We start from the raw sequence: 90,757 nt of genomic DNA on the forward strand, positions 1-90,757 counted from the left end.
GCGCGCCGGTGGCTTGCACGAAGTAGGCCAGGCTCAGCGAACGCAGCGCCAGCGCGGCCGGCCGTGAGATGGCGTCCATCGCTTAGTGACCGACAGGAATCGGGTTGTCGCGCATCTGCTGGTTGAAGCCGTTCACCAGCCCGTGCTCGCCCGAGCCGGGATTGTCGCGCAGCGCCTGGATGCCATCGACGTAGACTTCATCCTTGCCGGCGGCCAGGCCCTTCATGGTTTCTTCCACGAAGGCCGGCAACGGCATGGCGCGCTGGTCGCCGCTCTTGTAGATCAGGTCGGTGTCCACCCATGGCGGGGCGATTTCCACCACGCGCACGCCACTGTCGGCCAGCATGAAGCGCTGCGACAGCGCATACGAGTGGATCGCCGCCTTGGTGGCCGAGTACACCGCCGTGCTGGCCAGCGGGATGAAGGCCAGCACCGACGAATTGTGGATCACCACCGCGTCCTTTTGCTGCTTGAGGTGCGGCAGCAGCGCCGATGTCATGCGCACCGGGCCGAGGAAGTTGGTGGTGACGGTGGCCAGCGCGGTGGCGTCGTCGATGGCGCCGGCGGCGTCGTCGAACGGCATGATGCCGGCATTGTTGAACAGCACGTTCAGCGTCGGGAAGTCGCGCGTCAGCTGGGCGGCGGCCGCTTCGATCTGCGCCGGGTTCTGGATGTCGAGCTCGATGCTGCGCATGCCGGGATTGGCGGCGGTCACCTCGTCCAGCAGCGCCTTGCGGCGGCCGCTGATGATGACCTGATTGCCGAGACGGTGGAATGCTTCCGCGATGCCACGGCCGATGCCCGATGCGCCGCCGGTGATGAAGATCGTATTGCCGCTGGTTTTCATGATGTTGCCTTTCCGTTGAGTGAGTTGATGAAGACCATTCTGGACCTCATTGAAATGGCATGGGTGACGTAATTCACGCAATTCAGGACATCATTGAAACGTGGAAAATCTAAAAATATGGCTTAAAATGAGGTTTATCTTTATTTTTGGATGTCATCATGAGCAAGCGCATCGGGCTGGTGATCTACCCCGGTTTCCAGGCCCTGGACATGGCGGTGCTGACCGTCTTCGAGTTCGCCAACACGCTGCTGCCGGCGCCGCTGTACGAACTGGCCACGCTGTCGCTGACGGGCGGTCCGGTGAAAAGTTCCAGCGGCGTGGCGCTGGACAGCCAGCCGGTCGGCTGGGGCGGCTATGACACGCTGCTGGTGGCCGGCGCCACCCATCTGCCCGCGCCGCAGCCGGAACTGGCGGCCGCGCTGAGCGCGTCGGCCGGCGCCACGCGCCGCATCGCCAGCATCTGCACCGGCGCCTTCATCCTGGCCGGCGCTGGCCTGATGGAAGGCAAGCGCGTCACCACCCACTGGGCTTTCGGCCGCCGCCTGCAGGAGCTGCATCCCGGGCTGGCGGTGGATGAGGACAAGATTTTCGTCAAGGATGGCGCGGTGTGGTCGTCGGCCGGCGTTACCGCCTGCATCGACATGGCGCTGGCCATGGTCGAGGGCGACCTCGGCGTCGAGATCGCGCGCAAGGTGGCGCGCGCCATGGTGGTGTATCACCGCCGCACCGGCGGCCAGTCGCAGTTTTCCGCGCTGGCCGAGATCGAGCCCAGCTCGGACCGCGTGAAGGAAGCGCTGCTGTACGCGCGCGACAATCTGCGCAAGGAGCTCGGCGTCGAGGAACTGGCCGCGCAGGTGCACTGGAGTCCGCGCCATTTCAGCCGCATGTTCCAGGCCCAGACCGGCATGGCGCCGGCCAAGGCGATCGAGAAACTACGGGTGGAGGCGGCGCAGGAATTGATCGACCAGGGCCACTCCTCGGTGGCGCGCATCGCCGAGCTGACCGGCTTCGGCGACGAGGAGCGTTTGCGGCGCGCCTTCCTGCGCGCCTTCGGCCAGTCGCCCAAGATGCTGGTGCAGCAGGCGCGGCTGCGCAACGAGCACGTTTATTTGTCCTGAGCTGCCGGCTTGGCTTTGACCGGCGTCCGGCTGCGGATGGCGTTGAGCTGCTTGAGTTCCTTGTCACTGGCATTGGCCAGCAGCGCTTCGTGCGCCCTGCCCAGTTCGATGTAATGGGCCTGCTCCGGCGTCAGCGCCTGGCCGCGCAGCGCCCAACTGGTGAGCCAGCCGGTAGCCAGACAGCACAGCAGCACCAGCACCGTGTAGATGGCGATCCAGCTGCCGGTCTTGAATTGCAGCAGGTTCAGCGACAGGCTGGTCTTGCGCGCGGCGTCGGTGGCGTCGCCGATGCTGGCCACCATCTGCGCCACGGCCGCCTGCGTGGCGGTGGTGGCGGCCGCGCTGGCTTCGGCGGCGGCGCTGGTGGCGGCCTGTTGGGCTTCGGCGTTCAGCTGCACGGCATCGGCGATGCGACCGTCGATCTGGCTCAGGCCGGCGTTGGCCAGCCGCACCAGCTTGTCGCAGTTGGCGATCTGCCGCGTGACATTGGCCACTTCGCCATGAAAGCGTTCCACCTCGCGCGCGTGGGCGTCGAGCTTGTCGTTGAAGAGATCGAGTTCGGCTTGGTTCATGGCGTGGTCGGCAGGTGAACGAATGTGCCCATCATACCGGTTGCGACGAATAAGCAAAATCCTGCGCCTTGCGAGCATGTTCCGCCGTGTCCTCCTGGCGCATACTGCACACATCAATCAGGAGGACATCATGACCCAAGTGACCATTTATACCACCCCCGTCTGCGGCTACTGCACCATGGCCAAGCGGCTGCTGGCCGGCAAGGGCGTGGCCGTGACCGAAATCGACGCCGGCAGCGATCCGCAAGCCTTGCAGGAGATGATGGCGCGCAGCGGCCGCCGCACCGTGCCGCAGATTTTCTTCGGCACGCGCCACATCGGAGGCTATGACGATCTGGTCAAGCTGGACCGCTCAGGCGGCTTCGACGCCGCCCTGGCTGGCTAGCATCTGTGCCAGCGCCAGCGCCGCGCGGCTGGGCAAACGCTGGCGATGTTGCAGCAGTGAGAACGGACGCGGCGGCAGGTCGAGGTTGACCCGGCACAGCAGCCCGGCCTGGAGGTGCGGCGCCACCACCAGTTCCGACACCACCGTGGCGTAGGGGCCGGCCATGGCGGCGCTGCGCACCGCCTCGTTGGACGGCAGCGCCAGCGCCACCCGCAGCTGCGCCGGCGCGATGCCAAGCGCGGCCAGCCGCGTTTCAAACGCCGAGCGCGTGCCGGAGCCCGGTTCGCGCAAGATCCAGTCTGCCGCGCGCAACGCCTCCGCATCGACCGCGCGGCCGTCGGCCCACGGATGCGACGGCGCCACCACCGCCACCAGCCGGTCCTGCGCCACCACGGTAGCCGCCAGTTCCGGCGCCTCGACGCCATCTTCCACCAGTCCCAGATCGGCCAGGCCGTCGCGCACCGCCTGCGCCACGCTGCTGGTGTTGCCGATGGTGAGGCTGAGCGTGATCAGCGGATGGCGGCGGTGGAAGGCCAGCAGCAATGGCGGCAGCCAGTAGCTGGCGATGGTCTGGCTGGCGTGCACCGCCAGCGTGCCGCGTTGCAGGCCGGCCAGCTCGGCCAGCGCCAGTTCGGCGTTGCGCGCCGCTGCCAGCGTGGCGCGCGCCTCGGCCAGGAACAGGTGGCCGGCGTCGTTGAGCTGGATGCCGCGTCCGATGCGGTGGAACAGCGGCGTGTCGTAGCGTTCCTCCAGCGCACGCAGCGAGGCGCTGACCGCCGACGGCGTCAGCGCCAGGGCGTCGGCCGCGCGCGTCAGGTGTTCGCGTTCGGCGACGGCGATAAAGATGCGCAGCTGTTCCAGCGTCATGCGGTTTCCTTCAGGTGATGTGCAGAAAATGGATCAGGCCCAGGCTGATCGCCGACAGCACCAGCAGGGACATCACCACCACCATGGTAACCCGGCCGCCGGCGCGCAGCACGGAGCGGGCATCCACGCCCAGGCCCAGCGCCGCCATCGACATCACGGTCAGCGCGCTGGAGGCCGCATGTGCCGGCGCCAGCAGCGCTTGCGGCAGCAGGTCGAACGAGCGCAGCGCCATCAACGTCAGGAAGCCGACGATGAACCACGGCAGCAGATGCGACAGCTGCGGCCGGCGGCGCTGCACGGCCTCCTCGCGCGGGCCGAACAGCGACAGCAGCAGCACCACCGGTCCCAGCATCAGCACCCGCACCAGCTTGACCAGGGTGCCGACGTGGGCGCTGGTCAGCGACACCGCGCTGGTGGCGGCCAGCACCTGCGGCACGGCGTACACGGTCAGGCCGGCAAACACGCCGTATTGCGTGGCCGACAGCGACAGCAGGGGCATCGCCAGCGGCAGCGTCAGCACCACCAGCACGCCGAGCACGGCGGTGAAGGAAATCGAGGCGGCCACGTCCTGGCCGTCGGCGTCGATGACGGGCGCGACGGCGGCAATCGCCGAGTTGCCGCAGATGGAATTGCCGCAGGCGATCAGGATCGCCAGCTTGGCCGGCAACCCGCTCAGGCGGCCGATGGCGTAGCTGGCGCCGATCGCCAGCAGCACCACGCCGGCGATGCCGGCCAGCAGCAGCCAGCCGTTGGCCAGCAGTGCGCCGGCGCTGACCGAGGTGCCCAGCAGCAGCACCGCCAGTTCCAGCAGGGTCTTGGCGCTGAAGTGGATGCCGGCGTCCCAGCGCGGGTGCAGGCGCAGCAGCGTGCGCAGGGTGGTGCCAAGCAGGATTGCCAGCACCAGGCTTTCCAGCCAGGCGCGGCCAAACAGTGCGGCCTCGGCGCGTTCAAGGCCGGCGGCGACGACGGTCACCGCCGCGCACAGCAGCAGACCAGGCAGGATGTTGCGGACCATTTCATACTCCTTATTACATTTTCGAATAAGGAAAGTATGAAACCGTCTATGCTGTGCAGTCCATTGATATGTTCTGCACAGTTCGTTCGATGAAATCGAATGTTTAGCGCAAGGCCAGCTGGCGCTTGCCGGCCACGCGCACCTGGTCGTTGGTGCGGAACACGCTGATGGCCTGGTTCAGGCGCGTCGCTTCGTCCTGCATGCTCATCGCGGCAGCCGAGGCTTCCTCCACCATGGCCGCGTTCATGCGGGTGGCGTTGTCCATTTCGGCGATGGCCTGGTTGATGTTGTGCAGGCCGGCGCTCTGCTCGCGGGTGGCGGCGGTGATCTCGGTCATGATCTGCGCCACTTCCTTGATGGCGCCGACGATGTCGGTCATGGTGGCGCCGGCGTCGTCGACCAGCTTGCTGCCGGCGTTGACCTGGTCCACCGATGCGCCGATCAGCACGCTGATTTCCTTGGCCGCCGCCGCCGAGCGCTGGGCCAGGTTGCGCACTTCCGAGGCCACCACGGCGAAGCCGCGGCCCTGTTCGCCGGCGCGCGCCGCTTCCACCGCCGCGTTCAGCGCCAGGATGTTGGTCTGGAAGGCGATGCCGTCGATGATGGCGGTGATTTCCGAAATGCGCTGCGAACCCTGCTTGATCTCGGCCATGGTGGCCACCGCCTGGCCGACCACCGTGCCGCCCTTGCTGGCCAGCGTGCTGGCGCCCAGGGCCAGCTTGTTGGCCTGGCCGGCGTTGTCGGCGTTGTGTTCCACCGTCGAGGTCAGCTCTTCCATGGCGCTGGCGGTTTCCTCGATGCTGGCGGCCTGCGATTCGGTACGGCCCGACAGGTCGGCGTTGCCCTGGGCGATTTCGCCGGCGGCGCTGGTGATGGTGCCGGCGCTCTGCATGACGTCGCTGATCAGGCTGCGCAGCGCGGTGTTCATCTCGCCCAGCGCTTCCAGCAGCTGGCCGGCCTCGTCGTGCGAATCGCTGTGGACGTCGGCGGTCAGGTCGCCCTGGGCCACGCGGCGGGCGACGCCGATGGCGTAGTGCAGCGGGCCGACGATGCTGCTTTTCAGCGCCATGCCGCACACCACCACCACCAGGGCCAGCAGCACGGTCAGCGTCAGTTGCAGGCGCAGGCTCGTGGTGGCGGCCTGTTCGATCTCGGCGGCGCTCTGGTCGATCTGTTCGCGTTCGAACGCCACCAGCTCGCGCAGGCGCTGCTGGTAGATGTCGGCCGAGCCGATGAATTTATCGTTGAGCACGGCGCTGGCGGTGTCGTTGTCGCCGGCCGCCTTGGCCTTGGTGATGGCGGCCTTGTGCACGTTGTAGATGTCGCGCGCATCGCTGATGCCCTTGAGCAGCGCGGTTTCCTTGTCCGAGGTCAGCAGCACGCCGACTTTTTTCAGGATCTCGCCGGCCTCGGTGGTGCCCTTGTTGGAGTCGGCCGCGAAGAATTCGACCAGGCCGTTGTCGCTGCTGCGGGCGATGGCCAGCGTGCGGCGGGCGCCGGCGAAGATGATGCGGTACCAGTCGCTGACCAGGCGTTCCTTGGTCAGCGACATGTCCAGCAGTTCCTTGGTGGAGGCCCGCATCTTGCCGAGCTGCCACAGGCTGACGCCGGTAGTCAGGCTGGAGACCACCAGCACGATGCCGAAGACGAGGGTGATTTTTTTGCCGATGTTGGCGTTTTTCATGAAGTTCATGGGGTTCCTGGTGCGCGCGCGCGAATGTCCACAATCCTAACAAGGTTATCATTGTTTTTCCGTGTGGAAACACTACTAGTGGTAAAAGTTTTGTATCGGCATTGATACAATTTGTAATCTTCTTGATGGTTTCCTTGTGGAAATAATGTCGTAGCATCGACTGTTTTCCCTGTGATCATCCGGAGCCCTGCCATGAGTGATACCCGCGATCAGCATCCCCGGCGCGACTTCCTGTTGCGCTCCCTGGCCGCCGGCGCCAGCGCCGCCAGCCTTCCCCTTGCCAGCGCCACGGCCGCACCGTCGCCGACGCCCGTCGCCGCGCCGGCCGGCTATCTATGGCTGCGGCCCGACGAACAGGTGTTTGTCGAGGCGCTGGTCAACCACATGTGTCCGGCCGACGGCCTGACGCCGGACGGCGTCACGCTGGGGCTGGCCGTGTTCTACGACCGCGCGCTCGGCGGCAACTGGGGCCAGGGCGACCGGCTCTACCTGCAGGGACCGTTCAAGCAGGGCAGCGCCAACCAGGGCTACCAGCTCGGCATGACGCCGGCCCAACTGTTCCGCGCCGGCACCGAGGGCGTGGCCGACTATTGCCGCGCCACCCACGGCAAGCCGTTCGACCGCCTGCCGGCCGATGTGCGCGAAGCGCTGCTCAAGGATCTGCAGTCCGGCAAGGTGGCGCTGCCCAACGGCGTGCCGTCGGCCACGTATTTCGCCCAGCTGCTGCAGATGTTCTATGAAGCGATGTTTGCCGATCCGATTTACGGCGGCAACCAGGACAAGCAGGGCTGGAAGCTGGTCGGCTATCCCGGCGTGAACACGGCCAACAAGGTCAACATCGTCAAGTACGCCAACAAGCCCTACCGTCCCGAACCGGCAGGCATTGCCGACCTCAGCTAAGGAGCACGCATGAAGACTTACAAGGAAGTGGATGTGGTGCTGGTCGGCGGCGGCTGGACCGGCGGCATCCTGGGCAAGGAGTTTTCCGAAGCCGGCATGACGGTGGTGTGCCTGGAACGCGGTGGCCCGCACACGGCCGACGATTTCAGCGTGCCGCGCATGCGCGATGAGCTGGCCGTGGGCCAGCGCATGTCGATGATGGTCAACACCACCGACAACACCGAAACCGTGCGCAACAAGAGCGCCGAGACCGCGCTGCCGTACCGTCGCCTCGGCTCCTACCTGATGGGCACCGGCGTCGGCGGCGCCAGCACGCACTGGAACGGCCACACCTGGCGCTGGAACGACAACGATTTCCAGATCCGCAGCAAGTACGAGGCCAAGTACGGCAAGCAGTACATCCCGGCCGACATGACCATCCAGGACTGGGGCATCACCTACGCCGAGCTGGAGCCGTACTACGACAAGTTCGAGAAGGTGGCCGGCATCTCGGCCAAGGCCGGCAACGTGCAGGGCCGCAAGATCGTTGGCGGCAATGTGTTCGAGGCGCCGCGCCGCAACGAGTATCCGATGCCGCCGCTGGTGTACGGCTATGCCGGCGACCTGTTCGCCGAGGCGGCCGGCAAGATGGGCTACCACCCGTTCCCGCGTCCCACCGCCAACGCCTCGGTGCCGTACACCAATCCGGACGGCGTCAAGTTCGGCGAGTGCCAGTACTGCGGCCACTGCGAGCGCTTCGGCTGCGAAGCCAACGCCAAGGGCGGCGCGCAGATGACGGTGATTCCGGCGGCGCTGCGTCAGAGCACCTTCGAGCTGCGCACCTATGCGTGGGTGACCAGGGTCGAGCGCGACGCCTCCGGCAAGAAGGCCACCGGCGTCACCTATACCAACACCGTCACCGGCGAGGAATGCTTCCAGCCGGCCAAGCTGGTGGTGCTGTGCGCCTTCGGTCTGAACAATGTGCACCTGATGATGTTGTCGGGCATCGGCGAAATCTACGATCCGGTGTCGGGCAAGGGCCTGCTGGGCAAGAACTACTGTTACCAGACCGGCAGCGCGGCCATGCTGTTCTTCGAGGACAAGCACTTCCATCCGTACATGGCGACCGCCGGCATCGGCGCCATCATGGACGACTTCCACGGCAACTGGGATTTCGACCGCGCGCCGTTCGGCTTTGTCGGCGGCTCGACGGTGGGCACCGCCATGTACGGCGGCCGGCCGATCCAGTGGCATCCGACGCCGGCCGGCACGCCGGCCTGGGGCAGCGCCTGGAAGCAGGAAACCGCCAAGTGGTACGACCGCAGCATGAACATCACCGCCACCGGCACCGTAATGCCGTTCCGCGGCAATTACCTCGATCTGGATCCGACCTACCGCAACCGCTTCGGTTCGCCGCTGATGCGCATGACCTTTGACTACCAGGACAACGAGCGCAAGATTTCGGCGCACTCGGCCGACGTTATCAACCGCATCGCCGCCGCGCTCAATCCGACCCACCTGAGCAAGGCCAGCGCGCGCCAGTCGTGGAGCAGCGTGCCCTACCAGAGCACCCACAACACGGGCGGCACCATCATGGGCACCCATCCGGGCAATTCGGTGACCAACAAGTATGGGCAGGTGTGGCAGGTCGACAACCTGTTCATCATGGGCGCGTCGCTGTTCCCGCACAATTCGGCTTACAACCCCACCGGTCCGGTGGCGGCGATCGCCTACATGGCGGCCGACATCATCAAGAACGTCTACGTCAAGCAACCGGGGAAACTGATCCATGCGTAATCTACTGACCACCGGGCTGCTGTGTCTGGCTGCTGCCGGCGCCGGCGCCCAGGACCTGGGCAAGAAGACTTTCGAGCAGTGCGTGGCCTGCCACTCGCTGCAGGCCGGTGAGAACGGCGTCGGGCCGGCGCTGCACGGCCTGCTGGGCAGCACCGCCGGCACGGTCGAGGGCTTCCGTTTTTCCGGGCCGATGAAGCGCAGCGGCATCGTCTGGGATGAAAAGAACCTGGCCGAGTTCCTGCGCAATCCGCAGGCGCTGGTGCCCAACACCCGCATGCCGTTTTCCGGCCTCACCGACGAGGCCGCGCTGAAGGCGCTGGTGGGCTACCTGGTCACGGCGACCAAGTAGCCCTTGCGCCCGCTGGGGGCTTAGCCCAGCGTCAGGGTCAGCGTGGTGGCGCCGTAGTTTGGCGTCACGGTGCTGAAGCCGTCCACCGTGATGGTGGTGAACTTGCCCTGCAGGTTGCCGGCCGTGATCACGGTCAGCACGTCGCCCGCCTTCGGCTTGTAGCCGTTGGCGAATTTCACGTGCAGCGTACCGCCGGCCAGGGTGGCGGTGCCGGTCACGGTCACGCTGCCCTGGCTGCCGGCGGCAGCGCCGCCCAGGTCCAGTTCCAGCGTGGTGCTGCCGGACAGCTGGGTGTACTTGGCCAGTTGCAGCGCAGCCGGCGCGTTGGCCACCAGCGTGCCGCCGCTCACGTACACATCCCCCTTGCCGAACGCGGCCACCGAGTCGCCCTGCAGCGCGCCGGCGGTCAGCTCGGTGCCGCCGGTCCAGCTATTGGCGCCGGCCAGCTTCAGCGTGCCCGTGCCTTGCTTGACCAGCTTGCCCGCGCCGCTGATGTCGTTGCGCCAGCGATCCACGGCATTGAAGCCGCCCTTGCTGGCGTCCATGACGATGGTGACGTTGCCGCTGAACGAGGCATAGCCGTCGGCCGCCGCGAACAGGTTCAGGCGGCCCCAGCCTTCAGCATCGTCCATCACCGGGTAGCCGGAGGCCAGCGCGGTGGTTTTCAGCACCACGCGGCGCTGGGCGTCGCTGAGGTAGGGCTGGCGCGTTTCCAGCAGCACTTCGGCGCCTTTCGGCACGGTGGCGGCGGCGTTGGTGGCGGCGATCTGCGCGAAGCCGAAGGTGCTGCGGCGCAGGTAGTTGGCCTTGTTGGTGGCGTAGTCGGCGAAGCGATCGTTGGCCGCCGTGCCCGATTGCGCGTAGGCGGCGAAGGTGTCGGCGGTGGTGCTGGTGGCGGCCATCAGCGCGCTGTGCGCCTGGGTCACGGCGGCGGCTTTCTTGGCGGCGTTGGCCGGATCGGCCAGGTTGGCGGCGGCGCTGGCGATGCCCAGCATGCGGCCGCTGACCACGTCCAGCGGCGAGTGCATGCCGGCCAGGATGCGCATCTCGCCCAGTTCCAGGCCGCGGCTCAACATTTCCTGATAGCGTTCCGGCACGGCGTAGGCCATGGCGACGGCGTCGCGCACGGCTTCGGCCGTGTGGCCGCTGGTGTAGCCGCCGTCGGTGGCCGGCGTGGTGCTCTTGGCCGGGACCAGCGCCGGCAGCAGCTGCACGCTGCTGCTCCAGCGGAACGGGCGGGCATATTTGTAGAAGCGCTTGGCCGGCTCGGTCGAAGCGTTGTTGCCGACCAGATTGACCAGGTCGACTACACTGCCGAAGCTGGCGTTGGCCGTGCCGCCGACCCCGGTGTTGTTGCCGCCGTCGTTGTACAGCACGGTGGTGGCGTCGGCCGCCACGCTGGTGATGGTGGTGGTCTGCTGGGCGGCGGCGCGCCAGGCGCTGGCCAATGGGCCCATGCCGTCGGTGATGCTGTAGCCCTTGCCGCGGCGGTCGTCGAGGTAGGCTTGCACGGCCTGGTCGGCGGTGCGGCTGGCGGTGGCTTTCACCACGTAGTCGATATTGGCCTGGTGGACGGCGGCGTTCAGCACGGTGCCGTCCGGCGTGCCGTCGCCCGGCACGCCGGTCCAGGTCGAGGTGACGACGGCCGGGAAGCTGTCCACCGCCGGTGCGGTGACGCCGGCGTCGACGATCTGCGTCAGCGGTTTCCAGATCGACAGGAAGCCGCCCAGGATGCGCACGCCGGCGTTGGTGTCGAGCGTGGCGTAGCGGGCGTCGCCGCGCTGGTTGGTGGCGACGGTGTCGACAAACGCGGTGGCCGACGGCACGGCCACGGTTTCAGCCGCGCCCTGGTCGGCCGGCGCTGCCGGGATCACCAATGGTTGGTCTTGGTCGGAACCGCCGCAGGCGCTCAGGGCGGCGGCGATGCTCAGGGCCAGAATCAGGGGGCGGGCGGGAAGCATGTACATGGCAAGGGTCCGTAGTTGGAAAAAGGCCACAGGGTAATGAGCGGATATGACGTGCCTGTTACGTGCCGCGCATGGGATCGCTTCCAGCGAAAAATATTATCCCCGCAGTGCAAAAAGTTATAGCGGCGGTCGATTTACAACTTTTGGTTGTTTCTGTATCTCCAAAGTCTAATGTCACCTGGCGTACATACGTGGCTATAGTGGGGTTTTGACCAGGGAGCCTTCGATGATCAAGCTGACAATTAACGGCAAGCCGCGCGCGTTCGACGTGCCTGGCGACATGCCGCTGCTGTGGGTGCTGCGCGATGAGGCGCACATGACCGGCACCAAGTTCGGATGCGGCATGGCGCTATGCGGCGCCTGCACCGTGCACATCGACGGCGAGGCCACGCGCTCCTGCGTGCTGCCGGTATCGGCGGTGGCCGGCAAGCATGTCACCACCATCGAGGGCATCGGCGCCACGCCGGCCGGCAAGGCGACGCAGGCCGCGTGGCTGAAGGTGGAGGTGGTGCAGTGCGGCTACTGTCAGTCCGGGCAGATCATGTCGGCCTGCGCGCTGCTGGCCAAGAACCACCAGCCCACTGACGCCGAGATCGACGACGCCATGTCCGGCAATATCTGCCGCTGTGGCACCTACAGCCGCATCCGCGCGGCGATCAAGGATGCCGCCGCCTCGCCGCTGCTGAAGGGAGCCTGAGCATGAACACTCCCTACGCACCAGGCGCGGTGTCGCGCCGCAGTTTCCTCAAGGTGGCCGCCGCTGCGGGCGGCGGTTTGATGGTCGGCTTTTGGCCCGGCCAGGGCATGGCGGCGGCAGCGGCCAGCGCGCCGGCTGAACTGAACGCCTTCATCGCCATCAGTCCCGACGACCGCATCGTGCTGACCATGCCGAAAGTGGAAATGGGCCAGGGCACCTACACCTCGGTGCCGATGCTGATCGCCGAGGAACTGGAAGTCGATATGAACCAGATCGAGGTGCGCCACGCGCCGCCCGACGCCAAGCTGTATGGCGCACCGTTCGGCGACCAGTTCACCGGCGGCTCGCTGACCATCCGCCTGCTGTACGAACCGATGCGCCAGACCGGCGCCGCCGCGCGCATGGTGCTGGTGCAGGCCGCGGCATACGCCTGGAAGGTAGCGCCGGACAGCTGCCGCGCCGAGCGCGGTGAAGTGGTGCACGCGGCCAGCGGCCGCCGCGTCAAGTACGGCCAGCTGGTGGCGGCTGCAGCCAAGCTGCCGGCGCCGGAAAAGATCGCGCTCAAGCAGCCCAAGGATTTCAAGCTGGTCGGCCAGCCGGCCAAGCGCCTGGACGCCAAGGGCAAGACCGACGGCAGCGCGATGTTCGGCATCGACGCGCAGGTGAAGGGCATGAAGGTGGCGGTGGTGGCGGCCAGCCCGGTCATCGGCGGCAAGCTCAAATCGGTCAACGACGCCAAGGCGCGCAAGCTGCGCGGCGTGCGCCAGATCGTCAAGCTGGATAACGCGGTGGCGGTGGTGGCGGACAACTACTGGTACGCCAAGCAGGGCCTGGCCGCGCTGGACATCAAGTGGGACGAGGGCCAGTACGCCAAGCTGGGCACCGACGACGTGCGCAAGCTGATGGTGGCGGCGCTGCAAAAGCCCGGCCACATCGCCCGCAACGACGGCGACGCCCTGAAGGCGCTAGCGGCCGACAGCCAGCGCGTCGAGGCGCTGTACGTCAATCCGATGCTGGCGCATGCCACCATGGAGCCGATGAACTGCACCGTGCACGTCAAGGGCGACGGCACGGCCGAGATCTGGACCGGTTCGCAGGTGCCGGCCCGCGCGCGCGACGACGCCGCCAAGGTGCTGGGCCTGGCGCCGGAGAAGGTCACGCTGCACAACCACTACATCGGCGGCGGTTTCGGCCGGCGCCTGTACACCGACTACGTGGTGCAGGCGGCAGCGGTGGCCAAGCAGATCAAGTCGCCGGTCAAGCTGGTGTGGAGCCGCGAGGAAGACATCCAGCATTGCCTGCTGCGCGGGATGTATGCGCATTCGGTATCGGCGTCGCTGGGCAAGGATGGCAAGCCGCTGGCGTTCTCGCACAAGATCGCCGGGCCGTCGAACCTGGCGGCGTTCGCGCCGGGCTGGCTGAAGGACGGCCTGGATATCGACAACGTCGAAGGCTCGGACGTGTTCTCCTACGATATCCCGAACATGCGCAGCGAGTACACGCAGGAGGACGGCCCGGTGCCGACCGCGTTCTGGCGCGGCGTCGGCCCGACCCGCAACATGACGGTGCTGGAAAGCTTCATGGACGAACTGGCGCTGAAGGTGGGGCAGGATCCGCTGGCCTATCGCCTGTCGCTGCTGGACAAGCAGCCGCGCGCGGCGCAGGTGCTGAAGGTGGCGGCCGAGCGGGCCGGCTGGGGCACGCCGCTGCCGCCTCGTTCCGGACGCGGCATCGCCCTGATGCGATCGTGGGGAACCTATCTGGCGCAGGTGGTCGACGTGGCGGTCAGCGATGACGGCGAAGTGACCGTCAAGCGCGTGGTGTGCGCGGTCGATTGCGGCCAGGTGGTCAATCCGGACACGGTGGCGGCGCAGATCCAGAGCGGCATCAACTTCGGCCTGACGGCGGGACTGTTCGGCGTCATCACGCTGAAGGATGGCCGCGTTGAGCAGAGCAACTTCCACGACTACCCGATCCTGCGCCTGAACCAGGCGCCGCAGATCGACGTGGTGCTGGTGCCGAGCAGCGAAGCGCCGGGCGGCATCGGCGAGCCGGGGACGGCCGGTGTTGGCGCGGCGCTGACCAACGCGGTGTTTGCCGCCACCGGCGTGCGCGTGCGCGAACTGCCGCTGCGCGCGGAGCTGTTGAAGAAGGCGTAAAAGCATGGCTGGCGGCGGGCTGCTACAATAGTCTGGTGAAAAAGCTATTGCTCATCCTGCTGCTGACCATTCTGCCGATCCAGTATTCCTGGTCGGTGGCGGCCGTCTATTGCCAGCACGAGTCCAGCAAGACCACGCACTTCGGCCACCATGGCCATCAACACCAGGCGCAGGCCGGTGATGACGATGCCGGCAAGAGCAAGCCGGGCAAGCTGCATGGCGATTGCGAGGTCTGTCATCACGCGGTGCAGGCTTCGCTGCCGGGCGCCGATGCGGTGCTGACGGCGGCGCCGGTCGCCATCTATGCGCCGCCGGGCGCGCTGCACTACCACTCCTATATCGCTGACGGGCCGCCACGGCCCAACTGGTCCTTCGTCGCCTGACGCGGCGAGGCCTGAGCTTTTTCCCTTCACGTCTCGTCGAATTCCTGTCCTGTTAATCGGAGAATTCGATGTTCAAATTTGTTTTGCCGCTATGGTTAGCGGCATGGCCTGCCTATGCGCAGGCCGTTGAGGAGCCGTCGGCGCCGCTGACGTTGTTGGCGGCGCTGGCGCTGGCCGATGATGGCAACGCCGACCTGGCGGCGGCCCGTCATGCGTTGCTGGCGGAGGACGGCGCGGTGCAGCAGGCCGGCCTGTTGCCCAATCCTTCCCTGTCCCTGGAGCGCGTCGATACGCGGCGCGATACGCGTGAAACCACTTTGCAGTTAAGCCAGCCGCTGGAGCTGGGCGGCAAGCGTGCAGCGCGCGTGCAGGCCGCGCAGCGTGGTCGTGAAGGTACGGCCGCGTGGCTGCTGCAACGCCGCGCCGAGGTGCGCGCGGAGACGGCGGCGGCGTGGTTCGTTGTGCTGGCGGCGCAGGAGCAGTTACGTCTGGCGCAACAGGCAGCCGAACTGGCGCAGCGTGCGGCGGCGGCGACTGGCCGGCGCGTGGTGGCCGGCAAGGTGTCGCCGGTGGAGCAGACGCGCGCGCAGGTGGCCGCATCCACGGTCGGGCTGGAGCTGATACGTGCGCGCAGTGCGTTGGCGACGGCGCGCGTGCGCTTGGCAGGCTTGTGGGGTAATCCGTCGCCACGGTTCGAGCAGGTCGCGGGCGAGATCGCCGCGCTGCCCGAGCTGCCGTCGCTGGCGGCGCAGCGCGGCTTGCTGGCGCAGGCGCCGGCCATGCAGGTGGCGCGCGCCGAACTGGCGCGGCGGCAGGCGTTGACGCAGGTGGAGTTGTCGCGTCGCGTGCCGGATGTGGCGCTGACGGTGGGCAGCAAGCGTTCGGAGGAGCTGGGACGCACGCAGGCGGTGATCGGCGTGTCGCTGCCGTTGCCGCTGTTCGACCGCAATCAGGGCGCAGTGCTGGCGGCTGTCCGCGGCGTCGACCAGGCGCGCGATGGCGTGGCGGCGACGGCGGCGCGGCTGGAGGCCGAGCTGGTGGCCGTGCGCGAGGAGTATGGGGCGGCGCGCGCGCAGGCGCTGGCGCTGAGGGAAGAAATTCTGCCCGGTGCGCAAAGCGCCTACGAGGCGGCCAACACCGGTTTCGACTACGGCAAGTTCGGCTTCCTCGACGTGCTGGATGCGCAGCGCACGCTGTTGCAGGCGCAGTCCCACTACCTCACCACCTTGGCCGACGCGCATCGCGCGCAGGCGGCCATCACGCGCCTTCTCGGAGCAGAGCATGAATAAGAAGCAGACCATCACCATCACCGCCATGGCCGCCGTCGCGCTGCTGCTGGCGGCCCTCATCCTAAAACCGCGCGCCGACGACGCGCACAACGACGACGTATCAGCCGCTGCAGCGCCCGCCGCCGGCGCGCCGGAGGCCATCAGGCTGAACGCCGCGCAGATCCAGTCTGCCGGCATCGTGCTGGCGACCGCCGCGCCGGCGCAGATCAGCACCATCCTGACGCTGCCCGGCGAAATCCGCTTCAACGACGACCGCACCGCCCACGTGGTGCCCAAGCTGGCCGGCGTGGTGGTCGCCGTGCACGCGGAACTGGGCCAGACCGTCCAGCGCGGCCAACTGCTGGCGGTACTGGCCAGCAGCGCTTTGTCCGAACAGCGCAGCGAACTGCTGTCCGCGCAGCGCCGGCTGACGCTGGCCCGCACCACGCTGGAACGCGAGCATAAACTGTGGCAGGACAAAATCTCCGCCGAACAGGACTACCTGCAAGCCAAGCAGGCAATGAGCGAAGCCGACATCGCCGTGCACAACGCCCAGCAAAAACTCAGCGTGCTGGGCGCCGGCGCGGCAGCCGGCAAGCAGCTCAACCAGCTGGAACTGCGCGCGCCGTTCGCCGGCGTGGTGATGGAAAAACACCTGGCATTGGGCGAGGCAATCAAGGAAGACGCCAACGTCTTCACCATCTCCGACCTGTCCACCGTGTGGGCCGACTTCGCCGTGCCGCCGCAAGACCTGAACCGTGTGCGTGTCGGCGAAACCGTCATCGTCCGCGCCGCCGCCTTCGCGGCGCAGGCCAGCGGGAAAATCACTTACGTCGGCGCGCTGCTCGGCGAGCAAACCCGCACCGCCACCGCCCGCGTGGCGCTGGCCAACCCGGAACGCGCCTGGCGTCCCGGCCTGTTCGTCAACGTCGACGTGCAGTCCGGCCTGAGCACCGCCGCCGTCACGGTGCAAGCCGACGCGCTGCAAACGGTAGACGGCAAGCCCGCCATCTTCGTGCGCACCGCAGCCGGCTTCGAGGTACGGCCGGTAACGCCGGGCCGCAGCGATGTTAAGCTGACCGAGATCCTGCACGGCCTGTCCGCCGGCACATCCTACGCCGCCGCCAACAGCTACGTGCTGAAGGCGGAACTGGGCAAGGACAGCGCCGAGCATGAACACTGATACGGGAGACCACCATGTTTGAACGTATCATCCGCTACGCCATCGCGCAGCGCTGGCTGGTCATGCTGCTGGTGGCCGCCATGGCCGCGCTGGGCGTCTACAGTTACCAGAAGCTGCCGATCGACGCTGTGCCCGACATCACCAACGTCCAGGTGCAGATCAACACGGCGGCGCCGGGCTACTCACCGCTGGAGACCGAGCAGCGCATCACCTATCCGCTGGAGACGGCGCTGGCCGGTCTGCCGTGCCTGGAGCAAACGCGTTCGCTGTCGCGCTACGGCCTGTCGCAGGTGACCGTGGTGTTCAAGGACGGCACCGACATCTACTTCGCGCGCCAGCTGGTCAGCGAACGGCTGCAACAGGCGCGCGCGCAACTGCCGGACGGGATCACGCCGGCCATGGGGCCAGTGTCCAGCGGCCTCGGTGAAATCTACCTGTGGACAGTGGAAGCACGGCCCGACGCGAAGAAGGCCGACGGCACCGCCTACACGCCGACCGATCTGCGCGAGATTCAGGACTGGATCGTCAAGCCGCAACTGCGCAACGTGGCCGGCGTCACCGAGATCAACGCCATCGGCGGCTACGCCAAGGAATACCACGTGGCGCCGCAGCCGCAGCGGCTGGCGACCTACCGTCTGACCTTGCAGGACGTGGCGCTGGCGCTGGGACGCAATAACGGCAATGCCGGCGCCGGCTACATCGAAAAGCGCGGCGAACAGCTGCTGGTGCGCGCGCCGGGCCAGGTCCGTTCGCTGGACGACATCCGCAACATCGTGCTGCGCAGCGTGGACGGCGTGCCGGTGCGCGTGCGCGACGTCGCCGAAGTGGACATCGGCCGCGAGCTGCGTACCGGCGCCGCCACAGAGAATGGCCGCGAGGTGGTGCTGGGCACCGTCTTCATGCTGATTGGCCAGAACAGCCGCGCCGTGGCGCAGGCAGTGGACAAGCAGATGGCCGTCATCAACCGCAGCCTGCCGCCGGGCGTGGTGGCGGTCACTGTCTACGACCGCACGGCGCTGGTGGATAAGGCCATCGGCACCGTCAAGCGCAACCTGCTGGAAGGCGCGGTGCTGGTCATCGCCGTGCTGTTCGTCTTCCTTGGAAACCTGCGCGCGGCGCTGATCACCGCCATGGTGATCCCGCTGGCCATGCTGTTCACCTTCAGCGGCATGGTGGCGTACCAGGTCAGTGCCAATCTGCTCAGTCTTGGCGCGCTGGACTTCGGCATCATCGTCGACGGTGCGGTGGTCATTGTCGAAAGCTGCGTACGGCGGCTGGCGCATACACAGGCGCTGCAAGGCCGCGTGCTGACGCGTGCCGAAAGATTCGAGACCGTATTCGCGGCGGCGCAGGAATCGCGCCGGCCGCTGTTGTTCGGGCAGTTGATCATCATGGTGGTCTACCTGCCGATCTTCGCGCTGACCGGCGTCGAAGGGCGCATGTTCCACCCAATGGCGTTGACGGTGGTGATGGCGCTGGCCGGCGCCATGATCCTGTCGATCACCTTCATCCCCGCCGCCGTGGCGCTCTTCATCGGCGACAAGGTGGTGGAGAAGCCGGCGCATCGCATGCAGCGCTGGTATGGCTGGCTGCTGGAACGCGCGCTGGGCAACGCACCGGTGGTATTGAGCTTTGCCGGCATCGCGGTGGCGCTGTCGTTGCTGCTGGCGACGCGCATGGGCAGCGAATTCGTACCATCGCTGAACGAAGGCGACATCGCCATGCAGGCCTTGCGCATCCCCGGCACCAGTCTGACGCAGTCGGTGGCGATGCAGCAGCAGATCGAGCTGACGTTGATGCGCAAGTTCCCCGAGATCGAACGCGTGTTCGCGCGCACCGGCACGGCGGAAATCGCCTCCGACCCGATGCCGCCGAATATCTCGGACGGCTATATCATGCTCAAGCCGGAAGCGCAGTGGCCCAAGCCGAAAAAGACGCGCTCGCAGCTGCTGGCGGCGATTCAGTCCACCGTGGCGCAACTGCCCGGCAATGCGTATGAGTTCTCACAGCCGATCCAGCTGCGCTTCAACGAGCTGATATCGGGCGTGCGCAGCGATGTGGCGGTGAAGCTGTTCGGCGACGATGCGGAGGTGCTGGACGCCACCGCCGCACGTATCGCCGCCATGCTGGGCAAGGTCGATGGCGCGCAGGAGGTGAAGGTGGAGCAGACCAGCGGCCTGCCGGTGCTGACGGTGGACATTGACCGCGCGCAGACGGCGCGCTATGGCCTGAACGTCAGCGACGTGCAGCAGGTGGTGGCGACGGCCATCGGCGGCCAGCAGGCCGGCACCATGTTCGAGGGCGACCGTCGTTTCGACATTGTGGTGCGTTTGCCGGATGCGCTGCGTGGTGATCTGGCGGCGTTGCGGCGCCTGCCGCTGCCGCTGCCTGGCGGTGCGCATTTCATTCCGCTGGGCGAGGTGGCGACGTTTAACGTTGCGCCGGGACCGAATCAGGTCAGTCGCGAGAACGGCAAGCGGCGAGTGGTCATCAGCGCCAATGTGCGCGGGCGGGATATCGGATCGTTTGTCGCCGAGGCGGAACGGCGCTTGCAGGAGGTGCGGATTCCGGCTGGGTACTGGACCAGCTGGGGAGGGCAGTTCGAGCAGCTGCAATCGGCGTCGCAGAGGTTGCGGATTGTGGTGCCGGCGGCGCTGGCGTTAGTAATGCTGCTGCTGTTTGCGATGTTCGGCAATTTGAAAGATGGATTGCTGGTGTTCAGCGGGATACCGTTTGCGTTGACTGGCGGCCTGGGAGCGCTGGCGATGCGCGACATACCGTTGTCGATATCGGCGGCGGTGGGATTTATCGCCTTGTCTGGCGTGGCGGTGTTGAATGGGCTGGTGCTGATTGCTGCCATTCGCAAGTTGCGGGAGGAGGGGCGTAGCGTGGAGCAGGCGATCCGGGAAGGCGCGTTGGAGCGCTTGCGGCCGGTGATGATGACGGCGCTGGTGGCGTCGCTGGGTTTTATCCCCATGGCGATTGCCACCGGAACCGGCGCCGAAGTACAGCGTCCCCTGGCCACGGTGGTGATTGGGGGAATACTGTCGTCTACTGCGTTGACGTTGTTGGTGTTGCCGCTGCTCTACCGTCGCATACATCTACCCCGCAAGCTTTAGCTTCGACATCAGCGTTACCACTTAGGGGTCTGACCCCGTACGGGGTCAGACCCCACCTGGCCGTGCGGGTTTACTGCGGCGTAAAGCGGATCGCCTGGCCGCCGCCAGGCGCGAGTTTGAGTTGCAGGATCGTCTTGTCGGTGACGGTCTGCTTCTCAATCACGATATCGAAACGGTGACTGTTGCGATAATCCGCCTGATCCCCATCGCGATAAATCTCCGCCACATAGCGCTTGCCCGGATCGAGGAACGTCAACGCCAACGGCAGCGTACGCGCCGTGCCATCGGTAATCGATCCAACATACCAGTTATCCGAATGCCGATCCTTGCGTGCGATGGTCGCATATTCGCCCATCGCCCCATGCAGCACACGCGTATCCGCCCAATCGGTCGGCACATCCTTGATGAATTTGAACGGCCCCGGATACTTCTCGTAGTTCTCGATCAGATCCGCAGCCATCACAATCGGCGAATAAATCACCACAAAACTCGCCAACTGCTTCGCCTGCGTCGAATGAATCGGCCGTCCCTTCACGCCTTCCAGGCTCAGAATACCCGGCGTGTAATCCATCGGCCCACTCAGCATGCGCGTGAAGACCAGATTCACTTCATGGTCAACGCTGTTGATCGGGTTACCCCAAGCGTTATATTCCATTCCCCGCGCACCCTCGCGTGAAATCCAGTTCGGATAAGTACGACGCAAGCCGGTATCCTTCACCGGCTCATGCGTATCGATCGCCAGCTTGTAACGCGCCGCCTCGGTTACCGCCTTCAGATAATGACGCACGCCTTCCTGAGAATCAGTATAACCAAAATGCGTGCCGCCGCCAGCGTTGGCGAAGATCGCCTCGCCGCCATCGGTCACATAGCCGGACTTGATGCTGTCCACACCCAGTTTCGCATACAACTGGTAGCCTGCATCCATCTGCTGCTCATAGCGCGCCACATTACCGCCGGTCTCGTGGTGGCCGATCAGGCGCACGCCTTTTTGCTGCGCATAGACGCTTAGCGCCGGCAGGTCGAAGTCCGGATACGATTGCGTAAAGCTGAACGACGAACCGCTGCCCGACCAGTTGCCATCCCATCCCAGGTTCCAGCCTTCCACCAGCACGCCACGGAAACCATTGCGAGCGGCGAAGTCGATATAGCGCCTGGTGTTGGCCGTGGTGGCGCCATGTTTGGCGCCCGATCCCCAGGTGCTCTTCTCCAGATGCATCTCCCACCACACACCGACAAACTTCGACGGATGCACCCACGACACGTCGCCCAGCTTATTCGGCTCGTTCAGATTCAGCACCAGATCCGACATGTACAAGCCTGCCGCGTCGTCGGCAATCTGCATGGTGCGCCAAGGCGTGGTGAACGCGCCATGCCGTTCGACCGGCGCGCCGTAGGCGGACGGCGTCAGATGCGCGCGCAGCTTCTGGCCATCGACCTTGCGCAGCCACATCGACGCGTAATCCACCAGTGCCGCCTCGTGGAAAGCGATGTGCGTGCCATCATCGGTGCGAATGGTCAGTGGCGTATTCGCCATGCCCACCTCGGCCAGCGGTGTCTTGCGGATCGAATATTCCAGCGCTGCCTTCTCGCCTGCTTCCTGCCACCACGCGGTGGCTTTCGGCGCGACGACAAACTCGGTCAGCTCGTCGCTGATGCGCGTGTCGGGTAACTGCGGCTGGTCCGGGAATTCGTAGCGGAAGCCGACGCCGTCGTCGAACACGCGGAACACCAGGGCCAGGCGGCGGTTATCCAATTCCTTCTGTATCAGCTCCAGCCGCAGCTCCTGATAGTGGTTGCGCACGTAGCGGCGTTCGCCCCATGGCTGTTCCCACGTATCATCATGTTCGGATGTGGTCTTTTTAGCCAGCGTGAAACCGTTGTCCAATTGCGGTGCATTGGCCAGCAAAAAGCCCAGCTTCGACGACGCGATCAGCGGCTTGCCGTTGCGCTGCACGGCGTAGGCGATGTGGCCGCCGTCGTCGCGCTCCACCGCCACGCTGATCGCATGGTTGGGCGACGATACGGTGCCCAGCACTTCGTCGGCATGCGCGGCCTCGCCCAGCAGCATGCAGGCGGCGGCGATCAGGCGGACCTGTAGGGAATTGATATGCACAGACACTCCTTATTTGGCCGCGCAGCGCGCCTTGATGTAGGCGGCGTGCGACGGCATTTGATTGACACACTGGCCGATCACCGAGGCGATATCGCCCAGGTAGTCGGCGACTTCTTTTTCTTCCATCAGGCCCGCCAGCGGATGATGGCCTTCGACCGGCACGCGCTGCCCCTGCAGCACCTGCAGCCAGCCCACTTCCGCAAACAGCTCGTTGTCGTTGCGGACGATGCGTCCGCGCGAGCGCCACAAGTCCATTTTGGCGCGCAGCGTGTCGGGGATGTCCATGGTGCGCACGTAGTTCCAGAACGGCGCGTCATCGCGCTCGGTGGCGTGGTAGTGCAGGATGATGAAGTCGCGGATGCGCTCCACTTCGAAATCGCACTGGCGGTTGAACTCCGCCACGTCCGCCGCGCTGAAGCCGCGATCCGGGAAGAAGGTGATCAGGCGCGCGATGGTCGACTGGATCAGGTGGATGCTGGTCGATTCCAGCGGCTCCAGGAAGCCGGACGACAGGCCGACCGCCACCACGTTCCTGTTCCACACCTGCTTGCGCTTGCCGGCGGTGAAGCGCAACAGCTTGGGTTCGGCCAGCGGCCTGCCATCGAGATTGGCCATCAGCAGCGCGCGTGCCGCTTCGTCGTCCATGAACTTCGACGAATACACATGGCCGTTGCCGGTGCGGTGTTGCAGGCCGATGCGCCACTGCCAGCCAGCCGGCCGCGCGGTGGCCCGCGTGTACGGCAGCAGTTCGCCGGACAGCTCGCACGGCACCGCCCACGCGCGGTCGCACGGCAGCCAGTGCGACCAATCCTCGAAGCCAGTGTGCAGCGCCTGTTCGATCAGCAGGCCACGGAAGCCGGAGCAGTCGATGAACAATTCGCCGCCAATCAGATCGCCATTTTCCATGCGCACCGCGTCGACATGGCCGTCCGACGCACGCGTCAGCGCATCGACCACCTTGCCCTCGATGCGGCGCACCCCCTTGGCCTCGCTGTACTGGCGCAGGTAGCGCGCATACAGGCCGGCGTCCAGGTGGAAGGCGTGGACGATATCGCCCAGCGGCGAATTGCCGTGCGAGCGGTCGGCGCGCATGAATTTGCCTGCCTTGGCGGCCATGCGGTTGATCGAATAGTTTTCGATATCCGGCGCCTTGCCCGCCTGTTGCAGGCGCAGCCAGTACTGGTAAAACGGCAGCGTCGCCAGATCCTGGCCGAAGATGCCGAAGCCGTGCATATAGCTGTCGCCGACGCGGCCCCAGTCGTTGAATTCGATGCCCAGCTTGAAGGTGGCCTGCGTGGCGCGCATGAACTCATCTTCGTCGATGCCCAGCACCGTGTTGAACAACTTGATCATCGGGATGGTCGATTCGCCGACGCCGACGGTGCCGATATCGTCCGATTCGATCAGGGTCAGCTTCACCTTGTCGCCAAGGACGCGCGACAACGCCGCCGCCGTCATCCAGCCGGCCGTGCCGCCGCCGACGATTACTACCTGCTTGATGGTCTCCATCTAGTCTGCCTTTATCATTATTTTGTAGCTCCACGGCGCCATGTCGAACCGCGTATCGCCGTCCACTGTCAGCGCCGCGCCGGTGCTGAAGTCGCGGTAGCGGCCGAGGTGCAGGTCGTCGCGGAAGCTGGCCTGCACCGACTGCGCGCTCAGGTTGAACACCGCGAATACCTTGTCCCTGGCATTCTGCCGCACAAAGCTGAATACCTGCTTCGGCGCGTTGTTCGGCACCTGCTCCATGGTGGCGCCCCATTCGCCATTCCACAGCGCGGTATTCTGCTTTTTGAGAGCCAGCAGCCTGGTGTACAGCGCGGTGTAGGGCGACGCCTGCCACTGTAGCGCATCGCGCTCGAAGAAGGCCAGCCGCTTGCGGTTGCCGGCTTCCTGGCCGTTGTAAATCAGCGGCATGCCTTCGCTGACGAAGGAGAACACGATGGCCGCATCCACCGCCGGGCCGAAGATCTCGAATTCCGTGCCTTCCCACGCATTCTTGTCATGGTTGGTGGTGTACAGCATGCGGTAGGCCTGCTTGGGATAGAACTTCTGGTTCCAGGCGTAGTAGGTGTAGAGCGAGGTGGCGTCGGCCTTGCCGTCGGCCACCGCATGCAGCGCGTCCCACCAGGTCCAGGCGTAGGTGGCGTCGAAGGCCTTGGCGTGCATGTCGCGGCTTTCCCATTCGGCCAGCAGGAACACCGGCTTGATGGCGCGCAGTTCGGCCGCCGCGTTGTCCCAGAAGTCCTGCGGCACCAGGCCGGCCGCGTCGACGCGGTAGCCGTCGATGCCGACATCGCGCACCCAGTAGCGCAGCGCCTCGGTCATGTAGCGGCGCAGCGCCGGCTGGCTGTAATCGAGGTCGATAATATCGTCCCAGTCGTACCACGGCGTCGGATGCGGCCTGCCGTGGCGATCCTTCTCGTACCATTCCGGATGGCTGGCGTACATCACGCTGTCCCACGAGGTATGGTTGCCGACCCAGTCGAGGATTACGTGCAGGCCCAGGCCATGGGCCGCGTCGACAAAGTGGCGGAAGTCAGCCAGCGTGCCGAATTCCGGATTGACGGCCAGGTAGTCGCGCACCGCGTACGGGCTGCCCAGCGAGCCTTTGCGTTTCGCCTCGCCGATGGGATGGATGGGCATCAGCCACAGGATGTCGACGCCCAGCGCCTTCAGGCGCGGCAGCTCGCGCTCGGCGGCGCGGAAGGTGCCCTCGGGCGTGAACTGGCGGGTGTTGATCTGGTAGATGCTGGCGTTTTTGGTCCACTCGGCGTGCTGGAACTGGACGTAGGGCGCGGGCTGGTAGGGATCGGCCGCGTGGGCGGCGCCGCAGAACGCCAGCGCCATCAGAAGAAATTTGATCATGACATCTCAATAAAAAAAACCGGATGGCCCGTGAGGGGACGGGACATCCGGGCAAAGCACCGCTTAAAACTTGTAGTTGAGGCCAAATGTGTAGGTACGGCCGTACACCACCTTGTTGGTGATCTGGTTAGGATCGGAGGTGTACTCCTGGAACGGCGTGTTGGTCCAGTTATGCCCTTGCAGGAACACCGACGCGCCTTTCAGCCAGCCCTGCTGGAACTCGTAGGACGCCTGCAAATCCACGATGGTCTCGCCCTTGATGAAGGTGAACTGCGAATCGCTGCGGTAGTCCAGGATCTGGCCGACGAAGCTGGAACGGCGGTGCGCGGCCCACGCCAGTTGCAGGCCGTGGTTTTCATAGTAGACGCGCACGCTGCTGACGTTCTTCGACAAGCCCGGCAAACCGATCTCCGACACCGCGCCGTTGAACACCGGCGCGTTCGACGGCGACACGAAGCCGCTGGTCGGCAGCCTCACCGAACTGTCGGTGAACGAGTAGTTGGCGGCGATGCCGAAACCGTCCAGCCATTGCGTGGCCAGCGCGAACGGCAGGTTCAGCGCCAGTTCGTAGCCGTGCATATTGCCGCCGTTGCCGTTTTGCGGCATGGTCAGGAAGCCGATGGTGGAACCGGCGTATGGCCCGGTGGTCGGCAGCGGCGTGGTGGCGCTGGTGTAGGGCTTGAAGTCGAACTGCATCGGCGCGTTGATGATGTAGTTATCCAGCTTCTTGTAGAACGCCGCCGCGCTGATGTAGCCCTTCTTGCCGAAGTATTTTTCATACGACAGGTCGAGCGAGCGCGCCTGGTACGGCTTCAGTTGCGGGTTACCCGCGAAGCCGGTCAGCGCCGGCGCCAGCGAGGTCGAATTCTGCACCGAGAAGTCCATGCCGGCTTTCATGTTGTCCAGATTCGCGCGCGAGATCTGCTTGCCGGCGCCGAGGCGCAGCTTCTGCTCGTAGCCCAGGTCGAAGGCGATGTTCAGGCTTGGCAGCACGTTGGTGTAGCTGGTGCCATCGCTGCGCACCTTGTACGGGCAGGTTTCGACCGTGATGCCGGTGCAGTTGGCCAGGTCGACCTGGTTGCCGGTGGCTTCCTGCCTGGTGTGCACCACCTGCAGGCCGAAGTTGCCGCTGTACGGCAGCGATCCCACGTTGCCGTCGAGGTCCGCCATCGCATACACGGTGGCGACCTTTTCACCGACGGTCCAGTCGCGCGCCAGCACGGTCGAATCGACCCAGCGGTTGATGTCGTAGATGGTGCCCAGCGTGCCGGTCGGATCGAAGGACGCGACCATGATGCCGGAGGCGCCGGCCATCTCGCTGCCGGTGCCCGGCATGGCGGCGCTGGCATAGCCGTCGCCGCCCTTGACCGACAGCCGGCCCTCCTGACCGGTGCGCGACTTGTCGCGCTTGGTGAAGTTGGCGCCGAAGTGGGCGTTGGCGATCGGTCCCCAATCCAGCTCGCGGTGCGCGGTAATGCGCACGGCGTTGACGGTGTCGTCGATGGTCGGCAGCGCCACGTAGCCGGCCTGCGGCGAGTTCGGTCCGCCGCCCCAGCCGTCAACGTCGGTCAGCACCGCCACCTTGCGGTCGGCGTAGTTCAGGCTCGGCGTGTATTTGACGTCCGAGAAGTTGGTGCCGTTGAAGCCCGTGTAGCTCACCGATCCCAGTTGCGAGGCTGGCGTGTTGCCCGGCTGGCCGGCGGTGGTTTCGTAGTTGGAGATGTTCTTGACGCCGTGCGAGTGCGACAGGTCGGCCTCCAGCTTCCACTGCTCGTCGAGTTTCAGCTCGTTGTTCCAGCCGATCGACATCAGCCGGTCCTTGGCGCCGTACAGGTGGTTGCGGACGTCGGCCTTGTAGTTGCTGACGGTGCCGCTGGTGGCGATGCCGTTGGCCACCACCGCGTTCGACAGCACGCCGTTCGGATCGTACAGGCCGGTGCTGCCGGCCACCGCGCCTTCGATGCCGGTCTTCTTGGTAGTTTCGTCGCCGCGCGAGTAGAACACGTCCAGCGTCGAACGGAATTTCTGGTTGGGCTTGTACTGCAGGGTCAGCGCCGCGCCGTCGCGGTCGCTCTTGCGGCGCGAGGTCTCGGCCAGAAAGCCGGATGGCACCTTGGCGGTGCCGCCGTTGTAGGCCATGTCGGTGGTGCCGCCGCCCCAGCTGTCGAATTTCAGTTCGCCGCCGTTGTCTTCCTTGAACTTGGTGAGGCCCAGCGACAGGCCGATGGTGCGGTTGGCGAACTGGTCGACGTAGCTGAAGGTGGTGCGGTGGCCGGAGCCGAGGTCGGAACCGGAATCGAAGCCGATGCGCTCCTTGCGCACCGACGCCGCCAGCACGCGCTGGCCGAAGTCCAGCGGACGCAGGGTGCGCAGGTCGATGGTCGAGGCCAGGCCCTGGCCCATCAGGCTGGCGTCCGGCGTCTTGTACACCAGTACCGAGCCGGTCAGCTCGGACGGGAACAGGTCGAACTCGGGGCTGCGGGCGTCGCTGGTGGAGGCCTGCTCGCGGCCGTTCAGCAGCGCGCCGTTAAAGCTCGGCGACAGGCCGCGCACCGAGACGTCGGTGGCTTTGCCGTTGGTCTTGTTGCGCTGCGTGGTCACGCCGGACAGGCGCGAGATCGACTCGGCCACGGTGTTGTCGGGCAGCTTGCCGATGTCTTCGGCGGAAATCGCCTCGACGATGGAGGACGAATTCTTCTTCATCGAGATCGCCTCCTCGATGCCGCGGCGGATGCCGGCCACGGTGACGGTGGCCAGTTCGCCCTCGGCCGGCTTGACGGCGGCTGGCGTGGTGGTGTCGTCGGTTTGCTGTGCGTGGCTGGCGCCGGCGGCGCCGAGCAGCAGCGCGCACGCCGCCGCCACCGGCCGGAGCCGGAACAGATTGCTGGTGGTCATATGTCTCCCTTAATTATTGTGCTTGCAGGGCGGATGTTGTAACAGCACTAAAAACGGGTCAACGACGGCGCGTCGGAGGTCTGAAGAAAGCCTGAAGGTTGGCGTGCAAGTGACTGATTTGCCTGCATTTGGCAAGTTGTGGCGTTTTGCCGACGTGGGCGTACTTTAACTACAAAGCGCGCTACACTTCCGGCATGAAAATTCTGATGATCGAAGACGACCTGGCCATCGGCCGCGCGCTGCTGGCTGTGTTCCAGGATGAGGGCCACCTGGTAGTGTGGCTGCGCCTGGCCGATGGCGTCCTGGCCCGCCTGCAGGCCGAGACGTTCGACGCCGTGCTGCTGGATCTGGGCCTGCCGGATGGCGACGGTGCGGAGCTGCTGCGCCAGCTGCGCGCGTCCGGCCAGAGTCTGCCGGTGCTGATCATGACGGCGCGCGACAGTCTGGAGGACCGCCTCAACGGCTTCAACACCGGCGCCGACGATTACCTGATCAAGCCATTCGAGATTCCCGAGTTGCTGGCGCGGCTGCGGGCCATCGTGCGGCGCGCCAACGGCAATGCGGATGGCGGCTGGAGCTTCGGCGAGCTGGTGCTGGATGAAAGCCGCATGCTGGTCACGCGCGCCGGCGCGCCGGTGGCGTTGTCGCGCACCGAGTTTGCGCTGCTGCTGGCCTTGGTCAAGGAATCCGGCCGTGTGCTCACGCGCGCCGAGCTGGAGCAGGGCGTTTTGCCGCACAGCGAAGGGCAGACGCTGGATGTGCATATCTCCAACCTGCGCAAGAAAATCGGCGAACGGCTGATCCGCACCGTGCGCGGCGTGGGCTACATGGTGCAGAAGCCGCATGAATAAGCCCTCCTCACTGTTCCGCCGGCTGATGCTGGGCTTTACCGGCGTGATTGCCCTGGTGGCGCTGGCCGGTTTCACCTACGTCGCCATTGAGGCGAAGATCACGCAGGCGGCGCGCACCGCCAGCGAGAACGCGGCCCATACGCGCGAGGTGCTGCTGCATTTGAGCGAGATTGCCGATGACCGCGTTCGCATCGCGCAGGCGGCGGCTTCGCTGGAGGATGTGCGGCGGGCGATGTTCCACGATCTGGATTATCACTCACGCGTGCGGCTGCGCGTCTGGCAGCACGGCGCGCTGGTGTACAACTCGTTGCCGGCCTTGCCCGAAGTGCTGCCGGCGCCGGGCAGCGCGGCGGCGCGCCAGGCCAATGCCTGGGCGGTGACGGTGGCGCGCGATGATGCGAATGGCCTGGTGGTCGAGCGCAGTCACGAGATTGATGATGAGTGGATGCTGAGTTTTTCCGGTGTCAGCTTCCTGCTGTCGTCGACCATTTTCAGTTTGCCCTTGCTGCTGCTGCCGGCGTGGCTGATTGTCGGCATCGGCTTGAAGCCGCTACGGTCGATTGCCGAGCAGATCGAGGCGCGCGCGGTGTCGGACCTGACGGCGCTGCCGGATTCCAAGTATCGCGAACTGTCGCCGCTGATCGATGCGATCAACCGGCTGATGGCGCGGTTGAGCCAGCGCATCGAGCGCGAGCATGAGTTTTTGACCGATGCGGCGCATGAGTTGAAGACGCCGCTGGCGGCGATTCAGATCAATGCGCACTTGTTGTTGAGCCGCAGCGTGGCGGATAACCCCGAGCGCAGTGCCGAAGCAGGGCAGGGCTTGCGCGATGGCGTGGCGCGGGCGACGCATATGGTGCATCAGTTGCTGGCGTTCGAACGGGCGCGCGCGGAACCGAGCGCGGAGCCGTTGCCGCAGACGGACTTGTGCGGTTTTGTGCGCAGCCGGCTGGCGTCGGCGGCGCCGCTGGCGCTGGCGCGTGGGATAGAGCTGGAATTCCAGTCGGCGGCGGCGTGCAGCATGGCGGTGCATGTGGAAAGCATGGCGGCGCTGCTGGATAACCTGATCAGCAATGCGATCAAGTATTCGCCGGAGGGTGGGCGGATTGCGGTGGGGCTGGAGGAGGATGGTGACGGGTATCGGCTGACGATTGCCGATCAGGGGCCGGGCATCGCGCCGGCGTTGCAGCAGAAAGTGTTCGAGCGGTTTTACCGGGTGCCGGGGCAGGAGCAGAGTGGCAGCGGCTTGGGCTTGGCGATTGCCGAGCGGGCGGCGGAGCGGAATGGTGGGACGATAACCCTGTCCCAGGGGAACGACGGTGAAGGATTGATTGTCACCGTCGTTCTACCCCGCACGCTTTAGCCACGGCCTCAGCGTTACCACTTGGGGGCCGGTCTGCAGGACCGGCGGGCGAAGCCCTATCCGGCCCCTGGGTCAGACCCCACCTGGCCGTGCGGGTTTGTTACTCTTGAGGCGTGAGAGCCAACGCACCACTGAAGTCCCCCATAGGCTTGGCGCCATTCGCCGCCAAGGCCTTGTCACGCACCGTCAAACCATCCAGCACCGGCAGGTTGAAGCGGTGGGTAATCGCGCGCAGGATCGACGCCGAGTCATACTGGGTATGGTCAACCGAACCCTTCTTCACGAACGGCGACACAATGATCGCCGGCACGCGGGTGCCTGGACCCCAACGGTCGCCCTTCGGTGGCGCAGCGTGGTCGTAGAAGCCGCCGTTTTCATCGTAGGTCACGATGACCAGCATGTTCTTCCACTGCGGGCTCTTCTTCAGCTTGGCGATCACATCAGCGATGTGGGCATCGCCATCCGCCACCGACGCATAACCGGCGTGCTGATTCAGGTTACCTTGCGGCTTGTAGAAGGCCACTGGCGGCAGCGTGCCGGCGGCGACGTCAGCCACGAACTGGGTGTCGTAGTCCTTCAGGTGGGCTGCACGGTAGGCCGCGTTCTTCACCGGGTCCATATTGGCGAAGAAGTTGAACGGCTGGTGGTGGAACTGGAAGTTAGGCGGATTGGCAAACGCGCCGCGGTTGGCCGAGGTGGCGTTGGCGGTGGTGCTGTTCCAGGCGCCGGCGTACCAGGCCCAATCGATGTTTTTGCTGGTCAGCATGTCACCGATGTTTTTCTGCGTCTGCGGCGGCAAGGTGGTGGCCTTGGTCGTGTCGGCATACAGGTGGGTGCTGTCGTCGGCGGCTGGCGCGTTGCTGCTTGGCTGGAAGGCCGGCTGCATGGTGTTGACCGCGTAGAACATGCCGGTCGAGTCCGCTGGCGTCAGGGTGCTGTCGTTGGCGTAGGTCTGTGCGCCGTTCAGCACGCTGGTCGGCGAGGTGGCCGCTGGCGTCAGACGCACGAAGTTACCCTTGCTGTCCAGATCGATCTTCGAGATCGAACCGGCGGCCACCGATTTGTCGGCGTTCGGGTATTGCGGCGCGCAGGCGCAGATCAGGTACTGGTGGGTCAGGAAGGAACCGCCGAAGGCGCCGATGAACAGGTTGTCGGCCAGCGCGTATTGCTTGGCGATGTCCCACATCTTCATCTTGCTGCCGTCGTAGTAGCCCATGCTCAGGCCGCCGGCGTCCGAGTACAGGGCGAACTTGTCGTTGGCGCCGCCGTTGATCTGCATCTGGTTGTTGTAGAAGCGGTGCACCAGGTCGCGCGTGATGACCGATTGCGGCATGGCGATCGGGCTGTTCGCGTCGTCGATCTGGAATGGTTTGTTCGGCAGGTTGGCCGATTGCGCCTGGGTGATCACCAGGCTTTGGCCGGCGGCGGTCATGCCGCCCCAGGTCGGCGGCAGCACCGGCAGGGTGCTGTTGTCGACATCCTTCTGCGCCACGTAGCCGCCGGTCGAAGTCGGGTTCACGCCCGGCACGCCGTTGGCGCCTGGGAACAGGCCGTACAGATTGTCGAAGCCGCGGTTTTCCGCGTAGATCACAACGATGTTCTTGATGTTGCCCAGCGCGGCGCCGGCGCTGATGGCGTTGGCCACGTCGGCGTTGGCGCTTTGCGTGCCGGCAGCGGCGATGACGGAGGTGAAGGTATCGTTCTCCGATTTCAGCTTGGCCTGGTCGTCGCCCGAGACTTTGTTGACGTCGGCCAGCAGGTTGCTTTCCGAAACGCCGATACGTGCTGCCAGTTGCGCGCTGGCCTTGGCGAAGTCGCCGCCGTTGGCGTCCATGATGGCGGTCAGCTCGGTGCTGATGGCGTCGATGATGCCGGTGTGGCCGTTCGGTGCGCGGAACACCAGTTTCTGCGTGACCTTGGTGCCGGCGTCGCCCAGCGCGTCGTGGCGGATGGCGTCGGTGCCGACGGTGACCAGCAGCGCGCCGCTGCTGGCGCCGGTCACTTTGAAGGTGCCGTCGGCGGCGGTGCGTACGCTGCCCGAGTTGCTGTCGCAGGTCAGCTTGGCGCTGGTGCTTTCCAGGCAGACCACGGCGTTTTCATAATAGCTGCCGACCACCTGGCCGGACAGGGTAGGCACATCGCCATCGGACGAGCTGCCGCAGGCGACCAGGCCGGCACCGACGCCGGCTGCCAGCAACAGCAGCGGCAACGGGCGCAGCGCCATATTGAGTGTAGTTTTCATCTTCTTGCCTTGAGGGTGGTGGGTGAAAGCCGCTCATGCTATTTAGTAAATATGTCAGGACGATGAAATGTTTGAAGCGCAAAAGTATCGTTTTGTATCTGTCATGTAGCTGTCATGCCGCTTTGCTACGCTGCGCGCATGAAAATTATTTATACAGTTGCCGTGGTGGCCGCTGCCTTGCTCAGCGCCTGCCAGCCGACATCGCCGCCCGCCGCTTCCGCCCCTTCTGCTGCTGCCGTCGCCGCATCTGCCGACGCCCCGCGCGCCGCCTATGCGCCGATGGCCGGCCGCCGGCCGACGGTGCCCGAGCTGACCGCGCTGGGTCGCGCCATGTTCAACGAGCCGGCGCTGTCGGCCTCGGGCAAGCTGGCCTGCGCCAGCTGCCACAGTCCCGACAACGCCTACAGCCCCAACAACAATCTCGCCGCGCAGCTGGGCGGCGCCGACGGCAAGACCGAAGGCACGCGCGCGGCGCCGTCGTTGCGCTACATCCAGAACGCGCCTGCTTTCAGCGAGCACTATCACGACGATGACGGCGACGACAGCGTCGATGCCGGCCCGACAGGCGGCCACAACTGGGACGGCCGCGCGCAGTCGGCCCACGAGCAGGCGCTGGGTCCGCTGCTGTCGGCGCACGAGATGGGCAACAAGGATGAGGCGGCGGTGCTGGCCAAGTTGCGCGCCAGTCCGCTGGCGGCGCAGTTCCGCCAGGTGTATGGCGAGGATATTTTCGAACGGCCGAACGCGGCCATGCAGGGCGCGCTGATGGCGCTGGAAGTGTTCCAGGAAAGTCCGACCGACTTCTACCCGTACAACAGCAAGTACGACGCCTTCCTGCGCAAGCAGACCACGCTGAGCGCGCAGGAGCTGCGCGGGCTGCGGCTGTTCAACGATGAAACCAAGGGTAATTGTGCGTCCTGCCACATCAGCCAGATTTCGCCGGGCGGCGTGTTCCCGCAGTTCACCGACTACGGCCTGATCAACATCGGCGTGCCGCGCAACCGCAAGCTGCTGGCCAACGCCGATCCGCAGTATTACGACCTCGGCCTGTGCGGCCCCGACCGCACCGATCTGAAGGAGCACAAGGAATACTGCGGCGCCTTCAAGACGCCGTCGCTGCGCAACGTCGCGCTGCGCAAGGCCTACTTCCACAACGGCAGCTTCACCAGCCTGACCGAGGTGGTGCGCTTCTACGCCACGCGCGACACCACGCCAATGAAGTGGTACAAGCAGCGCAAGTTCGACGACCAGCCAGCCGGGTTGGACGCCAACGTCAACATGGAAGCGCCGTTCGGCGGCAAGCCCGGCGACAAGCCGCTGCTCAACGAAGCCGAAATCGCCGACATCGTCGCCTTCCTCAAAACCTTGACCGACGGCTACTCCGGGGTCAGGTCCCCCAATTCAACACGGGCACAGCCGTAATACTGACTACGGCCGGGCTCGTGTAGAAATGAGGGACCTGACCCCGGAGTTTTGCCAGTCGTAGTCCATCTGGCGGGCGGTGCGTTCGGCCAGCGCCTGGCCGGCGAGGCGGGCGACCAGGTGCAGCGACATGTCGATGCCGGCGGAGATGCCGGCCGAGGTGACGATGCGGCCGGTGTCGATCCAGCGCCGGCCGCCTTCGACCTGCACCTGCGGCCAGCCGGCACGCAGTTCGTCCAGGTCTTCCCAGTGGGTGGTGGCGGGCAGGCCGTCGAGCAGGCCGGCTTCGGCCAGCAGCAGGGCGCCGGTGCAGACCGAGGCGGTCAGTTCGGCGCGGCCGGCCGTGGCGGCGATCCAGCCGATGACTTCCGGCCGCGTCAGTTCGGCGGTCACCACGCCGCCCGGCACAATCAGTATGTCGATGGGGCCGGCGTTGGCGAACGTGGTTTCCGGATGCAGGACCAGTCCGGCGCGGGCGCGTATGGCGGCATCGCTGGCGCCGATGGTGCGCACGGCAAATGGCGGCGGCGCTGCTTCCTGCGCCAGCTTGCCGGCCACGCGCGTGGCGCAGGTGAAAACTTCGTAGGGGCCGGCAAAGTCCAATACTTCAACGTTGTCGAATATGTAAATGCCGATGGTGCGCGTCATGAGGTCCTCCTGATTGGGATGCCGCATCGTCGCATGACGGCGGTTGACATAAATGACGCTCATGGTTGAATATCTGCCACATGACGCCCATCCCAATCTGGCTGCTGGTGTATCCCGACTTTCTGCTGCTGGACGCCACCGGTCCCGCCCAGGTCTTTTCCACCGCGAATGACGAGGCGCGCGACGCCGGCTTGCCGCTGCCTTATCAAATCAATATGGTCGCTGCCGAGGCCGGCTTGGTGATGTCGACCGCCGGCGTTGCGCTGCAGGCGGCGTCGCTGCCCGATCCGGCCGCGCTGGCTGGCGCCACCCTGATCGTCGCCGGCGGCCGCGGCGTGGAAAACGGCGTGGATGGCAGCCCGGTCCTGGCACCGGCCGTCACCGGCTGGGTGGCGCGCGCGGCCGCGCAGGCGGCGCGCTGCTGCTCGGTGTGCTCGGGCGCTTTCGTGCTGGCCCACGCCGGACTGCTGGACGGCCGCCGCGCCGTCACCCACTGGCAGGACGCCGCCGCGCTGCAGGCGCAATTCCCCGCCATCGCGGTGCAGGACGACGCCCTCTATATAAGAGACGGCGCGCTCTACACTTCGGCCGGGATCGCGGCCGGCATCGACCTGGCGCTGGCGCTGGTCGAGGAAGACCTGGGCCGCGGCGCCGGTCTGGCGGCGGCCAAGCGGCTGGTGGTGTTCTACAAGCGGCCCGGCGGCCAGCGCCAGTTCAGCGCCGAGCTGCTGGCGCAGGCCGATCCGCAGGGCGTGCACGGCCTGCTGACCGCCTGGCTGCGGCCGCGCCTGCAACAGCAGCTGGATGTCGAACAGATGGCGGCGGCGCTGGCCATGTCGGTGCGCACGCTGCACCGGCGCCTGCGGCAGCAGTCCGGCCTGACGCCGGCGCAATTGCTGCTGCGGCTGCGCATGGAGGCGGCCTGCGCGCTGCTGGAACAGGCCGGCATGACGGTGAAGCAGGCCGCCCGCCAGAGCGGCTTCGGCAGCGAGTACAATCTGCGGCGCGCGTTCGCCGCGCAGCTGGGCGTCGCGCCCAGCGACTATCAATCGCGTTTTGGATAATCGGATGATGCAGGCAGTGGAAAAATGGCTGGCGCGGGTGCTGTTGCTGAACAGCGGGCTGGCGCTGGCGGTCAGCTTTGGCCTGCTCGGCACGGCGCAGCAGGAGGGTTCCGCCTTGCTGTATGGCGCGGCGCTGCTGGGTTTCCTGTCCGGGCTGCTGTCGCTGCGGCGCGCCCGCGCCGGCCTGTGGGGCGGCATCCTCTATTATATGGTGCAGCTGTTGAGCTATGTTCCGCACGACGGCGGCGCCGCCTTCGGCATCAAGGCCGGCATCAGCCTCGGCATGGTGATGCAATTCAAGACCGCCACCGTGGTCGTCAATATGTTTGCGCTGGCGCTGCTGGCCGCCACCGTGGCGGTGTTGTGGCGGCGCCGCCGCCAGCCATCCTCCGCGCCCTAAAAATTTCCACCCGTCATCATCTTGTCATATCGCTGAGGCAAAGTCTGGTCTGACACGCTGCCTCGCTGACGCTGTTTCAAAATTCCCCTAAAGAAATACATGTTTACATTTTGAAATATAGATAAGGAAACAGGCTTAATGATTGTTGAACATTGCAATCCGAGCGTGGCGGCAGGGCGACAAGCTTGCAAATAAGTTCCGTCTGGAAATTTTTTAAGCTATACTAGCCCTCCAAGTCCGATTTTTCAGCCCGTTTTGCGGCTTGGTCGCTAAAAAAGTATGAATGATTTCAAAGGTTTGCGCGGAGCGCGGTAGGCCGCTGTAAAAATGCGTAAATTTTTTTCCTCAAGGGAACAAGTTTACTTAGTGGAAGATCGGCGGCGGTCGCCTTGTAATCAGGCAGGCTGATTTCCCCTGCTACCGCAGACGGCCTGACTGGCGGCGGAATGGCTGAAACAGCAGCAATGTTGAGTTGGAATTAAGCAATAAATCTTCTTGAGTTTACTCAAGTTGATAAAGTTGTTGTCGTTAAGAATTGTACGAGCGCAGTTTTGTGCGTGCGGTATGCAGCAACCCAATACGTAGTCAAACGGCAAATATGCCACTGGCGGAAGACGCGGATGCAACGGTAGGGCCGTGCACCAGATGTTTTCGGACAGCAAAATCGAATCAGCGCCCTTCTAGGAGAAATGCAATGAGCGTCATTACCAATATGTCCACCAATCAGATCGCGGGTCTGAGCACGAGCCAGGTCGTGACCATCTCGACCGCTGATATCGCGGCGCTCAGCTCCGATCAGATGACGGCGTTGACCAGCAACCAGTTCCAGGTACTGACCTCGGCGCAAGTTGGGGCTATTTCGAGCGGCAATGTGCCGTTGTTGAGCGCGGCTAACTTCGGCGCCCTGAGCTCCAATGGCTTTGTTGGCCTGACCACCGGCCAGGTCAAGATTCTGACTACCGAACAAGTCGCCGCGCTGACCACCAACCAGGTCGGCGTGCTGACCAGCCGCCAGCTGGCCGCGCTGACCACCGAGTCGATCGCCGCCCTGCAGACCGAAGACTTTGCCGCGCTGAAGACCGCCGCCCTGTCCGGCCTGAGCAGCACCCAGGTCAAAGCCCTGACCACCGAGCAAATCGTTGCCCTGACCACCAACCAGGCCAATTCCCTGACCAGCGCGCAAGTCGTGGCCCTGACCACCGAGTCGGTTGCCGCCATGCAAACCGAAGACCTGGCCTCGCTGAAAACCGCCTCGTTCGCGGCCCTGACCAGCAACCAGGTGGCCGTCCTGACCACCAACCAGATCGCCGGCCTGAGCACCTCCCAGTTCGCCGCGATGAGCACCGCCGACGTCGCCCTGGGCCTGACCACCGAGCAGCTGAAGGCCATGACCTCGAACCAGTTCGCCGGCCTGACCACCGCGCAGATCAGCGCGCTGTCGACCGAGAACCTGGCCGCGATTGACGCCGTCGACATGGTCGGCATCACCACCGCCGGCATCGCCGCACTGAAATCGAACCAGATCGCCGGTCTGACCACCGAGCAGATCAGCAGCCTGTCGACCAGCCAGATTGGCGCCGTCAGCACCGCCGCCGTCAAGGCCCTGAGCAGCGAGCAAGTCGTGGCGCTGACCACCAACCAGGCTGGCGTACTGAGCAGCGCGCAAGTCAATGCGCTGACCACCGAATCGATCGCCGCCCTGCAAACCGAAGACTTTGCCGCGCTGAAGACCGCGACCATCGCCGGCATCAGCAGCGCCCAGATCCAGGCCCTGACCACCGAGCAGATCGTTGCCCTGACCGTCGGCCAGGCCGGCGCGCTGAGCAGCGCCCAGGTCCGCGCGCTGGGTACCGAGGCGATCGCCGCCCTGCAGACCGAAGACTTGGCCGCCCTGAAAACCGCCTCGTTCCAGGCCCTGACCACCAACCAGGTGGCGGCCCTGACCACCAACCAGATCACCGGCCTGACCAGCGCCCAGTTCGCTGCGATGAGCACCACCGACGTTGCCCAAGGCCTGACCACCGAGCAGCTGAAGGCCATGACCTCGAACCAGTTCACCGGCCTGACCACTGCGCAAATCGGCGCGCTGTCGACCGAAAACCTGGCCGCGATCGACGCCGTCGACATGGTGGGCATCACCACCGCCGGCATCGCCGCACTGAAATCGTCGCAGGTCGCCGGTCTGACCACCGAGCAGATCAGCAAACTGTCGGCTGGCCAGGTTGCCGCCGTCAGCACTGCCGCTGTCAAGGCGCTGAACACCGAGCAGGTCGTGGCCCTGACCACCGACCAGGCTGGCGCACTGAGCAGCGCGCAAGTCAATGCGCTGACCACCGAAACGATCGCCGCCCTGCAAACCGAAGACTTCGCCGCGTTGAAGACCGCGGCCATCGCCGGCATCACCAGCGTCCAGATCCAGGCCCTGACCACCGAGCAGATCGTTGCCCTGAACAGCAACCAGGCTGGCGTGCTGAGCAGCGCCCAAGTGCGCGCCCTGACCAGCGAGCAAGTCGCCGCCCTGCAGACCGAAGACCTGGCCGCCCTGAAAACCGCCTCGTTCGCGGCCCTGACCACCAACCAGGTGGCGGCCCTGACCACCAACCAGATCACCGGTCTGACCAGCGCCCAGTTCGCCGCGATGAGCACCACCGACGTCGCCCAGGGCCTGACCACCGAGCAGCTGAAGGCCATGACCTCGAACCAGTTCACCGGCCTGACCACCGCGCAGATCAGCGCGCTGTCGACCGAGAACCTGGCCGCGATCGACGCCGTCGACATGGTCGGTATCACCACCGCCGGCATCGCCGCCCTGAAATCGAACCAGATCGCCGGTCTGACCACCGAGCAGATCAGCAGCCTGTCGACCAGCCAGATTGGCGCCGTCAGCACCGCTGCCGTCAAGGCCCTGAGCAGCGAGCAAGTCGTGGCGCTGACCACCAACCAGGCTGGCGCACTGAGCAGCGCGCAAGTCAACGCGCTGACCACCGAGTCGATCGCCGCGCTGCAAACCGAAGACTTCGCCGCCCTGAAGACCTCGACCATCGCCGGCCTCAGCAGCGCCCAGATCCAGGCCCTGACCACCGAGCAGATCGTTGCCCTGACCGTCGGCCAGGCCGGCGCGCTGAGCAGCGCCCAGGTGCGTGGGCTGGGTACCGAGGCCATCGCCGCCCTGCAGACCGAAGACCTGGCTGCCCTGAAAACCGCTTCGTTCGCGGCCCTGACCACCAACCAGGTGGCAGCCCTGACCACCAACCAGGTCACCGGCCTGACCAGCGCCCAGTTCGCCGCGATGAGCACCACCGACATCGCCCAGGGCCTGACCACCGAGCAGCTGAAGGCCATGACCTCGAACCAGTTCACCGGCCTGACCACCGCGCAGATCAGCGCGCTGTCGACCGAGAACCTGGCCGCGATTGACGCCGTCGACATGGTCGGCATCACCACCGCCGGCATCGCCGCGCTGAAATCGAACCAGATCGCCGGTCTGACCACCGAGCAGATCAGCAAACTGTCGGCCGGCCAGGTTGTAGCCGTCAGCACCGCCGCCATCAAGGCCCTGAGCACCGAGCAGGTCGTGGCGCTGACCACCGAACAGGCTGGCGCACTGAGCAGCGCGCAAGTCAATGCGCTGACCACCGAATCGATCGCCGCCCTGCAAACGGAAGACTTCGCTGCCCTGAAGACCGCGACCATCGCCGGCATCAGCACCGCTCAGATCCAGTCGCTGACCACCGAGCAGATCGTTGCCCTGACCGTCGGCCAGGCCGGCGCGCTGAGCAGCGCCCAGGTGCGTGCCCTGACCAGCGATGCGATCGCCGCCCTGCAGACCGAAGACCTGGCCTCGCTGAAAACCGCCTCGTTCGCGGCCCTGACCACCAACCAGGTGGCGGCCCTGACCACCAACCAGGTCACCGGTCTGACCAGCGCCCAGTTCGCCGCGATGAGCACCACCGACATCGCCCAGGGCCTGACCACCGAGCAACTGAAGGCCATGACCTCGAACCAGTTCACCGGCCTGACCACCGCGCAGATCAGCGCGCTGTCGACCGAGAACCTGGCCGCGATCGACGCCGTCGACATGGTCGGCATCACCACCGCCGGCATCGCCGCACTGAAATCGAACCAGATCGCCGGCCTGACCACCGAGCAGATCAGCAGCCTGTCGACCAGCCAGATTGGCGCCGTCAGCACCGCTGCGGTCAAGGCCCTGAGCAGCGAGCAGGTGGTGGCGCTGACCACCAACCAGGCTGGCGCACTGAGCAGCGCGCAAGTCAACGCGCTGACCACCGAGTCGATCGCCGCCCTGCAAACCGAAGACTTCGCCGCGCTGAAAACATCGACCATCGCCGGCCTCAGCAGCGTCCAGATCCAGGCCCTGACCACCGAGCAGATCGTTGCCCTGACCGTCGGCCAGGCCGGCGCGCTGAGCAGCGCCCAGGTGCGTGGACTGGGTACCGAGGCCATCGCCGCCCTGCAGACCGAAGACCTGGCCGCCCTGAAAACCGCCTCGTTCGCGGCCCTGACCACCAACCAGGTGGCGGCCCTGACCACCAACCAGGTCACCGGCCTGAGCAGCGCCCAGTTCGCCGCGATGAGCACCACCGACGTCGCCCAGGGCCTGACCACCGAGCAGCTGAAGGCCATGACCTCGAACCAGTTCACCGGCCTGACCACCGCGCAGATCAGCGCGCTGTCGACCGAGAACCTGGCCGCGATCGACGCCGTCGACATGGTCGGCATCACCACCGCCGGCATCGCTTCGCTGAAATCGACGCAGGTCGCCGGTCTGACCACCGAGCAGATCAGCAAACTGTCGGCCGGCCAGGTTGCCGCTGTCAGCACCGCCGCTGTCAAGGCGCTGAACACCGAGCAGGTCGTGGCCCTGACCACCGAACAGGCTGGCGCACTGAGCAGCGCACAAGTCAATGCGCTGACCACCGACGCGATCGCCGCCCTGCAAACGGAAGACTTCGCGGCCCTGAAGACCGCGACCATCGCCGGCATCAGCACCGCCCAGATCAAGTCGCTGACCAGCGAGCAGATCGTTGCCCTGAACACCAATCAGGCTGGCGCGTTGAGCAGCGCCCAGGTTCGTGCGCTGGGTACCGAGGCCATCGCCGCCCTGCAGACCGAAGACCTGGCCGCCCTGAAAACCGCCTCGTTCTCGGCCCTGAGCACCAACCAGGTCGCGGCCCTGACCACCAACCAGGTTGTTGGTCTGACCAGCGCCCAGTTCGCCGCGATGAGCACCACCGACGTCGCCCAGGGTCTGACCACCGAACAGATCAAGGCCATGACCTCGAACCAGTTCACCGGCCTGACCACCGCGCAGATCAGCGCGCTGTCGACCGAGAACCTGGCCGCGATCGACGCCGTCGACATGGTGGGCATCACCACCGCCGGTATCGCTTCGCTGAAATCGACGCAGATCAGCGGTCTGACCACCGAGCAGATCAGCAAACTGTCGGCCGGCCAGGTTGCCGCCGTCAGCACCGCCGCCGTCAAGGCCCTGAGCACCGAGCAGGTGGTGGCGCTGACCACCGAACAGGCTGGCGCACTGAACAGCCGTCAAGTGGCCGCGCTGACCACCGACGCGATCGCTGCCCTGCAGACCGAAGACCTGAACGCGCTGACCACCGCCTCGGTCGTGGCCCTGAGCACGGTCCAGGTGCGCGCCCTGACCACCGAGCAGGTGCATGTACTGGCGACCAACAGCGTCGCGGTCCTGACCACGGCACAAGTGGGCAGCCTGACCACCGAGCAGACTGTTGCGCTGAGCACCAACCAGGCAGCCGTGCTGAGCTCGGCCCAGGTGGCTGCGCTGAGCACCAGCAACATGGTGGCGCTGGAAACGGAAGACCTGTTCGCACTGAAGACTTCCTCGATCGCCGCCCTGCGTACCGCCCAGGTCGCCGTACTGAGCACCGAGCAGGTCAAGGCGCTCGCCTCCAGCCAACTGGCGGCGCTGAGCACCGCGGTGATTGCGGCCGGCCTGACCACCGAGCAAGTGTCGGTGCTGACCACCGAGCAGCTGAATGCGCTGAGCACCGCGCAAGTCCGCGCCCTGTCGACCAACAATGTTCAGGCGATCTCGACGGAAGACCTGGCTGCGCTGACGACCACCTCGATGGCCGCGCTGAGCACTGCCCAGTTCTCGCGTCTGACCACCGACCAGATCCACGCGCTGACCACCAACCAGGTGCACTCGTTCACCACGGCACAGATCCACTCGCTGACCCAGGCCCAGGTTCAGGCCCTGAGCAGCGACCAGATCGCCGCGCTGTCGACCTTCACCCCGCTGGTGCTGGACCTGAACGGCGACGGCATCCAGACGCTGAGCTCGCAAGCTGGCGTGCAGTTCGACATGCTGGCCAACGGCACCAAAGTGAACACCGGCTGGGTTGCCGGCGGTGACGGCCTGCTGGTCCTGGACCGCAACGGCGATGGCACCATCAACGACGGTAGCGAACTGTTCGGCTCGGGCACCACGCTGGCCAACGGCAGCAAGGCCAGCAACGGTTACGCCGCGCTGTCCGAACTCGACACCAACGGCGACGGCGTGGTCGATGCCAAGGATGCCCAGTTCTCGAAACTGCAAGTGTGGGTCGATGCCAACGGCGACGGTGTCAGCCAGGCGGATGAGCTCAAATCGCTGGCCGATCTGAACATCACCAAGCTGAACCTGGATGCCAAGCACAACCCGTCGCTGAACAACGGCAACATCGTCGGTCTGACCTCGACCTACGAGACGGCCGACGGCGCCAGCCACGCGGCAGCCGACGTCTGGTTCAGCGCCGGCACCACCGGCGCCAGCCTGAGCGGTTCGGTTGCGAGCCTGAGCTCGGCTCTGTCGAGCTACACGGCACCGGCGGCGCCAGCTGCCACCGGCAAGCTGGAAGTACCGTCCAGCGTCAACGCCGCGGTAGCGTCGCTGGCCAGCGCCATCGGCAGCTACGAGAACAAGCTCACCGCCAGCACCCACGCTGCGGCGACCGAAGACTCGCTGCGCCTGAAAGCGCTGCAAGGCGGCCAGCAACACGGCCTGCTGGCAGCCAAGTAAGCATCCGGTAGCATCCGCCAAGACGGCAGGCCTGCGGGCCTGCCGTTTTTTTTGGCCGCCATCGGTGGAACAGGCGGGTAAACCGGCTTGTGCTTCCAAACAACAAAAAGGCCCGTGGCACGCCCTTGCTGGGGTAGAATCCGAGGGCTGGAAAGTTCCCGCGTCAGTGCCAGCGCGGTCCCGGCGTTTACCCTATCCGAGCCTATGCAAGATAAATTTCCTCATACCGCGATCCAGTGCCTGACTGCCATCGCCCAGCACCATGGTTTGCAGATTAATCCGGAGCGCCTGATCGACGATTACGCGCTGCGCGCGCAGGAGCCGGGCGTCGGGGAACTGTTGCGCATAGCGGCCGATATCGGCTTGAAAGCCAAGTCCGACCAGCTGACCTGGAGCCGCCTGATGGCGCAGGGCGGCGTGTTCCCGCTGATGGCGCGCCTGGTCGACGGCAACTCGGTGATCGTGGTCGGCGTCAAGCCGGGCGAACTGGGCGGCCAGGACCATGTGGCCGTGCTGAACCCGGCCAGCGCCAACGCGGCGGTGGTGCTGGTGGCGCGCAGCGAGTTCGAACAGCGCTGGCGCGGCGAGGTGCTGTTCGTCAAACGCCAGCACAAGCTCAGCGATCCCAACCAGCCGTTCGGCCTGCGCTGGTTCATCCCCGAAATCCTGAAACAGAAAGCGGCGTTCCGCGACATCTTCATCGCCGCCATCGCCATGCAGCTGCTGGCGCTGGCCTCGCCGATCTTCTTCCAGCTGGTGATCGACAAGGTGCTGACCCACCGCAGCGTGACCACGCTGCAGGTGCTGGCGGTCGGCATCATCATGGCGCTGGCGTTCGACGCCACCTTCGGCTTCCTGCGCCAGACCCTGACCCTGGCGGCCAGCAACAAGATCGACATGCGGCTGACGCGGCGCGTGTTCAGCCACCTGCTGTCGCTGCCGATCGACTTCTTCGAGACCACCAGCGCCGGCGTGGTCACGCGCCACATGCAGCAGCTGGAAAAGATCCGCAACTTCCTTACCGGGCGGCTGTTCTTCACCGCGCTCGACGTGATCGCGCTGCTGGTGTTCATTCCGGTGCTGTTCAGCTACTCGGTCAAGCTGGCCGCGCTGGTGCTGTTCTTCGCCGCGCTGATCGCCGGCGTGGTGCTGACCATGGTGCCGACCTTCAACCGCCGCCTGCAGGCGCTGTACGCCGCCGAGGGCCAGCGCCAGGGCATGCTGGTGGAAACCATCCACGGCATGCGCACCGTCAAGGCGCTGGCGATCGAGCCGTCGCAGCGCCGCGTCTGGGACCAGCGCTCGGCCGAGGCGATCACCATGCACTTCCGCGTCGGCCAGATTTCCATCGCCGGCAACGCCGTCACCGACTTCCTCGGCAAGCTGCTGCCGGTGGTCATCATCGTGGTCGGCGCCGCCGACGTGTTCGACAACACGCTGTCGGTCGGCGCGCTGATCGCCTTCCAGATGCTGTCGGGCCGCGTCACCCAGCCGCTGATCTCGCTGGTCGGGCTGGTCAACGAATACCAGGAAACCGCGCTGTCGGTGCGCATGCTGGGCGAGGTCATGAACCGCGCGCCGGAAGGCCGCGCCGGCGCCAACGGCCTGCGTCCCGTGCTCGAAGGCGAGATCAAGTTCGACGCCGTCACCTTCCGCTATCCGGGCGCGCAGGCGCTGGCGCTGAACAAGGCCAGCTTCACCATCGAGCAGGGCACGGTGGTCGGCATCGTCGGCCGCAGCGGCTCCGGCAAGACCACTTTGACCAAGCTGATCCAGGGTCTGTACCCGGTGCAGGAAGGCATCGTCCGCTTTGACGGCATCGATGCCCGCGAGATCGAGCTGTCGCACCTGCGGCGCCAGATCGGCGTGGTGCTGCAGGAAAACTTCCTGTTCCGCGGCACGGTGCGCGAAAACCTCTCGGTCACCAAGCCCGACGCCACCTTCGAGGAACTGGTGGCGGCCGCGCAGGCGGCCGGCGCCGACGAGTTCATCGAGCGCCTGCCGCAGGGCTACGACACCGTGCTCGAAGAGAACGCCGCCAACCTGTCGGGCGGCCAGAAGCAGCGCCTGTCGATCGCCCGCACCCTGGTGGCGCGCCCGCGCATCCTGATCCTCGACGAGGCGGCCTCGGCGCTGGACCCGGAATCGGAAGCCATCTTCATCAGCAACCTGTCGAAAATCGCGGTCGGCCGCACGGTGGTGATGATTTCGCACCGCCTGTCGACCCTGGTCGACGCCGACAAGATCATGGTGATGCAGCAAGGCAGTCTGGTCGATGCCGGCCGCCATGAAGAATTGCTTACCCGCAGCGAAACCTACCAGCACTTATGGAACCAGCAAACAAGTCACCTGTAACTGGCCGCGGCCAGGACCACACCGAAGTCGAGTTCCTGCCGGACGCCGACGCCATCGAGCGCGGCCCGCTGCCGCGCTCGGTCCGCATCACGCTGCACGTGATGCTGCTGGCCTTCGTCTCCTTCATCGTCTGGGCCAGCCTGTCGTCGATCGACCAGGTGGTCATCGCCCATGGCAAGCTGGTCAATCCGCTGCCGAACATCGTGGTGCAGCCGCTCGACACCTCGATCATCCAGAGCATCGAGGTGCGGGTCGGCCAGGTGGTCAAGAAGGGCCAGGTGCTGGCCCTGCTGGACCCGACCTTCAGCGCCGCCGACCAGGGCCAGCTGCGCAGCCGGCTGGAAAGCCTGGACAACCAGACCGCCAGCCTGCGCGCCGAACTGAGCAGCGGCACGCCCAATCTGGTCGACCGCGGCAGCGCCGACGCCAAGCTGCAGACGCAGCTGTCGAACGAGCGCCAGGCCAACTTCGCCGCGCAAAAGACCAAGATGGACCAGAACATCGCGCGCCTGAAGGCCAGCCTGCTGACCAACAAGCATGACCAGGTGATCCTGGCCGAGCGCGTCAAGTCGCTGCGCGAAGTGGAAGCCATGCAGGAGCAGCTGATGGCCGAGCAGTTCGGCGCCAAGATGCACCTGCTGGAAGCGCGCGACCGCCGCCTCGAAGTCGAGCGCGACATGGACCTGCAGCGCAACAAGGCGGTCGAGCTGGCCAGCGAGCTGGCCTCGGCCGAGGCCGAGCGCTCGGCGTTCGACAAGAACTGGCGCCAGAAGACCATGGAAGACCTGCTGAGCGCGACGCGCGACCGCGACGGCATCAACGAGCAGCTGACCAAGGCCGACAAGCGTCTCAAGCTGATCCAGATGGTGGCGCCGGCCGACGGCGTGGTGCTGGAGATCGGCAAGCTGTCGGTGGGGTCCGTGGTGCGCGAGGCCGAGCCGCTGTTCACCCTGGTGCCGCTGGGCGCCCAGCTGGAGGCCGAGGTGCAGATCGACTCGGTCGACATCGGCTACATCAAGCAGGACGCGCCGGTGCACCTGAAGGTCGACGCCTTCTCGTTCATGAAGCACGGCATGCTCGACGGCCGGGTGCGCACCATCAGCCAGGATTCGTTCAAGCGCGAGACCACCGACAAGAGCGGCGGCGGGCTCGACGCCTACTACCTGAGCCGGATTCCGTACAGCGGCCGGCTGGGCAAGCTGCCGCCCGGCGCGCGCCTGATGCCGGGCATGACGGTGTCGGCCGAGATCGTGGTGGGCAAGCGCACCGTGATGTCCTACCTGCTGTACCCGCTGACGCGCGCGATGGATGAAGCGATCCGCGAACCCTGACTTGTTTAACCCTATTGCCGGAGCCTGGACACGTGTTTACCATCATCATCCCCACCCATGACCGCCCGCAGCTGCTGCAGCGTACGCTGGAGTCGCTGATCGCCCAGACCTGCCAGGATTTCAAGCTGGTGATCGTGTCCGACACGGCCACCTACCTGCCGCCGTACAACCACCTGGTGCACTTCCCCAACCGCTTCGACTATGTGCTGCGCTGCAGCGGCCGGCCGGGTCCGGCGCCGAGCCGCGACATGGGCCAGGCCATCGCCGACGGCGAGTACATCATCTTCCTCGACGATGACGACACCTTCGATCCCGACCACCTGGCCAAGCTCAAGGCGCGGCTGGAGATCGACCGCCCCGAACTGCTGTTCTGCGACCTGCAGGTGCAGTTCGAGAACCGCGCGGTGTCGCCGCCCGAGCTGCTGGGGGCGACCCACAAGGTGTCGATCGCCGACGTCACCGACGACAGCGTCTACGTCCGCAACCGCATTCCCAACAGCTGCATCGCCTACCGCCGCGACGTGCTGCAAGGCATCAGCAACAACCCGGACATGATCATCTACGAAGACTGGGATTTCCTGCTCAGCGTGCTGAAGGGGCGCACCCTGACCTACCTGGCCACCGACGGCGTGGTGATCCACAAGACCGAGCCGGATGCGCCGGAGAATATGCGTCGCGGCAATTCCAACGAGAACCTGGTGGTGCAGGTGATGCTGGAGCTGTACCAGCGCCACCCGGCGCGCAACATGGAAACGCGGCTGGCGCGCCAGGCGCTGCTGGCCAGCGCCAATCTGCACTACGACCTGGCCTACTTCTAGGGCGCGGGCGGGACGCTCCAGCCGGCCACGACTTCGGGCGGGTAGCCGCGCTGGAAGTGGCTGGTCCACGGATAGGCCGGCCGCTCGGTGCCGTCCTTGAGCTTGATCTTGCTGGTGTCGCAGATGTATTTGGCGGGGCTGCCGCCGGCCACGGTGTCGGGCGCGACGTCGCGCCCCACCATGCTGTGCGCCGCCACCAGCGCGCCGCGGCCGACCTTGACGCCGGGCAGCACCACACTCATGGTGGCCACCGCCGCATAGTCGCCGATCTCGCATCCCATCAGCACCGCGCTGGGCGGATGCGGGTCGTTGGTCAGCACCACGTAGGGGAAGATCCAGACGAAGTTGCCGACCTTGGACATCTTGCCGATGTGCACATTCGAATGGCAGCGCACGTAATCGCCGATCTGGCAGTCGCCCTGGATGTCGCTCAGCGTGCCGAGCTGGAAATTGACGCCGGCCGTGGTTTTCTCGCGCACGGTGACGCGGTGGCCGGTGATGAACTTGTCGCCGAAGGTCGAGCCGGCATACAGGATGGAGTGCGAGCGGATCGTCGAGTGGGCGCCGATCACCAGCGGCAGGCCCTGCGCCAGCGGGCTCGGATAGCCGATCTCGCAGAAGCCGTCGATGCTGGTGTGGTCGCCGATCTGCACGTCGTCATGCACGATGGTGAACGGGCCGATGCTGACGTTGGCGCCCAGCCGCGCCTTGGGTGATACCGATGCGCTTGGATGTATCATGGTCTCCTCCGGAAGGTTGCTTATTATTGTGGTGGTTCAGGCCAGGCTGGCCACTGCCTGGCGCACGGCCGCGCACACGGCCAGCGCCTGTTCGTCGCTCATGGTCGGGCCGATCGGCAGACTCAGCACCTCGCGGTGGATCGCCTCGGCCAGCGGGAAATCGCCCTCGCGGTAGCCCTGGTCGGCATACGCCGGCTGCAGGTGGGGCGGCACCGGATAATGGACGATGGTGCCGATGCCCTGCTCGGCCAGGGCCTTGGCCAGCGCGTCGCGCTGGCGGTGGCGCACCACGTACAGATGCCACACCGGCTCGGCCCAGGCCGGAACCTGCGGCAGCACCAGGCCGTCGATGCCGGCCAGCTGCTGCTGGTAGAGCGCGGCGATGGCGCGGCGGCGCTGGTTGTCGCCGTCCAGCGCCGGCAGCTTGACCGCCAGCAGCGCGGCCTGCAGCTCGTCGAGGCGCGAGTTATAGCCCGGCACCTCGTTGTAATACTTGACCTTGGAACCGTAGTTGCGGTACGTGCGCAGGCGCGTGGCCAGCGCCTCGTCGTTGGTGGTGACGGCGCCGCCGTCGCCCAGCGCGCCCAGGTTCTTGCCCGGATAGAAGCTGAAGGCGGCGGCGTCGCCCAGCTGGCCGGCCACGGCGCCATGGTAGCGCGCGCCGTGCGCCTGCGCCGCGTCCTCGATCAGCTTGAGGCCGTGACGTTCGGCGATCGCCTTCAGCGGCTGCATGTCGGCCGGCTGGCCGTACAGGTGGACCGCGATGATGGCCTTGGTGCGCGCGGTGATGGCCGCCTCGACCCGCGCCGGATCGATGTTATAGGTGCTCTCCACCGGCTCCACCGGCACCGGCTGGGCGCCGCAATGGCTGACCGCCAGCCAGGTGGCGATGAAGGTGTTGCTGGGGACGATGACCTGGTCGCCGGGACCGACGCCGTAGGCCTTCAAGGCCAGCATGATCGCGTCCAGGCCGTTGGCCACGCCGATCGCGTGCTGGCAGCCGCTGTAGGCGGCAAAGGCGGTTTCGAATTGCGCCACCTCGCTGCCCAGCACGTACCAGCCGGAGTTCAGCACGCGCTGGAACGCCTGTTGCATCGCGTCTTCGTGGCGCAGGTTGATGGCTTTCAGGTCGAGAAAGGGAACGTTCATGATGGGGTGTGCGGCAGGCCGTTGGCGGTGAATGGAAATGGCATGATGACCCATTTTCCCTATGGACACAATAGCGCGCCCCTAGTCCGGACGCGGCGTCGCTCCCAGCGCGGCCAGGTAGTCGCAATAGCGCTGGTAGGCGGCGCTGACCTGCGGATACTCGCCGTGGCGCTGGAAGTTGGCCAGCCCGCTTTCGCGCGTGGCCAGCAGTTCGTCGGTGCTGATCACGCCCTCCATGTGGGCGCCGCGCCACATCTCGTAGCCCTCGGCCAGCACCCAGCCGAAGTTGAGGTTGGTCGAGGGATTGGAGTTCGATTCCAGCCGCATGTCGTGGCGGAAGTAGCTGAGTTCCTCGTTCAGGTAGTAGGCATTGCGGCCGTCCGCCACGCGGCAGTAGAACACGGCGTCGGCCAGGCCGTTGCGGAAGTCGTAGTCGCCCATGGTGAACAGGCGCTGCGGGCCGAGTTCCCACAGGCGCTGGCGGCGCACCATCAGGCTGCTGAACTCGCCCACCACATTGGCCATCAGGGTGATGGTGCGGTACAGCTCCCTGCCGGGGATCAGGCCATTTTGCGGATAGGGCACGCGCCGCCGCACCATCGCATTGTCCTTGTCGATCACGCCGGAGGCGGCGAACACCAGGTCGATGTCGGGCACGATACTGGCGGCCGCCACCATGCGCTCGACGCAGAACGGGTGCAGGATGTCGTCGTCGAACAGCGGCTTGACGTACTCGCCCTTGGCGCCGTACAGCGCGGCCAGCACGTTGTCGGCGCGGGTGACGCTGCAGCGCTGGTAGATCACGCCCGGAAAGCGGGCGCAGATGTCGCGGATCGCCTCGGTCGGGCAGTTGTCGCTGATCAGGATCTCCAGATTCGGATAGGTCTGGCCGATGGCCGAGCGCAGACACTGTTCGAAGTAAGCCGGCTTGTAGGTCGGGATGACGATGCTGACGAGAGGGAGGGACATGGTGAGCTTGTGCACAAAGGTAAAAGGGAGCGCCGGCTTACTTGCGGTGCTGCTGGGTCGCCGCCACGAAGTCCTGGTAGTCGTGGAAGTAGTCGGCCGCGTCGTACAGGGTCGAGGCCAGCACCAGGCAGACGCCGCCGGAAGAGAAGTTCTCCACCTCGCGCCACATCATGCCCGGCACGTACAGGCCGTAGTAGGAGCGGTTCAGCTGGAATTTCTTGCGCTGCTGGCCGTCGTCGACGACGACGTCGAAGCTGCCCGACATGGCGATGAACAGCTGCTGCAGCTCGATGTGGCCGTGGCCGGCGCGGGTGGCGCCGCCCGGCACGTCGTACAGGTAGTACACGCGGCGGATGTCGAACGGCACGTCGATGCCGCCCTCGACCACCGACAGGTTGCCGCGCTGGTCATGGCGCGGCGGCAGGTCGATCAGTCGGCATTGGTCGATCATGGGGCTACTCCTATCTGTTGGGTTGCCAGCATCGCGTGGTAGCGCTGCTGCGAACGGATGAACATGGGAAACACGTTGCTGAAGCGCGCCGCGGCGCCGTCGACGCGCGGCTGCATGGCGGCCAGCTCCTGCGGCGTGACGATGCCAAGGTCGGCGCATTCGACCAGCAGGTCGACGTAGTCGGAGAAGCAGTAGCCGAGATTCGGGTTGCTGGCGGGATTGCTGTTCGATTCCAGCCGCATGTCATGGCGGAAGTAGGACAGCTCCTCGTCGACGTAGAACACCTTGCGCTCGCCGGCCAGGTTGAAGTAGGCGGCCATGTCGGCCAGGCCCAGCGAACAGTCGTGGCGGTGGTAGTGGAACAGGCGGTTGCCGATTTCCCACAGGCGCTGGCGGCGGAACATGATGGTGCTGAACTCGCCGATGAAGTTGCTCATGCTCAGCACCATGCTGCGCATCATGCCGCGTCCCTCCAGGCTGCCGGAGGCCTCGAACGGCCGCCGCGTCTCGGTCGGCTGGTTCTGGATGCTGATCACCTGCGAGGCCGAGAACACCAGCTCGACTTCGGGCTCGTGCTGGATCGCCGCCACCATGCGCTCGATGCAGAACGGATGCAGCACGTCGTCGTCGAACAGCGGCTTGATGAATTCGCCCTTGGCGGCGAACAGCGCCGTCAGCACGTTCTGTTCGCGGATCACGCTGTTGCGCTGGTAGATCACGTGCGGCGCGTATTTCTTGCAGATGTCGTGGATGGCCTCGGTGGGGCAGTTGTCGCTGACCAGGATCTCCAGGTTGGGATAGCTCTGACCCAGCGCCGAGCGCAAGCAGGTTTCAAAATGGCCGGCCTTGTAGGACGGGATGACGATGCTGACTAAGGGAAGACTCATATTGCCGGGCTCCTGACGGTATTAGGCGGCCACCGCGATGACCAGGTACTGCCACGGCAGCGCGTCCTCGACCGCGACCACCGGGTCGATGCCGCTGGCGCCGGCCATCAGGCGGATCGCCGGCAGGTATTTCTCGCGCGCCGGTTCGTCGTTGATGCGGGCGCTGCCGCCGCTGATCTGGAAGCCGGCGCTCTGCAGCATCTCCAGCGTGGCGCCGCGCGTGAACAGGCGCTTGCGCGACAGTTCCAGGCCCTGGGTGCCGTAGCGCAGGTCGCCGGCGTTCAGGCGCGCCTGCAGGCTCCAGTGCTGGAAGTTGCGGATGCTGAGCACCAGCTTGCCGCCGGGGGCGATGTTGGCGCGGATCTTCTGCAGCATGCGCCACGGATCGTCCATCTGCTCCAGGGTTTCATCCAGCACCCAGGTGTCGGCGTGGCGCACGTGGTCCCAGAAATCGGGGCCGGCGTGTTCCAGGTCGGTGTTGAACACGAAGTCGCAGTGCGGGCGCGCCGCCTGCGCGCGCGCCGGGTCGGTCTCGACGCCGGTGTAGTTGCAGATCGGGTTGCGCTGCTTGTAGGCCTTGGCGAAGGCGCCGTCGCCGCAGCCGATCTCGACAATCTTGCGCGCCGCCGGCGGCATGAAGTGCAGCAGGTCGGTGTTGACCGTGGTGGTGGCGCTCGGCAGGTCGTAGTGGTAGCCGCCGGTGCGGATCACCGTGCCCTGCCAGTCGTGCTTCAGATAGTGGCGTTGCGGCTGCTTGGCGAAGTCGCCCTCGACCCAGTCGACGTGGCCCAGCAGGTGGCCGGCGTCGGCCGCGTGCAGCGCCAGCATGGTCGGGATCATCGGCGCGCCGTGCTTGATCGGCAGCGGCCACTGGCGCACCACCTCGATATTGGTCAGCATGCAGGCCGGGTACAGATACGGCACGGCGCCGTCCTGCGGCCGGTCGTTGCCCAGCTGGTCGACGCGCAGCACGCAGCCGACGCCGTACATGCCGGGACGCAGCGCGGCGTGCAGCGATTCCAGGAAGCCGGCCTTCAGCACCTCGACGTCGGAATCGAGGAACAGCACCTCGCCCGACAGGCCCAGGTGGTTGATGGCCCAGGCCATGCCGGGGCCGTGGTGGATATTGTAGCCGAACGGGATGAACTCGACGTTGTCGTAGCCGGCGGCGACGGCGCGGATGGTTTCCGCCACGTCCGGGTTGGAGCCGTCGATGATGTACACGCGGTTGCTGTAGAACTGGCGCAGGGTGCGCAGCAGGCCGTCGATCAGGTCGGGCGTGTTGTAGGACACGATGACGACCGGGATCTGGTCGATGCGCGCCGGCTCGGCCGGCTGCGACGGTTCCTGCGGTCGCACCGCGTGTTCCGGCGCGGCCAGGCGCGGCGCCGCCGGCTTGGCCACCTTCTGCAGCGCGGCCTCCATGTTGCGCACGAAGCGCGGGCTGTCGAACAGCGCGCAGGTCAGGCGGTTGGCGGTCAGCTGGCGCTTCATGGCGGCGATGCGCTGCGGATTGTTGGCCAGCTCGACCGCCTTCTCCTCGTAGTCGGCGAAGTTATAGGTGATCAGCTGCGGCAGGTCGACCGCGCGCAGCAGGCTGCCGGCCATGCGCGACGAGAAGGTCTGGCCGGCGCAGGTCAGCAGCGGCAGGCCGGCCCACAGGGCGTCGCTGGCGGTGGTGCCGGCGTTGAACGGGAAGGTGTCGAGGAACAGGTCGGCCAGCTGGTAGCGCGCCAGGTACTCGGCCGGCACGGCGCGGCCGTTGAAGATGATGCGCTGGCGGTCGATGCCGGCCTGTTCGGCGTAGCGGTACAGGTTCTCGCGCACCTCCGGATAGTCGGCCACCAGCCACAGCACCGACTGCGGCACGCGGCGCAGGATGTTCATCCAGGTGCTGAACAGGTCGGGCGTGAACTTGAAGTTGTTGTTGAACGAGCAGAACACGAAGGCGTCGTCCGGCAGGTTGACCGAGGCCCGGGTCGGCGTCGGCGCGATGGCGCGCTGGCGGTCGTTGATCTGGAAGGTGTCCGGCAGGTACAGCGGCTTTTCGGTGAAGTGCGCGGTCATCTCCGGCGTGATCAGGAATTCGTCGGCGATCACGTAGTCGACGCCGGGCAGGCCGGTGCTGCCGGGGAAGCCGAGGTAGGTCAGCTGCACCGGCGCCGGGCGGTAGGCCAGGATCTGCGGGCGCGCGCCCAGGGTCAGGCCGTGCAGGTCGACCAGGATGTCGATCTCGTGGGCGCGGATGGCGCGCGCGGCCTGCTCGTCGGTCAGCTGGTCGATGCGGATGTAGTGGTCCATGGCCTTGACCACGCGGGCGCGGATCGGCGAGCCGTCCTCGCGGCTCCAGCTGAAGGCGTAGACCTCGAACTTGCTGCGGTCGTGCAGCTCGTACAGCTCGGCGGTCAGGATCGACACTGCGTGCGAGCAGAAGTCGGACGACAGGTAGCCGATGCGCAGGCGCTGGTGGCCGTAGCCGTGCTGGCCGGTGAGCGGCGCCACGGCGGCGTTGATCTTCTCGCTGACGAAGCGCTTGGCGGCGGCCAGCTGCTGGGCCGGATCGGCCGAGGCGCTGAGCATGGCCAGCGCCGAGGTGCCTTCCATCATGGTGGCGACCGAGACGTTTTCCAGGCCGTGGTAGACCGGCCATTCGCACTGCTTCTGGCGCAGGTGGACCCAGTGGGTCATCACATTGGCCTGCTGCGGATCGACGCGCAGGCTGGTGGCCAGCATGGCTTCGGCTTCCGGATAGCGCTTCTGGATTTCCAGCAGGCGGCCGAGGTTGTTCAGGGTCTGCAGGTACAGCGTGCGGTTGCTCTTGACGTCCGGCTCGATCGCATCGGTCAGGATCGAGCGCCACATGGCCAGCGCCTGGTCCGGGCGGCCGGTGCGTTCCAGCAGCGTGCCGAGGTTGAGGCGGGCTTCGACGAAATTCGGATTCTGGGCGATGGCCTTGTGCAGCACGGCCTCGGCGCCGACGTCGTCGCCTGTGTTCGACAGCACCACGGCCAGGTTGAAGCAGGCCGCGTAGCTCAGCGGCGATGGCGTGTGGTCGATCCAGGCGCGGTACAGGCCGATGGCGGCGGGCAACTGGCCGCTTTCCTGCAGCACGGCGGCGGCGCCGAACAGGTCGGCGATGGACAACTGGCCCCTGACGGCCATGGCCATGACGGAACCCAGCGGGCTGTTATCGGTGGAGGCGGGTGCTACTGGTGCTTGAGAGGTCATAACAGAGCATAAAGTTGTATCAATCCGAGCCCTATCATACCTTTTTGCAGCACGCTAAGGGGCAACTTTTGGCTCTGGAGCAAGACCCCAAACCGGGGTCAGTTCTGCCAATCGCACACGAGCTCATGTACCAATGGCAGAACTGACCCCGGATTGGGCGGTTAGCGTTTCGGGACGGCAAACCATTGGCTGCCGTGGTCGTCGAACGGTTGCTTGCCGGTCAGCGCGGCGGCCGCGCCTTGCAGGCCCTGCGCCTGGCGGTAGTGCTGCAGCGCTTCGGCCATCGCCAGCGCTGGCGCCGTCGCGGCCGATGGCTGGGCCGTGGCCGTCAGCGTCAGCTGTTGCGCCGGCGCCGGGGCGCTGGCGTAGCCGGCGATGGCGTTGCTCAGGCTGCTTACTTGCTGTTGCAGCGAGGCAGTGGACGTTGCCTTGTCCGCCAGGAACCAGGCGTCGGCGCTCTGGTGCACGCTGCCGTCGGTGCTGGTGTAGCTCGACGTCAGGCCGATCAGGTTGCCGTTCTGCTCGGTCAGCGTGCTGCGGGCGCCGGTGCCGATGGCGGCGATGCCCAGCTGCGCCAGCGTCTTCAGTTCGTCGGCCTGGCTGATGCCGTCGGCGTTGGCGTCCACCCACACGCGCAGCGCGCCAAAGGCGGCGTCGGCGCTGGTGATCTGGCCGTCGCCGTTGGTGTCGAGCTCGGCCAGCGCGGCGTAGCCGTCCTTGGCCTTGCTGCCGTCGGCCAGGGTGGTGGCGCTGCCGAACAGTTCGCTGCCGTCGTTGATCACGCCGTCGCCGTTGCGGTCCAGGGCCAGCAGGCCGTCGTGGGTGTCGACCCAGCCGGTGCTGACTTTCTGGCCGTCGCCGCGGATGTCGAACTGGACGCCGGCCGCGATGCCTTGCGTGCGCACGCCGTTGCCGTCGAGATCGAGGATCAGCGGCGTGGCGTAGTTGACCGACGACGAGTTCAGCGCCATGCGCTGGGCAATCGACATCGAGGCGATCTGGGTCGCGGTCAGGGCGTCGGCCTGCGACACGCTCAGCGCGCTCAGCACCGTGGTGCCCAGCGCCGGCATCTGCGCCGCCGTCAGCGCCTTGATCTGGTTGTTGCTGAAGGCCTGCAACTGGCTGGTCTTCAGGCCGGCCACCTGGGTGTTGCTCAGGCCGCCGATCTGGTCGGTCGACAGGTAGCCGATCTGGGTGGCCGTCAGCGCGCCCAGCTGGCTGGTGCTCCATGCGCCGAGCTGGTCGGTGCTGAAGCCGTACAGCTGGGTGGCGTCCAGCGTGGCGATCTGGGCGTTCTTGAGCGCCGCCATCTGGGTGGTGGTCAGCGCGCCGGCCTGCTGGCTGGTCAGCGCCACCAGCTGGCTGCTGGTCAGCACGCCGACCTGCGCCGTGGTCAGCGCGCGCAGCTGGTCGGAACCCAGCACGGCGATCTGGTCGATGGTCAGCGCCGGCACCTGGCTCAGCTTGATTGCGGCGACCTGGTCGCTGCCCAGCGCCTGCACTTGCGGCGTGGTCAGCGCGGCCAGCTGCGCCGTACCCAGGTAGCCGATCTGCGTGGTGCGCAGCGCGGCGATCTGGCCGGTGCCGAGGGCGTACAACTGGTCGGCCGTGATGGCGCCCAGCTGGGCGCTGGTCAGCGCCTGGATCTGGTCGGTGTTCAGGCCGGTCAGCTGGCTGACTTGCAGGCTGGCGATCTGCAATGTGCCCAGCGCGGCGATGTCGGCGGTGCTGAGCACGCCGAGCTGGGCGGTCGACAGCGCCGTCACGGCAGCGATGCTGAGCGCGGCGGCCTGCTGGGTGCTGAGCGCCTGCAACTGGTCGCTGCCGAAGACGCCGATCTGGCCGCCGTCGATGGCGGCGATCTGGGCCGTCTTGAGGCCGCGCACCTGGCTGGTGGTCAGCGCCATGGTCTGCTCGCTGGACAGGCCGGTGAACTGCGGCGCGCTGAGCGCGGCCAGGTCCTGGGTGTCGAGCGCGGCGATTTGCGCGGTGCTGAAGGCGGCCAGCTGGGCCGCGCTCAGGATCGGCATCTGCGCGGTGGCGAAGCCGGTGATCTGCTCGCTCGCCAGGGCGGCGATCTGGTCGGTGCTGAGCACGCTGACCTGCAGCGTGGTCAGCGCGGCGATCTGCGCCGTGCGCAGCGCCTGCATCTGCTCGCTGGTCAGCGCCGCCAGGTTGTCCAGGTTCAGGCCGTAGGCCAGCTGGGCGGTGGTGAAGGCGCCGATGTGGCTGCCGTCGAGCGCGGCCAGCTGGGCGGTGGTCAGGCCGTTGGCCAGCTGGCTGGTGCCCAGCGAAGCGAACTGGGCGACGGTCAGCGCGTTCAGCTGCGGCGCGCCCAGCGCCGCCAGTTGCGCGGCGCTCAGCGCGTTCAGCTGGCGGGTGCTGAGGGCGGCGAGGTCGACCGTCTCCAGCGCGGCCAGCTGATCGCTGGTGAGCGCCGCCACCTGCTGGGTGGTCAGGGTGGCGGCCTGGTCGCTGGTCAGCGCCACGATCTGGTCGGTGCCCAGAGCGGCGATCTGCTGCGTGCCCAGGCTGGCCGTCTGCGCGGTGCGCAGCCCGCCGAGCTGGTCGGTGGTGAGGGCGGCGATGGCGTCGGTGCCGAGGCCGTAGGCCAGCTGGACGGTGGTGAGCGCGTCGAGGTGGGCGCTGTCGAGCGCCGCCAGCTGGGCGGTGGTGAGGCCGGCCAGCAGCTGGGCCGTGCCCAGCGCGGCCAGCTCGGCCATGGTCAGGCTGTTCAGCTGGTCGGTGCCCAGCGCGCCGACCTGGGCGCCGGTGAGGGCGGCGATCTGGCGCGTGCTGAACACGGCCAGGTCGGCGGTTTCCAGCGCGGCGATCTGGTCGGTGGTCAGGGCCGCCACCTGGCGGGTGGCCAGCGCCTGCACCTGCGCGGTGGTCAGGGCGACGATCTGGTCGGTGCCGAGGCCGGCGCTGAGCTGGTCGGTGGTCAGGGTGGCGATCTGCGCGGTCGACAGCGAGGCCAGCTGGTCGGTGCCCAGCGCGTGCAGCTGGTCGGTGTTCAGCAGGTTGAACTGGGCGGTGGTCAGCGCCGCCAGGTCGACCGTTTCCAGCGCGGCGATCTGGCTGGTCAGCAGGGCGCTCAGCTGGGCGCTGCCGAGGGCGCGCACCTGCTGGGTGCTGAGGGCAACGATCTGGTCGCTGCCCAGCGCGCCGATCTGGTCGGACTGCAGGCTGCGGATGGCGGCGGTGTTGATCACGCTGAACTGGTCGGTGCCCAGGGCGGCCAGCTGGGCGGTGCTGAGCACCAGCGCCTGGGTGGCCGTCAGCGCGCCCACCTGGGCCAGGCTGAGTTGCGCGAACTGGGCGCTGGTCAGCGCCGTGATCATGGTCGTGGTGAGGCCGGTGAAGGCCGCGCTCGACAGGGCGTTGAGCTGGTCGCTGGTCAGCGCGGCAAACTGCGCCGTGGTGAGCGCGGTCAGCTGGTTGCTGCGCAGCGCGACGAAATCATCGGTGCTCAGCGCGCTGACCTGGTCGGTGCGCAGGGCGCCGATCTGGGTCGCGCTCAGTGTGACGATCTGGGCGCTGCTGAGCGCCGCAATCTGTTCGGTCTGCAAGGCGCCGATCTGGTCGGTGCCGAGGCTGGCCAGCTGCGTGCTGGTCAGCGCGCCCACCAGGCCGAGCGTCAGCGCGGCGATGTTGCGGGTGGTGATGGCGGCGATCTGCGCCGAGGTCAGCGCGATGAAGTCGGCGCTTTCCAGCGCGTCCAGCTGTTCGCTCGACAACGCGGCGATCTGCGCGGTCGCCAGGCCCATGGCCTGGGCGCTGGTCAGGGCCGCCATCTGGGCGGCCGTGATGGCGCCGAACTGGGCGGCGTTGAGCGCGCCGATCTGGCTGCTCGACAGCGTGGCGAAGTTGTCGGTGCTGATGGCGGCGATCTGGCTGCTGGTCAGGGCGTTCAGGGCGCGCGTGCTCAGGTGGTCGACCTGTTGCGAGGTCAGCAGGCCGATCTGGTCGCTGGTCAGGGCTTGCGCCTGGGACGAGCTCAGCGCTTCGATCTGGTCGCTGGTCAGGTGCTGCAGCTGGTCTTCGGTCAGCGTCACCAGCTGGCCGGTGCCCAGCGTGGCGACCTGCGCGGTGGTCAGCGCCTGCAGCGCGTCGGTGCCGAGCGCCTGCAGCTGGTCGCTGCCGAGTGCGGCCAACTGGCGGCTGGCCAGGGCCTGCACCTGCTGCGTGGTCAGGGCGGCGATGCGGTCCAGCGTCAGCGCCTGGATCTGGGCGCTGCCGAGGGCCAGGATCTGGGCGCTGTTCAGGGCGGCCAGGTCTTCGTACTCGATGGCGCCCAGCTGGGCGGTGGTCAGCAGGGCGATCTGCGCCGTGCCCAGCAGGCCGAATTGCTGCGTGGTCAGCTGGATGATCTGGTCGCTGCCCAGGGCTTGCAGCTGTGTGCTGCTGAGCGCGCCAAGCTGCGCGGAGCCGAAGCTTTGCAGCTGGAAGTCCTGCAGCGCGTTCAGCTGGCTGGTGTTCAGCGCGGCGATCTGGACGGTGCGCAGCGCCACCAGGTCGGCCGTGGTCAGCGCCTGCAGCTGGTCCGAGGTCAGCGCCTGCAGCTGGTCGCTGCCGAGCGCCTGCGCCTGGGCGCTGGTCAGCGCGGCGATGCGGTCGGCCGTCAGCGCGCGGATCTGGCCGGTGCCGAGCACGGCGATCTGCGCCGAGCGCAGCGTGGCCAGGTCGACCAGTTCGATCGCGCCCAGCTGGTCGCTGCTCAAGGCCGCCACCTGGCGCGTGCCAAGCACTGCGAATTGTGCCGTGGTCAGGGCGATGATCTGGTCCGAGGTCATGGCTTGCAGCTGGTCGGTGCTCAGCGCGTTCATCTGGATCACGGTCAGCGCCTGCACCTGGTCGGCGCCCAGCGCCTGCAGCTGGGCGTTGCTGAGGATGCTGATCTGCACCGTGCGCAAGGCGGCGACGTCATCGCTGCTGAGCGCCTGCACCTGGGCGATGCTGAAGGCCGCGGTCTGCTGGGTCGACAGGCTGCTGACCTGCAACGCGGTCAGCGCATGGATCTGGTCGGTGCTCAGCAGGGCCACCTGGCTGGTGCCCAGCGCGGCGATCTGCGCGGTTTTCATGGCGGCCAGGTCGACCAGTTCCAGCGCCTGCAACTGGTCGGTGGTCAGCGCGGCCACGCCGGCGGTGCTGACGGCGCCGATCTGGCGGGTGCTCAGGGCGACGATCTGGTCGGTGGTGAGGGCGGCGATCTGGGCCGCGCTCAGGCCGGCGATCTGGGCCGTGGTGAGGGCCTGGATCTGGTCGGTGCCGAGGTTGTTCAGCGAACCGAGCGCGGCCAACTGGGCCACGCTCAGCGCGGCGAAGTCGGCGGTGCTCAGCGCACCCACCTGGTCCGAACTCAGCGCCGACAACTGGGCGGTCGACAGCGCCGCCACCTGGGTGCTGCCCAGGGCGACGATCTGGGCGGTGCTCAGCTGCGTTACCTGCTCGGTGCTCAGCGCGGCCAGCTGGGCGGTCCGCAGGGCCGCCATGTCGTCCGAGTTGAGCGCGGCCAGCTGGCCGTTGCCGAGGCTGGCGATCTGCGCCGTGGCCAGGCCGTTCACCTGTTTGGTGGTCAGCGCGGCGATCTGTTCGGTCAGCAGCGCCTGGAATTTGGCCGTGCTCAGCGAGGCCAGCTGGGCCGCGCTCATGGCTTGCAGCTGGTCGGTGGCGATGGCGTCCAGCTGGTCGCTGCCCAGCGCCTGCAGCTGCGCGGTCTTCAGCGCGGCCAGGTCCTGGGTTTGCAGCGCGCGGATCTGGTCGGTGCTCAGCGCGCCCACTTGCAGCGTGTTCAGGTTGGCCACTTGCAGCGTGCTCAGCGCGGCGATCTGGGCGTTGCTCAACAGTGCGATCTGGCTGGTCTGCAGGGCGTTGATCTGCGCGGTCTTCATCGCCGCCAGGTCTTCGGTTTCCAGCGCGGCCAGCTGGCCGGCGCTGAGCGCCTGCACTTGCGCGGTGCCCAGGTTGGCGGCCTGCAAGGTGGTGAGGGCGATGATCTGCTCGCTGCCGAGCGCCTGGAACTGGCTGGTCGAGAGCGCGCCCAGCTGCGCCGTGGTCAGCGCGCGGAACTGGTCGCTCAACAGCGCGCCCAGCAGGCTGGCGCCCAGCGACGCCACTTGCGCGGTTTTCAGCGCGGCGATGTCGGCGCTGGAGAAGGTCTGCAGCTGGGCGGCGCTGAACGCCGCCAGTTGCGCGCTGCTCAGGCTGGCGGCCTGGAGCGTGGTCAGGGCTTCGGCCTGGGCGTTGCTCAGGCTGGCGATCTGGGCCGTGCCGAGGGCGGCGATCTGCTGCGTCTTCAGCGCCGCAAGGTCGCGGCTTTCCAGCGCGTTCAGGAAGTCGCTGCCGAGGCTGGCGACCTGCTGCGTGCTGAGGTTGCTGACCTGCAGCGTCGACAAGGCGGCGATCTGCGCCGCGTCGAGCGCGGCCAGCTGGTTGCTGCGCAGCGCGGCGATCTGCTGGGTCTTGAGCTGGCCCAGCAGGGTGGCGCCCAGCGCGGCCAACTGGTCGCTGGCGAGCAGCGGAATCTGCGCGGTGCCCAGGCTCAGCACCTGTGCGCTGCCGAGCGCGGCGATCTGGCCCAGCGCCAGGTGTTGCAGCTGGCTGCTGGTCAGGGCTTGCAGCTGGGCGGTGGTCAGCGCCTGCACTTGCGCGCTGCTGAGCGCGTTGAGGCTGTCGCTGCCCAGGCTGGCGATCTGTGCCGTGCGCAGGGCCGCCAGGTCGCGGGTTTCGATGGCCAGGATCTGGTCGCTGCCCAGGGCCTCCAGCTGGCGGGTGCTCAGGCTGCTGAACTGCAGCGTGCTGAGGGCAACGATCTGGTCGCTGCCGAGCAGGGCGAACTGTTCGGTGGAAAGGGCGGCCAGCTGCTGGGTTTTCAGCGCGGCCAGGTCGGCGGTCTGCAGGGCTTGCAGCTGCTCGCTGGTCAGCGCCGCCACCTGGGCGGTGCCGAGGTTGCTTGCCTGCAGCGTGCTGAGGGCGGCGATCTTGTCGGCGCCCAGCGCCTGCACCTGCGCCGTGTTGAGCGCGGCCAGCAGGCGCGTGCTGAGGGCGCTGATATGGGCCAGGTCGAGCGCGGCCACGGTAGCGCTGGCCAGCGAGCCGAGCTGGACAGTGGTGAGGGCGTTCAGGTCCTGCGTTTCCAGCGCGTTCAGCTGCTCGGTCGACAGCCCGGCCAGTTGCGCGGTGGCCAGCTGGCTTACCTGCAGCGTGGTCAAGGCGGCAATCTGGGCGGTGGAGATGGCGGCCAGTTGTTCGCTGTTGAGCGCGTTGAGCTGGCTGCTCTTCAGCGCGGCCCAGTCGGCGTTGGTCAGCATGCCGAACTGGCTGGCCAGCAGGAAGCCGATCTGGGTGGTGCTGAAGGCGCCCACTTGCAGCGTGGTCAGGGCGCCGATCTGGGCGCTGTTGAGCACCTGGATCTGGGCCGAGGTCAGCTGGGCGATCTGGTCGACCTTCAGCGCCGCCACCTGCGCCGGCGTCAGCGTGGCGATGCTCTTGGTGCCCAGGCCCAGCAGCTGGCTGGTGCGCAGCGCGGCGAAGTCCTGGGTTTCCATCACCAGCAGCTGGTCGGTGGTGAGGGCGTTGAGCTGCACGCCGGTCAGCGCGTTGGCCTGGGCGGTGGTCAGCGCGATGATCTGGTCGGTGGTCAGGGCGCTGACCTGGCCGGCGCTGAGGGCGACGATCTGCTGGGTTTTCAGCACGGCGAAGTCGCGCGTTTCCAGCGCGGCGATCTGCTCGGTGGAGAGGGCGCCGATGTCGCGCGTGCCCAGCGTGCTGGCCTGCAGCGTGCTCAGGGCAACGATCTGGTCGGTGGTCAGCGCGGCCAGCTGCGTATTGCTCAGGGCGTTCAGCAGGCTGGTGGTCAGCATGGCGAATTGCGCGGTCGGCAGTGCGGCCAGGGCGTCGGTGGCCAGCGCCGGCACCTGGCTGGTTTTCAGCGCAGCCAGGCTGGCGCTCGACAGCGCGGCCAGCTGGGCGGCGCTGAGGGTGGCGATTTGCAGCGTGCTCAGGTTGGCGATCTGCAGCGTGCTCAGTGCGGCGAACTGTTCCGTGCCCAGCTGGCTGATCTGGGTGGTGGTCAGCGCGGCGACCTGTTGCGTGCGCAGGGCAGCCAGGTCGCGCGTTTCCAGCGCGGCCAGCTGGTCGCTGGACAGGGCGGCGATCTGGCGCGTGGCCAGCTGCGCGCTTTGCGCGGTGGTCAGTGCGGCGATCTGGTCGGTGGTCAGCGCGCCCAGCTGGGCCGTGGTGAGGTTGCTCAGCACGGTGCTGGTCAGCGAGGCAAACTGGCTGGTGGTCAGGGCCGCCAGCGCGTTGTTGCTGAGGGCCACGGCTTGCTGCGAGCTCAACGCTGCGAGGTCGCGGGTTTCCAGCACGGCGATCTGGTCGGTCTGCAGCGCCGCCACTTGCGCGGTGCCGAGGGCCGCCACCTGTTGCGAGCCGAGGCCGATCAGTTGCGCGCTGTTCAGCAGGACGAGCTGGGCGGTGCGCAGCGCGGCGATCTGCTGGGTCTTGAAGGCGGCCAGGTCCTGGGTTTGCAGCGCGCCGAGCTGGTCGGCGGTCAGCGCGGCGATCTGGCGGGTGGCCAGCGCGCTGCTTTGCGCGGTGGTCAGCGCCGTGATCTGGTCGGTCGACAGGGCGACGAACTGGCTGGTGCTCAGGCTGCTGAGCACGGCCGTGCTCAGCGCGCCGATCTGGATGGCGCTGAAGGCGCTGATGTTGTCGCTGGCCAGCGCGGCGGCCTGCTGCGACTGCAGCCCGGCCAGCGCGGCCGATTGCAGCGCCAGCACCTGGGTGCTGTTCAGGGCGGCGATCTGGCGCGTGGTCAGGGCCGCCACCTGTTGCGAACTCAGGCTGCCGAACTGTTCGGTGCCCAGCGCGCTCAGCTGGGTGGTGGTGAGGGCGGCGATCTGCGCGCTTTTCAGCACGGCCAGGTCGCGGGTTTCCAATGCCAGCAGCTGGGCGGCGCTGAGCGCGGCGATCTGCTGGGTGGTCAGCGTTGCGGCCTGGGCCGTGGTCAGGCTGACGATCTGGGCGTTGTCGAGGGCGGCCAGCTGGCGGGTGCTGAATGCGGCCAGCTGGGCGGTGCCCAGCGCGGCGATCTGGTCGGTGCCGAAGGCGGCGATGGCGTCGGTGCTCAAGCCGCCGAGCTGGCTGGTTTTCAGCGCGGCCAGGTCGGCCGTTTCCAGCGCCGCCAGCTGGTCGGCGGACAGCGCCGCCAGTTGCTGCGAGCTCAGCGCGCCGGCCTGCGCGGTGCGCAGCGCCACGATCTGGCTGGTGGTCAGCGCACTCAGCTGGGCGGTGGCGAAGGCGTTGATTTGCGCGGTGCTCATGGCGGCCAGGTCGGCGGTCTCGATCGCGGCCAGCTGGGCGTTGCTCAGGGCCTGCACCTGCAGGGTCGTCAGCGCGGCGACCTGGGCGGTTTTCAGCGCGGCGATCTGCTCGGTCGACAGGGCGCGCACTTGCGCGGTCGGCAGCGAGGCGATTTGTGCCGGACTCAGCAAGATAATCTGGTTGGTGCCCAGCACGGCGGTGGTGGCGGTGCCGAGGGCAGCCAGCTGCTGGCTTTTCAGCGCGGCGAAGTCCTGGCTTTCCATCGCGCCCAGCTGGTCGCTGGACATCAGGCTCAGTTGCAGCGAGGTCAGCGCCTGCACCTGGGCGGTGGTCAGGGCGACGATCTGGTTGCTGTCGAGGGCGGTGAACTGCTTGGTGGTCAGCGCGGCGATCTGCTGCGTTTTCAGCGCGGCCAGGCCGCTGGTGCCGAGGGCGGCCAGCTGCTCGGTGCCGAGGCGGCCGATCTGGGTGGTCGACAGGGCGCTGGCCTGGAGCGTGCTCAGCGCGGCCAACTGGCTGTCGCTCAGCGCGCCCAGCTGGCTGGCGTCCAGCGCGTTCAATTGCAGCGAGGTCAAGGCGCCGATGTCGTTGGTGGCGAAGCTGGCGATCTGGCTGCTGCTGAGGGCGATGATCTGCTGGGTTTTCAGGGAGCTCACCTGGGCCGTGGTGAGGGCCAGGATCTGGTTGCTGCCGAGGGCGCGCAACTGGTCCGCGCTCAGCGTCGCCAGCTGCGCGGTCTTGATCGCGGCCAGGTCTTCGGTGTCGAGCGCGGCGATTTTGGCCGGGGTCAGCGCGGCAAGCTGAGCAGAGGTCAGCACGCTGAACTGGCTGGAGGTCAGGCCGGCGCTGAGCTGCTCGGTGCTCAGGCTGGCGAACTGCGCCGTGGTCAGGGCCGCCACCTGCCTGGTCGACAAGCCTGCACTCAGCTGCAGCGTGTTCATGGCCTGCAGCGCCGACGTGGTCAAGGCGCGCACCTGGGCGGTGCCGATCCAGCTGAGCTGGTCGGTACTGAGCACAGTCATCTGCAAGGTGCTGAGCGCCGCGGCGTCCGCAGCCGTCAGCGCGGCGATTTGCGCCGATTGCAGTGCCTTGATTTGGTCGGTCGTAAGTTCAGAAATGTTGAATGCCATGTTTATATTCTCCCTGCCGGAAATATATATTACCGTCAAACGCGCTCAAGACGAAGTCAAAGCCTGAAATAGCCGCCAATTCTTCGCCTGAAAACAATGACTTAGCGCTCACGTTGTCATCGCCCGGTCATAAATAGCCGGGTGCAAAATAAGTAATCAGGAAACAATGTAAGATGCGGTTTCGCGTTACTCCCTTATTTCCCGGCCATGCTGCAAACTCCCGCCACATTTCAGCCCGTGATACGTCCGCAGGACCATGACGAACCACTAACATTTGTCTTCCATCGCGGAGAGTTGCTATTGCGCAACAGTATTCTGGGTTTGCCGGCGGCGGCCGACCTGGCGGCGCTGCACCTGGCGCCGGAACGCCTCCACGCGCTGGGGCTGTGGGAAGGCCGCTATTACCAGGCCACCTGGCTGGACCAGGCGACCTTGCCGGGGCCGGAATTCGGTTACCACGGCCTGCGCGCGCTGTTCGGCGTGGTCGACGACGGCTTCCTCGGCGTGGCCGGGCGCGCGGCGCAACTGGTCGAGTGGGCGCGCACCCATCGCTACTGCGGCGTCTGCGCGACGGCCATGCAGCTGCTCGACGGCGAGCGCTGTTTCAAGTGCCCGCATTGCGGTCACAGCGCCTACCCGCGCATCTCGCCGGCCATGATGGTGCTGATCCGCAAGGGCGACCAGGTGCTGCTGGCCATGCACACCAATTCGCCGTACAAGCGCTACACGGCGCTGGCCGGTTTCCTGGAGGCCGGCGAGTCGGTCGAGGAAGCCATCCACCGCGAAGTGTTCGAGGAGGTCGGCCTGAAGGTGCATAACCTCAAATACTTCGGCAGCCAGCCGTGGCCGTTCCCGCACTCGCTGATGATCGCCTACACGGCCGAGTATCTGGACGGCGAGATCTGCGTCGACCAGAGCGAAATCGCCGATGCGCGCTGGTTCGGGCCGGACGATGAATGGCCGGATCTGCCGGTCAAGGTGTCGATCGCGGCGCGCCTGATCGACGCCCACCGGCCGGGCTGAGGCCCGGTGCGGTCCCGGCATTTTCTATATACTGTCGGGCAATTTCAAAAAAAGGTGTTTCATCATGTCTCAAGAATTTACGGAAAACGACTGGCGCCGCCTGATTGCCAGCATCGGCGAAGACCCGGACCGTCCAGGTCTGCTGGAAACGCCGGCCCGCGTTGCCAAGGCGTGGAAGCACTGGACCTCCGGCTACGAGCAGAATCCGGTCGAGCTGCTGAAGGCGTTTGAAGACGGCGCCGAGCAGTACAACGAATTCATCATCGTGCGCAACATCCCGGTGTACAGCCATTGCGAGCACCACCTGGCGCCGTTCTTCGGCAAGGCCACCATCGGCTACATCCCGAACGGCAAGATCGTCGGCCTGTCCAAGCTGACCCGCCTGGTCGACTGCTTCGCCAAGCGCCTGCAGGTGCAGGAACGCATGACCATGCAGATCGCCAACGCGCTGATGGAAGTGCTGGAGCCGAAAGCGGTGGGCGTGATCGTCAAGTGCCGCCACCTGTGCATGGAAAGCCGCGGCATCCGCACGCCGGGCGAAGAAACGGTGACCTCCGCCATGCTGGGCGAATTGCAGCCCAACCTGGCGATGCGCACCGAGTTCCTGGCGCTGGCCAAGGACTGAGCGCGATGGCGGCAATAGAGTGGCTGAATGGCGGACTCGATGCCGCCTTTGCGCTGGCCCGCGCGCAGCAGCGTCCGCTGTTCCTGTACTGGGGCGCCGTGTGGTGTCCGCCGTGCAACCGGGTCAAATCCGAGATTTTCGGGCGCGATGAATTCATCCAGCGCGCCGCGGGCGTACTGAGCTATCACCTCGACGGCGACAGCGCCGGCGCCCAGGCGCTGGCCGCGCACTACCGGCTGCGCAGCTATCCGACGCTGGTGCTGTTCGCGCCGGACGGCAGCGAAATCACGCGCCTGCCGTGCGAGCTGGATGGCGAACTGTTCGTCGCGGCCTTCGACGCCGCGCTGGCGGTGCATGCGGCCGGCTCCTCGGCTGCGGCGGCGCTGGACGCCGCCCTGTCCGGTTCGCGCGCATTGAGCGCCGACGAATGGTCGCTGCTGAGCCACTACTCCTGGGACACCGACGAAGGCAAGCTGCTGGGCACGCGCGCGCTGGCGCCGACCCTGTCGGCCCTGGCCGCCGCCAGCACCAATCCCGACGCCGCCGTGCGGCTGCGCCTGCACGCTGAACTGGCCGCCGGCAGCGCCGACGCCGCCGGCCTGCTGGCGGTGCTGGCCGACGCGCGGCTGGCGCGCTCCAACATGGACATCTTCAGCAACAGCGGCATCAACCTGATCAAGATCGCCAGCCGGCGCGAGGAACTGGTGGCGGCGATGGGCAGCGTGGCCGCGCAGTGGGCCGACGACTTCTGGCTGAGTGCGCCGGACCGCCTGATGGCGGTGCGCCTGCAGATGCGCCTGGCGCGCCTGCTGTCGCCGACGCAGGGCTTGCAGGAGCAGGTGCGCGAGCGTGTCGAAGAAGCGCTGGCCGAATCCACCGATCCGTATGAGCGCCACACGCTGGTCAACACGGCAGTCAGCGCGCTGAACGACGCCGGCCTGCCGGTGCAGGCGGAGCAGGTGCTGCTGGCTGAATTGCCGCGTTCGCATTCACCGTACTACTTCATGCTGAGCCTGGCGACCAGCGCCAAGCGCCGCAGCGATGTGGCGGGCGTGCTGGACTGGTATGGCAAGGCGTGGCAAGCGTCAGTGGGACTGGCGACGCGGCTGCAGTGGGGTGTGACGTATCTGGTCAGCGTGATCGATCTGGCGCCGCACGACACAGCGCGCATCGAGCAGGCGGCGCAAGGCCTGCTGGCCGACGTCAGGGCCGCCGGCGCCGACGCCCACCAGCAGCGCAACCTGGGCCAGCTGCAAAAGCTCGCGCCCAAGCTGGCCAGCATCCCGCCCGGCCCGCACACCAGCGCCCTCGCCGCCGCCATCTAAAACCGGGGTCAGTTCTGCCAATCGCACACGAGCTCTGCCGTAGCGGCTGCTACGGCAGAGCTCGTGTGCGATTGGCAGAACTGACCCCGGATTAGCGGCGCTGGAATTCGGCGCCGTCTTTCCACTTCGGCGCGTCCTTGGCTTGCGCGGCCTGGTAGCCGGCCTGGAACAGCAGGGCGATGTCGTCCGCCGCGCCGCTGGTGTTCCAGTTCGGCTGCACGACGTCGTTGACGGTGTGGTACTGGTGGGCCGTGTAGTTCAACAGCTTGCTGGCGCTGCTGCGCAGGTAAATCGTCGGCACGCCGGCGCGCGCGAATTCCAGCTGGTCGCCGCGATAATAGCTGCCGTAACTGATGTTGCTGTCCGGCTTGACCACGCGTCCCTGCTTGGCCGCCACCGCCGCCACCAGTTCATCCGCCGTCGACTTGCCCATGCCGCTCAGCTCGACATCGCGCGTGCGGCCCCACATGTTGAGGCCGTCGATATTGATGTTGAGGACCGTCTTGCCCAGCGGGTACAGCGGATGCCGCACGTAGTAATGCGCGCCCAGCAGCCCGCGCTCCTGCGCCGTGGTCGCCACGAACAGGATGGTGCGCTTGGGCGCCGCCGGCAGCGCCTTGTAGGCACGGGCGATCTGCAGCAGCGCCGCCACGCCGCTGGCGTTGTCCACCGCGCCGTGGAATATCTGCTGCGTGCGCGGACCAGGCAGCGATTCGTCGATGCCGAAATGGTCCCAGTGCGCGGTGTAGACCACGACCTCGTTCTTCAACTGCGGATCGGTGCCGGCAATGCGCGCCACCACGTTGTGCGACAGCACCTCGCGCGTCGCGTTCAGCGTCGCCAGGTTGACCTTGATCCCCAGCGGCAGCGGCTTGAAGCCGCGCGACAGCGCCTCCTGCTTGAGCGCCTTGAAATCCAGGCCGGCCGCCTTGAACAGCTCGCACGCGCGCTCCTGCTGCAGCCAGCCGGCCATGGCCGGCAGATCGGCCTCCGGCGTCCTGCCCTTGAGCGCGAAGTTTTCCCGGCCCCAGCTGTTGACCACCACTTCATACGGATAGCCGGCCGCCTTGTTCTCGTGCACGATCAGCGCCGCCGCCGCGCCCATCTTCGCCGCCATCTCGAATTTGTAGTTCCAGCGCCCGTACCAGGTGACGGCGTTGCCGCCGAACACCGCCGGATCGAGCAGCTTGGGATGCTTGGGATCGGGCACCGGCGGGTCGTTGATCAGCATCACCAGCGTCTTGCCCTTCAGGTCCGCGCCCTTGTAGTCGTCCCACTTGAACTCCGGCGCCTGCACGCCGTAGCCGACGAACACCAGTTCGGAATCGGCCACCTCCAGCTGCTTGTCGGCGCGCGCGGTCCAGGCGATGTAGTCGTCGCCGAAGCGCAGCTGCGTCGGCTTGCCATCCTTGCCGGCGTAGTTCAGCGTCGGATGGCTGGAGATGCCGACCAGCGGCACCGCCTGCACGTAGGTGCCGTCCGGATTGCCCGGCTCCAGCCCCAGCTTTTTGAACTGCTGCTGCAAATACTCGATGGTCATCGCTTCACCCTGGGTGCCGGGCGCGCGGCCTTCGAACTCGTCCGAAGCCAGCGTGGTGATCTGTTCCAGCAGCGCCGCGCCGTCGATTTTGGGCAACGCCGCAGCATGGGCGGTGCCCGCGCTGAGTGCCAGAAGCGTTGTCGACAGGAGCAATTTCATATGGGTGAAGGATTGTTAATAATAAGCCACCATTTTGACACATTTTGTTGCTTAAGGACACATTTCTATTGCGAAGGATCGATCGGATAAGCTGATCATTTTCTGCGGATAATCGCGCTTTTTTATCCGAATTTTTAATACTAAGATGACTCCATCGAACTTCCCTACCAGGAGCATCACCATGAACACCAAAGCCATCCTCGCCTCCCTCGTCCTGCTGGCCGCCGCCGGCAGCAGCTTCGCCGCCGACACCAGCGAAGCCAGCTTCGACCAGACCTTCCGCGACAGCGGCAAAAGCACCGTCACCCGCGCCCAGGTGAAAGCCGAAACCATCGCCGCCCGCAAGGCCGGCCTGCTGGACACCAACGAAGCGTATCAGGACATCGCCTACATGGCGCCACGTGCGAAGAGCGCTGACGTGAAAGCGCAACTGGCCGCCAAGCCTGCGCAAGGCAACACTGCCCACTAAGCAACACCGCTTCGGCACGACGGGCGCAGCACTGCATGCTGCGCCCGTTTTCGTATTTGCGGATAAACCACAGGCATGAAATTTGTTTCACGCTGCAAGGAACTTTGAGGGTATTCTGGTTTCCATAAGACAATAGGAGACCGTCCATGCATAAATTGTCCTTCCAGCAGAAATTGTGGGTGCCGCTGATTTGCAGTCTGTTGTGCATCACGGCGATCTTCCTGTTCGAAACCATCCAGACCCGCAGCGTGCGCATCGAAGAGCGCAGCAACGACTTGCGCAATGTCGACGACATGGCGCTCAACCTCGTCAAGCAGTTCGGCGACAAGGCCGCGGCCGGTACGCTGAGCAAGGAAGACGCGCAGAAGCAGGCGATGGAAGTCATCAAGAACCTGCGCTACGCCAAGGACGGCTACTTCACCATCAGCAGCGGCACCATGTCGCTGATGCATCCGATCAAACCCGAGAACAACAACAAGGACCTGGCCGACCTCAAGGATCCGAAGGGCACCTACGTCTACCGCGCCATCGCCGCAGCCGGCGGCCAGCCGGAAGGCGGCGGCTTCGTCAACTATTACTGGTCGCGTCCGGGCGCAACCGAGCCGGTGCCGAAAATGAGCCGCGTGGTGCACTATGCGCCGTGGAACTGGGACATCACCACCGGCGTCTACATCGATGATATCGACGCCGCCTTCCAGGCCTCGCTGTTCAAGTCCGCCGGCTGGCTGGCGGCGGTGTGCGTGCTGCTGTGGGTGATCGTCAGCATGGTCAACAAGAGCTTGCGCCACACCATCGGCGGCGCGCCGGAATATGTCGGTGAAATCACGCAGAAGATCGCCGACGGCGACCTCAGCATCGAGATCAGGACGCATGCGTCGGACCAGGCCAGCATCCTGCATTCGGTGAAGGTGATGCAGCAGCGGCTGGCCGAGACCATCGGTGAAATCCGCCGCAGCGCCGACACCATCGCCACCGCGTCCGGCGAGATCGCCTCCGGCAATATGGACCTGTCGGCGCGCACCGAATCGCAGGCCAGCTCGCTGGAAGAGACCGCTGCCTCGATGGAGGAACTGACCTCGACCGTGACGCAGAACGCCGACAACGCGGTACATGCCAACAAGCTGGTGCAGACGGCCTCCGAAGTGGCGGCACGCGGCGGCAAGGTGGTGTCGCAGGTGGTGCAGACGATGGACACCATCAATGCCTCGGCGACGCGGATTGTGGACATCATCAGCGTGATCGACGGCATCGCCTTCCAGACCAACATCCTGGCCTTGAACGCGGCGGTGGAAGCGGCGCGCGCCGGCGAACAGGGACGCGGCTTCGCGGTGGTGGCGTCGGAAGTGCGCAACCTGGCGCAGCGTTCGGCGGCGGCGGCCAAGGAAATCAAGGAACTGATCAACGCATCGGTGGACAGCATCGGCGCCGGCAGCGCGCTGGTGGCGGAGGCGGGCACGACGATGAACCAGGTGGTGGACAGCGTATCGCGCGTGACGCAGATCATGTCGGCGATCACCGACGCATCGAGCGAGCAGAGCACGGGAATCGGCCACGTCAACACGGCGATCACGGAGATGGATTCGGTGACGCAGCAGAACGCCGCGCTGGTGGAGCAGGCCGCCGCAGCGGCCGGCAGCATGCAGGAGCAGGCGGCGATGCTTGCCACGCTGGTCGCGCGCTTCAAGCTGAGCGGCGAACCGCAGCAGCAGGCGGTCGCCATCGCGCCGGCGCCGCGCGCCGCACCGCGCCCGGTCAAACGCCAGATGGCGCTGGTGCGCTAAAAAAAACCGGGGTCAGTTCTGCCAATCAGACACGAGCCCTGCCGTAGCGGCTGCTACGGCAGGGCTCGTGTCTGATTGGCAGAACTGACCCCGGATTATTTGGTATCGGCAGGAACGGTTTCGATGACGGCGGCTTCGTAGACGAACTTGCCGCCGTCGTCGCGGAACACGCCCATCAGTTCGCCGCCGTCGCCTTTGACGTCGGGATACAGCGTGCAGGTTTGCGTTTCGACCTGCCACATCTCGTTGCCGGCGCGCAGCGTCCAGACGTTGTCGCCGCCGGACAGCAATTCGATTTCCACTTCATCGGCCGGCATCTCGGTCAGGTCGATGCGGCGCATGCAGTCCGGCAGGCGCTGCATGATCAACTCCACCCGGCTCTCCTTGCTCCAGAAATGCTTCTGCGCCCGATGGATGGTCAGCGCATGGTTGCCGACCGGACCGTCCGCATAATACGAGGCGCTGTCGTCGACGCACGCGGCCAACAGCAAAGGCATCAGGACGATCAGGATTTTGCGCATGGAGTTCCCATAGGGTAGCTATCTGTTTTGTAACATTATAGCTGCCCTGCGGGAATCTTCACTGCATCAGAAACGGTAGCCGATACCGACGCCGACCAGCACCGGATCGACTTTCACGCGGCTGGCCTTGGCGCCGCCGATGAACACGTCGCTGCGCAGCTGCACTTTCTTCACGTCGAAGTTGATCGACCAGTTCTTGTCGATCGCCACATCGGCGCCCGCTTGCAGCGCCAGGCCGAAGCTGTCGTGTTCCAGGCTGGCGCCGCCGTTCAGCAGGTTCACGCCGGAGAAGGTGGTGTAGTTCACGCCCGCGCCCACGTATGGACGGAAAGTGGCGTCCGGCGCGAAGTGGTACTGCACCGTCAGCGTTGGCGGCAGGTGCTTGATGGTGCCGATCTTGGCGCCGTCCAGCGACACGTCATGCTTTTGCGGATAGGTCAGGATCAGTTCGGTCGCGATGTTCTTGGTGAAGAAATAGGAGACGTCGAATTCCGGAATGGTTTTGCTGCTGACGGTCAGGCGATCGGAGGCGCCGGTGCCGCCCACCGGGTCGGACTTGTCGGCGGGATCGATATGCACAGCACGCACACGCACCAGCCATGGGCTTTCTTCGGCCATGGCGTTACCGGTGATCAGGGTCAAGGCTGCCAGTACTGCTGCTGTTACGGTCTTACTCATTTTACTTCCCTCTTTGTCGTCGTTTAGTAACGTAGGAAAGTCTATTGATGCACCGCACTAAAAACATTGATCCAAGTCAAAATTTTCCGAGAGTGAAATAGTGGTAGTATGACCAGCGCTCGATTTTGGCAACCTACAAACAGGAGATCTGGATGGCTAAGCTCAACATCAACGGCGAGGTAAGAGAGTACGAGGCGGAGGAGGACACGCCGCTGCTGTGGGTGATCCGCGAACAGCTGGAACTCACCGGCACCAAGTACGGCTGCGGCATGGCGCAATGCGGCGCCTGCACCGTGCATATCGACGGACAACCAATCCGCAGCTGCGTCTATCCGGCGTCCGCCGTCACCGCCACGCAGAAGATCACCACCATCGAGGGCCTGTCCAGGGACGGCTCGCATCCCATTCAAAAAGCATGGGCGGCGCTGGATGTGCCGCAGTGCGGCTTCTGCCAGTCCGGCATGATCATGGCTGCCGCCGCGCTGATACGCGACAAGCCCAAATGCACCGACGCCGACATCGACGCGGCGATGACCAATATCTGTCGATGTGGCACCTACAACCGCGTGCGCAAGGCGATCCATGTCGCGGTGCGCGGCGGCGATCCGGCCAGCGCCGGCCTGGCGATTCAACGCATCGAAGGGAGCAAGGCATGAACGCGCCGCTCTCCCGCCGCAGTTTCCTGAAGATGAGCGGTGGCCTGGTCGTCGCTTTCCATATTCCGTTCGAGGCCATGGCTGCGGAGCAGAAGCCGATCGCCAAGGGCGCGGCCGAGTCCACGCCGGAAGTCAATGCCTGGGTAGTCGTCAAGCCCGATGACAGCATCGTGATCCGCATCGCCCGTTCCGAGATGGGGCAGGGCACGCTGACCGGCCTGGCGCAACTGGTGGCGGAAGAACTGGACGCCGACTGGAGCAAGGTCACCACCGAATATCCATCGCCGGGACAGAACCTGGCGCGCAAGCGCGTGTGGGGCAGTTTCTCCACCGGCGGCAGCCGTGGCGTGCGCGAGTCGCACGACTATGTGCGCAAGGGCGGCGCCATTGCGCGCACCATGCTGGTCCAGGCCGCGGCCGATGCGTGGAAGGTGCCGGCGTCCGAATGCGTGGCCGCCGCCAGCGTGATCACGCATACGCCGTCCGGCCGCACCGTCAGCTACGGCAAGGTGGCTGATGCCGCCGCCAAGCTGACCGCGCCGGCCGAGGTGGCGCTGAAAGATCCGAAGGACTGGAAGCTGGCCGGCAAGCGCCTGGCGCGACTCGACACGGTCGACAAGACCACCGGCGCGCAGATCTACGGCATGGACATCAGGATGCCCGGCATGCTGAACGCGGCCATCAAGGATTGCCCGGTGTTCGGCGGTACGGTGAAGAGCTTCGACGCTTCCACCATCGAAAAGCGCCCCGGCGTGAAGAAGGTGTTCAAGCTGGGCGACAGCGCCGTGGTGGTGGTGGCCGATACCTGGTGGCGCGCCAAGTCCGCACTCGACGCGCTGAACATCGAATGGGACAAAGGCCCGAACGCCAAGCTGTCCAGCAAGGACATCGCCGCCACGCTGAAGGCCGCGCTGGATGCACCGGAAGCGGTGGTGGGCAACTCGAACGGCGACGCCAAGGCGGCCATCGCCAGCGCCCCGCGCAAGATCGAAGCGGTGTACTCGTTCCCGTGGCTGAATCACGCCACCATGGAAACCATGAACGCCACCGCGATCTGGACGCCGGAGCGCTGTGAAGTGTGGACGCCGACGCAGAACGGCGAAGCCGCGCTGGCCGCGACGGCGGAAGCAGCCGGTCTGCCGGCCGCCAAGTGCGACGTCTACAAGATGCACCTGGGCGGCGGCTTTGGCCGTCGCGGCGCCACGCATGACTGGGTGACGCAGACGGTGAAGATCGCCAAGGAATTCCCCGGCACGCCGATCAAGTTGATCTGGACGCGCGAGGAAGACATGCTGCACGGCCGCTACCATCCGATCACGCAGTGCAAGCTGACGGCTGGCCTGGACGCCAAGGGCAATGTGACGGCGCTGCACATGCGCATCGCCGGCCAGTCGATCCTGGCGTCGCTCGGCTCCACGCTCAAGGATGGCAAGGACCCGGTGGTGTTCCAGGGCCTGAACGCGCCGGGGCCGGAGGCGTCGATCGGCTACAGCTTCCCGAACCTGCTGGTGGACCATGCGATGCGCAATCCGCCGGTGCCGGCGGGCTTCTGGCGCGGCGTGAACCTGAACCAGAATACGATTTACCTCGAATGCTTCATGGACGAACTGGCGCATGCGACCAAGCAGGATCCGCTGGCCTTCCGCCGCAAGATGATGGCCGATCATCCCAAGCACCTGGCCGTGCTGAACGCGGTGGCCGAGAAGATCGGCTGGAACAAGCCGGCGCCGAAGGGCGTGTATCGCGGTCTGGCGCAGACCATGGGCTTCGGCAGCTACGTGGCCGCGTGCGCCGAGGTGTCGGTGGATCGCAAGACCGGCAAGGTGAAGATCCACCGCATCGTCGCCGCCACCGATCCGGGCTACGCTGTGAATCCGCAGCAGATCGAGGCGCAGGTGGAAGGTTCCTTCGTCTACGGCCTGTCCGCATCGCTGTACGGCGAGTGCACGCTGAAGGATGGCCAGATGGAACAGCAGAACTTCGACACCTACCAGGTGATGAAGCTGGACGAGATGCCGAAGGTGGAATCGATCATCATGCCGTCCGGCGGCTTCTGGGGCGGCGTGGGCGAGCCGACGATTGCGGTGGCCGCACCGGCGGTGCTGAACGCGATCTTCGCCGCCACCGGCAAGCGCGTGCGCGATCTGCCGCTGAAGAACCACAACCTGGTGAAGAAGGCCTAGCATGACGGCGCGCAGGCGCAGCGGCGCAGCGAGGGCATTGGCCCTGGCCGCGCTGCTACACGGCGCGTTCGCTTCGTCTGCCGCTGAACCGTTCGTCGTGGCCGGCGACGGCATCGCGTCACCGCTGCCCGGCGCAACGGCCGGCGATGCGGTGCGCGGCCGTGCCATCGTCGCCAATCGCCAGGTCGGCCTTTGCCTGCTGTGCCACACTGGCCCCGTCGCGGAAGAGCGCTTTCAAGGCAACCTCGCACCGGATCTGCAAGGCGCCGGCCGGCGCTGGACCGCCGCCCAGCTGCGCCTGCGCATCGTGGACGCCAGCCACTTCAATCCATCGACCATCATGCCCTCCTACTACAAGACCGAAGGCCTGAACCGCGTAGCCGTCGGCTACCAGAACAAAACCATCCTCACCGCGCAGCAGATCGAAGACGTCATCGCCTGGCTGCAAACGCTGAAGGACACCGCACCATGAAACGCCGCGACCTGCTCGGCCTGACGTTGCTGGCGCTGGTGCGTCCGGCCTCCGCCACGCCGACGGAAATGGCGGCCGCCATCAACACCTTCACCGGCGGCGCCAAACCGCAGGAAGGCAAAGTCACTTTCGACGTCGCGCAGCTGATCGACAACGGCAACGCTGTTCCCGTCACCATCACCGTCGACAGCCCGATGAGTGCTGCAGACCATGTCCGCGCCATCGCCATCTTCACCGAGCGCAATCCGCAAACCGATGTGGCGATCTTCACGCTGGGACCGCGCGCCGGCAAGGCGGAAGTCTCCACCCGCATCCGCCTCGCCACCTCGCAGCGGTTGATGGCCGTGGCGCGCATGAGCGACGGCAGCTACTGGTCGCACGGCGTGGATGTCATCGTCGCACTGGCGGCGTGCGTGGAAGGCGAGGCGCCCTGATGGCCCGCGCACTGATCCACATGCCGGCCACGGCGAAAAGCGGTGAGATCATCGAGATCCGCGCGCTGATCGGCCACCCGATGGAAACCGGCTATCGCGTCGGCGCCGATGGCAAGCTGCTGGCGCGCGAGATCATCCGTAAGTTCGTTTGCCGCTACAACGGTGAGCAGGTCTTCGGCGCCGAGCTGCATCAGGCCATATCGGCCAATCCCTACATCGCCTTCTTCACGGTCGCCACGGAGAGCGGCACGCTGGAATTCACCTGGGAGGGCGACAACGGCTTTGCGCACAGCGAGAAGATGAATCTCACGGTGAGCGCGTAATGAAGCTGGCGCTGACTTTCGTCATGGTTGCCGCCTCCGCGCTGGCCGCCGACGACCGCCGCTCCGGTGCGGAATTCATGAGCGCTGCCACGCAAGCCATGCAGCGCGACGATGCGCAGAATCCGGCCATGCTGTGGATCGCGGGTGGTGAGGCGCAGTGGAATAAGTCCTGCGTGGCATGCCATGGTGACGCGCGCAGCAGCATGCGCGGCGTGGCTGCGCGCTTTCCAGCGTTCGATGCAGGCAGCGGCAAGGTGGTGAATCTGAGCCAGCGTATCAACCTCTGCGTCGAGCGGAAGCTGCACGCTACGCCGTTGCGTTTGGAAAGCGAAGAGCTGCTTGGGCTGGAGGCTTATGTGGCGATGCAGTCGCGCGGCATGCCGGTGACGCCGCCGCAGGATGCGGAAACCCGTGCTGCGGCCGCACGCGGGCAACAGCTGTACAAGCAGCGCATCGGCCAGCTGAACCTGTCCTGCGCGCAGTGTCACGACCAGCAATGGGGCAAGCGCCTGGCCGGTAGCACGATTCCGCAGGCGCATGCGAGTGCTTACCCGATCTACCGACTGGAATGGCAGGCGATGGGATCGTTGCAGCGCCGCCTGCGCAATTGCATGAGCGGCGTTCGCACCGAAGTACCCCGCTTCGGCGCGCAGGAGCTGACGGAACTGGAAGCATGGCTCGCGGTACGCGACAAAGGAATGCAAATAGAATCGCCAGGGGTGAGGCCCTAGCAGGCCGCCAACCCGCACTGCGGCAAAAAAGGGGCTGACCCCGTACGGGGTCAGACCCTGGTATCCGGGCTGCGGGTCCACGTCTCAATCATAGTTAGGAGGTGAACATGTTCAGGCTGATGCTAATAGTTACCCTAATCGCCGCGCCGGGTTTGGCGCGGGCCGAACCAACCATCGGCGCGCGCCTGGCCGCCACCTGCGCCGCCTGCCACGGCACCGCCGGCAACACCCAAGGCAGCACGCTGCCTCGCCTGGCCGGCCAGTCGCAGCAAGCGCTATCAGCCACCCTGCACGCCTTCAAAACCGGCCAACGCGAATCCACCATCATGACCCAGATCGCCAAAGGCTACACCGACGAACAGATCGAACTGCTGGCCGCCTACTTCGCCGCACAAAAATCCGGAGGCCGTCCATGAAGCGCCGCCAATTCATCCAGGCCGCCGGCGCCAGTGCGCTGCTCGCCGGCTGCGCCACCATCACCGGCCAGGCCAAACCGCAAGTGGTGGTCATCGGCGGCGGCTACGGCGGCGCCACTGCCGCCCGCTACATCCGCATGTGGAGTGACAACAGCATCGCCGTCACGCTGATCGAACCCAACGCCAGCTTCATCTCCTGCCCACTCTCCAACCTGGTGCTGGGCGGTTCGCGCCAGATCGGCGACCTGACCATGTCCATCAACGCGCTCGCCGACAAGCACGGCGTGCGCATCGTGCGCGACACCGTCACCAGCATCAACGCCGACAAACGCACGCTGGCGCTGGCCGGCGGCCAGACACTGAGCTACGACCGCCTGATCGTCTCGCCCGGCGTCGACTTCATGTGGGACCAACTGCCCGGCATGCTCAAACCAGGCGCGCAGGACGCCATCCTCCACGCCTGGAAAGCCGGCGCCCAAACCGTCGCCCTGCGCGCGCAGCTGGAAGCGATGCCGGATGGCGGCGTCTACGCCATGACCATCCCGGCCGCACCGTACCGCTGCCCGCCCGGTCCCTACGAACGCGCATCGCAGGTGGCTTTCTACTTCAGCCGCCACAAGCCCAAGTCCAAGGTGCTGATCCTGGACGCCAATGACGACGTGGTCTCCAAAGGTCCGCTGTTCAAGAAGGTATGGCGCGAGCGCTACGCCGGCATCATCGACTACCGTCCCTCATTCCGCACCGCCGACGTGGACGCCGCCGCCCGCACCGCCATCTCCGAACTGGGCGACAAGGTGCAGGCCGATGTGCTGAACGTGATCCCGCCGCAGCGCGCCGGCAGCATCGCCGTGCAGAGCGGCCTGGCCAACGCCAACGCGCGCTGGTGCGGCGTCGACTTCCTCACCTTCGAGTCGACGCAGGAGAAGAACATTCACGTGCTGGGCGACGCCATCGCCGTGGCGCCGCTGATGCCCAAGTCCGCGCACATGGCCAACCAGCACGCCAAGGTGTGCGCGGCAGCCGTGGTGGACCTGCTCAGCGGCCGTGCGCCGGACGCGCATCCCATGCTGACCAACACCTGCTACAGCTTTGTCTCCGACCATGACGTGATCCACGTCGCCTCGGTCCACGCGTATGACGCGGCGAAGAAGACGCTGCTGGTGGTGTCCGGTTCCGGCGGCGTATCGTCCGGCCCCAGCGCGCTGGAAGGCGAGTACGCGATGAACTGGGCCCACAACATCTGGGCCGATACGCTGGGCGCCTGACCTACCAGCCGCCGCCCGCCGCGCGGAAGGTGGCGACGGCGGCGCGGGCGTTGTCCGCATTTACGCGGGCCATCTGGTCGCGCGAGGCGAGCAGCTGGCGTTGCTCCTCCAGCACTTCGTACAGGCTGACCGCGCCGCCCTTGTAGGCCAGTTCGGAGGCGTCGCGGGCGCGGATGTGGGCGTCGACTTCGTTGGACAGTTCGGCATGCTGCGCTTCCAGTTGCGTGAGGGTGATGACGGCGTTTTCTACATCTTCCGCCGCGCGCAGCACGGCTTTGCGGTAGGCGGCCAGCGCTTCGGCGTTGGCGCCCCTGGCGCGGGCGACGTCGGCATCGATGCGGCCGAAGTCGAACAGCCGCCAGCGCAGACCGGCCGCCACCTGCGGCTGCAGCGAGGCGGCGCTCAGCAGACCGTTGGCGCCCAGGCTGCTGAGGCCCAGCAGGGCGGATAGCGTCACCTTCGGATAGTACTCGGCCATGGCCGCGCTGATCTGCGCGTTGGAGGCGGCCAGGCGGCGCTCGGCCGCAATCACGTCCGGCCGCCGGCGCAGCAGGTCCGCCGGCCCTTGCGACAGCTCGATGGCCGGTACGCGCGTCTCCGGTGCCACCGTGGCGCCCGGCCGCCCCTCGATCGGCGTCGCCGCATCGGCAGCCACCGACGCGCCAGCGGCCGTCGTCGCCAGCTCCGCCGCATAGGTGCCTGGCGCCGCGCCCATCAGCACATCCAGCCGATTCAGCTGCACTTCCAGCTCGATGCGCAGCGGCGGCACGGTGGCGCGGGCCTGCGCCACCAGCGCCTCGGCCTGCGCCGATTCGCGGCTGGACGCCAGACCATCGGCCAGGCGCAAACGCACCAGCTCCAGCAAGCGCCCGTTGTTGGCAATCTGCTCCTGCGCCAGGGCGATGCGCCGCTGCGCGCCGCGCACACGGAAGTAGGCGTCGGCCGCTTCCGCCGTCACCGATACCCGCACGCCCAGCCGATCCGCCTCGGCGGCCTGCGCCTCGGCGCTGGCCGCCTGCGCGCCATTCCGCAGACCGCCCGCCACATCCAGCTCCCAACTGGCGCCCAGGCCCGCATCGTAAATCGACTGCTCGCGGTTATAGCCAGGGAAGCTGCTGGCGATCTTGCCGATCGGGCTGTTCACCGACTGCCGCTGGTGCGCCACGCTGGCCGATGCGCCGCCTTCCGGCAGCAACCGCGCATCCGCCATGCGCGCCGCCGCCCGCGCCTGATCCACGCGCGCCATTGCCGCCGCCAGGTCCAGGTTCTGCGCCAGCACCCGCGTCACGATGCGCTGCAGGGCGGGATCGTCAAAGCCGTCCCACCACGCATCCAGTGCCGGCGCCGGCAGCGTCGCCTGGCGTTCGGCCAGCGTGCCCGCCGAGTGATAGGCCGCCGCCAGCGGCGCATCCGGCCGCTGATACGCCGGCCCGGTCGCGCATCCCGCCAGCGCGGTCAGGGCCAGCAGGCCGGCGCTTGCCAGCCGAATTGTCTTGTCCATTTTGCACTCCCTAAAAAAGTCTGTTGCAAGTTGATACTAACAAGTATATGCTTGTTTTCATGATGACTGCAATCAATAAATTTCGGAAGGACGAAAACCATGCTTAAGACGAATCTGAGCGCCATGCCATGCCCGATCGCGCGCAGTCTGGACCGGGTGGGCGAGTGGTGGAGCATCATGATCCTGCGCGAATGCTTCTACGGCGAGACGCGCTTCGACGGCTTCAAGAAAAGCCTGGGCATCGCGCCCAATATGCTGACCCGCCGCCTGAACGACATGGTGGAATCCGGCCTGCTGGAACGCCGCCAGTATTCCGACAAGCCGCCGCGCGACGAATACGTGCTGACCGAGGTCGGCCGCGATTTCCGTCCGGTGATGCTGGCCATGCTCGCCTGGGGCAACAAGCACTTCGCGCCGGAGGGCAAGGCCATCATCCTGCGCGACAGCGTGACCGGTGAGGAAGCCGATCCGGTGCTGACGGACGCCAATACCGGCCTGCCCATCGACCTCGCGCGCCACTTCACCGCCGCCGGCCCTGCCGCCACCGAATCCACCCACCTGCGCATGCAGCGCGCAGCAGAACGGCGCGCCGCCGCCAAGGGAGAATGAACATGACCACGACTCCCAACCGCAAGCGCCTGATCACGCGCGCAGTCATCGCCGCTGTCGCCGTCGGCGCCGTGGGCTTCGGCTACCACTGGTGGAGCACCGGCCGCTTCATTGAAGACACCGACGACGCCTACATCGGCGGCAACGTGACGGTGATCGCGCCCAAGGTGGCCGGCTACATCGCCAAGCTGGAAGTGAGCGACAACCAGCTGGTGCACGCCGGCGACGTGATCGCCCGTCTGGACGACCGCGACTACCGCGCCGCGCTGGCCAAGGCGGAAGGCGCGGTGGCCGCCGCCCAGGCCACGCTGGCCAACCTGGACGCCACGCGCCAGCTGCAGGACGCGGTGATCGGCCAGGCCCGCGCCGGCGTCAACGCCAGCAGCGCCGAGACGGCACGCGCCCGCGACGACCAGACGCGCTACCAGAACCTGTCCGCCAAGGCGGCCGTGTCGCTGCAAAGCTCGCAGAAGGCGGACGCGGAATACAAGCAGGCCCTGGCCGGCGACCAGAAAGCGCAGGCGCAACTGACCGCCGCCCAGCGCGAGCTGGACGTGATCGGCACCCGCAAGCAGCAGGCGCAGGCTGCGCTGGAGCAGGCGATGGCGGAACGCGACCTGGCGCGCCTGAATGTGGACTACACGGTGCTGCGCGCGCCGATCGACGGCGTGATCGGCAACCGCCGCGCGCGCGTAGGCGCTTATGCGACGGTCGGCAACCAGCTGCTGTCCATCGTGCCGGCGCGCGGCCTGTGGGTGGACGCCAACTTCAAGGAAGGCCAGCTGGCGCGCTTCCAGCCCGGCCAGCGCGCCACCATCGTGGCCGATGTAATGCCGGGTCATGTCTTCCACGGCACGGTGGCCAGCCTGGCGCCGGCCACCGGCGCGCAATTCAGCGTGCTGCCGCCGGAGAACGCCACCGGCAACTTCACCAAGATCGTCCAGCGCGTGCCGGTGCGGATCGTGCTCGATGAACGCGACGGCGCGCTGGGCACGCTGCGTCCCGGCCTGTCGGTCAACGCCGAGATCGACGTGCGCAGCGCGGGCGGACAGCCATGAGCAGCGGTGCGCCCGCCGCCAGCGGCGCGGCGCCGGTGTCCGCAGCGCCGGCTGCGGCCGCGCCCTGGACACCGCCGCAGCTTACCATGCAGCAGAAGGTGCTGGCCTTCGCCACCATGTGCGTCGGCATGTTCATCGCACTGCTGGACATCCAGATCGTTTCCGCCTCGCTGCGCGACATCGGCGGCGGCCTGTCAGCCGGCGCCGATGAAACGGTGTGGATACAGACCAGCTACCTGATTGCCGAGATCATCGTCATTCCGATGTCCGGCTGGCTGTCGCGCGTATTTTCCACGCGCTGGCTGTTTGCCGGCTCGGCGGCCGGCTTCACCATCGCCAGCATGTTGTGCGGCATGGCGTGGGACATCAACAGCATGATCGCCTTCCGCGCGCTGCAGGGTTTCATCGGCGGCTCGATGATCCCCATGGTGTTCACCACCGCGTTCTACTTCTTCGCAGGGAAGCAGCGCGTGATCGCCGCCGCCACCGTCGGCGCGCTGGCCTCGCTGGCGCCGACGCTCGGCCCCACGGTGGGCGGCTGGATCACCGACCATTTCAGCTGGCACTGGCTGTTTTTCATCAACCTGGTGCCGGGCGTGTTTGTCGCCGTGGTGGTGCCGATACTGGTGAAGATCGACCGGCCCAACCTGAACCTGATCCGCGACGCCGACTACTTCGGCATCGTGCTGATGTCGCTGTTCCTCGGCTGCCTGGAATACACGCTGGAAGAAGGCCCGCGCCTGGACTGGTTCGGCGACCACGTGATTCTGACCACGGCCTGGATCTCCGGCCTGGCCGGCATTGGATTCATCTGGCGCAGCCTGACGTATGCGCACCCGATCGTCGACCTGCGCGCGCTGAAGGACCGCAACTTCGCGCTGGGCTGCTTCTTCTCCTTCGTCACCGGCATCGGCATCTTCGCCACCATTTACCTGACGCCGCTGTTCCTGGGCCGCGTGCGCGGCTTCAGCGCGCTGGAGATCGGCCTGGCGGTGTTTTCCACCGGCGTGTTCCAGATCATGTCGATCCCGCTGTATTCGTGGCTGGCCAACCGCGTCGACCTGCGCTGGCTGATGATGGTGGGACTGGCGATGTTCGCCGTCTCGATGTGGAACTTCGCGCCGATCACGCACGACTGGGGCGCGGACCAGCTGATGCTGCCGCAAGCCCTGCGCGGCATGGGCCAGCAGTTCGCCGTGGCGCCCACCGTCACGCTGACCTTGGGTGGGCTGGCGCCGGAGCGCTTGAAGCTGGCCTCCGGCCTGTTCAACCTGATGCGCAACCTGGGCGGCGCCATCGGCATCGCCGCCTGCGCCACGCTGATCAACGACCGCACCAACCTGCACTTCCAGCGGCTGGCCGAGCACCTCAACGCCGGTAACGAGGCGATGGGGCAGATGCTGTCCGGCGCCGGCAGCAGCCTGCTGGCGTGGGGCGTGGACGCCGGCAGCGCGCAGGCCGGCGCGCTGCGCCAGCTATGGACGCTGGCCATGCGCGAAGCGCAGACGCAAACCTTCGGCGACGTGTTCCTGTGTGTGATGGCGTGCTTCGTGATCGCCTTCGCGATGGTGCCGCTGATGCGCAAGGTGGCGCCGCCGAAAGCGCCGTCCGCCGACGCCCACTAAGCGTTAGCGGTAGCGCGCCAGGATCTGATCGATACTGCCATCCTTGATGAGCGTATCGATCGCCCGGCTGACTTCATCGAACGGGATGGCGGATTTCTGCGAGAACGCGCACTGCGCCTTGTAGGCCGAGAACACCAGGTCGCCGCGTACTTTCATGCCGGGATGGAGGCGGTGCTGGTAGTTCAGCGTGGCCTCGCTGATCATCGTGTATGGCACCTTGCCCGCCACCATCTGCTGGATATTGGCGTCCATGCTGGGCGCGTCCGCGCGCTTGAAGCGCATGCCCAGCACCAGCTCGACGCGCTGGTAGCGGTAGCCCAGCACCGTGCCGACCTGCTTGTCGCGCAAGTCCTTGAGGGAGCGCAGGTGCGGCGCATCGCTGCGGGCGGCGATCATCTCGGCATCCGGGAACAGCGGCGGGCTCCAGTTGTAGTCGCCGTCGATCCAGAACGGCAGCACATAGCACATGGCGTCCGCGCGTCCGCTGGTCAGCTCCGGCGTGACTTCCGGGACGTCCGCGCTCAGGTAGACCGGCCGGCGGCCCAGCCGCTGCGCCAGCACGTCGCCGAAATCCTTGACGATGCCACCGGCGATGGCGCCGTTCTGGAAGCGCGCGATCGGCATGGCCTGGTCCACGGGCGCCAGCATCACCAGCTCGCCGGGGCCGGCCAGCGCGGCGGCGCACAGCAGCCAGAGAGGCAAAACAAGAAGGCGGGATCGTGAGGGCATGGCTTTATTATAGCCGCTGTATGTTGGACCCCGCACATGCAGGCCCGTGCGCCTGTGGCACGCTATAACTCCTCGATCACAAGCAAGGAGTATCGTCATGACCAGGGAATTGCAAGACAAACGCATTGCAGTGCTGATGACCGACGGCGTGGAACAGGTGGAGTACACCGGCCCGCGCGCGTTCCTGGAACAGCAGGGCGCCAAGGTAACGTTGATTTCGACCAAGCAAAAGGGCGAGCAGGTGCAGGGCTTCAACCACGCCGATCCGGCCGACAAATTCACCGTCGAGCTGAACGTGCGCGACGCCCGTCCGGGCGAATTCGACGCGCTGGTGCTGCCGGGCGGGGTGTCCAATCCCGACGCGCTGCGCCTGCATACCGAAGCGATCACCTTCATCCGCGAATTCGGCCGCGAGAACAAGCCGATTGCCGCCATCTGCCACGGCCCGTGGACGCTGATCGACGCCGACCTGGTCAAGGGCAAGCAGATGACCAGCTGGCCGTCTCTGCAGCTGGACCTGCAAAACGCCGGCGCCCAGTGGCGCGACGCCGAAGTGGTGGCCGACGGCAAACTCATCACCAGCCGCAAGCCGGCCGACATTCCGGCCTTCAACCAGGCGCTGAAGCAGGCACTGGCAGCGTAACTATTTCTGCGCGGCAAACGGGCGCTCGGCCGCGCAGGACCATCGTAGACTAGGATGAACATCGAGCTCATGCGTCTACAACACAGGAGATCATCATGAAGCATACCCTCGCAGCCGTATTTGAAACCCGCGCCGAAGCCAACCTGGCCCGGGACGAACTGGTGCACAACGGCTTTGACCGCGACAGCATCCAGATCCACGACTCCGGCAGCGTGGCCGGCACCGCGCGCATCGACGACGACGAGTCCATCCTCGGCAGCGTCAAGAAAATGTTCAGCGACATGCTGGGCCGCGACCACGCCGACCAGCACGTGTACGCCGAAGCGCTGAACCGCGGCCATACCGTGCTGGCGCTGGACACCGCGACGCTGGAAGAATCCGAACGCGCCGCCGACATCATCGAAGACTTCGACCCGATCGACATCGACGAGAGCGAAACCATGTGGCGCGCCAGCGGCTGGGGCGCGGACGTGCTGCGCAGCGGCGTCGGCATACAGCAGACCAGCATCGGCTCGCAGCAGGCAGCGCCCGAGCAGCACGGCATCCGCCCGCGCGAGGACGCGGTGGTGTTTGCGCGCTCCGAACAGGTGGTGCTGGCGCCGGGCTCGATGCAGCGCGGCTCCGTGGCCAGCGGCACGGTGACGCCGGCCGCCGAAGCGGTGGCCGACATCCAGAATACCGTGCAGCGCAGCGGCATGCGCATCTACCCGCGCGAGGCCGGCATCAACCAGGACAGCATGAACATCCTGACCGGTAACGACGACGCCGAAGACGACCATTTCCGCTCGCACTGGGAAAAGACCTACACCGGCGGCACCTACCAGGAATTCGATCCGGCCTACCGCTACGGCGAATCGATGGCCGGCAATCCCGGCTACAAGGACAAGCCGTGGGACGAAGCGGAACCGCACCTGCGCTCGCAATGGGAAACGGAGCATCCGCAGTCGGCCTGGGACAAGTTCAAGTTGGCGGTGAAAGAGGGATGGGACCGCGTGACGAAGTAAGATTGTTCAAGGTCAAAAACTGAAGTATTCATCGTGACATCATCGGGGACTTGCGCAGCCTGTTTGGCTGTACGCTTCCCGATGGATGCCGACGATGGAAAAACTGCTGCCCTACTATGAACGCGAGTTAAGCATGCTGCGGCGCGCTGGCGCCGAGTTTGCGGGACGCTATCCCAAGCTGGCGGGCAGTCTTCAAATTCGCGGCGAAACCTGCGCCGATCCCCACGTCGAACGATTGATCCAGGCCTCCGCGTTCCTCAATGCGCGCGTGGCCAAGCTGCTCGACGACGGCTACTCCCACTTTACCGAAGCGCTGCTTGGCATGTTGTACCCGCACTATCTGCGGCCGATTCCTGCGTGCTCGATCGCGCGCATCGACTACAGCGGTGCCAGGGTTAATGAAATCAACAGCGTGAGCGTGCTGCCGCGTGGCGCGGCCATGAAGGCGCTGGGGCAGGGCGCGGTGGCTTGTCGTTTTCGTACCGTCTATGATGCTACCGTGGCGCCGGTGCTGATCAGCGCCGCGTGGTTCGAGCCGTACATCCAGACGCCGACGTCGCTATCGCTGCCGCCGGACGCCGGCTCCGCCATCTGCTTCACGATCGAAAGCACCGCCGCCGGCCGTTCGCTGGCCGCGCTGGGACTCTCCACGCTGCGCGTTTTCATCGACGGCGAAACATCGCTGCGCGCCACGCTGCGGGACGCGCTGTTCATGCGCACCGCCTGCGCATGCATCGAAGCGGACGAGCAGTGGCAGATGCTGGACCGCATACCGCTCGCGCCGGTGGGCTTCGCGGACGACGAGGCATTGCTGCCCGCCGCGCTCTCCGAACACGCCGCATACCGCCTGCTCAGTGAATACTTCGCCTTCCCGGAAAAATTCGACTTCTTCGATATCGACATGACCGTGCTCGGTGTATCGGAAAGCTGCAGCCGCCTGACCCTGCGCCTGGCGCTCTCCGACGTGCGACCCGACACGCCCACCGCTCGCATCCTGCGTGCGCTGACGGCCGAGAATACGCTGCTGGGCTGCACGCCCATCGTCAACCTGTTCCCACATCCCGCCACACCGATTCGCATCACCCACACGCACAGCAGCTACCCGCTGATGCCGGACGAGATAGCAGGCAGCGCCTGCGAAATCTACAGCATCGACAGTGTGCAGCTGTCGCGCAAATCACCGGAAGGCAGCGAGGTGACCGAATTCTTCCCCTACTACTCGCTGCGCCACAGCGACGCCAGCGACAGGAAAGGCCGCTACTGGCTGGCGCAGCGCGATGAACTGATGACAGCCGGCCTTGAATACTCGCTGTCGCTGGTGGACCGCGACTTCTCGCCACTGCGCATGAACAGCGGCACCGCATCGATACGCCTGACCTGCACCAACCGTAACCTGCCGCACGGCTTGCAGTACGGCCGTGCGACGGGCGACCTGAGTACCGAAAGCGCCATCGGCAGCTTCCCGATCCGCATGCTGCGTCGTCCGACGCTATCGCACCGCCTGTCGTCGGATGGCGGGCGGCAGTGGGGACTGATTGCACACCTGGCGCTGAACCACCGCTCGCTGACACAGGAGGGCTTGCCTGCGCTGACCGCCATGCTGTGCCTCTACGCCCAGCAGGATAGCACCGTATCGCAGCGCATGATCGACGGCGTCACCGCACTGTCGCATCGCCCCGCAACGGCGTGGCTGCGGCAGGCGCAAGGCAACGCCTACCTGCGCGGCATCGAAGTACAGGTGTCGCTCGACGAGGAAGCCTACGCCGGCACCGGAGTCCACGCGTTTGCCCAGATCCTCGATCACCTGTTTGGCCTGCACGTGCACCTGAACAGCTTCACACGACTGATCGTGCTGTCCCACGTCACCGGAAAGGAGTTGCTGCGATGCGCACCTCGCAACGGCGCTTTGACGCTGGCGTAATCAGCCACCTGCTGACAGAACCGCAGCGCTTTGAATTCTTTCAGGCGGTGCGGCTGATCGAGCGCTGGCGGCCGGGCAGCATCCGCTTCCGCAACCGGCTGGCGATGGGATTCCCGCCGAATCAGCTGGAGAACATCAGCAGCGACGACACGAGTGTACGCGTGACGCCGGCGTTCATGGGCATGCTGGGCAGCCAGGGCGTGCTGCCGCTGCATTATTCGGAACGCATCAACCGGCATGAGCGTGAGCGCAACGATGGCGGCCCGCGCGCCTTCCTGGATGTAGTGTCACATCGGCCGCTGGCCTTGTTCCATCAAGCCTGGGCCCATTACCGGCCAGACGAAAATGAAGCGTTTTTAAACGCACTGACTGCGCTCGCCGGCGTGCATCCCGAACACGACACCATCGAACGCGAAACGCTGGGCTTCTACGCCATGCAGATCCGCAGCCTCGCAGTACCGGCGCCAATGATGGCCGGCGTCTACACCGAATACTTCGGCGTACCGTTCGCGGTGGAGCAACTGGTCGGCGAATGGCAACCGCTTCCCGCCGAAGACCAGGCCAGCCTGGGACAAGCCAACGTCTCGCTCGACGGCTGCGTCATGCTGGGAGCACGCACCTACCGCTGCGACGCCCGCGCACGACTACGCATCGGTCCCATGGACAAGGACGCATACGAATGCTTCCTGCCAGACCGCAGCGGCGCGCGCAGTCTGGCATCCATGCTCGGCCTGCACTGCGGCGTTGGCATGACCTACGAAGTGCACCTGATCCTGCACGCAGCCGACACGCGCGGCGCCAGCCTCGATGCCGGCAGCCGCTTGGGCGTGAACACAAGGCTGCTGACCGCACCGACCACGCAGGACAGCGACGAGTTGATGTATCTGCTGCATAGCTAACGGGAGAGATTGTGGAAAGCGACAACGACTTCTTCAGCTTCATGGGCCTGGCCAAGGAACTGGTCACCAGCAACCGCCCCTTGCGGCTGCGCCTCGACCTGCCGGGCGGGATCAACGACGACATGCTGCTGCCGCAGCGCGTGTTCGGCGCCGAGACGCTGTGCGGCGGTATCGAATACCGCGTGCTGTGCGTCTCCTCCAACGTGCATCTGCCGCTGAAGGAAATGATCGCCGTGCCGGCGGCGCTGCAATTCGTCACCGACCGTGGCGGCTTGCGCAGCGTGTGCGGCATTGTCACCGAGGCCGCCTCCGGCGACAGCGACGGCGGCCTGGCCAGCTACCAGCTGGTGCTGCGCGACGCACTGGCGATCCTGGAAAAACGCACCAACACCCGCGTTTTCCGCAACATGAACGAAGTGGAAATCGTCCAGTGTTGATTTGCACCGAAAACTGACCCACTTAGCCGCATAATTTGCATCGAAAATTGACCCACGTTTAGCACACAATCCTACTTATCTGAATGAGTAGGGGATCGGAGTGATTGACGTGGCATTACTA

66 protein-coding genes (1 of these 66 running past the window's edge) are annotated in these 90,757 nt (G+C 66.2%); 41 read left to right on the forward strand and 25 right to left on the reverse strand.

Features of this window, described 5'->3' with window-relative positions:
- A protein-coding gene (locus GJ698_RS10400) for an MFS transporter (RefSeq protein WP_154357538.1) crosses the window boundary here: on the reverse strand, positions 1-79 show its beginning. It extends 1,058 nt beyond the left edge of the window; only the first 79 of its 1,137 coding nucleotides appear in the window; it begins with the start codon at positions 77-79; its stop codon lies beyond the left edge, outside the window.
- A gap of 3 nt (positions 80-82) precedes the next feature.
- Positions 83-847, reverse strand: coding sequence for an SDR family oxidoreductase (locus GJ698_RS10405; protein WP_154357539.1), 765 nt, complete (start codon positions 845-847; stop codon positions 83-85).
- A 158-nt stretch (positions 848-1,005) separates the two neighbouring features.
- Here GJ698_RS10405 and GJ698_RS10410 point away from each other — a divergent pair, with 158 nt between their 5' ends.
- A complete protein-coding gene (locus tag GJ698_RS10410; protein WP_154357540.1) occupies positions 1,006-1,965 on the forward strand; it encodes a GlxA family transcriptional regulator in 960 nt (319 codons plus the stop codon).
- Here GJ698_RS10410 and GJ698_RS10415 read toward each other — a convergent pair.
- Positions 1,953-2,537 (reverse strand): hypothetical protein, encoded by a 585-nt coding sequence (locus tag GJ698_RS10415; RefSeq protein WP_154357541.1) that lies wholly within the window; start codon positions 2,535-2,537, stop codon positions 1,953-1,955. The genes GJ698_RS10410 and GJ698_RS10415 overlap by 13 nt on opposite strands.
- A gap of 130 nt (positions 2,538-2,667) precedes the next feature.
- Here GJ698_RS10415 and grxC point away from each other — a divergent pair, with 130 nt between their 5' ends.
- Positions 2,668-2,922 (forward strand): glutaredoxin 3, encoded by a 255-nt coding sequence (grxC, locus tag GJ698_RS10420; RefSeq protein WP_154357542.1) that lies wholly within the window; start codon positions 2,668-2,670, stop codon positions 2,920-2,922.
- Here grxC and GJ698_RS10425 read toward each other — a convergent pair.
- The 3 genes from GJ698_RS10425 to GJ698_RS31265 all read right to left on the reverse strand — a co-directional run bounded on the left by GJ698_RS10425 (position 2,890) and on the right by GJ698_RS31265 (position 6,497).
- Positions 2,890-3,789: a LysR family transcriptional regulator gene (locus GJ698_RS10425; RefSeq protein WP_154357543.1), complete on the reverse strand. Its 900-nt coding sequence runs from the start codon at positions 3,787-3,789 to the stop codon at positions 2,890-2,892. The two genes, grxC and GJ698_RS10425, sit on opposite strands and share 33 nt — an antisense overlap.
- Positions 3,790-3,799: 10 nt before the next feature.
- Positions 3,800-4,804, reverse strand: coding sequence for a YeiH family protein (locus tag GJ698_RS10430; RefSeq protein WP_154357544.1), 1,005 nt, complete (start codon positions 4,802-4,804; stop codon positions 3,800-3,802).
- 103 nt (positions 4,805-4,907) lie between these two features.
- Positions 4,908-6,497 (reverse strand): methyl-accepting chemotaxis protein, encoded by a 1,590-nt coding sequence (locus GJ698_RS31265; RefSeq protein WP_154357545.1) that lies wholly within the window; start codon positions 6,495-6,497, stop codon positions 4,908-4,910.
- A gap of 192 nt (positions 6,498-6,689) precedes the next feature.
- On the opposite strand from GJ698_RS31265, the gene GJ698_RS10440 reads away from it, so the two are divergent.
- The 3 genes from GJ698_RS10440 to GJ698_RS10450 are packed head-to-tail and all read left to right on the forward strand — an operon-like array spanning position 6,690 to position 9,522.
- Entirely contained in the window at positions 6,690-7,397 is a 708-nt protein-coding gene (locus GJ698_RS10440; RefSeq protein WP_154357546.1) for a gluconate 2-dehydrogenase subunit 3 family protein, read from the forward strand.
- A 9-nt stretch (positions 7,398-7,406) separates the two neighbouring features.
- Positions 7,407-9,173, forward strand: coding sequence for a GMC family oxidoreductase (locus GJ698_RS10445; protein ID WP_154357547.1), 1,767 nt, complete (start codon positions 7,407-7,409; stop codon positions 9,171-9,173).
- Complete coding sequence (locus tag GJ698_RS10450) at positions 9,166-9,522, forward strand: c-type cytochrome (RefSeq protein WP_154357548.1); 357 nt, start codon at positions 9,166-9,168, stop codon at positions 9,520-9,522. The genes GJ698_RS10445 and GJ698_RS10450 overlap by 8 nt, the downstream gene beginning before the upstream one ends.
- Before the next feature lie 20 nt (positions 9,523-9,542).
- Here GJ698_RS10450 and GJ698_RS10455 read toward each other — a convergent pair whose 3' ends face one another.
- Positions 9,543-11,489: a phosphatase PAP2 family protein gene (locus GJ698_RS10455; protein WP_154357549.1), complete on the reverse strand. Its 1,947-nt coding sequence runs from the start codon at positions 11,487-11,489 to the stop codon at positions 9,543-9,545.
- A gap of 226 nt (positions 11,490-11,715) precedes the next feature.
- On the opposite strand from GJ698_RS10455, the gene GJ698_RS10460 reads away from it, so the two are divergent.
- The 6 genes from GJ698_RS10460 (at position 11,716) to GJ698_RS10485 (ending at position 20,298) form a co-directional block, all read left to right on the forward strand.
- The gene (locus tag GJ698_RS10460; RefSeq protein WP_154357550.1) at positions 11,716-12,186 is read left to right on the forward strand and encodes a (2Fe-2S)-binding protein; all 471 of its coding nucleotides are present in this window, start codon (positions 11,716-11,718) and stop codon (positions 12,184-12,186) included.
- Positions 12,187-12,188: 2 nt separating this feature from the next.
- The gene (locus GJ698_RS10465) at positions 12,189-14,345 is read left to right on the forward strand and encodes a xanthine dehydrogenase family protein molybdopterin-binding subunit (RefSeq protein WP_154357551.1); all 2,157 of its coding nucleotides are present in this window, start codon (positions 12,189-12,191) and stop codon (positions 14,343-14,345) included.
- A gap of 35 nt (positions 14,346-14,380) precedes the next feature.
- Positions 14,381-14,728: a cation efflux protein, CzcI family gene (czcI, locus tag GJ698_RS10470; protein WP_371865229.1), complete on the forward strand. Its 348-nt coding sequence runs from the start codon at positions 14,381-14,383 to the stop codon at positions 14,726-14,728.
- Positions 14,729-14,796: 68 nt separating this feature from the next.
- A complete protein-coding gene (locus GJ698_RS10475) occupies positions 14,797-16,017 on the forward strand; it encodes a TolC family protein (RefSeq protein WP_154357553.1) in 1,221 nt (406 codons plus the stop codon).
- The gene (locus GJ698_RS10480; protein ID WP_154357554.1) at positions 16,010-17,179 is read left to right on the forward strand and encodes an efflux RND transporter periplasmic adaptor subunit; all 1,170 of its coding nucleotides are present in this window, start codon (positions 16,010-16,012) and stop codon (positions 17,177-17,179) included. Before GJ698_RS10475 ends, GJ698_RS10480 begins: the two co-directional genes overlap by 8 nt.
- A 14-nt stretch (positions 17,180-17,193) precedes the next feature.
- Positions 17,194-20,298, forward strand: a complete 3,105-nt coding sequence (locus tag GJ698_RS10485; RefSeq protein ID WP_154357555.1) for an efflux RND transporter permease subunit — start codon at positions 17,194-17,196, stop codon at positions 20,296-20,298.
- 70 nt (positions 20,299-20,368) lie between these two features.
- Here the strand turns inward: GJ698_RS10485 and GJ698_RS10490 are convergent, their stop codons facing one another.
- The 4 genes from GJ698_RS10490 to GJ698_RS10505 form a co-directional block, all read right to left on the reverse strand.
- Entirely contained in the window at positions 20,369-22,411 is a 2,043-nt protein-coding gene (locus tag GJ698_RS10490; RefSeq protein WP_371865230.1) for a glycoside hydrolase family 97 protein, read from the reverse strand.
- A 9-nt stretch (positions 22,412-22,420) separates the two neighbouring features.
- Positions 22,421-23,920 (reverse strand): tryptophan halogenase family protein, encoded by a 1,500-nt coding sequence (locus GJ698_RS10495; protein WP_154357556.1) that lies wholly within the window; start codon positions 23,918-23,920, stop codon positions 22,421-22,423.
- A complete protein-coding gene (locus GJ698_RS10500; protein WP_154357557.1) occupies positions 23,921-25,279 on the reverse strand; it encodes an alpha-amylase family glycosyl hydrolase in 1,359 nt (452 codons plus the stop codon).
- A 63-nt stretch (positions 25,280-25,342) separates the two neighbouring features.
- A complete protein-coding gene (locus GJ698_RS10505) occupies positions 25,343-28,174 on the reverse strand; it encodes a TonB-dependent receptor (RefSeq protein ID WP_154357558.1) in 2,832 nt (943 codons plus the stop codon).
- Positions 28,175-28,380: 206 nt separating this feature from the next.
- Between GJ698_RS10505 and GJ698_RS10510 the strand changes: the two genes are divergently transcribed.
- The gene (locus GJ698_RS10510; protein WP_229259922.1) at positions 28,381-29,025 is read left to right on the forward strand and encodes a response regulator transcription factor; all 645 of its coding nucleotides are present in this window, start codon (positions 28,381-28,383) and stop codon (positions 29,023-29,025) included.
- Complete coding sequence (locus GJ698_RS10515) at positions 29,018-30,388, forward strand: sensor histidine kinase (RefSeq protein ID WP_154357560.1); 1,371 nt, start codon at positions 29,018-29,020, stop codon at positions 30,386-30,388. The genes GJ698_RS10510 and GJ698_RS10515 overlap by 8 nt, the downstream gene beginning before the upstream one ends.
- Positions 30,389-30,488: 100 nt before the next feature.
- Here GJ698_RS10515 and acpA read toward each other — a convergent pair whose 3' ends face one another.
- The gene (gene acpA, locus GJ698_RS10520) at positions 30,489-32,630 is read right to left on the reverse strand and encodes an acid phosphatase (protein WP_307766653.1); all 2,142 of its coding nucleotides are present in this window, start codon (positions 32,628-32,630) and stop codon (positions 30,489-30,491) included.
- Between the two features lie 138 nt (positions 32,631-32,768).
- Between acpA and GJ698_RS10525 the strand changes: the two genes are divergently transcribed.
- Positions 32,769-34,052, forward strand: a complete 1,284-nt coding sequence (locus GJ698_RS10525) for a cytochrome-c peroxidase (RefSeq protein ID WP_154357561.1) — start codon at positions 32,769-32,771, stop codon at positions 34,050-34,052.
- Between the two features lie 6 nt (positions 34,053-34,058).
- Here GJ698_RS10525 and GJ698_RS10530 read toward each other — a convergent pair whose 3' ends face one another.
- Positions 34,059-34,700 carry a DJ-1/PfpI family protein gene (locus GJ698_RS10530; protein WP_154357562.1) on the reverse strand — a complete coding sequence of 214 codons (642 nt, stop codon included), beginning with the start codon at positions 34,698-34,700 and terminating at the stop codon, positions 34,059-34,061.
- An 80-nt stretch (positions 34,701-34,780) separates the two neighbouring features.
- On the opposite strand from GJ698_RS10530, the gene GJ698_RS10535 reads away from it, so the two are divergent.
- The 6 genes from GJ698_RS10535 (at position 34,781) to GJ698_RS10560 (ending at position 47,728) form a co-directional block, all read left to right on the forward strand.
- Positions 34,781-35,764 (forward strand): GlxA family transcriptional regulator, encoded by a 984-nt coding sequence (locus GJ698_RS10535; protein WP_154357563.1) that lies wholly within the window; start codon positions 34,781-34,783, stop codon positions 35,762-35,764.
- Positions 35,765-35,768: 4 nt separating this feature from the next.
- Positions 35,769-36,164 (forward strand): hypothetical protein, encoded by a 396-nt coding sequence (locus GJ698_RS10540; protein WP_154357564.1) that lies wholly within the window; start codon positions 35,769-35,771, stop codon positions 36,162-36,164.
- A gap of 694 nt (positions 36,165-36,858) precedes the next feature.
- Positions 36,859-43,224, forward strand: coding sequence for an SPM autocatalytic domain-containing protein (locus tag GJ698_RS10545; RefSeq protein WP_154357565.1), 6,366 nt, complete (start codon positions 36,859-36,861; stop codon positions 43,222-43,224).
- A gap of 204 nt (positions 43,225-43,428) precedes the next feature.
- Positions 43,429-45,579, forward strand: coding sequence for a peptidase domain-containing ABC transporter (locus tag GJ698_RS10550; protein ID WP_154357566.1), 2,151 nt, complete (start codon positions 43,429-43,431; stop codon positions 45,577-45,579).
- Complete coding sequence (locus GJ698_RS10555; RefSeq protein WP_154357567.1) at positions 45,552-46,910, forward strand: HlyD family type I secretion periplasmic adaptor subunit; 1,359 nt, start codon at positions 45,552-45,554, stop codon at positions 46,908-46,910. The genes GJ698_RS10550 and GJ698_RS10555 overlap by 28 nt, the downstream gene beginning before the upstream one ends.
- Positions 46,911-46,942: 32 nt before the next feature.
- Positions 46,943-47,728, forward strand: coding sequence for a glycosyltransferase family 2 protein (locus tag GJ698_RS10560; protein WP_371865231.1), 786 nt, complete (start codon positions 46,943-46,945; stop codon positions 47,726-47,728).
- Here GJ698_RS10560 and GJ698_RS10565 read toward each other — a convergent pair.
- The 7 genes from GJ698_RS10565 to GJ698_RS10595 form a co-directional block, all read right to left on the reverse strand.
- Positions 47,725-48,468: an acyltransferase gene (locus tag GJ698_RS10565; protein WP_154357569.1), complete on the reverse strand. Its 744-nt coding sequence runs from the start codon at positions 48,466-48,468 to the stop codon at positions 47,725-47,727. The two genes, GJ698_RS10560 and GJ698_RS10565, sit on opposite strands and share 4 nt — an antisense overlap.
- Before the next feature lie 36 nt (positions 48,469-48,504).
- Positions 48,505-49,617: a DegT/DnrJ/EryC1/StrS family aminotransferase gene (locus GJ698_RS10570; RefSeq protein WP_154357570.1), complete on the reverse strand. Its 1,113-nt coding sequence runs from the start codon at positions 49,615-49,617 to the stop codon at positions 48,505-48,507.
- Positions 49,618-49,698: 81 nt separating this feature from the next.
- Positions 49,699-50,586, reverse strand: a complete 888-nt coding sequence (locus GJ698_RS10575; RefSeq protein WP_154357571.1) for a glycosyltransferase family 2 protein — start codon at positions 50,584-50,586, stop codon at positions 49,699-49,701.
- A gap of 37 nt (positions 50,587-50,623) precedes the next feature.
- Positions 50,624-51,037 carry a sugar 3,4-ketoisomerase gene (locus tag GJ698_RS10580; RefSeq protein ID WP_154357572.1) on the reverse strand — a complete coding sequence of 138 codons (414 nt, stop codon included), beginning with the start codon at positions 51,035-51,037 and terminating at the stop codon, positions 50,624-50,626.
- Positions 51,034-51,924, reverse strand: coding sequence for a glycosyltransferase family 2 protein (locus GJ698_RS10585; protein WP_154357573.1), 891 nt, complete (start codon positions 51,922-51,924; stop codon positions 51,034-51,036). Before GJ698_RS10585 ends, GJ698_RS10580 begins: the two co-directional genes overlap by 4 nt.
- Positions 51,925-51,945: 21 nt before the next feature.
- Entirely contained in the window at positions 51,946-55,152 is a 3,207-nt protein-coding gene (locus GJ698_RS10590) for an O-linked N-acetylglucosamine transferase family protein (RefSeq protein ID WP_154357574.1), read from the reverse strand.
- A 161-nt stretch (positions 55,153-55,313) separates the two neighbouring features.
- Positions 55,314-65,609 (reverse strand): SPM autocatalytic domain-containing protein, encoded by a 10,296-nt coding sequence (locus tag GJ698_RS10595; protein ID WP_154357575.1) that lies wholly within the window; start codon positions 65,607-65,609, stop codon positions 55,314-55,316.
- A 207-nt stretch (positions 65,610-65,816) separates the two neighbouring features.
- Here GJ698_RS10595 and nudC point away from each other — a divergent pair, with 207 nt between their 5' ends.
- The 3 genes from nudC (at position 65,817) to GJ698_RS10610 (ending at position 68,582) form a co-directional block, all read left to right on the forward strand.
- Entirely contained in the window at positions 65,817-66,632 is an 816-nt protein-coding gene (gene nudC / locus GJ698_RS10600; protein ID WP_154357576.1) for an NAD(+) diphosphatase, read from the forward strand.
- Between the two features lie 64 nt (positions 66,633-66,696).
- Positions 66,697-67,257 carry a GTP cyclohydrolase I FolE gene (folE, locus tag GJ698_RS10605; RefSeq protein ID WP_154357577.1) on the forward strand — a complete coding sequence of 187 codons (561 nt, stop codon included), beginning with the start codon at positions 66,697-66,699 and terminating at the stop codon, positions 67,255-67,257.
- 5 nt (positions 67,258-67,262) lie between these two features.
- Positions 67,263-68,582 (forward strand): thioredoxin family protein, encoded by a 1,320-nt coding sequence (locus tag GJ698_RS10610; RefSeq protein WP_154357578.1) that lies wholly within the window; start codon positions 67,263-67,265, stop codon positions 68,580-68,582.
- Positions 68,583-68,673: 91 nt separating this feature from the next.
- Here the strand turns inward: GJ698_RS10610 and GJ698_RS10615 are convergent, their stop codons facing one another.
- The gene (locus tag GJ698_RS10615) at positions 68,674-70,281 is read right to left on the reverse strand and encodes a M28 family peptidase (RefSeq protein ID WP_154357579.1); all 1,608 of its coding nucleotides are present in this window, start codon (positions 70,279-70,281) and stop codon (positions 68,674-68,676) included.
- A 181-nt stretch (positions 70,282-70,462) separates the two neighbouring features.
- Between GJ698_RS10615 and GJ698_RS10620 the strand changes: the two genes are divergently transcribed.
- Both GJ698_RS10620 and GJ698_RS10625 read left to right on the forward strand, forming a co-directional pair.
- Positions 70,463-70,750 (forward strand): DUF4148 domain-containing protein, encoded by a 288-nt coding sequence (locus tag GJ698_RS10620; RefSeq protein WP_166454844.1) that lies wholly within the window; start codon positions 70,463-70,465, stop codon positions 70,748-70,750.
- A gap of 146 nt (positions 70,751-70,896) precedes the next feature.
- Complete coding sequence (locus tag GJ698_RS10625; RefSeq protein WP_154357581.1) at positions 70,897-72,531, forward strand: methyl-accepting chemotaxis protein; 1,635 nt, start codon at positions 70,897-70,899, stop codon at positions 72,529-72,531.
- 95 nt (positions 72,532-72,626) lie between these two features.
- Here the strand turns inward: GJ698_RS10625 and GJ698_RS10630 are convergent, their stop codons facing one another.
- Positions 72,627-73,052, reverse strand: a complete 426-nt coding sequence (locus tag GJ698_RS10630; protein ID WP_154357582.1) for a YdgH/BhsA/McbA family protein — start codon at positions 73,050-73,052, stop codon at positions 72,627-72,629.
- Positions 73,053-73,118: 66 nt separating this feature from the next.
- A complete protein-coding gene (locus GJ698_RS10635) occupies positions 73,119-73,730 on the reverse strand; it encodes an OmpW/AlkL family protein (protein WP_154357583.1) in 612 nt (203 codons plus the stop codon).
- Between the two features lie 152 nt (positions 73,731-73,882).
- Between GJ698_RS10635 and GJ698_RS10640 the strand changes: the two genes are divergently transcribed.
- The 8 genes from GJ698_RS10640 (at position 73,883) to GJ698_RS10675 (ending at position 80,210) form a co-directional block, all read left to right on the forward strand.
- Positions 73,883-74,386 (forward strand): (2Fe-2S)-binding protein, encoded by a 504-nt coding sequence (locus tag GJ698_RS10640; protein ID WP_154357584.1) that lies wholly within the window; start codon positions 73,883-73,885, stop codon positions 74,384-74,386.
- Positions 74,383-76,569: a xanthine dehydrogenase family protein molybdopterin-binding subunit gene (locus tag GJ698_RS10645; protein WP_154357585.1), complete on the forward strand. Its 2,187-nt coding sequence runs from the start codon at positions 74,383-74,385 to the stop codon at positions 76,567-76,569. The genes GJ698_RS10640 and GJ698_RS10645 overlap by 4 nt, the downstream gene beginning before the upstream one ends.
- A 1-nt stretch (position 76,570) precedes the next feature.
- Positions 76,571-77,041: a sulfur oxidation c-type cytochrome SoxX gene (soxX, locus tag GJ698_RS10650; protein ID WP_154357586.1), complete on the forward strand. Its 471-nt coding sequence runs from the start codon at positions 76,571-76,573 to the stop codon at positions 77,039-77,041.
- Positions 77,038-77,475, forward strand: coding sequence for a SoxY-related AACIE arm protein (locus GJ698_RS10655; RefSeq protein ID WP_154357587.1), 438 nt, complete (start codon positions 77,038-77,040; stop codon positions 77,473-77,475). Before soxX ends, GJ698_RS10655 begins: the two co-directional genes overlap by 4 nt.
- Entirely contained in the window at positions 77,475-77,798 is a 324-nt protein-coding gene (gene soxZ, locus GJ698_RS10660; RefSeq protein ID WP_154357588.1) for a thiosulfate oxidation carrier complex protein SoxZ, read from the forward strand. The genes GJ698_RS10655 and soxZ overlap by 1 nt, the downstream gene beginning before the upstream one ends.
- Positions 77,798-78,529 (forward strand): sulfur oxidation c-type cytochrome SoxA, encoded by a 732-nt coding sequence (gene soxA, locus GJ698_RS10665; protein ID WP_154357589.1) that lies wholly within the window; start codon positions 77,798-77,800, stop codon positions 78,527-78,529. Before soxZ ends, soxA begins: the two co-directional genes overlap by 1 nt.
- Positions 78,530-78,648: 119 nt before the next feature.
- Positions 78,649-78,945 carry a c-type cytochrome gene (locus tag GJ698_RS10670; protein WP_229259923.1) on the forward strand — a complete coding sequence of 99 codons (297 nt, stop codon included), beginning with the start codon at positions 78,649-78,651 and terminating at the stop codon, positions 78,943-78,945.
- The gene (locus GJ698_RS10675; RefSeq protein ID WP_154357591.1) at positions 78,942-80,210 is read left to right on the forward strand and encodes an NAD(P)/FAD-dependent oxidoreductase; all 1,269 of its coding nucleotides are present in this window, start codon (positions 78,942-78,944) and stop codon (positions 80,208-80,210) included. The genes GJ698_RS10670 and GJ698_RS10675 overlap by 4 nt, the downstream gene beginning before the upstream one ends.
- 1 nt (position 80,211) lies before the next feature.
- Here the strand turns inward: GJ698_RS10675 and GJ698_RS10680 are convergent, their stop codons facing one another.
- Positions 80,212-81,711 carry an efflux transporter outer membrane subunit gene (locus GJ698_RS10680; RefSeq protein WP_154357592.1) on the reverse strand — a complete coding sequence of 500 codons (1,500 nt, stop codon included), beginning with the start codon at positions 81,709-81,711 and terminating at the stop codon, positions 80,212-80,214.
- A gap of 99 nt (positions 81,712-81,810) precedes the next feature.
- On the opposite strand from GJ698_RS10680, the gene GJ698_RS10685 reads away from it, so the two are divergent.
- Genes GJ698_RS10685 through GJ698_RS10695 form a run of 3 tightly spaced genes read left to right on the forward strand, consistent with a single transcriptional unit; the run spans position 81,811 to position 85,003 of the window.
- The gene (locus tag GJ698_RS10685; RefSeq protein WP_154357593.1) at positions 81,811-82,320 is read left to right on the forward strand and encodes a winged helix-turn-helix transcriptional regulator; all 510 of its coding nucleotides are present in this window, start codon (positions 81,811-81,813) and stop codon (positions 82,318-82,320) included.
- On the forward strand, positions 82,317-83,378 hold the full coding sequence (locus tag GJ698_RS10690) for an HlyD family secretion protein (protein WP_154357594.1): 1,062 nt from the start codon (positions 82,317-82,319) through the stop codon (positions 83,376-83,378). Before GJ698_RS10685 ends, GJ698_RS10690 begins: the two co-directional genes overlap by 4 nt.
- Positions 83,375-85,003 (forward strand): DHA2 family efflux MFS transporter permease subunit, encoded by a 1,629-nt coding sequence (locus GJ698_RS10695; RefSeq protein ID WP_208023803.1) that lies wholly within the window; start codon positions 83,375-83,377, stop codon positions 85,001-85,003. Before GJ698_RS10690 ends, GJ698_RS10695 begins: the two co-directional genes overlap by 4 nt.
- Before the next feature lie 3 nt (positions 85,004-85,006).
- Here GJ698_RS10695 and GJ698_RS10700 read toward each other — a convergent pair whose 3' ends face one another.
- On the reverse strand, positions 85,007-85,705 hold the full coding sequence (locus tag GJ698_RS10700; RefSeq protein ID WP_229259925.1) for a substrate-binding periplasmic protein: 699 nt from the start codon (positions 85,703-85,705) through the stop codon (positions 85,007-85,009).
- 124 nt (positions 85,706-85,829) lie between these two features.
- On the opposite strand from GJ698_RS10700, the gene GJ698_RS10705 reads away from it, so the two are divergent.
- The 5 genes from GJ698_RS10705 (at position 85,830) to GJ698_RS10725 (ending at position 90,636) form a co-directional block, all read left to right on the forward strand.
- The gene (locus tag GJ698_RS10705) at positions 85,830-86,375 is read left to right on the forward strand and encodes a type 1 glutamine amidotransferase domain-containing protein (protein WP_154357596.1); all 546 of its coding nucleotides are present in this window, start codon (positions 85,830-85,832) and stop codon (positions 86,373-86,375) included.
- A gap of 95 nt (positions 86,376-86,470) precedes the next feature.
- Positions 86,471-87,379, forward strand: coding sequence for a hypothetical protein (locus GJ698_RS10710; protein ID WP_154357597.1), 909 nt, complete (start codon positions 86,471-86,473; stop codon positions 87,377-87,379).
- 94 nt (positions 87,380-87,473) lie between these two features.
- Entirely contained in the window at positions 87,474-89,300 is a 1,827-nt protein-coding gene (gene tssF / locus GJ698_RS10715) for a type VI secretion system baseplate subunit TssF (RefSeq protein ID WP_154357598.1), read from the forward strand.
- Entirely contained in the window at positions 89,264-90,199 is a 936-nt protein-coding gene (gene tssG, locus GJ698_RS10720; protein WP_154357599.1) for a type VI secretion system baseplate subunit TssG, read from the forward strand. Before tssF ends, tssG begins: the two co-directional genes overlap by 37 nt.
- Before the next feature lie 11 nt (positions 90,200-90,210).
- Complete coding sequence (locus GJ698_RS10725; protein WP_371865233.1) at positions 90,211-90,636, forward strand: contractile injection system protein, VgrG/Pvc8 family; 426 nt, start codon at positions 90,211-90,213, stop codon at positions 90,634-90,636.
- Positions 90,637-90,757 lie beyond the last annotated feature (121 nt).

This window comes from Duganella aquatilis, assembly GCF_009674565.1.
Lineage (GTDB): Bacteria > Pseudomonadota > Gammaproteobacteria > Burkholderiales > Burkholderiaceae_D > Rugamonas > Rugamonas aquatilis.

Excerpts from the sequence above, each read along its gene's own strand:
- soxZ (WP_154357588.1), top strand. The coding sequence starts at position 77,475 with ATGGCCCGCGCACTGATCCACATGCCGGCCACGGCGAAAAGCGGTGAG.
- GJ698_RS10515 (WP_154357560.1), top strand. The coding sequence starts at position 29,018 with ATGAATAAGCCCTCCTCACTGTTCCGCCGGCTGATGCTGGGCTTTACC.
- GJ698_RS10705 (WP_154357596.1), top strand. The coding sequence starts at position 85,830 with ATGACCAGGGAATTGCAAGACAAACGCATTGCAGTGCTGATGACCGAC.
- GJ698_RS10690 (WP_154357594.1), top strand. The coding sequence starts at position 82,317 with ATGAACATGACCACGACTCCCAACCGCAAGCGCCTGATCACGCGCGCA.
- GJ698_RS10440 (WP_154357546.1), top strand. The coding sequence starts at position 6,690 with ATGAGTGATACCCGCGATCAGCATCCCCGGCGCGACTTCCTGTTGCGC.
- soxA (WP_154357589.1), top strand. The coding sequence starts at position 77,798 with ATGAAGCTGGCGCTGACTTTCGTCATGGTTGCCGCCTCCGCGCTGGCC.
- GJ698_RS10500 (WP_154357557.1), bottom strand. The coding sequence starts at position 25,279 with ATGATCAAATTTCTTCTGATGGCGCTGGCGTTCTGCGGCGCCGCCCAC.
- GJ698_RS10625 (WP_154357581.1), top strand. The coding sequence starts at position 70,897 with ATGCATAAATTGTCCTTCCAGCAGAAATTGTGGGTGCCGCTGATTTGC.
- GJ698_RS10415 (WP_154357541.1), bottom strand. The coding sequence starts at position 2,537 with ATGAACCAAGCCGAACTCGATCTCTTCAACGACAAGCTCGACGCCCAC.
- acpA (WP_307766653.1), bottom strand. The coding sequence starts at position 32,630 with ATGAAAACTACACTCAATATGGCGCTGCGCCCGTTGCCGCTGCTGTTG.
- GJ698_RS10590 (WP_154357574.1), bottom strand. The coding sequence starts at position 55,152 with ATGACCTCTCAAGCACCAGTAGCACCCGCCTCCACCGATAACAGCCCG.
- GJ698_RS10445 (WP_154357547.1), top strand. The coding sequence starts at position 7,407 with ATGAAGACTTACAAGGAAGTGGATGTGGTGCTGGTCGGCGGCGGCTGG.
- GJ698_RS10585 (WP_154357573.1), bottom strand. The coding sequence starts at position 51,924 with ATGAGTCTTCCCTTAGTCAGCATCGTCATCCCGTCCTACAAGGCCGGC.
- GJ698_RS10410 (WP_154357540.1), top strand. The coding sequence starts at position 1,006 with ATGAGCAAGCGCATCGGGCTGGTGATCTACCCCGGTTTCCAGGCCCTG.
- GJ698_RS10535 (WP_154357563.1), top strand. The coding sequence starts at position 34,781 with ATGACGCCCATCCCAATCTGGCTGCTGGTGTATCCCGACTTTCTGCTG.
- folE (WP_154357577.1), top strand. The coding sequence starts at position 66,697 with ATGTCTCAAGAATTTACGGAAAACGACTGGCGCCGCCTGATTGCCAGC.
- GJ698_RS10555 (WP_154357567.1), top strand. The coding sequence starts at position 45,552 with ATGGAACCAGCAAACAAGTCACCTGTAACTGGCCGCGGCCAGGACCAC.
- GJ698_RS10540 (WP_154357564.1), top strand. The coding sequence starts at position 35,769 with ATGATGCAGGCAGTGGAAAAATGGCTGGCGCGGGTGCTGTTGCTGAAC.
- GJ698_RS10570 (WP_154357570.1), bottom strand. The coding sequence starts at position 49,617 with ATGAACGTTCCCTTTCTCGACCTGAAAGCCATCAACCTGCGCCACGAA.
- GJ698_RS10565 (WP_154357569.1), bottom strand. The coding sequence starts at position 48,468 with ATGATACATCCAAGCGCATCGGTATCACCCAAGGCGCGGCTGGGCGCC.
- GJ698_RS10710 (WP_154357597.1), top strand. The coding sequence starts at position 86,471 with ATGAAGCATACCCTCGCAGCCGTATTTGAAACCCGCGCCGAAGCCAAC.
- GJ698_RS10640 (WP_154357584.1), top strand. The coding sequence starts at position 73,883 with ATGGCTAAGCTCAACATCAACGGCGAGGTAAGAGAGTACGAGGCGGAG.
- GJ698_RS10510 (WP_229259922.1), top strand. The coding sequence starts at position 28,381 with ATGATCGAAGACGACCTGGCCATCGGCCGCGCGCTGCTGGCTGTGTTC.
- GJ698_RS10675 (WP_154357591.1), top strand. The coding sequence starts at position 78,942 with ATGAAGCGCCGCCAATTCATCCAGGCCGCCGGCGCCAGTGCGCTGCTC.
- tssG (WP_154357599.1), top strand. The coding sequence starts at position 89,264 with ATGCGCACCTCGCAACGGCGCTTTGACGCTGGCGTAATCAGCCACCTG.
- GJ698_RS10425 (WP_154357543.1), bottom strand. The coding sequence starts at position 3,789 with ATGACGCTGGAACAGCTGCGCATCTTTATCGCCGTCGCCGAACGCGAA.
- GJ698_RS10630 (WP_154357582.1), bottom strand. The coding sequence starts at position 73,052 with ATGCGCAAAATCCTGATCGTCCTGATGCCTTTGCTGTTGGCCGCGTGC.
- GJ698_RS10495 (WP_154357556.1), bottom strand. The coding sequence starts at position 23,920 with ATGGAGACCATCAAGCAGGTAGTAATCGTCGGCGGCGGCACGGCCGGC.
- GJ698_RS10580 (WP_154357572.1), bottom strand. The coding sequence starts at position 51,037 with ATGATCGACCAATGCCGACTGATCGACCTGCCGCCGCGCCATGACCAG.
- GJ698_RS10450 (WP_154357548.1), top strand. The coding sequence starts at position 9,166 with ATGCGTAATCTACTGACCACCGGGCTGCTGTGTCTGGCTGCTGCCGGC.
- GJ698_RS10430 (WP_154357544.1), bottom strand. The coding sequence starts at position 4,804 with ATGGTCCGCAACATCCTGCCTGGTCTGCTGCTGTGCGCGGCGGTGACC.
- GJ698_RS10405 (WP_154357539.1), bottom strand. The coding sequence starts at position 847 with ATGAAAACCAGCGGCAATACGATCTTCATCACCGGCGGCGCATCGGGC.
- tssF (WP_154357598.1), top strand. The coding sequence starts at position 87,474 with ATGGAAAAACTGCTGCCCTACTATGAACGCGAGTTAAGCATGCTGCGG.
- GJ698_RS10505 (WP_154357558.1), bottom strand. The coding sequence starts at position 28,174 with ATGACCACCAGCAATCTGTTCCGGCTCCGGCCGGTGGCGGCGGCGTGC.
- GJ698_RS10655 (WP_154357587.1), top strand. The coding sequence starts at position 77,038 with ATGAAACGCCGCGACCTGCTCGGCCTGACGTTGCTGGCGCTGGTGCGT.
- GJ698_RS10480 (WP_154357554.1), top strand. The coding sequence starts at position 16,010 with ATGAATAAGAAGCAGACCATCACCATCACCGCCATGGCCGCCGTCGCG.
- GJ698_RS10620 (WP_166454844.1), top strand. The coding sequence starts at position 70,463 with ATGAACACCAAAGCCATCCTCGCCTCCCTCGTCCTGCTGGCCGCCGCC.
- GJ698_RS10595 (WP_154357575.1), bottom strand. The coding sequence starts at position 65,609 with ATGGCATTCAACATTTCTGAACTTACGACCGACCAAATCAAGGCACTG.
- soxX (WP_154357586.1), top strand. The coding sequence starts at position 76,571 with ATGACGGCGCGCAGGCGCAGCGGCGCAGCGAGGGCATTGGCCCTGGCC.
- GJ698_RS10685 (WP_154357593.1), top strand. The coding sequence starts at position 81,811 with ATGCTTAAGACGAATCTGAGCGCCATGCCATGCCCGATCGCGCGCAGT.
- GJ698_RS10645 (WP_154357585.1), top strand. The coding sequence starts at position 74,383 with ATGAACGCGCCGCTCTCCCGCCGCAGTTTCCTGAAGATGAGCGGTGGC.
- GJ698_RS10530 (WP_154357562.1), bottom strand. The coding sequence starts at position 34,700 with ATGACGCGCACCATCGGCATTTACATATTCGACAACGTTGAAGTATTG.
- GJ698_RS10615 (WP_154357579.1), bottom strand. The coding sequence starts at position 70,281 with ATGAAATTGCTCCTGTCGACAACGCTTCTGGCACTCAGCGCGGGCACC.
- grxC (WP_154357542.1), top strand. The coding sequence starts at position 2,668 with ATGACCCAAGTGACCATTTATACCACCCCCGTCTGCGGCTACTGCACC.
- GJ698_RS10455 (WP_154357549.1), bottom strand. The coding sequence starts at position 11,489 with ATGTACATGCTTCCCGCCCGCCCCCTGATTCTGGCCCTGAGCATCGCC.
- GJ698_RS10575 (WP_154357571.1), bottom strand. The coding sequence starts at position 50,586 with ATGTCCCTCCCTCTCGTCAGCATCGTCATCCCGACCTACAAGCCGGCT.
- GJ698_RS10680 (WP_154357592.1), bottom strand. The coding sequence starts at position 81,711 with ATGGACAAGACAATTCGGCTGGCAAGCGCCGGCCTGCTGGCCCTGACC.
- nudC (WP_154357576.1), top strand. The coding sequence starts at position 65,817 with ATGCTGCAAACTCCCGCCACATTTCAGCCCGTGATACGTCCGCAGGAC.
- GJ698_RS10550 (WP_154357566.1), top strand. The coding sequence starts at position 43,429 with ATGCAAGATAAATTTCCTCATACCGCGATCCAGTGCCTGACTGCCATC.
- GJ698_RS10465 (WP_154357551.1), top strand. The coding sequence starts at position 12,189 with ATGAACACTCCCTACGCACCAGGCGCGGTGTCGCGCCGCAGTTTCCTC.
- GJ698_RS10485 (WP_154357555.1), top strand. The coding sequence starts at position 17,194 with ATGTTTGAACGTATCATCCGCTACGCCATCGCGCAGCGCTGGCTGGTC.
- GJ698_RS31265 (WP_154357545.1), bottom strand. The coding sequence starts at position 6,497 with ATGAACTTCATGAAAAACGCCAACATCGGCAAAAAAATCACCCTCGTC.
- GJ698_RS10610 (WP_154357578.1), top strand. The coding sequence starts at position 67,263 with ATGGCGGCAATAGAGTGGCTGAATGGCGGACTCGATGCCGCCTTTGCG.
- GJ698_RS10670 (WP_229259923.1), top strand. The coding sequence starts at position 78,649 with ATGCTAATAGTTACCCTAATCGCCGCGCCGGGTTTGGCGCGGGCCGAA.
- GJ698_RS10460 (WP_154357550.1), top strand. The coding sequence starts at position 11,716 with ATGATCAAGCTGACAATTAACGGCAAGCCGCGCGCGTTCGACGTGCCT.
- GJ698_RS10695 (WP_208023803.1), top strand. The coding sequence starts at position 83,375 with ATGAGCAGCGGTGCGCCCGCCGCCAGCGGCGCGGCGCCGGTGTCCGCA.
- GJ698_RS10635 (WP_154357583.1), bottom strand. The coding sequence starts at position 73,730 with ATGAGTAAGACCGTAACAGCAGCAGTACTGGCAGCCTTGACCCTGATC.
- GJ698_RS10475 (WP_154357553.1), top strand. The coding sequence starts at position 14,797 with ATGTTCAAATTTGTTTTGCCGCTATGGTTAGCGGCATGGCCTGCCTAT.
- GJ698_RS10545 (WP_154357565.1), top strand. The coding sequence starts at position 36,859 with ATGAGCGTCATTACCAATATGTCCACCAATCAGATCGCGGGTCTGAGC.
- GJ698_RS10525 (WP_154357561.1), top strand. The coding sequence starts at position 32,769 with ATGAAAATTATTTATACAGTTGCCGTGGTGGCCGCTGCCTTGCTCAGC.